This is a genomic window from Cryobacterium sp. Hz7 (assembly GCF_004402815.1).
Classification (GTDB): Bacteria; Actinomycetota; Actinomycetes; order Actinomycetales; family Microbacteriaceae; genus Cryobacterium; species Cryobacterium sandaracinum.
In genome coordinates this window covers 1-112660 of record NZ_SOFB01000009.1, presented here as the reverse complement: position 1 = coordinate 112660, position 112660 = coordinate 1, and the positions used below count along the sequence as shown (strand labels likewise).

Below are 112660 nucleotides of genomic sequence, written 5' to 3'. Positions count from 1 at the left end.
GCAACGGCGGGTCCACCGCGTTCTGGGACGCCGCCGCGTTCTCCCTTATTCTCCGCCGCAGCCAGAACCTCGTCTTCGGCGAGTTCGGCGGCAAGTTCGCCGCGGCCGCGGCCGCTCCGTTCCTCGAAGCGCCCGACGTGGTCAAGGCCCCGGCCGGATCGCGCAGCGAGTTCGTCGTGACCGAGGGTGTCGACGTCTACGCCTGGCCCCAGAACGAGACCTCGACCGGCGTCATGGCTCCGGTCACCCGCGTGGTTGCCGAGCCCAACGCCCTGACGGTGATCGACGCCACCAGCGCGGCGGCCGGTATCGACTACGAGGCCGACCAGGCGGATGTCTACTACTTCGCGCCGCAGAAAAACCTCGCCTCCGACGGAGGCCTGTGGATGGCGCTCTTCTCCCCCGCCGCGATCGAGCGCGTCGAGCAGATCGCCGCGAGCGGGCGCTACATTCCCGAGTTCCTCAGCCTGAAGAACGCGATCGACAACTCGCGCCTCAACCAGACTCTGAACACTCCGGCCGTGGCCACGCTTCTTTTGATCGAGAACCAACTCGACTGGATCAACGGAAGCGGCGGCCTGGCGTGGGCGTCCGCGCGCACCCTTGAATCGTCATCCGTTCTCTACGACTGGGCCGAGAGCGTGCCGTTCGCGACGCCGTATGTCACCGACCCGGAGCACCGGTCACAGGTGGTCGCGACGATCGACTTCGACGACGCGATCGATGCCGCCGCCATCGCCAAGACCCTGCGCGCCAACGGGATCTCCGACACCGAGCCCTACCGCAAGCTCGGCCGCAACCAGTTGCGGGTTGCCACCTTCACCGCGATCGAGCCCGGAGACGTGCGCCAGCTCGTCCGCTCGATCGAGTTCGTGGTGCAGAACCTGGGCAAGTAGGCCTCGACATGCGGCTCTGGCTGAGAGACAGTGAGCGTCGGCCAGACCCGCTGCCGGCTCGAACGAACTCCCGCAAGGCTTTCCTTGCGGGCTCCGCCGGCTGGCTAGTGGCGCTCGCGCTCGCGCTCGTCTTCCGGGACGAGCTCGCCGCCGCCGGGGTGGGCTGGTGGCTCTGGGCTGCCCTCATCGGCCTCGGCCTCGGCCTGCTCGGGATTGCCTGGGTACGGTTCCGGCGCCGTTAGGGCCGCACCGAAGTCGATCCCGTCAAGCACATCTTCGCCGCGGTCTTCGTCGTCGTCTGACTCGTCGCCGTCGTCGCCGTCATCGTCGTCGCCGTCATCGTCGTCGTCGTCAGATTCGTCCTCGTCGTCAGATTCGTCGTCGTCGTCCGATTCGTCATCATCGCCCAACGCCTCGGCGTCGGCCACGGCCGCAGCCAGTTCCTGGGCCGTGCGGTAGTCGGCCAGGCGGTCAGACCACGGCACCCACTCCGGCGCGATCAGGGCGTCGTCGCCCGGCGTGAGCTCGGCTTCCAGAACCGACGGCTCGGAGCTCTTGTCCACCCGGGCGAGGGTGACCGTCCAACGCCAGCCCGGGTAGCCGGACAGGTTGCAGTCGAACAGCAGCGAGAGCACATGCTCGCCTTCGACAAGGTGGCCGAGGGGTTCGCCGATGCTGTCGGCCGGCGTGATCTCCAGCAGCGCGGTGCGCGCCTGGTCGACCGCGGACAGCAGGCGCTCGTCGGCAGCGGCCTCAGGCATCGAGTTCCTCCGCGACCTTGCGCAGCATGGCCGCGATCTTGTGGCTGTGGGTTTTGTCGGGGTAGCGGCCGCGACGCAGGCTCGCTCCGATGCCGTCGAGGAGTTTCACCAGGTCCTCGACAATGACGGCCATGTCGTCAGCCGGCTTGCGGCTGAGTTTGACCAGGCTCGGCGGTGCCTCGAGAACGCGAACGGACAGCGCCTGAGCGCCCCGCTTGCCGTCGGCGATGCCGAATTCAAGCTTCGTTCCTGCCTTGACCGTGACTCCGGCGGGCAGTGCAGAAGCGTGGAGAAAGACCTCGTGGCCGTCATCAGAGGTGATGAAGCCGAAACCTTTCTCCTCGTCGTAGAACTTGACCTTGCCGGTGGGCATCTGGACCTCGCTGGATTCCGGGCGCGCGGATTGCGCGCCAACCACCCCCAGCCTATTCGGTCGGACCGGTTCCCGCCCCGTATCCTTGAGTCTGTGACCAATCAAATTCCACCCGCCGCGAGCCGGCTCGAACGCATCCTTGCTTACATGGTTGCGGGTGTGGTGGGTCTGTCCATCCTCGCGTTCCTTGCCGTCATCCTCGGCACAGCGGCCGGGGCCGGGGCGGACAACGGTTTCGGCCAGGGGGTCTGGCCGGCGGTGCTTGCTTTGCCGCTGTTTGGATTGCCTCTCGGATTCGTGCTGATCATCGTCCTCATGGTGATGTCCGGCATGCGTCGCGCTCGTGAGGCACGACAGAATAAGGAGTAGCAATGCTCACACTCGCTTCGCGCCTTCGGGCGCTGGATGACGCAACGTTGCGTCGCACGATCGACATCCGCATGGTCTCGGCCACGGGCATCCGTGATTTCTTCGACCTGGCCGAGGCTCTCCTCGAACCAACCGCAATCCAACGGGTGCTGGCACGGCTCGATCGGGCCACCCTCGCCGTTCTCGCCGTCGCCGGTGAGCTCAGCCAGGGAACGGAGGTCGGCACGGCTGCCGCGCCGTCGCTGTTCGACCTCGCCGAGCGCCTGTCCGAACTGGCAGGTTCGCCCGTCGACGTGGCCGAGGTCGCCGGCCGTGCCGCCGAATTGGACTCCCTCATGCTCGCGCGCCTGACCGACGGGCGTTTCAGTTCCTACCCGGCGGTGGCCGCGCAACTGCTGACCTGGCCGGACCTGGGCCTGCCGACCGCGCTCGAGCTGGCTTCGACGCCAGCACCCGCGGCGCTGGCCAGTGTCGACACCACCGATACCCGCTTCACAGACCGTCTCGCGGCGGAGCGTGCCTTCGCCGCGGTGTCCTCCATCGCCGAACTGGTCACCGAGCTCGCCCGCGAGCCGGCCAGGGAGCTCAGCCGGGGCGGGCTCGGCCTGCCCGACACCAAGCGTCTGGCCGCCGTGATGGGGGTCGAACTTGAATTCGTGCCCTCCTTCGTCGCGACCGCGGCCCGAGCCGAACTCATCGCCCATTCCGACGGCTACTGGAATGAAACCGAAGCCGGCGAGGCCTGGCTGCTCGAGAGCACCGCCCGCCGCTGGGCAACCCTGGCCGACGCCTGGCATGCGGCCCTGCCGCCGGATGTGCGCGGGATACTCGCCCGCCGGCCCGGCGTGTCCTGGGGCGACGTGCTGCGCAGCTTCGTGGCCTGGCTCTACCCGGCCGGCGGCCAGTGGATGGACGACCGGGTCACCGAGTTCGCCGAGGACGCCGAACTGATCGGCATCACCGCCCACCAGACCACCAGCCCGGCCGGTGCATCGGTGCTGGCCGGTGACCTCGAGGCGGCCGTCGCCACCATGGCGGCCGCGCTGCCGGCGACCGGCGGCGCGGTGTACCTGCAGAACGACCTGTCGATCGTGTCCCCCGGACCGCTCGCCCCCTCGATCGACAGCCGCCTGCGGGGGCTCGCCGACGTGGAGAGCCGGGAACTCGCCCTGAGCTACCGCATCACCGCCAACTCCGTGAACCGCGCCCTGGCGGCCGGCGAAAGCGCGGAGTCACTGCTCGATTTCCTGCGCACGGTCTCCCTGACCGGCATCCCACAGCCCGTCGACTACCTGATCCGGGAATCCGCCGCCCGCTACGGGCGCGTGCGCGTCGGCCCGACGGACCCGATGGAGTCCCCGGCCCAGGCCTATGTCCAGTCCGACGACGCGGCCCTGCTGAGCACCATCGCCGTGGACCAGACGCTCGCCTCCCTCGGCCTTGTGCCTGCCGAGGGCAGCCGACTGACCAGCCGGTTCCCCTCCGACGTGGTCTTCTGGGCGCTCAGCGATGCGCGCTACCCCGTCGCCGCGGAGGACGCCACCCATGAGATCGTGCACCTGCGCCGCCACCAGCTCGCTCGGGTCGTGCCGGTGGACGCCCCGGATCCGGCCGTCACCCTGGTCGAGAGGCTGCGTGCCGCCGATGGCGGCGAGGGCCAGGCAGCGGATGCCTGGCTCGCCCGCCAGCTCGACCTGGCAATCAAGGCGAAGCAGACCGTCGTCGTCAGCATCGCCATGCCCGGCGGTGTGGTGGTCGACTATCTGCTCGAGCCGGCCAGTGTGGGCGGCGGGCGTTTCCGGGCCCGAGACCGTCGCGCCGACATCGAACGCACGCTGCCTCTGTCCAGCATTATCAGCATCACGCCGGCGCCGTAGGTGCGGGCCTTCACGCTGACCGGGCGTAGGATTAACGGCTATGTCTGATGGCCCTCTGATCGTCCAAAGTGACCGTACGGTTTTGCTCGAAGTCGCCCACCCTCTTGCCGAGGATGCGCGCCACGACCTGGCCGTGTTCGCCGAGTTGGAGCGTGCCCCCGAGCACATCCACACCTACCGCATCACCCGGCTGGGGCTGTGGAATGCCCGCGCCGCGGGGCACGACGCCTCCAACATGCTGGCCACGCTCGAAAAGTACTCGAAGTTCGCCATCCCGCAGACCGTCAGCGTGGACATCACGGAGACGGTCGGCCGGTATGGCCGGCTCATCATCGAACGTGACACCGAGGGTCAGCTCATCCTGCAGAGCAACGACCAGGCCGTGCTCACCGAGATCGCCGGGGCCCGGCGCATCGCGCCCCTCCTGATCGGGCATCCGTCGCCGGACTCGTTCCTGGTCGAGCCGTGGGCGCGCGGCCAGCTCAAACAGGAACTGGTGAAACTGGGCTGGCCGGCCGAGGACCTCGCCGGCTACACGCCGGGAACGCCGCATCCGATCGGTCTTTTGGAAGACGGTTGGGCGCTCCGGGACTACCAGAACAAGGCCGTCTCCAGCTTCTTCGACGGCGGCTCCGGCGTGGTCGTGCTGCCCTGCGGGGCCGGAAAGACGCTGGTCGGCGCCGGGGCCATGGCCACCGCCAAGACCAACACGCTCATCCTCGTCACCAACACGGTCTCCGCCCGTCAGTGGCGCGACGAACTGCAGAAGCGCACGACCCTCACCGCCGACGAGATCGGCGAGTACTCCGGGCAGGTCAAGGAGGTCAAGCCGGTCACGATCGCGACCTACCAGATCCTCACCGCCAAACGGAAGGGCGAATACGCGCACCTCGAGCTACTCGACGCCATGGACTGGGGCCTCGTCATCTACGACGAGGTGCACCTGCTGCCGGCCCCCGTGTTCAAGCTGACCGCGGAGTTGCAGGCCCGCCGCCGCCTCGGCCTCACCGCCACCCTGGTGCGCGAGGACGGCCGCGAGGGCGACGTATTCAGCCTGATCGGCCCGAAGCGGTTCGACGCGCCCTGGAAGGAGATCGAGGCCCAGGGCTTCATCTCCCCAGCCTCCTGCTTCGAGGTGCGCATCGACCTGCCCCAGTCCGAGCGACTCAGCTATGCCGCCGCCGCCGACGACGAGCGCTACCGGATGGCCGCGACCGCACCCGCGAAGCTCGACGTCGTCAAGCGCCTGGTAGCCAAGCACCCCGGAGAACGCATCCTCGTGATCGGACAGTACCTCGACCAGATCGACGAGCTCGCCGAGGCCCTGAATGCCCCCAAGCTCACCGGTGCGACCCCTGTCGACGAGCGCGAGCGCCTCTACCAGGCCTTCCGAGTCGGCGAGGAGAACCTGCTCGTGGTGTCAAAGGTCGCGAATTTCTCGGTCGACCTGCCGGAGGCCACCGTCGCCATCCAGGTTTCGGGTTCCTTCGGCTCACGCCAGGAGGAGGCGCAGCGCCTCGGCCGGCTTCTACGGCCGAAGGAGTCCGGTCTGTCCGCGAACTTCTACACGCTGGTGGCCCGCGACACCGTCGACCAGGACTTCGCCCAGAACCGCCAGCGCTTCCTCGCCGAGCAGGGCTATAGCTACACGATCCTTGACTCGCAGAATCTGGACGCGCAGGTCGTCTCCGTCTGACTGGCGGTGAAACGGCCGGTCAGGTGGTCGGAGAGGAAGCCTTCCGGCGGGCATAGCGCAGGAACAGCATGTCCCCGGCGGTCAGCACGTGCAGCAGGGACATCTCCCGGGTGATGGCGGCGGGACCGGCGGAGATCCGTCCGGCCGGGCCGCCCTCGAGCACGGGGCTGACGGTGAGGCACAGCTCGTCGACGCAGTCGGCGTCGATCAGCGCACCGAACAGGTTCGGCCCACCCTCGCAGAGTATCTGCGCCAGACCGCGCCGAGCCAGCTCCGCCCGCATCAGCCGCGGGTCCACGACGTCCTCCCCGCAGACCAGCACGTCCGCCACCTCTGCGAGCTCCGCGCGTCGCCGCAGCGGTGACGCCGCGTGCGTCACGACCAGCGGCCGCACGGCGGCGTCCGCGAACAGCGAGTGGCTCGGCTCGAGGTCCAGCCGTGAGGACACGATGGCGACGGGCAGCTGCGCCGGAAGTCCGTGCCGGACCCGCCACGCGGCATCCGCGGGGCCCTGACGGATGCCGACGTACCCCTCGGCGCGCACCGTGCCCGCACCGACCACGATCACGTCAGCGAGCATCCGAAGGGTATCGAAGACGAGCCTGTCGTCGGCGTTCCCGAGCCCGCCGCTCACACCCTCCCGGGTGGCGGCGCCGTCGAGGCTGGCGATAAAATTCACTCGCAGGTGCGGCAGAGTGCGGTCAGGCACCCGGTAACGGATGATCAGCTCGTCACGATCCAGCATCATCAGGCCAGGTTGTGGCGCACGTGCGCCGGTTCGCGGAAGCCCAGGATCGCCTCGGTCATCCGCACGGCGTCGACCGCGGCGGCGACGTTATGCATCCGCACGATCCGGGCGCCCTGCAGGATGCTGTAGACGGCGGCGGCGAGCGATCCCGCGATCCGGTCGCCCCGCTCACGGTTCAGCGTCTCCCCGATGAAGTCCTTGTTCGAGACTGCGACCAGAGTGGGGTAGCCGAGGGCGGTGATCTCGCCGAGCCTCCGGGTCAGCTCGAGCGAGTGGTAGGTGTTCTTGTTCAGGTCGTGCCCGGGGTCAACGATGATGCGGGATGCCGGGACGCCGCGACTCCGGGCCAGCTCGATCCGTTCATCCAAGAAGGTTGCGACCTCGTGCACCACGTCGCCGTAGGTGGGCCCCGGCCACGGTGTGCGCGGCGGCGCGAGGCTGTGGGTGATCACCAGCGTCGCGTCGCTGTCCGCGACGACGTCAGCCATGGCCGGGTCGTGCACCCCGGTGGTGTCGTTGATCACGTGGGCGCCGGCGGCCAGGCTGGCGCGCGCCACGGCGGGATGAAAGGTGTCGACGGAGATGACGACGCCCGAGCCGCGCAGGGCCTCGACCACCGGGACGACCCGGTCGATCTCCTCCTCGATCGGAATGGACGGGCCGGGCGCGAATCTCGCCCCGCCGATGTCGACCCAGTCGGCGCCGTCCAGGATGGCGCGCCGGGCGGCCGTGACGGCCTCGTCAAGAGCGAAGGTCGCCCCCTTGTCGTAGAAGGAATCCGGCGTGCGGTTGACGATGGCCATCACGGCCACCTCACGGGAAAAATCGAACAGTCTCTCCCCGATCAGTCGCCGTGGATGGATCAGGTCGGGCAGCGCCGGGCCAGGTCGAGTGGTCGCGTTGTCCATGTCAGGTCCTTCAGTCGGGTGCTCCGGCGAGAAGTTCGTCCAGTTCAATGCTCTCATCCGCGAGCCGGGTCGTGTCGACCCGCACCTCCGTCCGGATGAAGCGCTGCACCGTCTCATTGACGTCCCACACGTTGACGTTCATGCCGGCGACGACCCTGCCGTCCAACACCCAGAACGCGATGAATTCCCGCCTCGCCGGGTCACCGCGAAACACGACCTCCGCATCCCGGGCAAGTGCGCCGTACCCCGAGTACTCCATCCCGAGGTCGAACTGGTCGGTGTAGAAGTACGGGATCGCGTCGTAGCTGACCGCCTGGTCAAGCATCGAGCGGCCGGCCGCGGCGCCAGCCCGCTCGGCGTTGTCCCAGTGCTCGACGCGCAGATGGTGCCGCAGCACGGGGTGGAAGACCGTGGCGACGTCACCCACCGCGTAGACGTCCGGGTCGATGGACCGGAACGCCGCGTCGACGACGATGCCGTCGTCGACGGCCAGGCCCGCGTCCCGGGCCAGGTCCGTGTTCGGCACCGCGCCGATGCCGATGACGACGACATCGGCCGAAACGACCTCGCCGCCGGGGAGTCCCACTCCGGTGACCCTCCCCTGCGTCCCGATCAGTCGGTCGGCCTGAGTTTCCATCCGCAGATCCACCCCGTTCACGCGGTGCAGCTCCGCGAACACCGACCCGACCTCGTCGCCGATCACCGGGGCCAGCGGCACGCCATCCCGCCCGAGCACCGTGACGGTGTTGCCGTAACCGCGGGCGGCCGCGGCGACTTCGAGACCGATCCAGCCGGCCCCGACGATCACGACCCGGCGGTTTCCCGGCTCCAGCTCGGCTCGGAGCGCCTGCGACTCGCCGACCGTGCGCAGATGGTACACCCCGGCCAGGTCTGCGCCCGGGCCGGGAAAGCGCCGTGACGACGCCCCCGTCGCGAGGAGCAATCTGTCGTAGCGCACGGATTTGCCCTCCCGCATGGTCAGCTCGTGGGTGTCGAGCGCCAGCCCGGTCACCCGGGCACCCAGCCGCACGTCGATGCCCCGCTCGTCGTACCACGGTGCCGGGTGCACGTCGATCGTGTCCCGGGCGGCCCGCCCGGCCAGGTAGTCCTTGGAGAGGGGCGGCCGCACGTAGGGGTACTCAGTCTCCCCGGCCAGCAACACGATGCTCCCGTCGAACCCCTCGGAGCGGATGGCCTCGGCCGCTCTGGCCCCGGCCAAGCCGGCCCCCACAATCGCAAAAGTCGGAACAGTCATTCTGGTCTCCCCACGCCGCGGCAGTCTGGTTTGATCACCAATCTACTCGCCAGCGCGCATACCGGGCATTTTCAGTAAACCTTCAGCTAACGCGCAGATAATAAACCCATGACTGACGGCCCACGCATACTTATTGTCGACGACGAACCCAATATCCGGGATCTCCTCACCACCAGCCTGCGTTTCGCCGGATTCGCCGTGCGAGCCGTCGGAAACGGCGCGCAGGCGATCTCCGCCGTCCTCGAGGAAGAACCCGACCTCATCATCCTTGACGTCATGCTGCCGGACATGAACGGTTTCGGAGTAACCAAGCGCCTGCGGTCCGCCGGCTACACGGCCCCGATCCTCTTCCTCACGGCGAAGGACGACACCGAAGACAAGATCACCGGCCTGACGGTCGGCGGCGACGACTACGTCACCAAGCCGTTCAGTCTCGACGAGATTGTGGCCCGGATCAAGGCCATCCTTCGCCGGACCATGCAGGCCGACGAAGACGCGATCATCCGCGCCGGCGAACTCACCATGGACCAGGACACCCACGAGGTCCTGGTCGGCGACGCCCCCATCGAACTCAGTCCGACCGAGTTCAAGCTTCTGCGCTACCTCATGCTGAACCCGAACCGGGTCCTGTCGAAGGCTCAGATCCTGGACCATGTCTGGGAGTACGACTTCAACGGTGACGCCGGCATCGTCGAGTCCTACATTTCTTACCTCCGCCGCAAGGTGGACGCGCACTCGACCGAACCCCTCATCCAGACCAAGCGCGGCTTCGGCTACATGCTCAAGGCCGCCAAGGCGTAGACACAGGCTGCGCTCATACACTGGTTTCCTATGCATCAGTCACTTATGGAGCGGTGGAGCCGCATTTCCCTGCGTTCCAAAATCACGGGCGTCACGGTCCTGATGCTGACGCTCGGCCTGCTCGTCTCCGGCATCGGCACGATGGCCATGCTTCGCCAATACGTGGTCCAGCAGGTCGATTCGCAGCTGCAGATCGACGCCCAGTCCGCCTCGAACAGCTATTCGGCGGCGGCTCTCGGCCAGGGCACTACAGCCGTGGTCTCTTCGGACTACTACGTCGCCCTGTATGACGAGCACGGCAGTCTCGAGGACCACACCTGGCGGGATGTCCCGCGCAGTGAGCTGCCGATCCTGACCGCACCGCTCGACCTGCAGACCGTGATGGAGCTCGACGGCAAGACGATGACTCTGGTGGACTCGGCACACGACACCGAGTTCTTGGCGGTCGCCGTGCCGCTCGTGATCTCGCCTCAGGGAACCTTGGGCACGCTGGTCATGGCGGTCTCGTTGAGGCCGACCGAGAACACCATGGCCACCTACCTCACCATTTTCTTGGGGTTCGGGCTCGGGGTCGTGCTGGTGGGCGCCCTGCTCACCCGGCTGCTGGTGACCACCACCTTTGCACCGCTGCGAGAGGTGGAGCGCACGGCCGCGGCCATCGCCGATGGCGACTTCAGCCAGCGGCTCGGCGGCGCCACGCCCAACACCGAGGTCGGGCGCCTCAACCGATCGCTCAACACCATGCTGAGCCGCATCGACCGCCTGTTCAAGGACCGCGCCCGCACCATCGACCAGATGCGCCGCTTCGTCGGCGACGCCAGCCACGAGTTGCGCACTCCCCTCGTCTCGGTGCGCGGCTACGCCGAGCTCTACCGAATGGGTGCCTTGCAGGCCCCGGAAGAAATCGCACTGGCCATGGAGCGCATTGAGAAAGAAGCGATCCGCATGGGCGGCCTCGTCGAAGACCTGCTCGAGCTGGCCCGGCTCGACGAGACAAAGCCGCTTGCCCTCGCGCCGGTCGACCTGATGCCGCTCGCCCGTGACGCGGCCCTCGACGCCATGGCCTCCTCCCCCGGTCGCACCATCACCGTCGTCACGCCGATCCCCGCCGAGATCGAGGACAGCACCGAACGCCCCGCCATCGACCTCGCTCACTCAACGGGAGAAGTCCCCTCCGCTGCCGCACCAGGTTCGAAGCCCGACGAGCCGAACCAACCGGCGGGCGGATCCGTCTCTTTCGCCGGGGCAACCCTCGCGCGGCTGCGCACCCGCAAACCACGCAAAGCGGATGTTGCGCCGCCGGCTCCGGAACAGACTCCGGTGACCGAGCCCGGCACCGTGCAGGCCGTGGTGATGGCCGAGGAGAACAAGATCCGCCAGATCATCACGAACCTGATGGGCAACGCGCTACGCTTCAGCCCGACGGACAGCCCGGTCGAGCTCGAGGTCGCAGTCGACCGCCGAAACCAGCGCGCCTCCATCGCCGTCATCGACCATGGTGAGGGTATCCCGCCGCAGATCAGGGAGAAGATCTTCCAGCGCTTCTGGCGTGCGGACACCTCCCGTGCACGGGAGACCGGCGGCAGCGGGCTCGGCCTGGCGATCGTCGCCTCGATCGTCGCCAGCCACAACGGCACCGTCCAGGTCGTGGACACCCCCGGCGGCGGCGCAACGTTCCGGGTCTGGTTCCCACTGGCCTGTTCTCCGAGCGCGCCCCAGCGCGTCGCCCCCGTCATCACGTCGTAGCGCGTGCCGCGGCGTCAAACCCCCGCGGTTCCTCCCCCGCGGTCCGGGAGGATGATTTGCCATGGCACAACGGCAGCCAACGGGAACGGCTGCAGGCGGCTCCGTAGTCTGATCGGTATCTTCCCCTGCCGAAAGGACCCCCATGACCCGCTATCAGGTCGACAGCGAAGCAGTGCTCCACACCACCTCCGTGGCGCGCGCCACGATCGGGCGCATCCAGGGCGAGGTCGCCGGACTCATCGCCCAGCTGACCGCGCTGGAGGGCTCGTGGACGGGCCAGGCCGCCACCGCGTTCCAGGCGGCGGTCTCGGACTGGCGTGCCACCCAACAGCAGGTGGCCCAGAGCGCGGAGGGATTGAATCTGGCCCTGAACCAAGCCGGCCAGCAGTACGCCGAGATCGAGCAGGCCAACGCGCGCCTCTTCCTGCGTTAGCCGCGACGGCCTGCGCATTGGCGACGCCTGTTTTGACGAGGCCTGTTTTAGCGAGGCCTGTTTTAGCGAGGCCTGCATTAACGACACAGGGCGCCTCCCGGCGGAGGCGCCCTGTGTTGTGAAGCGGTGAAGCGGTGTGGACTTAGAAGTCCATTCCGCCGCCCTGGTCGCCGGCCGGAGCAGCGTTCTTCTCCGGCTTGTCGGCGACTACGGCCTCGGTGGTGAGGAACAGTCCGGCGATCGACGCTGCGTTCAGCAGCGCGGAACGGGTGACCTTCACCGGGTCATTGATTCCGGCGGCGAGCATGTCGACGTACTCACCGGTCGCGGCGTTGAGGCCCCAACCGATCGGCAGGTTGCGCACCTTGTCGGCGACAACGCCCGGCTCCATGCCGGCGTTGAGGGCGATCTGCTTGAGTGGAGCGTCGATGGCAACCTTGACGATGTTCGCTCCCGTTGCCTCGTCGCCGACCAGCTCGAGCTTCTCGAACGCGGTCTTGCCGGCCTGGATCAGCGCAACGCCACCACCGGCGACGATGCCCTCTTCGACGGCAGCCTTCGCGTTGCGGACGGCATCCTCGATGCGGTGCTTGCGCTCCTTGAGCTCAACCTCCGTCGCGGCGCCGGCCTTGATGACTGCGACTCCGCCGGCGAGCTTGGCGAGGCGCTCCTGGAGCTTCTCGCGGTCGTAGTCACTGTCGGTGTTTTCGATCTCGCTGCGGATCTGCTGGACACGTCCGGCGATGGCTTCGGGGTCTCCGGCGCCTTCGACGATGGTGGTCTCGTCCTTGGTGATGACGATCTTGCGCGCGTTGCCGAGGAGGTCAAGCGTGACGTTCTCGAGCTTGAGACCGACCTCTTCGCTGATGACCTGTCCACCGGTGAGGATGGCGATGTCCTGCAGCTGGGCCTTGCGACGGTCGCCGAAGCCGGGAGCCTTGACGGCGACCGACTTGAAGATTCCGCGGATCTTGTTCACCACGAGCGTGGCCAAGGCCTCGCCGTCGACGTCCTCGGCGATGATGAGGAGCTGCTTGCCGGTCTGGATGACCTTGTCCACGATGGGGAGCAGGTCCTTGATGTTGGAGACCTTGGAGTTGACGATCAGGATGTAGGGGTCTTCGAAGACCGCTTCCTGACGGTCGGGGTCGGTCACGAAGTAGGCGGACAGGAAGCCCTTGTCGAAGCGCATGCCCTCGGTGAGCTCGAGCTCGGTGCCGAGAGTGTTCGACTCCTCGACGGTGACAACACCCTCCTTGCCGACCTTGTCGATGGCCTCGGCGATGATGGCGCCGATTTCGGCGTCACCGGCGGAGATGGAAGCGGTGGCCGCGATCTCTTCCTTGGTCTCGACCTCTTTGGCGTTGGCGATGAGCTCAGCGATCACGGCGGCCGTGGCCTTCTCGATGCCACGCTTGAGGCTGATCGGGTCTGCTCCGGCCGCGACGTTGCGCAGGCCTTCACGAACGAGCGCCTGAGCCAGGACGGTGGCGGTGGTGGTTCCGTCGCCCGCGACGTCATCGGTCTTCTTGGCGACCTCCTTGACGAGCTCGGCACCGATCTTCTCGTACGGGTCGTCGAGTTCGATCTCCTTGGCGATGGACACGCCATCGTTGGTGATCGTGGGAGCGCCCCACTTCTTTTCCAGCACCACGTTACGTCCGCGCGGGCCGAGGGTGACCTTGACAGTGTCAGCGAGGATGTTCAGGCCACGCTCAAGGCCGCGACGGGCCTCTTCGTTGAAAGCAATGATCTTTGCCATATGTGTTTCTCGTCCCTCCCGGACGTTACCAAAACGGTGATGGGTTGGCACTCAAACAGAGAGAGTGCCAAGTAGATTCTGGCACTCTGGGGTCGAGAGTGCAAGTGAACGGCAAGGTGCCGCGGCCGCGGCTACGGCACCAGCACAACCGTGCCTCGGTCCGACGGCACCAGCTCGATCCAGGTGTTACCGGCGGCGAGACGAATCGTCACGCCGAAGTCATCGACGAGACGGATGGGGGCGGTCTGGTCGGCCTTGGACCAGACCGCATGCACGGACTTGCCGCCGGCCGACACCCAGGCTTCCCCCGAACCGATCATTGTCGTCGTGGGAACATCTCCGTAGGTGCCGTCGATCGCGACCCGCAGGACCAGGACGTTGGTCGCCCGCAGCTGCGCACCGGTGGCGTCGAGGTCAGGTGCGCCCTCCTGCGAGCGCAGGTAGGCAGCACCGGCCGCATCCCACGTCCAGCCGGGCCAACGGGCGGTGGAGAAGGTGGAGTTGATCGCCGCGACGGGCGCGCCGTCGACGGCCGCGGACGATCCCTGCACGGTCGCGGAGTAGGCAAATTGCTGGTTCGGCGGCGGCACGGTGGCGTTCCGCGCGACGAGCGCTGAGGCCTGGAGGATGACGTTGTGCGGGGCTTCCCGGTCATCCGAACGCGCGAAGAGGCCGGTGTCGTCGGTATCGAAAGCGGCGCTGACGACATCCGTCGCGTCCATCAGGTCGATGAATTTCTGTTGGCCGCCGGAATAAGCCGCGATTCCGCCGAAGGGCGCGATGATGTCCGGGTCCATGGGTCGGATCGATCGCACCGGCCCGACGAGTTCAGGCACGTCGGAATGCCAGACCGCGACATAACGGGTCAGCCCGCCCTCGACCAGTTCTTCGAGGACGATGTCGGCGCGCTCGAGAGAGAGCTGCGGCCTGGCCGCTTCGTGGTTGTCGATCTTCACCGAGAGGGCAGGGTTCTGGAGGCTCCCGGCCGGCACACTCGTGCCACGCAATGGGGCGACCGCCGGGTCTGCGGCCGACTCGAAGGTGGAGTTCCAGGGCGTGCTGGTCGAGCTTGCCGGCGGCTTCGGCGCGTCACTGGCGCATGCGGAGACCAGCAGAAGGGGCGGCAGAAGGACGACCCCGAGCATCCGGATGGACCGGATTCTCGGTGCCGCACTTCGTCGCTGCGCTTGAACCACTATTTTCGTTGTCACGCCCCAAACCCTAACGCGGCTGCACTGCCGCGCACACATGCCTGGGAGCGACCCGACCCTGCGGTCGACCGCTGGAACATCCCCCGCTGGATCAGATCGGACGAACCGCTTCTGCCTGGGGCCCCTTTGCCCCTGTACCCAGTTCGAAGATGACGTGCTGTCCCTCTTCCAGAACCTTGTAGCCGTGCATGTCGATGGCCGAGTAGTGGACGAAGACGTCCTGGCCACCTCCATCGACGGTGATGAAGCCGAAACCCTTTTCAGCGTTGAACCATTTGACGGTTCCGTTCGCCATGTATAACTCCTTGTTGCTGTGAATTCGTCGACACGCGCCCGCTGGCCGTACCGGGCCTGGCGCAAGGATTGCGTCCATTGCATTCGACCGATGGAATACGTCTCCTGCGAGAACGCCCGGTCAAACAAAATGAGGGACCAACGCCCAATTTACGGAAGCTCCGGAAGAACGAAAGGGGGTTGACGCGCGAGCGCCGGACGTATAGGCGACGGCTATTCGGCCGGCTCGTAGTCGGCGCCGACAACAACGGTCAGGTCCGCTGCGGAATCGGCGAAATCGCTTGAAAGCAGCACCTCCGAGCCGGGCAGTGACTCCGCGACTCCGCGGGCCGCTCCCTCCAGGGCCGCGTCGGCGTAGTAAACCGTCGTCGTCTGCACATCCTCCGTGCTCGCGTTGTCCAGCTCTTCGATCGTCCAGCCCTCCGCCTCGAGGAGATCGCCAACGGACCGGGCGATCCCCTCGCCGGCGGTCCCGTTCAAAACGGTCACGGTCGAGTCAGGGTCCACGGTCGCGGCCGGCGTCGGCACCGGCGCCGGAGTGTCACTCGGAGTGGCGCTCGGCTCAACCGTGCTGTCAGCAGTCGTCGCCGTGCCCGGCAACCCGAAGTTCAGGTTGTTGTTCAGGACGGCCAGGCCGACGACTCCGATTCCGACTAGCAGCACGGTTGCGCCAAGAGACCACCACACTGCGACCCAGCCGCGCCCTTTCTTGCCGGGCGCGCGGTGGGCCCCCACCCGCTCCAGGAAGTGCGGGAAGTGGTCGAAGCGGTCTTTAGCGTAGGAATTCGGCATCGTGAGGCTGGTCAGATCCTTTGTAGTGGTGATGAGACACGGGAAGGGTGCAGGTCAGGGAGTCAATCGGTGGACTGTAGCGACCGGCGGCCCCTTGCCTGCGACCGGGCGTCGCGCAGCCGCTGCAGGCGTTTCACCAGCATCGGGTCGTGGGCCAGGGCCAGCGGCGAGTCGATCACAACCCCCAGTAGTTGATAGTACCGGGCGGCCGAGAGGCCGAACTCGGCCCGGATCGCCTGTTCCTTGGCGCCGGCATGCTTCCACCACTGCCGCTCGAAGGCGAGGATCAACCGGTCGCGCGCGGACAAGCCTGCCGGCGAGGAGGACTCCGAGGCAGGCTCCGCGGGAGTCGACGAGCCGGGAGCTCCGTCCACGTGCCACCTCCCTCGATCTCTGCAATCCTAATTGTCGATGCCTGCGTACTCGCTGGGCCGTTGGCCGTGCTGTCCAAGGTGGAAAATCCTGCCGGGCTCCTGATCGAGGAATACCACCGCGGTCTGGCGAGTTTAGTGTTGATACGGACAGATTTCGGCCTCTCCGGGGTCGAGCAGGAAGGAACGGAACATGGACTACGAGGTCGAGAAGTCGGATGCGCAGTGGCGCGCGGAGCTGAGCCCCGAGCAGTACGCCGTACTGCGCGGCGCCGCCACCGAGCGGGCGTGGGCCGGCGAGCTCCTCGATGAGGGCCGCTCCGGGATTTACACCTGCGGGGCTTGCAATGCCGAGCTGTTCAAAAGCGGCACGAAGTTCGACTCCGGTTGCGGCTGGCCGAGCTTCTACGAATCGGTGCGTCCCGAGGCCGTTGAACTCCTCGAAGACCGCACCCTCGGGGTTGTGCGCACCGAGGTGCGCTGTGCTAAGTGCGGCTCTCACCTGGGCCACGTTTTCGACGACGGATTCGGAACGCCCACCGGCGACCGGTACTGCATGAACTCCATCTCGCTCAATTTCAAGCCGGTCGAGTAAGCGTTGCCCGACCTCCTTGATACGGTCAATCATCGACGCTCCCACTCCAAGGTCACCGGGCAGGCACCGAGCCATGCGGAACTGCTGCCTTTGGTGGCTGTCGCGGCCCGTGTCGCCGACCATGGCGCTCTGCGTCCGTGGCGGCTGATCGAGTTGCGCGGTGACGCCCGGCGCCGCCTGGGCGAGGCCATGGTCGAGGCCGCCGGCCTGAACGGCGCCGAAGCCGCCAGGCTGGCCGCTAAGCCGCTGCGCGCCGAACTTCTGATCGCCGTGGTCGCGAGCCGTCGCGAAAGCGACACGGTGGCGGTCTGGGAACAGGACGCCGTCGCGGCCGGTGTCGCCCACATGCTGAGCCTTCTCCTCGCCGCCCAGGGCTGGGGCGTCATGTGGCGTTCCGGCGCCCTGGCCCGCACGCAGCCGGTGAACGAAACCCACGGCCTCGCGGCCTCGGAAGAATTGCTCGGCTGGCTGTACGTCGGGGGCATTCCGGCCGATGCAAAACCGGGCGTGCGCTCGCCGATCGATCCGACGGATTTTCTCAGCGCCCTCGAGGAAACCGTCACCGAGAGAATCACGATCTGAAGCGATGAGAGAACAGGGCCGGCCACGGGACTTGAACCCGTAACCCCCACTTTACAAGAGTGGTGCGCTACCAATTGCGCCAGGCCGGCATGAGGCGATTGACGCCTTGACTAATCATTCTAAATGACGAACCCGTGCTGTGCCGCCATCGAAGCGGGGCGACTACCCTGCCGGTGCCGGCTCGGGGGTCGGCGTCGAGGTGGAGTAGGTCGCGCCAGCCGCCTGTAGCACGAAGGCCGCGAACTCCCTCGGGTCGTCGAGTGCGCCGACGTACTGCTTTCCGTTGACGAGCACGGTGGGTGTGCCGGTGATGGCCTCGACCTCGGTGTTCGGCAACGGACCGGACAGAGCCCGGTCGGTGGATGCGATGACCCACGATTTGAAGGTCGTATCGTCAATGCACGCGTTAATCTGCGACACCCGGTCGCTCACGCCGGCGTCCTTCACGAGGCCCTTGATGGCCGCGTCGTCGTGACCGGCAGTGCCCTCCTTGGGCTGTTCCTGGAACAGGATGGCGTTGAAGTCGTAGAAGTTTGCGGGGGAGTAATTGGCCACACATGCAGCGGCGTTCGCAGCCCGAAGCGAGTATTTCGTGCCGGAGGACTTGTGGGTCAGGATCGAAACCGGGTGGATCTCCACGGTCGCGGCACCCGACGTGACCCACTGGCTGATCTGGTCACTGTTGGCGGCATCGAACTCGCTGCAGAACGGACAGAGGTAGTCGGCGTAGACGCGAATGTCGGCGACCGTGCCGGTCGCATCCGGCTTGGACGGTATCGGCTTGGCCTCGGGCTGGAGTGCAGAGGTCGTGACCGGGGTCATCCCCTCGGAGATCAGCACGCCGTCACTGGCCATGTTCGCCGGACCGGGGCCGACCGGGGGAATCGAGTTGATGATGACCACGGCGATGACCGCGGCAATGGCGACGCCGGCGACGGCGATTCCGCTGCGCAGGGCGACCCGGTAACGGCGGTCCTTCTTCTTCTGCTCCTCGCGGATCCGCTTGGCCTTGGTGCGCACCGCGTCACGTCGCTGATTCTTTGAGGGACGGCTGTCGCCCGATCCGCCAATAGTCATGAATGCTCGCTCCGAGTAGTTAGTGCAGAGGCAAGCCATTTGCGAATGCCTCCCAAATAGTAGGTCCCCTTTCTGGGAAACGTCCAGACGGGGCCTGTGGGCGGGCTCCGCCGCAGAATTCCCGCCGTCGCAGCGATCCCCCGACATGACATACTTAGAAAGTTGACCTGACGCACATGACGCGTGTCAGGCGTAATAACCCATCACAACGGATCGTCCGGCACGTACCTGCCGGTGAAGGAGTAATCAACCATGGCTTCAGTCACGTTCGACAAGGCGACCCGCCTGTATCCGGGTTCCTCTATTCCCGCCGTTGACAAGCTCGACCTGTCGGTTGCCGACGGCGAGTTTCTCGTACTGGTCGGCCCGTCCGGCTGCGGCAAGTCCACGTCCCTGCGCATGCTCGCCGGCCTTGAAGAAGTCAACGACGGCAACATCTTCATCGGTGAGCGCAACGTGACGGATGTCCCGCCAAAAGACCGCGACATCGCCATGGTCTTCCAGAACTACGCTCTGTATCCCCACATGACGGTTGCCGAGAACATGGGCTTCGCGCTCAAGATCGCCGGCGTCAACAAGGATGAGCGCGCCGCCCGCGTTCTCGAGGCCGCCAAGCTGCTCGACCTCGAGCCGTACCTGAGCCGCAAGCCGAAAGCACTCTCCGGTGGCCAGCGTCAGCGCGTCGCCATGGGCCGTGCCATCGTGCGTCAGCCCCAGGTGTTCCTGATGGACGAGCCTCTGTCGAACCTCGACGCCAAGCTGCGCGTGCAGACCCGCACCCAGATCGCTTCGCTCCAGCGCCGCCTCGGCGTCACGACGGTCTACGTGACCCACGACCAGACCGAAGCCCTCACCATGGGCGATCGCATCGCGGTCCTCAAGGATGGCGTGCTCCAGCAGGTCGGCACGCCTCGCGACCTGTATTCGAAGCCGAACAACGTCTTCGTTGCCGGCTTCATCGGCAGCCCGGCCATGAACCTGTTCCTGGCCGACACCGTCGACGGTGGCGTCAAATTCGGCACCGCAACGATCCCCGTGCCCCGCGAGACCCTGGCCGGCTCCACCGGCAATAAGGTCACGATCGGCGTTCGCCCCGAGGACATCCACCTGTCCACCACGCATGGCGAGGGCCTCGAAGTTGCCGTCGACCTGGTCGAGGAGCTCGGCGCCGACGGTTACCTCTACGGCCACTCCACGGTCGAGGGCAAGCGCACCGATATCGTCGCTCGCGTCGATGGCCGTTCTCACTCGTCCGCCGGCGACACCGTTTACCTCACCCCGACGCCGCACCACATGCACGTTTTCGACGCCGAGACCGGCCTGCGCCTCGGTGGAGCAGTCGCCGACTAGGCACCCGCTCGTCAACGAACGGCCGGACGGAGCATGCTCCGTTCGGCCGTTTTGTCGTTCCCCGACTGCGGAGCACACCGGTAAACTCGACGGATGAGCGGTTCACTCAACATCACATCGGCCACTGCCGATCCAGCCCTACTTGACCTTCCCTGGAACCTCCCGCTGGATGCCTGGCCGAACGAGAACATCGCAGCCCTGCCCAAAGGCATCTCCCGCCACCTTGTGCGCTTCGCTCATTTGAGCGGTCGTGTCGTCGCCATCAAGGAGACCACCAGCGAGATGGCCAAGCGCGAGTACGAGATGCTCCGTACCCTGCAGGGCCTGGAAATTCCCTGCGTCGAGCCGCTCGCCGTGATCACGAACCGCACCGATGACGACGCCGAGCCGCTGAATTCGGTGCTCGTCACCCGGCACCTCAAGTTCTCGCTCCCCTACCGCGCGCTCTACTCGCAGACCCTGCGGCCCGACACCGCCACCCGGCTGGTCGACGCCCTGGCCCTGCTGCTGGTACGCGTGCACATGGCCGGCCTCTTCTGGGGTGATGTGTCGCTGTCCAACACCCTCTTCCGCCGTGACGCCGGCGCGTTCGCCGCCTACCTGGTCGACGCCGAGACCGGGCAGCTATATCCAGGCGGGCTCTCCAACGGCCAGCGCGAGAACGACCTGGAGATCGCGCGCGTCAACATCGCCGGTGAGCTCATGGACCTCGAGGCCGGCGGTCGAGCGGCCGACGAGCTGGATCCCATCCGGGTCAGCAATGGGATCGTGGCCGCCTACCGGCTGCTCTGGAAAGAGCTCACCGGGTCGGAATCCTTCTCCAGCTCCGAACGCTGGCGCATCACGGAACGCGTCGAACGCCTCAACGACCTCGGGTTCGACATCGAGGAACTGGCCATCAAGACGGACAACACGGGTACGACCGTGCGCATCCAGCCGAAGGTCGTCGACGCCGGCCACCACCAGCGGCGCCTGCTGCGGCTGACCGGGCTCGACGCCGAGGAGAACCAGGCCCGGCGCTTGCTCAACGACCTCGACTCCTACCGGGTCTCCTACGGCGACCCGGAGGCCGACGAGGAGATGCTGGCGCACGAGTGGCTGGTGCGCGTCTTCGAACCCGTCATCCGGGCCATTCCCCGCGATCTCAAGGGCAAGCTGGAACCGGCCGAGGTCTTCCACCAGCTGCTCGACCACCGCTGGTTCATGGCCCAGAACCAGTCCAGGGACATCCCGCTGGCCGAAGCCGTCACCTCCTACGTCAAGGACGTGCTCCGGCACCGCCGCGACGAGGCCACCGTGATCGAGCCGGCCACCGGCGAGATCACGATCCCGATCGACGTGACCGACGATGAGACCGCCGCACTGGCGGACGCGGCCGAGTCGGCCGCCGACGACGCGGCCGACTGGCGCCTCAAGGTCTGATCCGGCCGGCGCTCCGCCGGGTCCGTGTACCCAGCCGAACCGTGACAAAAGGCCGCCAATTGTGGGATTAAGGGGCTTTTCTCGCGGTTCGGCCTGCCTGGCGGGCGCCCGGCCGGCGGGTCGGGTTAAGAGGCTGCGGAGGCGGCTGCCGCCGTCGTCGCGGCGGCTGCCTGCTTCGCGACCTTGGCGGCCTTGGCAGCCGCGCGCAGTCGGGAGACCTCGTATAGTGTCACGCCGGCCGCAATCCCCGCGTTGAGGGATTCGGTCGAGGCGCTGATCGGGATCGACACAATCGCGTCGCAGGTCTCGGTGACGAGGCGGGACAGCCCCTTGCCCTCGCTGCCGACCACGATCACGATGGGGCGCTCGGCGAAACCGATGCCGAGCTCGGGCAGCTGGGTGTCGCCATCACCGGCGAGGCCGATGACGAGCACGCCGCGCTCCTTGAGCGCCTTGAGCGACTGGGTCAGGTTGGTGGCCATGGCGACGGGAAGTCGGGCAGCGGCGCCGGCCGACGTCTTCCACGCCGACGCGGTCACGCCGACGGACCGACGCTGCGGCACGATCACGCCATGTCCGCCGAACGCGGCCGTCGAGCGGATGATGGCGCCGAGGTTGCGGGGGTCGGTGATGCCGTCGAGGGCGACGAAGAGCGGCTTGTGGCCGCGGCTGATCGTCAGTTCCAGCAGCTCGAGGGGCTGGGCGTACTCGTAGGACGGCACCTTGAGCGCGAGACCCTGGTGCACCGAGTCCCGGCCGGCCAGGCGGTCGAGCTCCGGGCGCATGACCTCGAGGACGGGGATGCCGCGGGTCGTCGTGAGGGTGAGGACCTCCTTCACCCGTTCATCCATTTCGATGCGCGTGGCGATGTACAGGGCCGTGGCGGGGATCTTCGCCCGCAGCGCTTCCAGCACGGAGTTGCGCCCGGTCACAACCTCATGCTCGTCGATCTGCTTGGCCCGGCGGGTGGACGCTCCGCCGCCGCCGGTGTTGCCGGTGGTGGCGCTGCGCGGCGCGCTCTTGGGACCCGCGGAACCGCGGCTGCGGCCGCCGCCGGCCGCGACGAAGCGGTCCTGGGCGAGCTTGCGTTTGCCGGCGGGGTGGTAGGGGCGGTCTTCCGCTTTGGGCGTGGGCTTCTTGCCCTCGAGCGCCTGGCGTCCCTGGCCGCCGGAACCGACCTGTGGTCCCCGGCTGCCCTTGCGCACGGCCCCGGTGCGGGACTTACGGTCTGTGTTCTTCATCAGTCAAAACTCCAATGGGCACCCGAGGGGGTGTCTTCGATGGTAATTCCGGCGGCGACGAGCTCGTCCCGGATACGGTCTGCGGCCGCATAGTCACGGCCCTGCCTTGCGATTTCGCGATCGTCGAGCAGGCGCTCGACGAGGGCGGTGAGTGCGATCATGGCCGGTTCGTCCGTGGCCACGGACCAGCCCGGTGAGAGCGGGTTGATTCCGAGAACCTCACTCATGGCGAGCACGTGACCACGCGCGGCGGCGGCCGCGTGCAGATCTTCGGCGTCCAGCGCCGCGTTGCCGGTACGCACGGTGTCGTGCAACACGGCCAGAGCCTGAGGCACCGCCAGGTCGTCGTCCATGGCGGACGCAAATTCGTCCGGGACGATCTCGACGCCGGATCCGGCGAAGCGGGTATCCGCCAGGCGGCGGTCGGCGCGGTCGAGGAAGCTCTCGATTCTTTCGAGGGCCGCTTCGGCCTCCACGAGGGAACCCTCGTGGTAGTCGATGGTGGAACGGTAGTGGGCCGCCCCCAGGTAGTAGCGCACGACGATGGCGCGCGCCTGGTCGAGCAGCTCCGCCGCGAAGACCGAGTTGCCCAGCGACTTGGACATCTTCTGCCCATTCACGTTGACGAGACCGTTGTGCACCCAGTAGCTCGCGAAGCCGTCGCCGGCGGCGGCGGACTGGGCCAGCTCGTTCTCATGGTGCGGGAAGCGCAGGTCGAGCCCGCCGCCGTGGATGTCGAAGTGGGAGCCGAGGTAGCGGGACGCCATGGCCGAGCACTCGATGTGCCAGCCGGGACGGCCGGCTCCCCACGGGGACGGCCAGGAGGCGGACTCTGGTTCGTCGACTTTGCGACCCTTCCACAGGGCGAAGTCGCGTGGGTCATTCTTGCCACGCGGGTCGGCATCCGCTGCCGGTTCCATGTCGCCGCGCCGCTGGCGGGTGAGGTCACCATAGTCGGGCCAGCTCGCCGTGTCGAAGTAGACGTCGCTGGAGGCGTCATCGGCCGGGTAGGCGTGCCCGAGTTGGATCAGGCGGGTGATCAGGTCTTGCATCTGCTGGATGCTGGCGGTCGCCCTGGGTTCGTAGCTGGGGGCGAGGATGCCCAGCCGCTGGTATCCGGCGGTGAACTCCAGCTCGTAGCGATAGGCGAGCGCCCACCACTGCTCGGTGCCCCCGACCGCGTGGGCCAGAATTTTGTCGTCGATGTCGGTGACGTTGCGCACGAAGGTGACATCGAAGCCGCGGTAGGTGAGCCAGCGGCGCAGCTGGTCGTAGACGAGGGCGCTGCGCAGGTGGCCGATGTGGGGCGAGGACTGCACGGTGGGTCCACAAACGTAAATACCCACCGCGCCGGGCGTGAGGGGTATGAAGTCGCGGAGGGCCTGGGCCCTGGAATCGTAGAGTCGCATGGTCACGCTTCCCAGCTTAGGTCAGGGTCTGCCGGGGGTTCGGGGAGAATGAGCGCCGTCGCGATGGCGGCGAGGCCCTCGCCGCGGCCAGTGAAGCCCAGGGCATCCGTCGTGGTCGCCGACACGGCGACCGGCGCCTTCAGCAGCGATCCGAGCAGCGCCTCCGCCTCGGCCCGGCGCGTGTTGAGTTTGGGCCGGTTGCCGATGATCTGCACCGTGACGTTGCCGACCCGGAACCCGGCGGCCGCCAGCAGGCGCAGGGTCTCGCCGAGGAACACGTCGCCATGGGCGCCGACGAGGCGCGGATCGGATGTGCCGAAGACACCACCGATATCGCCCAACCCGGCGGCGCAGAGCAGGGCGTCGCAGATGGCGTGCACGGCGGCATCGCCATCGCTGTGCCCGGACAGTCCGCGCTCCCCCGGCCAGTGCAGGCCGGCGAGCCACAGTTCGGAGTCGTCGTCGAAGGCGTGCACATCGAGCCCGGTGCCCACGCGGGGCGCGGTGTCGGTGCGGGGCGCGGACTGGGCCGGCACGCGCGCGCCGAGCAGGGCCTCGGCCCGGCCCAGGTCCCACAGGGTTGTGATCTTGAAGGCGAGCGGGTCCCCGGCGATCACGCTGACCGGGTAGCCGGCGGCGGCCACCACGCCCGCGTCATCGGTCGCCGCGAGCGACGAGCCGGCGGATGCCGCGGCGGCCGCGGCGGTGAGCATCTCCCTCGGGAAGCCCTGCGGGGTCTGCACGGCCGAGAGTGCGGCGCGGTCCACCGTGCCCAGGATCTCGCCGGCAGCGGAGATTTTCTTGATGGTGTCGACCACGGCCAGGCCGGGAACGATGCCGTGACCGGTTGACTGCACCGCGTCGACGACGGCGTCGCAGAGCGCGGCGGGCGTGAGGGCACGCGCGGCGTCGTGCACCAGGACGGTGCGCACGCCGGGGTGCAGCGCGGCCAGGCCGCGGTTCACCGATTCCTGTCGGGTGGCGCCGCCGGCCACCACGTCGACGGATGCTGCCCCGCCCGCCCTCGAGGCGACCCGGCGGGCGTGAGCCAGGTGGGTGGCGGGCGCGACGACGATGACCTGCACCGGATCCCGCATCCCGAACACAGAGGCAAGCGCGCGTTCGAGCAGCGTGCGTCCGGCCAGCGAGACGAACGCCTTCGGCTCGGCGTGCCCGAGCCGGCTGCCACTCCCGGCGGCGACGACGATGACTGCGACCTGGGGCGCAGGGGTTTCAGTCATATCTGGACGCTATCTGGTGAGGTCGACGACGAACGCGAGACGGTGAGTACGAGGTGGTGCGGGAGGTACTGCGGCAAAAGACCGCGTCGGTGCGGGCGTCGGAAGCACGAAATGCGAAAGGCGGCACCTCGCGGCGCCGCCCTCCATCGAAAGCAAGTCTGGTTACGTGGGTTCTGATTCTGCCGGTTCCGGCTATGCCGGTTAGGACGCCAGGACCTCGTCGAGGACCGTGGAGGCCTTCTCTTCGTCGGTCTTCTCCGCCAGGGCCAGCTCTGAAATAAGAATCTGACGGGCCTTGGCCAGCATCCGCTTCTCGCCGGCGGACAGGCCCCGGTCCTGGTCGCGGCGCCACAGGTCACGAACGACCTCCGACACCTTGATGACGTCGCCGGATGCGAGCTTTTCCAGGTTGGCCTTGTACCGGCGGGACCAGTTGGTGGGCTCTTCGGTGAAGGGAGCGCGCAGCACCTCGAACACCTTGTCGAGACCCTCTTGGCCGATCACGTCGCGAACGCCGACCAGGTCGACGTTCTCGGCGGGAACCTCAATGGTCAGATCGCCCTGGGTGACATTCAGCTTCAGGTACAGTTTCTCTTCACCCTTGACCTTGCGCGTCTTCACCTCGGTGATCGTCGCAGCACCATGGTGGGGATAAACGACAGTTTCGCCAACCTCAAACAGCATATGTGTATCCCTTCAGCAACGTCGAGGATACCACAGCCGCCAGTGGTAAGGTGCGCCGCGCCCGGGCGCGCGCGGCTCAGCCCGACGGGAGCCGGTAGGCTGAAGGGGAAAGCTAAATTTGCAGCGTTTGGCCGTCAGGCGGAACGGTAAACTGTTGGAGGCGTTGTGAAAGCTCGTATCATCGTGTCCGTCGTTGTGGCGACCGGCATCCTTCTGGGGACCAGCGGTTGCAATCTCCTGGCACCGCAGTCGACGACCGCGAAATACGACGCGAGCGACGGAGTCAGCGGCAATGTCGGCGACCTCGCCATCCGCAACGCCATGCTTCTGTCGGACGACGGCAACATCGCCAACCTCGTGGTCACCGTCGTCAACTTGGGCGATTCGGCACACAACCTGAACGTGCAATACGACGACGGCACCGAGAAGTTCACCCAGGAGGTGAACGTGGACGCGAACTCCAGCGTCACGTTCGGCACACCGGATGCCCCGACCGTCACCGTCGCGGCCGACGTCGCGCCGGGATCGCTGTTCCCCGTCTTCTTCCAGTACGGCAACGAGACCGGCGTCGAAGTTCTCGTCCCGGTGCTCGACGGCTCGCTCGAGGAGTACTCGACGCTGCTGCCGACCTCCGCCCCGTAGGGCGAGGCCGACCGGCCGCTCCGGATCGCGGCACGCATTCCCGCGCGGGCGCCCTCCGTCGCCCCCGGCCTCAGGCGTCGAAGCGGTAGCCCAGGCCGCGCACGGTGACCAGCATGGTCGGATCCGAGGGGGCGGCTTCGATCCGCGACCGGATCCGCTTGATGTGCACGTCCAGGGTCTTGGTATCCCCGAAGTAGTCGCTGCCCCAGACCCGGTCGATCAGCTGACCTCGAGTGAGCACCCGGCCGGCATTGCGGAGCAGGAACTCCAGCAGCTCGAATTCTTTCAGCGGCAGGTTCACGATCTCGCCGGACACTGTCACGGTGTGCCGCTCGGTGTCCATCCGCACTGTGCCCGCCGACAGCAGGCTCAGGTCCTCCCCGACCTCGTCGGTGCGGCGCCGGGAAACGGCACGGATGCGGGCGAGCAGTTCCCGGGTCGAATACGGCTTGGTGACGTAGTCGTCGGCGCCGAGCTCGAGCCCGACCACGATGTCCACCTCGGAGTCCTTGGCGGTCAGCATGATGATCGGCACTGACGACCGCGTGCGGATCTCCCGACACACCTCCGTGCCTGGGATGCCGGGGAGCATGAGGTCGAGCAGAATCAGGTCTGCACCGGTGCGGTCGAACTCGCTGATGGCGCTCGGACCGTCTTCGGCGACGGTGACCTCGTACCCCTCCCGCTCGAGCAGGAAGCTCAGCGGTTCACTGAGCGCGCTCTCGTCTTCGACTAGAAGGATGTGGGTCATGGGGTGTCTCCTATCGCCGCCGAAGCGGGGTGCGGCGCCTCCGGGAGGCGGATGGTGAAGGTCGAACCGCTGCCCGGCTGCGACCAGACGCGGATGTCGCCGCCGTGGATCTGAACGATGTGCTTGACGATCGCGAGGCCGAGCCCCGTACCGCCGGTGTGCCGCGAGCGGGCCTGGTCGACCCGGAAGAAGCGTTCGAAGATCCGATCAAGATCGGCTTCCTCGATGCCCACGCCCTGGTCGGTGACGCTGATCTCGACGACTCCGGCGTTCTTGCGCACCCCGACCCCGACGCGGGAACCCTCTGCTGAGTAGTTCACTGCATTGGCCACGAGATTGTGCACGGCCATCACAAGGAGCCGCTCGTCGCCGCTCACCTCAGCCCCCGATTTCTTGCCGAGGGCGATCGTGATCCGGTCCGCCTCCGCGGTTACCCGGCTCTGGTCCACCGCCGTGGCCACGATGACGTCGACGTTGACGATCTCGGGCTCGGTCAGGGAATCCTGCGCCTGTAGGCGGGACAATTCGATGATCTCCTGGGTCAGGCGGCTGAGGCGACCGGACTCAGTGGTGAGGCGGTTCGCGAAGCGGCGCACCTGCACCGGCTCGTCCGCCGCCTGGGTGAGCGCCTCGGCCAGCAGCCCCACGGCGGCGATGGGCGTCTTCAACTCATGGCTGATGTTGGCGACGAAGTCTCGGCGCACCTCGTCGAGCCGGAAGGCCTCGGTGCGGTCCTCCGCCAGCACCAGAACGTACCGTGTTCCCAGCCGGGCCAACCGCACCCGCACCCGCATGCTGGCATCACCGAAGGGCCCGCGGGAGAGGACCAGATGGTCCGAGATCGGCTCGCCGGAACGGCGCACCTGGCTGATCAGGTTCAGGAGCTCGGAGTGCACCAGCTGCCGGTTCCAGACCAGTCCCATCGACACCGCGGCCTGGGATGCCTTGATCACGTTGTTGGACGGGTCGACGACGGCACCGGCCGTCTCCAGTGCGTCGAGCACCTGGTCGATTCCGTCGGGGACGGCCGGGTTGACGACCTCGGCGGCGCGCCGACCGTGACGCTCGGCCACGTGCAGCAGCGTCATGAAACCGGCCCCGACAGTCAGGCCGAGGGCCAGCGCCAGAAGCACAAGCCCTGTCGATTCCATTCATCCAGAATACTGACGTTTATTCCGGGTGGGTGACAGGGCCGTCCCGGCGCGCAGGCTACTTTAGGTAGAGTTCAAGACCACGGCACCTGCCGTTAACCTCCCTCCCCCATGATTCGGTGGGGCCAGGTGGGTCTCACGCGTCTGCGTGTTACGCGCGCCCAGGAAGGACCACACACCATGCGTGAAGTATTCCAGCAGGAACTCGCCGAAGTGCAGGATCGCCTTGTCGAGATCTCCCGACTCGTGGCGATCTCCATCGACAAGGCGACGCGCGCCTTCAACGAGTCCGATGTCGGTCTGGCGGAAGAAGCGATTTCCGAAGACGAGAAGATCGACGAGCTGACCATCGAACTCGATGAGCTGGCCATCACGATCCTGGCCCGCCAGCAGCCGGTCGCACGCGACCTGCGCATCGTCGTCAGCGCCCTGCGCATCAGCGCGTCACTCGAACGGATGGGCGATCTGTCCACGCACATCGCCCAGCTGGCCCGTTACCGGTTCCCCGACAAGGTCGTGCCGAAAAGCCTGCGCGCCACCTTCGCCGAGATGGGCACGCTCGTCACGGCAATCGCGCACATGCTCACCGCGCTTCTGACCAATGAGGACATGAAGCTGGCCGAAACCATCCGCAACGAAGACGACAAGGTCGACGCGCTGCACCTCAGCGTGTTCGACGCCGTGCTCGGGGCGACCTGGAAGGGCCAGGCGGCCGACACGGTCGACTCCACCCTCGCCAGCCGCTACCATGAGCGCTTCGCCGACCACGCGGTCTCGATCGCGAAGAAGGTGCAGTACCTCGGCACCGGCGCCTGGCAGCAGAACACGAACGCCTAGAGTCCAGGCGCTCCGGCGTCACCAGGAACGAGAAAGCCCCGGAAGCAGTCGCTTCCGGGGCTTTCTCGTTCCTGGTGGGTTGGACGCTACTTCTTGTTTCCCTGGGCCGCGACGGCGGCAGCACCGGCGGCGGCAGCCTCGGGGTCAAGGTAGCGGCCGGGGCCGAGCGGCATCATGTCCGCGCCGAGGCGGTAGACCAGCGGGATGCCGGTGGGGATGTTCAGCTCGGCGATGTCCGCGTCGCTGATGCCATCGAGGTGCTTGACCAGCGCGCGCAGCGAGTTGCCATGGGCGGTGACGAGAACCGTCTTGCCCGCACGCAGGTCGGGGGTGATGTCGGATTCCCAGTAGGGCAGCATCCGGTCGACGACGTCGCTGAGGCACTCGGTGCGGGGCAGGTCGTCGCCGAGCGCCGCGTAACGCGGGTCGTGCGCCTGAGACCAGCGGGAATCGTCGGCCAGCACGGGCGGCGGAACGTCGAAGGAGCGGCGCCACAGCTGGAATTGCTCGGGCCCGAACTTTGCGAGGGTCTCCGCCTTGTCGAGGCCCTGCAGGGCGCCGTAGTGGCGCTCGTTGAGCCGCCAGGAGCGCTTGACGTCGATCCACAGCCGGTCAACTTCTTCCAGAGCGATATTCGCGGTCTGGATGGCGCGGGTAAGTAATGAGGTGTGCAGGATGTCGGGCAGCAGGCCCGACTCGGCGAGAAGCTCGCCGGCGCGCTTGGCTTCGCCCGCGCCCTGCTCGCTCAGCCTGACATCCACCCAGCCGGTGAAAAGGTTTTCCTGGTTCCATAGGCTTTGGCCGTGACGGAGAAGGATGAGATTGTATGCATCTGACATGAGTCCAACTCTACCGACGTGGCGAGCGCGCCGGGGCTGGGTCGGCGGCCCGGGTCAGTGGCCGGGGTCAGTGACCGGCGTCAGTGGCCGGGCGTGCGGATGCCGAGCCGGGGCAGGCGCGGGATATCGGCCACCGAGCCCGCCGACTGAGGCACGATGACCTCCTGCGCGGCCGCGACGAGGATGTCCTGGGAGGCTACGTAAAGGGTGACCGTGGCGGGAACGGTGCGCTTCACCGTGGCGAGCGCGATCGGGCCCAGCTCGTAATGGATGGCGCTGGAGGTGATCCGGCCGATCCCGCGGTGCTCGGTGGTTCCGTCGGCCAGCTGCTTCACGGCCTGCACTTCGTCCCCGTGCACGGGGAGCACCGCGTCGGAGCCGTCCAGGTGCAGCAGCACCAGGCGGCGGGGCGGATGCCCGAGGTTGTGTACCTTGGCCACGGTCTCCTGGCCGCGGTAGCAGCCCTTGTTCAGGTGCACGGCGCTGCGCAGCCAGTCGAGTTCGTGCGGCAGGCTCTTCTCGTCGACCTCCGTGGCCCGGCGCGGGCGCCACGCCGCGATCCGGAGGGCCTCGACGGCGAGAAGGCCGGCCGCGGCGACCCCTCCGTTCCGCACGGCGTCGCGCAGAGCCGGCAGGGACGCGCGGGGGACGAGGGTCTCGGTCCAGTGCCACGCGGCGGCCGGGTGCGCCGGTCCAGGCGCGTACTGGTATCCGCCCGCGGAGACCTGGGTCCAGGGGTCGTGCCACACCAGAGGCACTCCGCTCGGCGCGGCCGGTGTGAGCGGCAACACCGACGGGTCACCCATCGACCCGATCACGGCGTAGGCGAGAGTGTGGTCGACGACCTGCACCCGCAGTGTGAAGCGCATCGTGTCGAGCCACGCGTGCAACCCGGGCAGTTGGGCTGCCTCGACCAGCAGCCAGGTCTCCACCCCGTCGTCGATGACCGCCATGGCGTATTCGACGTGGCCGTTCGGGTCGAGCAGGAGCGTCTCGGTGGACTCCCCCGGCGCCAGGCGGCGCAGCTCCTGGCTGGAGATGGAGTTGAGCCAGGTCAACCGGTCCGGTCCGGCGACGCTCAGCACGCCGTGGTGGGACAGGTCGACGACGGCTCCGCCGGCGAGGAGCCGGCGCTGCTCCGTGAGAGGTCCGCCGTAGTGCGCGGCCACGCCGGCGTCGATGCCCTCGGCCTGCACCGCGCCGTCGAGTTCGAGCAGCGGGGATCTGAGCGGCGAGGACGGGAGAAAGGACGGGAGAGGGGACACGGGTGCATCGGTCATGGGAACTCTTTCCAACGGACGGTTCGGCGCCGGGGCGCCGGGATGTGACGCGCAGGGATGCCCGGTTTATTCGACGCGCTTGAGGCGGCCGGACGCGTGGGTGCGCAGGCTCTGACCTAAGGCGGCCATGTCCCAGGCCCAGAGCAGATGGCCGTCGACCAGACCATAGAGCCTCGTCGCCGCCGAGTAGGGTTTGGCACCCTGGGTGCGCATCACGGCATCCGTCGCCAGGTCGATGCGCGGACCCTTGACCTGGCCGAGGTAGATTTCCGCGACTCCGCCGGGGTGCACGATGGTCACGTCGATATCGAAGCCGTTGTCGGCGTTGCGGAGGGTTTCGACCGCCGCAGCGGTGACGAACGGATGCTCACCCACGGCCGGCAGCAGACCCGGACCGGGATCGCCGAGCCCTTGGGCACGGCTTAGCCGCCAGTACCCGGTTTCCGTCATCAGCGGCGTCGACTCACCGCCGTCGGAGTCGGGCGTCGGCTCGAGCCAGGTGTAGGAGCTGTAATTCAGGTGCGGCAGGCCGTCGTGGCTGAAGCTCAACCGGTGACCGAACTCCCGGCTGACGGACTCTTCGCCGATCTGATAGTCGATGATTCCCGAACCTTCCCACACCCCGAGGAGCCACGACAGCGGCACCAGTTCGGAGGGGAGCTGAGGGGGCAGCTCAAACATCGAGGGCTACCGCTGCCCCCGGTACAGCTTGAACAGAACCAAGCCGGACACCCAGGCGATCGACAGGCTCGCCAGCGCGAGCAGCCCCAGGAAGAAGATTTCGATAGCGAGGATAGACATACGTCTTACTCTAGCCCGCTCGCGCGCGATAACCCCTCGGCACGCCTCAGCAGAACCACACGAGCACGGGCTGACTCAGATCAGAGTCAGAGGAGCCCGGCGAGAGCGAAGATTCCGGTGGCGGCGGCGAGCACGGCCACGGCACCGACCAGGCTGGTCGTCACCCGGTCCACGTAACCTTCCTTGCGTCCGGTCGCGAGCTGTACGCTCAGGGTTCCGATCGTGCAGCCGGCGAAGGAGAGGCTCATCCAGATCAGATGCTGGCCGGGCAGGGACAGCCATCCGGCCAGCACGGCGCACGCGAACGCGAACAACCACACCACGACGACGCTCTTCCACTGCCAGCTCACCCTCTCATTCTGCCCTGCCCGGGACCCTTTCCGCGGCACGCTAGGATGGGGCGCACAATCCTTGGAGGGTGAGTGTGGCCCAGTTGTTGATCCTGACCTCGGCGGTCAACAGTGACGTTCTTCCCGCCCTCGCCCTGCTGTCACACGGCACGCGCACCATCCCTGCCCAGCCGGACCAGCTCGTGACGGCGCCCGACGCCGACCTCATGCTCGTCGATGCCCGCTCCAATCTGATGGCGGCCAAGTCGCTCTGCCAGATTCTGCGCACCACGGGAAACACCGTTCCGCTGCTGCTCGTGATCACGGAGGGCGGCCTGGCCGCGGTGAGCCCGGACTGGGGCGTCGACGACGTCATCCTCGAGACGGCTGGGCCGGCCGAGGTGGATGCGCGCATCCGCCTCGCCGTCGGGCGCGTGCCCCGCACGGAGGAATCCGCCACCATCCGCGCCGCCGGGGTCATCATCGACGAGGCCAGCTATTCCGCCAAGGTGCACGGCCGGCCGCTGGACCTCACCTACAAGGAATTCGAGCTCCTGCGCTTTCTCACCGCGAATCCGTCGCGGGTCTTCACCCGGGAACAGCTACTCAGCGAGGTCTGGGGCTACGACTACTTCGGCGGCACCCGCACGGTGGACGTGCACGTGCGGCGACTGCGGGCCAAGCTCGGCGACCAGGAATCCCTGATCGGCACCGTGCGCAACGTGGGCTACCGCTTCAATGTGCAGGAACAGGACGGCACCCGTGGCATTCATCCGGTTTGCGCCTGATCTGACGGATGCCGCCTTCGCGGCCGAGTTCCACCGGGTCAGCGCCACCGCTACCCAGGGCGACGGCTACGCGCCGTTCAACGAACAGTCCCTTTTCGACGTGGCCGCGGGGCACCGCGCCCCGTTCCTGGTCGTGGAGAAGGACGGGAACGTCGTCGTGGGTGCGGGCATCCTCGGCGCCGGCGAACTCGACCTCGTCGTCGACCCGGCCCGACGCCGGCACGGGTACGGCGCGGCCGCCCTGGCCGAAATCCTGGCCGACGCGCCCGGGGAGCTGACGATCTGGTCGCACGGCGACCACCCCGCTGCCCGTGCGCTCGCCGATCGGTTCGCTTTCACGGCCGAGCGCACCCTGCTGCAGCTGCGGCTGGACCTGTCGAAGGAGACAGCCGGCAGCGCGCCGGCCGAGCCCGGAGCCCCTGCCCGCACCGGCATCCGTGCCGCCGTCCAGATCGACGCGTTCCGGCCCGGGCCGGACGACGCGGAATGGGTGGCGCTGAACGCGCTGGTGTTCGCCGCGCACCCGGAGCAGGGGGCTCTGACCGCGAGCGATCTGGCCGCCCGCTGTGCCGAACCGTGGTTCTCGGCCGGTGATTTCCTGGTGGCCCGCGACGCCGGCACTGACACCGGTCGGATGGTCGGCTACAACTGGTTGAAGATCGAGTCGGGCTCCCCGGTGGGCGAGATCTACGTCGTCGGCGTGCACCCGGATGCCGCCGGTCGCGGCGTCGGCCGCCGCCTCATGTTGGCCGGGCTCGACCGCCTCCGCAAACGCGGGTGCCGTACCGCGGACCTGTATGTGGAGGCCGACAGCGCCGCCGCGGTGGCCCTGTATCGTTCGCTCGGGTTCACCGAGCGAACGATCGATGTGCAGTACCGCCGCAGCCCGCGTTGACCAGTGTTCATCCAAGATCGTCGCATTCGCGCGGTCCGCAGTGTCAAGATGGTTGAATGGACGGCGATAACATTCAGACCGACTCGGGCCTGGGCAGCGACTTTGACGATGATTTCGATCCCCTGATCGGCGTGAACGATCCGGCGCTCCTCACCGAGCGCTACCTCGACCGGGAACTGAGCTGGCTGGCCTTCAACCAGCGGGTGCTCGAGCTCGCGGAGGACCCCGATCTCCCGGCTCTGGAACGGGCGAACTTCCTGGCCATCTTCGCCAGCAACCTCGACGAATTCTTCATGGTGCGGGTCGCCGGCCTGAAGCGCCGCATCCTCACCGGGCTGGCCGTGCCGACCAACATCGGGCGCGCCCCGCAGGACGCCCTCTCCGACATCTCCACCACGGCCCACGTTCTGCAGGCCCGGCACGCCCACGCCTTCCAGGACCTCGTCAGCCCGGCCCTCGCCGAAGCCGGAATCGACATCGTCAACTGGGACACCCTGGACGACGCCGACCGCCGTTCCCTGCGCGACTACTTCTCGAACCAGATCTTCCCGGTGCTGATGCCCCTCGCGGTCGACCCGGTGCATCCATTCCCCTACATCTCCGGGCTCTCGCTGAACCTCGCGGTCCGGGTTCGCAATTCCAAAACCGGCAAGCAGGAGTTCGCCCGGCTCAAGGTGCCCACCATGCTCCCCCGCTTCGTGCGCGTGGACCGACGCGAGAAGGCAGACAGCGTACGCTTCATCACGCTCGAGGACCTGATCGCGAACCATCTCGGAGACCTGTTCCCGGGCATGGACATCCTCGAGCACCACGTCTTCCGGGTCACCCGCAACGAAGACGTCGAGATCGAAGAGGACGAGACCGAGAATCTGATCAAGGCCCTCGAGAAGGAGCTGCTGCGCCGCCGGTTCGGCCCGCCCATCCGTCTCGAGATCACCGAAGACATGGACGAGGTCACCCTCGGCCTGCTCGTGCGCGAGCTGGACGTCACCGATCAGGAGGTGTACCGCCTGCCGGCCCCGCTCGACCTGGGCGGCCTGTTCGACCTGCGGATCGACCGCCCGGACCTGCGCTATGTGAAGCACGTGCCGACGACGGCCGTTCAGCTGCTCGCCCCGGAACCGAACGCGGAACCGGACATCTTCAGCGCCATCTCGCGCCGGGACATCCTGCTGCACCACCCGTACGAGTCGTTCGCGACCAGCGTGCAAGCGTTCCTCGAGCAGGCCGCGGCCGACCCGGACGTGCTCGCCATCAAGCAGACCCTGTACCGTACCTCGGGCGACAGCCCCATCGTCGAGGCGCTGATCGCAGCCGCCGAGTCGGGCAAGCAGGTGCTCGCCCTGGTGGAGATCAAGGCGCGCTTCGACGAACAGGCCAACATCACCTGGGCCCGCAAGCTGGAGAAGGCCGGCGTGCACGTGGTCTACGGCCTCGTGGGCCTGAAGACGCACTGCAAACTCGCGCTTGTGGTGCGGAACGAAGACGGCGTTTTGCGCCACTACAGCCACATCGGCACCGGCAACTACAACCCCAAGACCAGCCGTCTCTACGAAGACCTCGGGCTCCTGACCGCGGACCCGCAGGTGGGCAAGGACCTCACCCGTCTGTTCAACGAACTCTCCGGCTACGCGATCGAGAAGAAGTTCAAGCGCCTGCTGGTGGCGCCGCTGCACCTGCGCCGCGCCCTGCTCAAGAGCATCGCGACGGAAACCGCGGCTGCCCAGGCCGGCAAGCCGTCGGGCATCCGGATCAAGGTGAACTCCATGGTCGACGAGGCCATCATCGACGCACTGTATCGGGCCAGCCAGGCGCGCGTGCCGATCGAGATCTGGGTGCGCGGTATCTGCAGCCTGAAGCCCGGGGTACCCGGGATGAGCGAGACCATCAAGGTGCGCTCGATTCTCGGGCGATATCTGGAGCACTCCCGGATCTTCTCGTTCCACACCAACGGTGACCCGCAGGTCTACATCGGCAGCGCCGACATGATGCACCGCAACCTCGACCGCCGGGTCGAGGCGCTGGTGCGCCTCGTCGACCCTGACCACCTGACCGAAATCGACGCCCTCTTCACCCGGGCCATGGACGACCGAACCTCATCGTGGTGGCTGGACAGCTCGGGCGAATGGACGCGCCACCACCTGGACGGTTCCGGCCATCCGCTCGACGACATGCAGAACAGGCTCATGCAACAAATCTCCCTCCGCAAGCGCCCGGCGGGGCGCCGATGAGCGACCCTGCCATCTACGCTGCGGGCGCCGTCTGCTGGCGCCTGATCGACGGCAAGATCCACGTTCTCCTGATCCATCGCACCGTGTACGGCGACGTGACCATTCCCAAAGGGAAGGTCGACCCAGGCGAGAGCCTGCCGCAGACGGCCGTGCGCGAGATCGGGGAGGAGACCGGCCTGGCCGTGGCCCTCGGCGTGCCACTGGGCATCTCCGCCTACTCGCTGCTCAACGGCCGCGAGAAGATCGTTCACTACTGGGCCGCAGAGATCACGCCCGCGGCCATCCAGCACTCGACCTTCGTGCCCAACGGCGAGGTCGCGGCGATCGAGTGGGTCACCATCAAGAAGGCCCGCACCTACCTCAGTTACACGCCCGACGTGGAGATCATCGACGCGTTCGCCAAGCTCGTCGACACCGGTGTCACCCGCACCTTCGCCCTGATCGCGCTCCGCCACGGCAAGACCGTGCAGCCCGGCAACTGGGACGGCCCCGACTGCAGCCGGCCGCTGACCGAGCGCGGCGTCAAGCAGGCCGCCGCCATTGTGCCCACGATCACCGCCTGGCAGCCCCTGCGGATCGTGTCGAGCACGGCGACCCGCTGCGTGACCACCGTGGCCCCGCTCGCGGCGGCCACCGGCATCCAGATCAAGCGCACCGAACGCTACAGCCAGGACGCGTTCGAGCAGGGCCTGGCGGATGTCCGTTCCGGCATCGGCAAGCGGGTGCGGTCGCGAAAGACTGCTGTGATCTGTAGCCACGGGCCGGTTCTCCCCGAGATCCTGCACGAGATCGCCCTGGCCACCGGCACCACCCACGGTGCGTACATCTCCGACGCGGCGGCCCTCGAAACCGGGTCGTTCTCGGTGGTGCACCTCTCCGCCGACAATCCGAGCGCGGGAATCGTCGCGATCGAAACACACTCGCCTGCCCTCTGACCACGGTATTCGGTGAATGCCCCGCTGCTTCTTTCGGCCTGCCCCGCCGCGTTCACCTTCCGTTAACCTTTTCGCAGGGGTGTCGTTAACCAGGCGGAATATGGTCACGGTGAGGCCAGCACCGGCCTCGAACCTGCAGTCACTTGTTATGAAGTCAACCCTCGAAAGGGATATCTGTGAATTTCATGCGTTTTGGCCGACCCGCGGTCGTCGCCGTCGTCGCCGCACTGGCACTGTCTTCCTGCGCCGCGAACGAGGGCGCTGCACCGGAGTCCGACTCCGCCAGCGCCCTCACCGGCACGATCAACGCCGGTGGCGCGTCCTCCCAGGGCTCAGCCCAGGAAGCCTGGATCTCAGCGTTCCAGACCGCGAACCCGGACGTCACCATCAACTACGACCCGTCCGGTTCCGGCGCAGGTCGGGAGGCGTTCATCGCCGGTGGCTCCGACTTCGCAGGCTCCGACTCCTACCTGAGCGACGACGAGCTCGCCGGCACCTTCGGTTCTTGCGCAGCGGACACCACCGCGGTCGACCTGCCCGTCTACATCTCCCCCATCGCCGTGATCTTCAACGTCGATGGGGTCGACGACCTCAACGTCGACGCCGACACGCTGGCCAAGATCTTCTCCGGCGCCATCACCACCTGGAACGATCCGGCCCTGGTCGCACTGAACGAGGGCGTCTCGCTCCCGTCGACCGCGATCACCGCCGTGCACCGCTCGGATGACTCGGGCACCACGAAGAACTTTGCGGACTACCTCGGCCAGAACGCCCCGGACGTGTGGACCGAGAAGGCTTCCGACACCTTCCCGTTCCAGACCGGTGAGGGTGCGCAGGGCACCTCGGGCGTCGTCGACGCCGTCACCAACGGCGTGGGCACGATCGGCTACGCCGACGCGTCGCGCGCCGGAGACCTCGGGGTCGCCAAGCTCAAGGTCGGCGACGAGTTCGTCGCGTACAGCGCCGAAGCCGCCGCCGCCGTCGTCGACGGTTCTCCTCTCGTCGAGGGCCGCGAAGCCAACGACCTCGCGTTCGACCTCAACCGCATGACCGACAACCCGGCCGAGTACCCGCTGGTCCTGGTCAGCTACGCGATCGTTTGCACCGAGTACGCCGACCCCGCCCAGGCTGAGCTCGTCAAGGCCTACGTCGGCTACATGGCCAGCGCCGAGGGCCAGGCCGAAGCGGTAGCATCCGCCGGCGCGGCATCGATGACGACCGAACTCCAGGACAAGGTCGCAGCGGTTCTCGAGACCATCAAGTAGCTCCTGTTTCGCCGTTCCTCAGCTGCCCGATCCGGGACTCGCATGGCTTGCGAGCACCGGGTCGGGCAGACTGGGGTTCGTGGCCTGTGACCTGAACCTCTCTTTCTTAGCTTTTGCCCCAACCCTCCCAGGGAGATACCCGGCATGACGACCGCAGTAGAGCGACCCTCGCTCAAGGCCAAGGAACGCCCCGGCGACCGCATTTTCGCCACGAGCACGATTGTGGCCGGCAGCCTCATCCTGGCAATTCTCGCCGCCGTAGCGGCCTTTCTGCTTGTGCAGAGCCTGCCGGCCTTTCTCGCCGACCCGGAGGAGTTCAAGGGCGACACCACCAACTTCTGGTCGTATGTCTGGCCGCTCGCGTTCGGCACACTCTGGGCGGCGTTCCTCGCGCTGATCATGGCCGTGCCCGTCGCCATCGGCATCGCGCTCTTCATCTCGCACTATGCCCCCCGCAAGCTCGCGCAGGGCCTGGGCTACCTGATCGACCTTCTCGCCGCCGTGCCCTCCGTCGTCTTCGGGCTGTGGGGCATCGGCGTGCTCGCGCCGCTCGTGCAGCCGTTCTACACGAACCTGGTCGAGTGGTTCGGCTGGATCCCCCTCTTTGCCGGCCCGGTTTCCGGCACCGGGCGCACGACGCTCACGGTCGCCATCGTGCTGGCTGTCATGGTCTTGCCGATCATCACGGCGCTGTCCCGGGAGATCTTCCTGCAGACCCCCGTGCTATACGAGGAGGCATCACTGGCCCTCGGCGCAACCCGCTGGGAAATGATCGCCATGGCCGTGCTGCCCTTCGGCCGTGCCGGGATCATCTCCGCCTCGATGCTCGGCCTCGGCCGGGCCCTGGGTGAAACCATGGCCGTCGCCATGGTGCTCTCACCGAGCCGGGACGTCATCTTCCAGCTCCTGACCTCGCAGAACCCCACCACAATCGCCGCGAACATCGCCCTCAACTTTCCGGAGGCGCACGGCGTCGGCGTCAATATTCTGCTCGCGACGGGTCTCATTCTCTTCGTCATCACGCTCGTGGTGAACATGATCGCCCGCGTCATCATCAACCGCCGCAAGGCATTCTCCGGAGCGAACTGATGAGCCTGACGACCACGACCACGACCTCGAACACGGCCGCGCCCCTGACGAACTCCCTCACCGCGGGCAAGCTTCCTCGGCACACCTCTCTGGCCGTGCTCCTGGCCAGCTGGCTGGTCACAGGCGCGTTCTTCTTCGTGGTGATGCTCTCCGGCGCTGCCGAGGGATTCAACATCGTCGGAACGCTCTTCTTCGGCACCGTCGTCTACTGCGTCGCCATCTACCTGCTCTCGTACTTCGTCGAGGGCGTGCGCAAGGCCAAGGACCGCCTGGTCACCGCCCTCGTGACCGTGGCCTTCGCGGTCGCCCTTCTGCCGCTCTTCTCGCTCGTCATAACCACCCTGGTCAACGGACTGCCGGCGTTTCTCACCCCGAGCTTTTTCACCCAATCCCAGCGCAACGTCGTGGGCGAGGGCGGCGGCGCCTTGCACGCCGTCATCGGCACGCTGCTGATCACCGGTGTGGCCACGCTCATTTCGGTGCCGATCGGCCTCCTGGCAGCGATCTACCTCACCGAGTACGGCCGAGGTCGGCTGGCTCGGGCGATCACGTTCTTCGTCGACGTCATGACCGGCATCCCGTCGATCGTCGCGGGACTCTTCGCGTTCGCCCTGTTCTCTCTTCTGTTCAACGACCCCGGCATCCGCTTCGGATTCGGCGGCGCCATCGCCCTCACAGTGTTGATGATCCCCGTCGTCGTTCGTTCGAGCGAGGAAATGCTCAAGCTTGTTCCCAACGAGCTTCGCGAGGCGGCGTACGCGCTCGGTGTGCCGAAATGGCTGACCATCGTCAAGGTCGTGCTGCCGACATCCCTCGCCGGGATCGTGACCGGGATCATGATCTCGATCTCCCGCGTGATCGGTGAGACGGCGCCGCTGCTGATCATCTCCGGGTTCACGGCCAGCATGAACTACGACCTGTTCAACGAGCGCATGATGACCCTGCCCGTGTTCGTCTACACCCAGTACGCCAACCAGGGCGCAGACACCCAGTCCTACCTCGACCGTGCCTGGGCCGGCGCCCTGACGCTCATCTTGATCGTGATGCTATTGAACCTGGGCGCGCGCGTCATCGCCAAAATCTTCTCCCCCAAGCTCGGCCGCTAGGCTCCACCTCCCGGCCTCGGCCGTCTGATCCAAAGGAATGCATGTCCAAGCGCATTGAAGTCAACGACCTCAACGTCTACTACAGCAAGTTTCTGGCTGTCGAAGACGTGTCGTTGGTGATCGAGCCTCGAACCGTGACGGCCCTGATCGGGCCCAGCGGATGCGGCAAGTCCACGTTCCTGCGCACGCTGAACCGAATGCACGAGGTCATCCCCGGGGCGTACGTCACGGGCGATGTACTCATCGACGGCAACAACCTCTATGGTCAGGGAGTCGACCCGGTGCTCGTGCGCCGCCAGGTGGGCATGGTGTTCCAGCGCCCGAACCCGTTCCCGACCATGTCGATCGGCGACAACGTACTGGCCGGCGTGAAGCTCAACAACCGCCGGATGGCCAAGTCCGACGCCGACGACCTGATCGAGAAGTCGCTGCAGGGCGCGAACCTCTGGAAAGAGGTCAAGGATCGCCTCGACAAGCCCGGCTCGAGCCTCTCCGGAGGCCAACAACAGCGCCTCTGCATCGCACGCGCGATCGCGGTGCACCCCGACGTCATCCTGATGGACGAGCCGTGCTCGGCCCTCGACCCGATCTCGACGCTGGCGATCGAGGACCTGATCGAGGAGATGAAGGCCGACTACACGATTGTGATCGTCACTCACAACATGCAGCAGGCATCCCGGGTCTCCGACCGCACCGGATTCTTCAACATCGCCGGCACCGGCAAGCCCGGCAAGCTGATCGAGTACGACGACACGACCACGATCTTCTCCAACCCGAGCGAGCAGGCCACCGAGGACTACGTCTCCGGCCGCTTCGGCTAAGCCCGGTTCCGTGCCTGGCGCGCGGACAGCAGTGCGCCCTCGCTCCGCGCCCCGAACGAATTCGACGGAGATTCTGCCCTGAACGCGCCGATTACGCGTGAAACGGCACGATTAGAGCAGAATCTCCGTCGAACTGGTTAGCAAGCCGGCTGCGGGGCGACGCGCTGCGGTGGGGCGTCAGACGGTGCGGGCGAGCAGGGCGGCGTTGAGGGTGCGGGTGCGCTCGGAGTCGACGGGCATTGGTCTGCCATCGAGTTCGGTCACGTGCACGGCCAGGCGCAGGCTGGAGAGCAGCCACACGGCATCCGCCGACCGTAGCTCGTCGACGCTCATGTCGCGGTATTCCGTGCGCTCCCCTGCCGCCCGAAGGTGCTCGAACGCGCTCTGTTGGGTGGTGCCGTGCAGGATTGCTCCGCTCGGCAGGGGAGAGACGTAGACATCGCCCCTGCAGAGCATCACGGTCGAGGTGGCACCCTCGAGCACGAAGCCGTCGTGGGTGAGGAAGATCGCGTCGTCGGCGCCGCGGCGGCGGGCCTCCCTGAGGGCGGCCATGTTGACCGCATAGCTGAGCGTCTTCGCGCCCATCAGGAGCCAGGGCGCCTGCTCTGCGACGCCGTGCGGGTAGCCGCGGTCCAGGGTGACCGCCCGGATGCCGTCCTCGCGGACGACGGCGAAGTCGGGCGCGGGGGTCGCGTGAAGCCAGGCCGTGGGTGCCGGGCCGGAGTCGACGCCGCGGCTGTAGACGAGTTTGAGCACAACTTCGCCCTCGTGCGGGACGCGATCGACCACGTGCGCGATCGCGGCCAGCCACTGAGCCGTGTTCGGCTCGGGCAGCTCACAGGTCGCGGCCGAGGTGCCCAGCCGGGCAAGGTGTGGGCCGACCGCCTGAGGGTGGCCGCCGACCACGCCAAGTGTCTCGAAGACGCCGTCGCCCCGCTGGGCGCTCAACTCCCCCACCCGCAACGCCGGGGCATCCGAGTCCACCTCGTGGAACGTGTCGTCGAATTCCGTCTGCGGCGCGTCGGCGGGAACCGGGTCGAGGAGCAGGGTGAAGGGCAGCGTCGTTCGCCGAACAGTCATTTGACGAGCATAGAGGATCGGGTCAGGAGCAGGTCAGGATCAGGTCGGGATCGACTCAGATCAAGCAGCTCAGGAGCTCTGGATGGCGAGGATCGGGTCGCTGGTGGGCTGCTCCGAGCCGCCCTTAGGCTCGACCGTGACGCCGATCGTGTCGCCGGCGGTGAGGCTGCCGTCGAGCACGCGCCAGACGGTGCCGGTGCCGGTGCCGGACGAGTCGAAGATTCCGGCGGGAACCGGGCCGGAGCCGCCGATGTACCAGAGCTGGTAGTCCCGGTCGGACGGCAAGTCCGGCAGGTCGTCGACCAGGAGCGCTGAGAGTCCGCTCTCTTCGGACCAGACCAGGGTGGCTTCCTGACCGTCGGCGGTGGTCGCCGACGCGCGCTGGATGTCAGCGGCCGCCGTGATTTGCACGAGACCGGCCGCCTGGTCCTGTTCGAATTGGTCGGACTCCAGGGACTGGCCGACGAAGGTGCCGCCCGCGAAGAGGGCGACGGCCGCGGCGGCCGCCGCGAGAACGCCGACGGGCCGCTGGAACCAGCGCAGGCGGGCGCGCTCGGAGGCGCTGCCCGCTGCAGTGGCGCCTCGGATCGGAGCGGGATCGACGCGCGGCGCGGGGGTGGCCGGTGCCGTCTGATCGGCCGGCAGGGGCGCGAGCTGCGGCGTGGCGGCAAGTTTGGCCATCAGGGAGGCCCTGAGTCCGGCCGAGGGCTGCACGGGGGTGGCGGCAAGGCCCAGCGCCACCGCGGTGTCACTCAGCTCGGCCGCCTCGATGCGGGCCGGCTCGGACGCCTTGAGGTGCTCCTCATAGACGGCGGCCTCTTCCGCGCCCAGGGCTTGGAGGGCGTAGGCGCCGGCGAGCTCGCCCGGGTTCTGCCCGGCGGCGTTGCGGGTGTCGTCATTCCGGGTGTTGTCGCTCATGACGCCACTCCCAACTCGTCGCGCAGGCGGATCATGCCGTCGCGCAGCCTCGTTTTCACAGTTCCGAGAGGGATCTGCAACCGCTCGGCGACTTCACTCTGGCTGAGGCCGCCGTAGTAGGCGAGGCTGATCGCCTGGCGTTGCAGTTCCGTCAATCTGGACATCGCCTTTTCCACTCGTTCGTGCTCGATTCGTACTCCGACCGTTTCGGACACCTCGTCGTAGGCAACCGCAAGATCACGGATGCCGATTTTGATATCCCGGTCGCGGCTGGCCTGCGACGACCGAATTCGGTCGATCGCGCGGCGGTGCGCCATGGTCAGGATCCAGGTCGCCGCCCCGCCGCGCTGGGCCTCGTACCTCGTCGCCGTCTGCCAGATCTCCAGGAAGATCTCCTGCGTCACTTCCTCCGACTGCGAGGGGTCAACCAGAAGACGTCGAACGAGACCGAGAACACGCGAGGCCATCCGGTCATACAGCTCTCCAAATGCTCCTTCATCTCCCTGCGCCACCCGGCCCAGCAATTCCTCATGGGAGACAGGAACAGTCCCCTCCCGGTTGACGTTGAATTCAGCACTCATGAGAACAAGCATCTCAGGTCTTGTCCACGTCCATGGTTCGGCGCGGAGACCGAATCGGATTGGTGTGTCACGCCAGGCAGAGGAGGAGTGAAGGCCGGACCGCAGAACGCCTCTCGGCGCGAGGCCGCTCACAGCGGCGAATATTGGAGCCCGGGGTTACTGCGGCCCGACCAGACTCCAGTGTAAACGACCCGGATGCGGATCGCGCACCCGGCGGGACGGCTCGCGGCCGATCAGTTAGACAGGTCAGTCCAGCGAGTCACTGCGCCAGAGCCGGGCGCAGGAGCCGAATTCCTGGGCGGTGGTGGAGAACCGGAGGGCACGGGTGGTCAGTTCGGTGGACCGGAGCGGTTCGGTCGTCTCCAGGTCGTCCGCGACGCTGGTGCAGCCGACGGAGATGACGCGGCAGAACGCCGCCGCGCGGTCGAGTGCCACGGCGAAATCCCCGGTGAAGATCCCCCGCAGGATCTGGTCGGCCAGGACGATGATCTCCGCCGTGCCCGTGGGCACCGCGGCCCCGGCAATGACCGGGTCGATCGCCACCGTGACTTCGGTTCCGCGCTGGTAGAGGAACGCCGTGCCCTCGGGATCCTGGCGGATGAGCAACCGCACCAGGTAGATCCGCCAGAGCGCCCCGGGCAGGCTGCGCGGCGTTGCCCGCGACCAGAGTTCGGCCACCGCGTCGACGCCGTTCTCGTCGGTGTAGGTCACGAGCCGCTCGACGATGTCGGGGTCAGGGTCGCTGCGCACGCGGGCCAGAAGCGCGTGCGCGGTTTCATGCGCCACCCGGCTGATCAGTGCCGGGTCTTCGCCCCCCTGGAAGGACTCGAATTTGCTGCCGGAGAACTGGGTCGGCTTGTGGAAATTCTCGGCCATGGCATCCTCCTGGGCTCGGTTTCGTGTTCGCTGTGGGCACATCCGTCTCGTCTGCAGAAAACCCTCTCCCACGGTACCTAGAAAAACGGATCCGAAATCCCCTGTACATTATTAACCGCGGGCCTCTAGCTCAGTTGGTAGAGCAAAGGACTTTTAATCCTTGGGTCGTCGGTTCGAGCCCGACGGGGCCCACTCACAGGATCAGCGTCGGTGCAGACCCGGGTCTCGCGTGGGCCCAGCATCGAATCCGGACTCCCGGCGAGCACCCAGCGATGATTCGGGCGGCGTTCGGGTAGCTCCTCCATACTTCTCTGACATGGTGCCGGCATGCCCGATGCCGGCGACCTGAGAAGGAGGCCCCGTGGGCAGAGTGAATGAAGAAGTTGAAATCAAGACCGGGATCATCACCCGGTACCGGCGTCACCCCAACGGACGCGGCCTGGTGTCCCCCAGCGCACGCGTGCACCCCGAGGCGTTCGTATCCCGAACCGCCTACGTGGAGAGCGGCGCGCGGGTCGGGGCGGAGTCGTGGATCGGCCCCGGCAGTTGGATCGACCAGGACGCGGTCATCGGTTCTCACGTGTTCATCGGCCAGAACGTGCACGTCGGCGCGGACGCGGTCGTCGGCAGCGCCGCGCGGCTGGGCAGCTATGTGCGGATCGGTCGCGGGGCACGGCTCAGCCCCGGAGCGGTCGTCGAACGCGATCTGCGGGTTCCGGACAACGCCGTGATTGGCGCGGCCCCGCGCACGCGCCTGTCGCCCGGATCGGCACCCGCCGGTGTCGCCCACGCCGCCTAGGGGTGCGTCTACGGGTGCGTCTACGGGCGCGTCCGCTACTCGGCGGTGAACGGGCTTGCGAGTTCTCGCTGCACCATCAGCGCCAACTCGCGCAACAGCACGAGGTCGATGGTTCCTGCCGCCCTCGGCTCCGAGTCGAACACGCAGAGAGCCCCGATGAGCTCCCCCGACGGCGACTCGATCGGGAATCCGGCGTAGAACCTGATCTTCGGCTCGCCCACCACGAGTGGATTGTCTCGGAAGCGGTCGTCGAGGAGGGCATCCGGTATCACCATAGCCGCGGTGCCCGTGAGGGTCACCTCGCAGAACGAATTGGACCGCGGCGACTCGGCATCGGCCACGCAGATGCGGGCCTTATGCCACTGGCGATCGCCATCGATCACCGTGAGCGCCGCGGACTGGGTGCCGAACAGGGTCCGCGCCAGTGCCGCGATGCGGTCGAAGCGCTCCTCGGGCGGGGTGTCGACGATCCCGAGCTGGTCGACCGCGAGCTGGCGCCGCGCCTCCTTCGCCCTCGCCTGGTCGTCGGAGGGCACCGGTTCGGCGTCAGGGGTCGCGACCCGGTCGGCGCCGAGGAGCGGCGCCATCCGGGAGGCGAGAACGTCGGCCCAGTGCGCATACGTATCCGTGGACCGGTATCGGCCCGGCGGCGGCGTCGGCGCCGCACTGGACGGTACGAACGCGACCCCGTCGCTGCTGTCGGCGACGAGTCGTACCGTCACCCGGTTCAGGAGCCGGCCGTGGTGGTCAGCCAGATTTCCGAGCCTGGAATCGAACACCGGGATCGACCGGATGGGCTGGATTCCCGCCACGATGATGCTGGTGCTGCGGGGCGATGACGCCGTGAGGAACCGGAGCAGATTCGCCAGATCGCGCCGCCAGGCCCGGGCGGAGACCAAGTTCACGGCCTCGTTCACGCCCAGGACCAGCACGATCGCTTCGAAACGGGTGAGCCGCACCCCGGTCAGCTCGAGGAGGGCCGTAGCGACGGTCATGCGGGGATTCGCGATGAGGTCGACGTCGACCCCGCGGCCGGTCTGCGCGGACAGGGCGCGGGCGAGCGAGCCGGGCAGGGCCAGGTTGTGGCTCACGACCCCGCGGCCGACCGCCAGCCCCGAACCGAGGATGAGGATCCGGTCGGGATCAATGCCCGCGGAGTGCGCTTGCGGAGCATCCGTGGGCATGGGGACATCGCCGAAGCCGCGCTCGGACGCGGCGGCCCAGGTGCGCATGGCGGGAGCCAGCGCCCATCGTATGAGTTCCCGCACAGATGCCCCTTTGTTGCTAAGACACAAGGGTGTATCCAAGACCGGGTTTCAAATATCCCCCATTCGGGGCGAGGGTCCAGGGCCGCGTCACACCAGTGCCACAACGGCTTGGGCGAGCGCGAAAATGACCAGGCCGGCAAGCGCGCCCACCACGGTGCCGTTGATGCGGATGAACTGGAGGTCCTTTCCGATCTGCAGTTCGATCTTCTCGGCCGTCTCGGCCGCGTCCCACCGCGCGACGGTTTCGGTGATCACCTCGGCGATCTCGTGCCGGTACCGGCGCACGATGTAGCTTGCACTGTCGGCCAGCCACCGGTCGACGCGGGCGCCGAGGGCCGGGTCGGTCGACAGTCTCCCGCCGACCTCCATGACGGTCGAGCGGATGCCCGTGCGCAACCCGCTCGAGGGGTCGTTCAGCGCCGCCGTCAGGGAGACCTTCACGGCCTCCCAGGTTTTGCTCGCGAAATCGCGCAGCCTGGCACTGTCGAGCAGTTCGAGCTTGAGCGCCTCCACCCGTTCGATCATCGCCGGCTCGTGCTGCAGGTCGTCGATCACCTCGACGAGGTAACGATCGATGGCCTGGCGGAGCGGATGCGCGGCATCCGCACGCGCGGTGGCCACGAAGGCGAGCACCTCCCGGTGCGCCTTGTCGTCGACCAGCTTGTCGACGAAACCGGGGAGCCAGGTCGGCAGACGCTGGGACACGGCCCGCCCGAAGGCCTCCGGATGCTCCAACAGCCAGCCCTCGGCCCGTTCCAGCAGCAGGTCGACGGCGGCGTGCTGCTGCCCCGACTCGACCAGCCGCGCCCCCACGTGCCCGATTGTCGGACCCCACTCCGGCTTCAGCAGGTTCTCGCGGGCAACGGTTTCGATCAGCTCCTGGATCGCGTCGTCGCTGAGCAGGTTGAGCAGACCGGCGCCCGCCACCGCGACCTCGTCGGTGAGCCGACGCGCGTTCTCCTCCTGGGAGAGCCACGCGCCGAGCCGACGGGACGCACCCAGCGATTCGAGCTTGCCACGGATGACCGCCTCGGAGAGGAAATTCGTCTCGACGAATTCACCCAGGCTGGCCCCGATCTCGTCCTTGCGGCTGGCGATGATGTTCGTGTGCGGGATGCGCAGGCCCAGCGGGTACCGGAACAGGGCCGTCACGGCGAACCAGTCCGCTACGGCGCCGACCATGCCGCCCTCGGCCGCGGCGCGCACGTACTGCAGCCACGGGTAGCTCTCCTGCAGCGCGAACGAGGTGGCGAACACTACCGCCATCAGGAGGAGCAGGCCGATGGCGAGCCGCTTCATGCGGATCAGGGCCGTCAGGCGCACGGCGTCCGGCAGGCTCAGCGGCGGCCGGGCGGCGGCTGCCGCCCGTGCTGCACGTGGACCGGTCTCGGTCTGGTCTTTCTGCCTCATCTTCTCGGCCATCCTCCCAGACTGCCGGATCGGGGCCGGGGAGGGAAACCCGTCTTCCCTCGACCCCGGCGCGCTGCATACTCAGCAGTGGCAGTGTCCCTCTTCGACGGGCGTCGACGGCGGCACATCGAGCACCGGGCTGCGGTCGAAGAAGCCATCGATCTTCAGCTTGAAACCAGCGGTGTCCACGGGCATGATCGGCCAGTCCTCGATGCGCGAATAGTGGGTGAGGCCGAACGTGTGCCAGAGCACGATGTCCTGGCCGTCGATGTCGCGGTCGGCTTCGATGTAGGCAGGCCGGCTCCGCCGCCTCGAACCTCAAGAGGATCACCCTCGAACTCGGGGGCAAGGCCCCCTTCATCATAACTGCGGACGCCGACATCGACGCGGCCTTCGGCGGCAACCTGGCGGGCGTCACGCTCAATTCCGGGCAGGTCTGCGCGGCCTACACGCGGTTCTATGTCAACAAGAAGCGCGAGGCCGAATTCGTTGAGAAAATGGCGGCCGGGGTCTCCGGCATGAAGCTTGGCGCCGGGATGGACCCCAGCACCCAGCTGGGTCCTCTGGTCTCTCAAAGACACCTCGACCACGTCGAACGGATGGTCACGGTCGGCCGTGCCGAGGGCGCGGAACTCGTGACCGGTGGCGCCCGGGCCGGCGAGGTCGGCTCCTTCTTCCAGCCGACGGTGTTCGCCGGTGTGCGCGACGACATGGCCATCGCGACCGACGAGGTCTTCGGGCCGGTGCTCTCGATCATGTCCTACGACGATGACGACGACCTGCAGGAGCTCATCAACCGGGCCAACGACACCGACTATGGGCACGCCGCCACGTTCTGGACGAAGGACCTCGAGAAGGCGCACCGCCTGGCCAACGGCATCCGTGCCGGTGCGATCTTCGTGAACATGCCACCGGTGCCGGATATGGCCGCGCCGTGGGGCGGGTTCGAGACCAGCGGCTGGGGCAACGAGATGGGTCCGGATTCGATCGACGCGTACACGCAGGTCAAGGGCGTCTGGATGCACTACCGCAGCTAGCCGCACGGGTTTTTCGCGGCATCCGTTCGTTTTCACGCACTCGTCGACTCACGCACTCGTCAACTCACGCACTCGTCAACTCACTCACTCGTCAACTCACTCACTCGTCAACTCAATGAGGAGTAAACCCATGACGACCACTCGCAGTACCCCTCAGTCCGACTCCCAGACCACCCTACGCACGGGACGCCTCGGTGTGATCGGCATCGTCTTCTTCGTGGTCGCGGTGGCCGCACCGCTCGTGGGCATGACCGGTGCGGTCCCGGTCGCGATCATTCTCGGTAACGGCGCGGCCGCCCCGGGCGCCTACCTCGTGGTGGGCGTCACCCTGCTGCTGTTCAGCGTCGGCTATGCCGCGATGAGCCAGCGCGTCACCAATGCCGGAGCCTTCTTCGCCTATATCGGCCGAGGCCTCGGCCACCAGCTCGGCAGCGCGTCGGCCTTCGTCTCGATCCTCGCCTACCTCGCCATCCAGCTCGCGATCTACGGGTTCTTCGGCGGACTGCTCGGCGCCCAGGTCGGCCTGCTCCCCTGGTGAGCGTGGACGTCGGCGCCAAGGTGCTCGGCGTGCTGATGCTGCTCGAACTCCTGGCACTGGTCGTCACCTCGGTCGCCATCCTGGCCGACGGCGGGCCGGAGGGCCTGAACTTCTGGGCCTCGTTCAACCCGGCCGCGATCCTCGCCGGCGGGCTGGCCGGCTCGGCGGGCATCGCGTTCGCCTTCGCGTTCGCGTCCTTCATCAGCTTCGAGGCCACCGCAATCTACGGCGAGGAATCCAAGGACCCGAAGACGGTGGTCCCCCGCGCCACCTACCTGGCGGTCGGAGTGATCACGGCGCTGTTCGCCCTGACGGCGTTCGCCATGGTCACGGGAATGGGTGCATCCTCGGTCGTCGAGAAGACCGTGGAGCTGTCGAGTCTCGACGGGGTTCCCCTGGCCGACCCGGCCGCGGTGCTCTTCTCCCTCGCGACCCAGTACGTGGCACCGTGGATGGCCACCGTGATGGGCGTCCTGGTGATCTCGAGCCTGTTCGCCGGACCGCTGGCCTTTCAGAACGCGGCCAGCCGGTACCTCTTCGCCCTCGGCCGCGGCGGCGCGCTGCCCGCGCCGCTCAGCCACGTCAACGGTCGCGGCGCCCCGAGCACCGCCTCCCTCGCCACGTCGGTCCTCACGGATCTCGTCATCGTCACCTTCGCCGTCTTCCGGCTCGACCCGGTGCTCAACATGTTCTACTGGTTCAGCGGTCTCGCCGTGGTGGCGATCGTGCTGATCGAGATCCTCGTCTGCATCGCCGTGATCGCGTTCTTCCACCGCAATGCGGGCAGCGAGAACGTGGTCCAGACCATCATCGCCCCGGTGCTGGCCACCATCGGTCTGATCCTCGGCGAGTACCTGCTGATGAGCAGCTTCGGGCTCCTCGCCGGCACGGTGGCCGAGGGCGTGGACCCGACGATGTCATCGTGGTGCCTGAGCCCGATCGGCTGGGTGCTCGTGTCCCTGCCCTTCGTGCTCCTGCTCGTCGGCTACCTGCACTCGCTCTGGTCGCACACCGAGAACGAGGCCCTGGTCAAGGACGTCCTCTCGTAGCCGGCAAGCCGTGAAACGGGGTGACCGCCGCGAGGCGGACACCCCGTCTCTCTGCCCGTCGGACCGTGATGGGCGCGGTGATGCCGGGTCAGAGGCGGAATCCCTGGTGGCGGATGCCCCAGCGCACAGACCAGGACTCCCCTGGTTCGACCCAGCGCAGCCCCGCGCCCGAATTGAAGGCATTCGCAGGGGCCGTCATCGGCTCGATCGCCACCGCCAGGCCCAGGAACGGGCCGCCCGGCCCCGGGAAGGGGAAGTTGCGCGGCGTGAAGACCTGAACGTTGCGGACGTTCCGGTCGCCCCAGATCGTGACGCTGCGGCCGTCAGGCGCGGTCAAGGAGGCCACGCTGGCGGTGCCGGACTCCTCGCCGGTCACGTCGGACCGCACCTCGGGAGCCTCAGGCCCCACCCCGCCGAAGCCGTCGTCGAGATCGACGTCGCCCACCCGGCACCCCGTGCGCAGGTCGAACCTGGTGCCGACGACGGAAGATTCCCCGACGGGGTTTTGCCGGTCGTCGACGTCGATATGGGTGCGCGCCGCGATCGTGAGCACGAGGTCCTCGGTGGGAACGCCGCCGATCTTCGGGTACGGATGCGCGCCGAGCGCTACCGGGGCCGCGTCCCGGCCTACGTTCCGCACCGTGTGGGTGACCGCAAGACCGTTGTCGGTGAGCGCATACCGCACGGTCGTGTCGAGCAGGAACGGGTATCCGGCCTGCGGAAAGACCGTGGCGGCCAGAGTGACCGAACTCGGGCTGCGGTCGAGCATGCGATAGGACGAATACCGAAGCAGGCCGTGGATCGCGTTTTGCTGTTCCGGCTCGGTGAGCGGCAGGCGCTGCACGACGCCCTGGTGCCGCCAGAGGCCGTCCCGGATGCGGTTGGGCCACGGCATCAGCACGATGCCGGCGCCCCACGGTGGGGTGGCCTCGGGCGCGAACGGCTCGACGAGGTCTATGCCGTCCACGGAATACAGCCGGAGGCCGGCGGCCACCTCGGTGACGATCGCCAGCGCAGGCCCACTCGGCGTGGCTACCCTCAACTCATACTGGAAACCCGTTGCAGCGCGCATAGTGTCAACCTACTCCGGCTGCAGAACGGTCAGGCCGGCCTCGCGGAGGGGCGCCAGCATGACCTCGTCGGCCGCGGCATCCGTCACCAGGGTGTCGAACGCGCGCAGCGGGCCGACCTGCCCGAGGTGCACCTGGCCGAGCTTGGAGGCGTCGGCCACGACGACCGCCCGGGTCGCGGCGGCCAGCATGAGCGTTTTGACCCCAGCCTCGGGGAGGTTGATGTTCGTGACCCCGTAGCCGGCATCGACGCCGTTGCAGCCGATGAAAGCCAAATCGGCGTGAACCTGGCTGAGCACCGTCCGTGCGAGTGGCTCGACCAGGGAGTGCTGCAGCGGGCGGAGCGAACCGCCCGTGACGATCACGGTGAACCGAGGGATGGCCGGCTCGAGGGCGAGGGCGATGCTGAGCCCGTTCGTGATGATGACGACGTCGGTCAGATCGGTGCGGGCCAGCAGCGCGTGGGCGATAGAGAGGGTGGTCGTGCCGACGTCGAGGAGGATGCTCTGCCCGCTCGTGACGAGGGCCGCGGCGAGCACGCCGATCTGCTGCTTGGGCAGCACGGATGACGCGAGGGCCTCCTCGAAGGAGAACTCCCGCAGCGGGCGGCCGCTGAGTGGCGCGGCCGGAACCGCCCCGCCGTGCACGCGCTGCACCGTCCCGGCGGACTCAAGCACGTCGAGGTCGGCCCGCGCCGTGACGCCGGACACTCCGAACGCCTCGCGCAACTCGCGCACTCGTACGAAACCGCGCTCCCCGACGAGGCGCTGGATCTGCTCCCGCCGCTGGTGGGCCGGGAGCGTGTCGCGGTCGCCGGGCCGGTCGCTCACGTCGATGAGGTCGGCCGTGGCGGTCGATTCGGTCGATTCGCGAGGAGCCATACCCAATCTTCACTTAGTTTACTTTGGTTATCAACCTGAAAGACCTGGTTTCACATGTGCAAATCAGATAACGTTGTTTTCGCCATGAACACACCAGACTTCGTAGCCGACACCGGCATCATCCGTCACCGCCACACCCTCGCCGATGGCCGGGACCTCATCTACTTCGATGACCCGCAGTCCAGCCTGCCGCCGGATCGGGCGGCCGACCTGCGCGAACTCGACCCGCGCCCGGCCACCGCCCGGATGCGCCAGGACCCGCTCAGCGGCGAATGGGTCTCGATCGCCGCCGCCCGCCAGAACCGCGTGTTCCTTCCGCCCGCGCACCTGGACCCGCTCGCCCCGTCGACGCCGGGGAACCCGTCAGAAGTGCCCAGCAACTACGACGTGGCCGTGTTCGAGAACAAGTCGCCCTCGTTCGGGCCCCTCCTCACCGACGCCGACGCCCCCGCCGGGCTCGACGACCTGAACACCATCGGACTGAACCGCGTCCGCACCTCGGTCGGCCGCTGCGAGGTCGTCTGCTTCAGCCCCGAGAACGAGGGCTCGTTCGCGAGCCTGTCGGTCGTGCGCGCCCGCACGGTGATCGAGGCCTGGGCCGAGCGCACGTACGCCCTGTCACAGCTACCCGGCGTGGAACAGGTCTTCCCGTTTGAAAACTGCGGCGAGGCGATCGGCGTCACGCTGCACCACCCGCACGGCCAGATCTACTCCTACCCCTACGTCACGCCGCGCACCCAGCGCGTGATCGCCTCCCTCGACCAGTACGGACCAAACCTGTTCGCGGACATCCTCGCCAGCGAGCAGGCCGGGGGCCGGGTCATTCTGACCGGCGAGCACTGGACCGCCTTCGTGCCGTTCGCCGCGCGCTGGCCCATCGAGGTGCACATGCTGCCGCACCGGCACGTGCCCGACTTCGCGGCGACCAGCCTGGCTGAGCGCGATGAGCTCGCCGTGCTCTTCCGGCGGCTGTTGCGCGGCATCGATGCCCTCTACGACACCCCGACGCCGTACATCGCGGCCTGGCACCAGGCCCCGGTCTCGGTGCGCCGCGACGAGATCCGGCTGATGCTGCAGGTGACGAGTCCTCGCCGGGCCGCAGACAAGCTGAAGTTCCTGGCCGGGTCGGAGGCCGCCATGGGCGCCTGGATCGGAGACGTCACGCCCGAGCAGGCGGCCGACAACATTCGCCGCGCGGTCCAACGCTCCGCCGGGACGGACGCGACCGAAGCGGCGGCCGGCGCCGCGGCATCCGTTCCCGCTATCAGCACCACACTCGAAGGGCAGGCCCACGCATGACCGATCTCATCCAGACCGTGACGGATGGCTTCACGAGCCGCTTCGACGCGGCCCCGGCCGGACTCTGGTCGGCCCCCGGCCGCGTCAACCTGATCGGCGAGCACACCGACTACAACGACGGGTTCGTGTTTCCCTTCGCGATCAACCGGCGCACGCTCGTCGGGCTCGGCCTGCGCGGCGACCGCCAGCTGCGGGTGGCGAGCTCGTTCGCCGCGGAAACGGTGGAGCTCTCCCTCGACGACCTGACTCCGGAGAACCTGGCCGGCTGGTCGGCGTACCCGCTCGGCGTGGCCTGGGCCCTCGGCCAGTTCGGCGCCGACCTGGCCACCCGGCCCGGATTTGACGTGTTCATCGACTCTGACGTGCCGATCGGGGCCGGACTGTCGTCCTCCGCCGCGATCGAGAGTGCGGTTGCCCTGGCCCTGAACGACCTCTGGCAGCTCGGACTCGACCGGCGCATGCTCGCCCGGGTGGGCCAGCTGGCCGAGAACCGGGCCGTCGGGGCTCCCACCGGCATCATGGACCAGTCCGCGTCCCTGCTGGGCGAGGCCGACTCCGCCGTCTTCCTGGACTGCCGCACCCTCGAGGCCGAGGTGATCCCGCTCGGCTTCGACGGGGCCGGCCTCGACCTGCTGATCATCGACACGCGGGTGAGCCACGCGCACTCGACCGGCGGGTATGCCTCGCGCCGGGCATCCTGCGAACTGGGTGCACGGATGCTGGGGGTCCGTTCCCTGCGCGACCTCACCGTGGACGACCTCGGCCGGGCCGCCGACGTGCTCGACGACGAGACGTTCCGCCGGGTGCGGCACGTGGTCACCGAGAACCAGCGCGTGCAGGACACCGTGCGCACCCTGCGCGAGCAGGGACCGACCGCGATCGGCGCCCTCCTGGACGCCTCGCACCTGTCAATGCGGGACGACTTCGAGATTTCCGTGCCCGAACTCGACCTCGCCGTGGAGACCGCGCGCGGCACCGGGGCGATCGGCGCCCGGATGACCGGCGGCGGCTTCGGCGGCGCCGCCATCGCCCTTACCCCGCGCGCCCTGATCCCCGCGGTTACGGCGGCGGTCACGGCCGCGTTCGCAGCCCGGGGCTTCGCGGCCCCGGACCTGTTCGTGGTGCGCGCGGCCGACGGGGCGGCGCGGGAGCAATAACACAGCGGGAACTCGCCCCACGTGGCTAATTCAGGAGAAGTCGTGCCGCCGCCCGTGCGCATCCGCAGACCTGTGCGGGTGCGAACGAGGTTCGGCGGGGATCTCCTGAGTTAGCCACGCACGCGACGGCCGAAACCGGTGCCCGGGGTCGAGGCGGCGCCCAGCGGCGGCGACGTGCCTAGCCCCTCGCGCCGGCGTTGAGTGTGATCGTGTCGAGGCCGCCGTCGACGACCCCCCAGTCGTCCAGAATCGCCTCGTAGGTGCCGTCGTCGACCAGCGACTGCAGCGCGGCCTGCACGGCCTCGGCCATCCCGGAATCCTTCTGCACGGCCATACCGTATGGTGCCGCCTCAAACGTCTCTCCCGCGGTCTGCAGCTTGCCCGTCAACTGTGCGATCCCGTAGAGGGTGACCGGGGAGTCGGCGCTAAAAGCGTCGGCCTGGCCCAGCGCGACGGCATTCGCCGCGGCATCCTGCGTGTCGAGGGGGACCTTCTGGATCGGCGGTTTGCCGGCGGCGACGCAGGCGTCACTCTTCGCCGGGATCTCGACGGTGTCCTGGTAGGTCGTGGACTGCACGGCGACCTTGAGTCCGCACGCATCGTCGGGGTCGACGGTCGTGCCCGCGGGCGAGGCCCACTGGATGCCTGCGAGGTAGTAGTTCACGAAATCGACTTGCTTTTCACGCTCCGCCGTGTCGGTGAAGGACGACATGCCGACGTCGATCTTGCCGCCGACGACATTCGGGATGATGTTCTCGAATTTGGCCACCGTGTACTGGGCCTCGAGCCCGAGCTTGGCGGCGATCGCATCACTCAGGTCGATCGCCCAGCCGATCGGTTCACCGGCGTCGTTTTTGAACTCGTTCGGCGCGTAATTCGGGCTGGTGCCGAAGACGAGCTTGCCCGGGGTCGCGGTCGTTTCCGGGAGGAGCGCGGCGGCCTCCTCGTCGGTGGTCACCACCTCGGCCGCGGATCCCTCCGTGACGCCAGTCGTCGGAGTGGAGTTGTCCACGCAGGCGGTAAGCAGGAGGGCGGCCACGGCGGCCAGGGCCGGGAGAGCATGTCGAGCGCGCATTGAGCATCCTTTGTGAATTTTTCGCCATCGAAGTGATCAGAGGTGCAACTCTGCCGAGTCTATGTTCAGTGCCGGTCGCGCCCGGGACGTGCCGGGCATCCGTCGCCGTACGCCGCCGAACTGTGACTTTGCCCACCGGCGAGGGAGCCATTCTCCCGGCCCGGCGGTGCGCGAGTGGCGGAGATCAGGCCGTCGGGATCTAGGGCGAGACGGCGGTGGGCTCGCCGCCGGTGATTCGCACGAGTTCGTCGAACGTGGTCGGGAACACGGTGTGCGCGTGGCCCGCAGCCGCCCAGACGACCGGGAATTCGGCGAGGGCGACGTCGACCAGGGTGCGCAGTGGCGACGGATGTCCCAGCGGCGCGACCCCGCCGATCACCTGACCGGTGGCCTGCCTGACGACATCCTTCGAGGCACGTCCGATCGTGCCGCCCAGTCTGTCCCCCAGCCACGCCGCATCGACCCGGTGAGCCCCCGAGGTGAGCACGAGCAACGGCTCACCATCGAGGGTGAAAACGAGCGAATTCGCGATGGCGCCGCGCGAAATGCCGAGCGCTTCCGCGGCGGCGGCGGCGGTTGTGGCCGCATCGTCGAACCAGCGAATTTCCGGGTCCAGGCCGTGGGCGCGGAGAGCCTCCCGAACCCGGTCGACGGACGGATGCGCGGAATTGACCATGCCGAAATCCTAGAGCCTGCTCGCGAGGCAGCCCGATAGGCTGACGCGTATGACTGCCGACAGCGCCGCCCGCATCATCACCCTGCCCGACCGACCCGGACCGGTCGTGGCCGAGACCGCCTACGTCGCCCCGGGCGCCGTGGTCGTCGGCAACGTCACCCTGGCCGAACACGCCAGCGTCTGGTACAACGCTGTGCTGCGCGCCGAGGCGGAACCCATCCGGATCGGCCCCGGCTCCAACCTGCAGGACAACGTCTCCTGCCACGTGGACCACGGATTCCCGCTGATCGTCGGCCGGAATGTGTCCGTCGGGCACGGGGCAGTGCTGCACGGCTGCACGGTCGAGGACGGCTCGCTGATTGGCATGATGGCGACGGTGCTGAACGGCGCCGTCGTCGGTTCCGGGTCCCTCGTCGCCGCCGGAGCTGTCGTGCTCGAGGGCACCGTCATCCCGCCCAGATCGCTGGTCGCCGGCGTTCCCGCCAAGGTGCGGCGGCCCCTGACGGATGAGGAGGTAGCCGGCCTCGGCCACAACGCAGCGGAGTATCTGCGTCACTGCGCCCTGCACGCCTCGGTGACGGCGCTGCCGCAGCGCTGAGCCGGTCTGCCTCACGCTCGCGGCGCGGGCTACGGCTCACGGCGCAGGGAATACCGTGCGCCGGCTTCCACAGCGTGCGCCGCGACGGCGGCACCACCGAGCCTCGCCCGCACGGCCACCTGCGCAAGCCCCGAGAGGGGACCGTTACGAGGCGACCGCCCGTGGCGCCCGACTACCTGCTGAGCGACAGCTCGGCTGCCTTCACCACGTTGCACAGCAGCATGGCACGGGTCATCGGGCCGACGCCGCGCGGATTCGGGGACAGGAAGCCGGCGACGTTCGCGACACCCGGGTGCACGTCACCGGTCAGGGTGCCCCTGCCGGTGATCGGGTCGGTCACCCGGGTGATGCCCACGTCGAGCACGGCGGCGCCGGGCTTCACCCAGTCCGCCTGGATCAGGTGCGGCACGCCGACGGCGGCCACGACGATGTCGGCGCGCCGCACCTCGCCGGGCAGGTCGACCGTGCGGGAGTGCGTCAGGGTGACGGTGGCATCCAGACCCTTGCGGGTGAACAGCAGTCCGAGCGGGCGCCCGACGGTGAGGCCGCGCCCGACGACGACGACGCGCTGGCCGACGATCGGTACGTCGTAGCGGCGCAGCAGCTCGACGATGCCGGCCGGAGTGCAGGGCAGCGGCGAGTCCAGCTCGCCCTCGATGCCGAGCACCAATCGGCCGAGGTTCGTCGGATGCAGGCCGTCGGCATCCTTCGACGGGTCGATCAGTTCGAGCATGGCGTTGTCGTTGTGGCCGACCGGCAGCGGCAGCTGAATAATGTAGCCGGTCACCTCGCGGGCGGAGTTCAGGTCGGCGATTGCGGCGCGCACATCGGCGCTGGTCGGCGACGCGGGCAGGTCGACCCGGATCGATTCAATGCCGACCTCGGCGCAGTCGCGGTGCTTGCCCGCGACATACGAGCGCGAGCCCGGGTCATCGCCGACCAGGAGCGTGCCGAGCCCGGGCACGATCCCATGCGCGCGCAGCTCCGCGATCCGGTCGATGAGCTCGGTCTTGACCACGGAGGCGGTCGTGACTCCGTCGAGGGTTATTGCCGTCATTGTGGATCCATTCAGTCGGTCGTTCTGACGTTTGCAGGTGCTCCGGTGCGCAGGTGCGCAGGTGCGCAGGTGCGCAGGTGCCGAAGGCGCGTGCGAATGCGACGGGGATTTTGGGCAACACGCCGGTGACGGATGCCTTCAGCGGGCTTTCGCAGCAAAATCTCCGTTGAATTCGTTCACAGGCCGTACGCCAGGGTGCGGAGCCTGCGTCGTTGACACCCGGGTCGAGGGCGGCCGGGTGCGCGGCGGACGTTACTGCTGCAGACCGGGGTACAGCGGGAAGGCCTCGGTAAGCACCTTGACGCGGGCGCGGAGGCCCTCGATGTCGGCGTCGGGCTTGAGCGCCTCGGCGATGACGTCGGCGACGACCGTGAACTCCTCGTCGCCGAAGCCACGGGTGGCCAGGGCAGGGGTTCCGATGCGCAGGCCGCTAGTGACCATCGGCGGGCGCGGGTCGAACGGCACCGAGTTGCGGTTGACCGTGATGCCGACCGCGTGCAGGGCGTCCTCGGCCTGCTGGCCGTTGATCGGCGAGTTGCGGAGGTCCGCGAGCACGAGGTGCACGTCGGTGCCGCCGGTGAGCACGTCGACGCCGCCGGCGCGCGAGTCATCCGCCATCAGACGGTCGGCGAGGATGCTGGCACCGCGCAGGGTGCGCTCCTGACGTTCCTTGAACTCGGGCTCGGCCGCGAGCTTGAACGCGGTCGCCTTGGCGGCGATCACGTGCATCAGCGGGCCGCCCTGCTGGCCGGGGAACACGTTGGAGTTGAGCTTCTTCGCCAGCGCCATGTCGCGCGAGAGGATCAGACCGGAGCGGGGACCGGCGAGGGTCTTGTGCACGGTGGTGGACACGACATCCGCGTAGGGAACCGGCGACGGGTGCAGGCCGGCGGCGACGAGTCCGGCGAAGTGGGCCATGTCGACCCAGAGCAGGGCGCCGACCTCGTCGGCGATGCTGCGAAAGGCCTCGAAGTCGAGGTGGCGCGGGTAGGCGGACCAGCCGGCGATGATGACCTTAGGCTTGGTCTCGAGTGCCGTCTCGCGCACGACCTCCATGTCGACCAGGAAGGTGGTCGGGTCGACGCCGTAGGCGACTGGATTGTAGAGCTTGCCGGAGAAGTTGAGCTTCATGCCGTGGGTGAGATGGCCGCCGTGGGCAAGTTCCAGACCGAGGATGGTGTCGCCGGGCGTCGCGATGGCCGAAAGCACGGCGGCGTTCGCGGTGGCGCCGGAGTGCGGCTGCACGTTGGCGTAGGCGGCGCCGAAGAGGGACTTGGCCCGGTCGATGGCGAGCTGTTCGGCGACGTCCACGTACTCGCAGCCGCCGTAGTAGCGGCGTCCCGGGTAACCCTCGGCGTACTTGTTGGTGAGCACGGAGCCCTGCGACTGCAGCACAGCGCGCGGCACGAAGTTCTCGCTGGCGATCATCTCGAGGTAGTCTCGCTGGCGTCCGAGCTCCTGCTCGAGAACGGCGGCGATCTCGGGGTCGACGACCTCCAGGGGCTCGTTGAATGTGGACCGCAGAACGGTGGATGGCACGGATTCGGGCACGGGGTCTCCTCAGACTACTTGTTTAACGACGTGATGATCAATCGTCGTGGCCCAGGCGTGCGGTCACTAACCGTGTCAGTCGCTCCCCGATGGTGACCCATCTTTCGTGCTACGCCAGTCGCGACAGGGTCGATCTTATCAGTCGGGCCGGGTGCCGAGCTCATCGATTATGAGCACATCGACACGCACATGGTGGGTGTCATAGGCGGCCCGGCCCACCATGTGCGCTGCGACCGGGGCGGTCAACGCCTGGAACACGACGATGGCCATGACGAGGGTGACGGTGCCCACGGTAAAGTTGTTCAGGGCGACGTCGGCCGTGATCGCCATGAGGCCGAAGATCTGCGGTTTGGTGGCGGCGTGCAGCCGCGATAGTACGTCGGGGAAACGGATGACGCCGATTCCGGCCGCGAGGCACATCACGGCCCCGGCGAGCACCAGGACAGCCGAGATCACGTCGCGCAGTTCGTCGGTCATTCGGTGTCCCGCACGGGCAGGAAGCGGGCGATGCTCAGCGAGCCGAGCACCGCGAAGAGGGCGAGGACCAGCAGCACCGGCAGCGTGTCGGTGTGCCGGTTGAATGCCATCTCCGCACCCATGGCGCAGATCACGGTCGCGACCAGGACATCCGAGGCGATCACCCGGTCCAGCACGGTCGGTCCCCGCACGATTCGATAGAGGGCGCACAGGGCACCGGCCCCGAACAGCACCCCGGCAATGACGGCAACGATGTGCATCAGGCGGTTCCTCCCCGCTTCAGTTTCTCATTCGCATGCTGGTCGCGTGCGCGCTGGTCTTTCTCACTCCGGTCCTCGCCGCTCACCCGGTGGAGCCGTTCCACGTCTTCCCGGGACCCGAGGGCCATCACGATCCGGCGCTCCTCGGCCAGCACGCCGTTCCGGAACCGCTCCACCTGTTCCGGATGCGCCACGTTCAGCACGTGCAGATAGAGGGTGGACTGCACCCGGTCCACATCGACCACGATCGCCCCGGGAACGATGGACGTCGACACCCCGGTCAGCGTCAGGATGAAGTCGCTGCGGGTGCGCAGGTGCACCGCCACGATCGCGTTGCTGGGTGTGTAGCGCGGGGAGAGCGCGAGGACGGCCACCTGCAGCGAGCCCCGGACGATGTCGAACCCGAGCCGGATCAGGTAGAGCACGGTGTACCACGGGTTAAGGCGCAAACCCAGCTCCACGGCCGGCAGGTAGAAGCCTACGGAGACGAGGGTGGCCAGCAGCGTGCCGGTGAGCAGGTTGAGCCAGGAGAACGAGCCCCAGAGCAGCATCCACAGCAGCACGAGCCCCAGGAACAGCGGCGCCTGGTTGGCGATGGCGACGAGGCGCTGCTTCGGGGTGCTCATGGCGTGCCGTTCGGGAAGACGGCGTCGATGTACGTGGCCGGGTTCTCGATGTTGGCCGCCGCGCGGGTGGTGAACGCGAACACCGGCCCGGCGAACACGGTGAGTGAGACGGTCAGCAGCAGCAGCGCCGTCGTCGCGCCGGTCATCAGCGGCGAGATGGTGCGCGTCGTGACCGTGCCCTCGTCGTCCGGGTCGTCCAGAAGCGCATCGAGCATCGGCGACTCGTAGTCCTCGACCTCGCCGGCCCCCCGCCAGAACGCGATGTTCCAGACGCGGGCCAGGGCGTAGAGCGTGAGCAGCGAGGTGGCGGCGCCGGCGCCCATCAGGATGTAGGTCACCGGTTCGGCGATGTCCGCGCCGGCCTGGAAGAGGGCGATCTTGCCGAGGAAGCCCGAGAACGGCGGGATGCCGCCGAGGTTGAGCGCCCCAACGAAGAACAGGAAGGCCACGAACGGCGCCGCCGTCAACAGTCCGCCGAGCCGGGCCAGCGAGGTGGTGCCGCCCACCCGCTCGATCAGCCCCGCGCAGAGGAAGAGGGTCGTCTGCACCGTGATGTGGTGCACGACGTAGAAGATGGTGGCCGCGATCGCCAGCGGCGTGCCCATCGCGATGCCGAAGATCATGTAGCCGATGTGGCTCACCAGCGTGAACGACAGCAGCCGCTTGATGTCCGCCTGCGCGAGCGCCCCGAGGATGCCCACGATCAGGGTCAGCAACGCCACCACCATCAGCGGCACCGACAGCGGGCTCTCGGGGAAGAGCAGGGTCTGGGTGCGGATGATCGCGTAGATTCCGACCTTCGTGAGCAGCCCTGCGAACACCGCAGTGACCGGCGCCGGGGCCGTGGGATAGGAGTCGGGCAACCAGAACGACAGCGGAAACACTGCGGCCTTCACGCAGAAGGCCAGCAGGAGCAGCAGGTTGAGGATCAGCTGCACGTCCGGCGGGAGGTCCGCCACCCGCTCGGCGATGAGCGCCATGGTGACGGTGCCCGTGGCCCCATAGATCAGGGCGATCGCGCTGAGGAACAGGATGGAGGAGACCAGGCTCACCACGATGTAGGTGACACCGACACGGATGCGCGCACCCGTTCCGCCGAGCGTCAACAGCACGTAACTAGCCGAGAGCAGCATCTCGAAACCAACGTAGAGGTTGAACAGGTCCCCCGCGATGAACGCGTTGAACAGCCCGGCCGCCAGCACGAGATAGGTGGGATGGAAGATCGAAACCGGGGTTTCCCGGTCTCCGTCCACGATGCCCTGCCCCACGGCGAACAGGAGCACGCCGAGCAGCATCAGCGCGGAGACCAGAAGCATGATCGCCGAGAGCCGGTCGACGACGAGCACGATGCCCCACGGCGCATCCCAGCCGCCCACGTGCACGACGGCGGGGCCGATCTGATCGACCTGCACCAGCAGGACCGCGCCGATGATCGCCACCAGCGTCAGGGCGATCACGCTGACCACGATCTGCTGGGGGCGACGGCGGCCGAGGGCGAGGGTCAGAGCGCTTCCGAGCAGTGGGGTGGTGACGACCAGAGGAACGAGGAGATTCATAGCTTCATCCCCTTGTCCGGCGCGTTGGCAGGGGCACCGAGCTCGCTCTCGCGCTCGCTCGCGTCGAGGTCTTCCTGGCTGGCTGCCTCGTCCTCGGTGACCGAGCGGAAGGACTCCTCCGTGCTTGCCACGGTCTCGGCCGCATGCTCGTCGGTGACCGTGTCACCCTCGTCGCCCAGCCGGGCCAGCCACCAGGACCGGTAGATCAGCGCGAGGATGAGCGCCGTGATGCCGAAGTTGATCACGATGGCGGTGAGCATGAGCACCTGGGGCACCGGGTCGACCATCGCAGCGTCGGCGGCCGTGCCGGTGACGATGGGCGCGTTGCCGGGGCGGCCGCTCATGATGAAGATCAGCAGGTTCGTGGCGTTGCCCACCAGCAGGAATCCGATCAGCACCCGGGTGAGACTGCGCTCCAGCATCACGTAGACGCCGGCGGCGTACAGGACCGCCATCACGATCACGAGGGTGAGGGAGGCGCTCATCCGGCTACCACCGCGCCCTGCTCGGACTGCGGGTGCGGCTCGGTCTCGCCGGCTTCCTGCTGTCGATCGACCTCGCTGCCGAGGCTGCGCAGGATGTCCAACACGAGACCGACCACGACCAGGTACACGCCGATGTCGAAGATGGTGGAGGTGCCGAAAGAGAGGGGGCCGAGCACGGGTACCGTGGTTTCGAAGTAGGCGGATTCCAGCGGGATGCCGCTGAAGAAGAGCGAGACCACGGCCATCCCGACCGCCAGCACGATGCCGAGCCCGAGGATCTTGCCGGGATCGACGGGTACCGCCTCGCCCAGCTCGTAGCGGCCTCCCGCGAGGTAGCGGGAGACGAGCGCCAGCCCGGCGATCAGGCCACCGGCGAAGCCGCCGCCGGGAGCGTTGTGGCCGGCGATGAGCAGGTAGACGGAGACGATCATGGCCGGGTAGAACAGCAGCCGCACGAGCACCTCGAGCATGATCGACCGGTCCTTCTCGGCAACCGTACGGCCGGCCAGGAGCCAGGACTGGCGAGTGACCGCATGCCCCTCGGAGGACGCGGCCGGGTCGGCGACGACCTTGCGACGGTGCGGCAGCGACCGGCGTTTGCGGGAATCGCGCAGCCGGGGCACGACCGCGTTGCGGCCCGAGACGAAGAGGAGGCTGGCGACGCCGGTGGCCACCACGATCAGCACGGAGATCTCACCCATCGTGTCCCAGGCACGGATGTCCACGAGCATCACGTTCACGATGTTGCGTCCGTGCCCCTCCTCGACCGCGAGGCGCGGAAGCTCCGCCGCGATGCTTGGGGCCTCCCGTGCACCGAGCGCGATCACGCCGATGGTGCCCATCACGGCGCCCACCAGCACGCCGATCAGCACGCGCCGCCGCCGGTGCATCGGCCGGTTGTGCTGGGCGATCTTCTGCGGCAGCCGGCGCAGCACCAGCACGAAGACGACGATGGTCATCGTCTCGACCAGGGCCTGCGTCAGGGCCAGGTCGGGAGCGCCGTGGAAGGCGAAGAACGCGACGAGGCCGTAGCCCGTGACGCCGGCCAGCAGCACGGCAGTGATGCGCTCACCGACGCGAGCCGCCATCACCGCCGCGATGCCCATGATGAGGGCGATCACGACCTGGCCCGGGTAGTCCCAGAGCACGACCTCCTCGGGCCAGCTGCGGTTGACGAAGGCCGCGAAGCCTAGGGCCAGCACGAAGACGACGAGGATGGTGGACAGGTACTGCGGCAACCCGCCCTGCTGGGCGAAGTGGGTGATGCGCGCCGCGGCCCGGTCGATGCCGCGCACGGTGGAGCCGTAGCCCTGACCGGCGTCGATGTAGGCCGGCACCGTGCCCTGCAGCCGGGCCACGCCCGGCCGCTTCCAGAACAGCACGGCGCCGAGCAGGAGAACAACGGCACTCAGGGCGAGCGCCGGTTCGAAGCCGTGCCAGAGCGCGAGGCGGTAGTCGCCGCCGCCGGGAACGGTGTCGGCGTAGGAGACCAGCACCGGGTCGAGCAGGAAGACGAGGGGGCCGAGCAGGAGGGTGGCCACGGCGAGCAGTCCCGGCGCCAGCTGGAAGTCCCAGCGGGCGGGGTGCAGGGCGGTGTCTGCGAGGCTGACCCGGGTGCCGAAGGCACCCCAGAAGAAGCGGGCGCTGTAGGCGACCGTCAGCACGGAGCCGACCACGGTGCCGACCAGGGCCACCCAGCCCCATCCGTCGCCGGCCAGGCCTGCCTCGAGGAATGCCGTGAACACGGACTCCTTGGCGACGAAGCCGAGCAGCGGCGGGATACCGGCCATAGATGCGACCGATAGCAGGGCGATCACGGCCAGCACGGGCGCGTTGCGCCCCACGCCGGAGAGCTGTCGCCAGTCGCGGGTGCCGGCCCGGTGGTCGATGATGCCGACGGTCAGGAACAGCGCCGACTTGTAGAGGGCGTGGGCGAGGAGCAATGCCACCCCGGCGAGCGCGGCGTCCCGGGTGCCGAAGCCGACGACGACCATCAGGAACCCGAGCTGGCTGACCGTGCCATAGGCAAGCACCAGCTTGAGGTCGTACTGGCGCAGCGAACGCCACGCGCCGACCAGCATGGTGACGACGCCGAGGGTGACGAGCACCGGCATCCAGCCCGGCGTGTCGGCATAGCCGGGGGCGAGGCGCGCCACCAGGTAGATGCCGGCCTTGACCATCGCCGCCGCGTGCAGATAGGCGCTCACCGGGGTGGGCGCCGCCATCGCGGCCGGCAGCCAAAAGTGGAAGGGCACGAGCGCGGACTTAGACAGCGCGCCGACCAGGATGAGCAGCACCGACCAGGTGGTAGCCGGGCCGGTGACGGGGTCGGAGACGATCGCTGCGAGCGACGTGGTTCCGGCCTCCACCGCGAGGATGACGACCCCGACGAGCATGATCAACCCGCCGAAGGTGGTCACCAGCAACGCCTGCAGGGCGGCGCCGCGGCTCGCCCGTTTGAACGTGTAATGCCCGATCAAAATGTAGGAGAGCACGCTCGTGATCTCCCAGAAGATGAACATGACGACGATGTCGTCGGATGTCACCAGGCCGTACATCGCGCCGGCGAACGCCAGCAGGACCGCGGCGAAGCGCCCGAGCGCCGGCTCGTCGGCGCTGAAGTAGCGGGCGCAGTAGACCAGCACGAGCGCGCCGACCCCGGTCACGACGAGGGCGAGCAGCCAGGTGAGGGTGTCGACGCGGAATGAGAGCGAGATACCCAACGCGGGAATCCACGGGACGCTCTCGGTGATCGCTCCGCCGCTCGACACGGCCCGGGTCTGGGTGAGGGTATAACCGAAGACAGTCGCGGGGAGCAATGCGATGACGTAGAAAACACGCAGCGAGAGCCACCGCGTGAGGATCGGGGTGAGCGTGGATAGGGCAACAAAGGTCAGGAGGATTGTCGCCATGCGGCCTCCCGGCTCTCGTGAAGTCAGAATATCGAGTCAGTCTACCGGAGGCCGTGGACGCCGACCCCGTGCGGGGGCGGCTAGGGTTGGCCAAAACCGGATCTATCGGAAGAGCCCCATGACGCGTGCAAGCCGGAAGCCACAACTCCCCCTTAAACCTGACCACCCCGAATACCACGGTCGTGGCGTGGAGACGCCGTTCGAGCACATCTCGGACGCCCTCAATGTGCACGAGGATGAGGGGCTGCACAAGGGCCTCAAGGCCCGCCAGGTGCAGATGATCGCCATCGGCGGGGCCATTGGCACCGGCCTGTTCCTCGGGGCAGGCGGACGCCTGGCCATCGCCGGGCCCTCCCTAGTCTTCGTGTACGCGATCTGCGGTTTCTTTGCGTTCCTGATCCTGCGCGCGCTCGGCGAACTCGTGCTGCACCGCCCCTCGTCGGGCTCGTTCGTCTCCTACGCCCGCGAGTTCTTCGGCGAGAAGACGGCATTCGTCACCGGTTGGCTGTACTGGCTGAACTGGGTGATGACCGCCATCGTCGACGTCACGGCCGTGGCGCTGTACATGAACTTCTTCGCGAAGTACTGGGCACCCTTCGGTGATGTGCCGCAGTGGCTGTACGCGCTCGCCGCCCTCGCCGTCGTGCTCTCCCTGAACCTTCTGTCAGTGAGCGTATTCGGCGAACTCGAGTTCTGGTTCGCGCTGATCAAGGTGCTCGCCATCGTGGCCTTCCTGCTGGTCGGCACCTGGATGGTCATCTTCGGCACGCCGATCCCCGGCCAGGAGACGGGCTTCAGCCTGATCGGGGACAACGGGGGCTGGCTGCCGAACGGGCTGATCGCATCCGTTCTCGTGGTGCAGGGCGTCATCTTCGCCTACGCCTCGATCGAGCTGGTCGGCACGACCGCCGGGGAGACCCAGAACCCGGAGAAGGTGATGCCGAAGGCGATCAACACCGTCATCATTCGCATCGCCGTCTTCTACGTGGGCTCGATTTTGCTGCTCTCCCTGCTGCTGCCCTACACCGCGTACAAGGCCGGCGAGAGCCCATTCGTCACGTTCTTCGGCACCATCGGCGTCGGCGGCGTCGACGTGATCATGAACCTGGTTGTGCTCACCGCGGCCCTGTCCTCGCTCAACGCGGGCCTGTACTCGACCGGGCGCATCCTGCGGTCGATGGCGCTGGCGGGATCGGCGCCGCGCTTCGCCGGCAAGGTGAGCCGCACGGGTGTGCCGTTCGGCGGCATCCTGCTCACCGGCGTGGTCACCCTGCTGGGCGTCGCCCTGAACGCCGTCGTGCCCGACAAGGCCTTCGAGATCGTGCTGAATATGGCCGCCATCGGCATCATCAGCGCCTGGGGCATGATCGTGCTCTGCCAGCTGCGCCTGCACGCCTGGTCGAAGCTCGGCATCCTGCGGCGACCGGCGTTCCGGATGTTCGGAGCACCGTATTCGGGGTACGCCAGCCTGGTCTTCCTCGTCGCCGTGCTCGTGCTGATGGCCTTCGACTGGCCGGTCGGCACGCTCACGATCAGCTCGCTCGTGATCATCATCCCGCTGCTGATCGTGGGCTGGTACGCCTGCCGCGGCCGCATTCTCGAGATCGCGAGCGCCCGCGAGGGGTTCACCGGCCAGGTGCCGATCCTTCCCAGCCGCCCGCTGTCGGACCAGCTGCGGGGCGCCGACCGGAAGGACGCCGACCGCGAGGAGTAGCCGCCACGCCACCGATCGCCGATTCCCCCATGCGTGGAGCCGGGGCGGCTAGCATGGCCGACTGATCACTGCGCGGCAGATTGCCTCGCGATTTACGGAGAACTCTATGACCACCGAATCGGTGTGGCTGCCACCCCGCTCGCTCGCCCTCCTGATCGAGGAACTCGCTGTGCTGGGCAGCGACCCCACCCCGAACGCGGCCACGTCCGAGCGAATCCGGGAGCTGCGCACGACCCTCCGCCAGGCCGAGGCCTCGGTCAAACCGGACGACGGCCTGGTCGAGCCCGGGATGAGGATCACCGCGATGCTCTCCGGCGACACCCGGGCGACCGTGTTCCTCCTTGGCGAGCGTGAACTTGTCTCCCTCGACCCTGAAGTGAAGGTAGACGTGTACTCCCCCTCGTCACCGATCGGCCAGGCCATCATCGGAACCCACGTCGGCGACACCGTCGCGTACACGACGCCGACCAACGTCAGCATCCAGATCGAGATCCTCGCAGCGGTCCCGTACACCGGCGGCCGGTGAACCGACACGATTGAGAGGTGCGGATGCTTCCGCGCCCCTCAATCGTGTCGTCTCAGCCGTTTCAGGTCGACACGCCGCCGGTCAGGCCGCCCGGCGGCGCACGACGACGTCGCTGACGATCACCAGCACGAAGGCCAGCACCAGGATTCCGACGTAGACCAGCGGCACGGCCTGCATTCCGGCCGAGCCGAGCAGCGCGGCTCCGAGAAGGGCGCCACCGCCGATCCCGGCGTTGAACGCGGTCGTGTAGATGGCGCTGGCGGTGTCACGGATGCGGAGCGAGGCCGTACGCAGCAGCCGCGTCTGCAGCAGCGGCGGCAGCATGCCGAAGGCCAGACCCCAGAGCACGAAGGCGGTGATGGCAACCGGCAGCGTCGCCGCGAAGAGGGCCAGCACGGTCACGCTCAGCGCCGACACGGCGATGCCGATGACGAGCCCGAGCTGCGGCCGGGGGCCGAAGACCGTGCCGGAGAGCACCAGGCCGACCGCACCGGCAATCCCATAGGCGAACAGGAGCGGGGCGACCGCGCCGGAGTCCACGCCCATCTCGTCGATCAGGAACGGGGCGATGTACGTGTAGAACGTGTAGTGCCCGACCATGGTCAGGCCGGTGATCACGGAAAGCAGGATCACGGCGCGCATGGTCGGGTCGCGACGCGGTTCAGCGATAGCAGTGGCGGCATGTGCGGCGGCGGCCCCCGCGTTGCCGGCCGCGGTCGGATCGCTTGCCGCGGCATCCGTCACACGAGCACCATAGTGCGACACCGGCGGCAGGAACCGCCAGACGACGACCGCGCCGATCAGCATGAGGGCGGCGAGGGCCAGGAACGACAGCCGCCAGCCGAGCAGGTGCCCGGCGGCGGTGGCGATGGGCACCCCGAACACGAAGGCGAGCGTGCCGCCCGAGACGGTGATGGCCACGGCGCGGCCGATCTGTTCCCGCGGCACGAGGTGCGCGGCGTAGGCGCCGACGACGGCCCAGAACAGGCCGTGGGCCATTCCGCCGATGATGCGCCCGCCGACCATGAAGGCGTAGTTGGGGGCGATGGCGGTGAGCACATTGCTGATCGCCAGCACCACGAGCACGAGCACAATCAGACCGTGCCGCGGCAGGCGGCGGGTGAGGTGGGCGAGCGAGGTGCTCGTGAGCACCACGGTGAACGCGAACCAGGAAACGAGCAGGCCGACCTGTCCCTCGGTGACCCCGAGCGCCCGGCTCATGTCGGGTAGAAGGCCCGTCGGAAGCATCTCGGAGGTGACGGAGAGGAAGACGGCGGCGGCCAGGGCGAGTAGGCCCACCCAGGGGAAGGGTCGGGCGGCGGCCGCGATGCTCTCCGGCGCGTGCGGCGCTTCCAGCGCTTCAAGCGAGGGCAGGTTGATGGGTGCGGTGAATGACATGGCTCTGTGGCTCACAGACGGGAACAGGGGCAGCGCGGGTGTGCCGCGGGCCGGTCCGGATCGACTGCGCGCCGACGTGCGCGCCCGGGGCCGGCGTGCTGCGCCGACCGCTTTCCAGCCTAGCCGACGGGCCGAGTGTGCGGCAGGGGGCCGGTAACCTAGTCCGATGACCTCTTCCCTTGCACCGAACCCGCGCCACCATTGGGTGATCACTCTCGTCTGCGTCGACCAGCCGGGTATCGTGCACGCGGTCAGCGGCGCGATCGTGCGGGCGCGCGGCAACATCACCGAGAGCCAGCAGTTCACCAGCGCCGACACCGGCCGGTTCTTCATGCGGCTGCAGGTGGAATCCGCGGCGAGCCGGGCTGATCTCGAGGACGAGCTCGCCCCGGTCGTGCGCAGATACGCCATGGAATCCGTCATCGATATCGTCGGGCGTCCCAAGCGCACCCTGATCCTGGCCTCGACCGCCGGAAACTGCGTCAACGATATGCTCTTCCGCCAGCGCGGGGGTCAGCTGCCTATCGAGGTTCCGCTGGTGCTGAGCAACCACGGCACGCTGCGCGACCTGGTCGGCTTCTACGGGGTGCCGTTCGAGTCGCGTCCGGTGACGGATGCCGCCGGCAAGGCGGCCTTCGAGGCTCGCGTCGTCGATGCCATCACCGAGCACGACATCGAGCTCGTGGTGCTCGCCCGGTATATGCAGATCCTCTCCCCCGCACTCTGCACGCTGCTGGAAGGCCGCGCCATCAACATCCACCACTCCTTCCTGCCCGGGTTCAAGGGCGCCAACCCCTACAAGCAGGCGCACGCCCGCGGGGTGAAATTGATCGGGGCGACGGCCCACTTCGTCACGGGTGACCTCGACGAGGGTCCGATCATCGAGCAGAACGTCGTGCGGGTGGACCACTCGCGCAGCCCGGCCGAACTCGTCGCCATCGGACAGGACGAGGAGAGCCGCACCCTGACCCAGGCGGTCACTTGGTTCGCCGAGCACCGGGTCCTGCTCGACGGCGCCCGCACCATCATCTTCAGGTAGCCTCCCGCCTCTCGGTAGGATGGGGCGAGTGACCGATACGAGCGCGACGACCAGTACCAGCCCCAACGACATCGTGCGCTTCCTGCTCGAATTGTTCGCGTTCATCAGCCTGGGCATCTGGGGCTTCACCGCGTGGCCGCTGCCGTGGCCGGGCATGCTCATGGGCATCCTGGCCCCTGCCTTCGCCATTGTGCTCTGGGCGCTGTTCCGCTCGCCCAAGGCGGTCTTCCGCCTAGACCCGTTCGGCAAGGCCATCGTCGAGATCAGCGTCTTCGGGGCCGCCGCGCTGGCCTGGTGGGACCTCGGCCTGCCGCTGGTCGCCGTGATCTTCGCCCTGGTGGCCACGGTCAGCGGCGTCATCTCGGGCCGCGCAGAACTGCATTGAGGGCGGCCGCCGCACAGTCAGGCTGCCTTGGCTCGAACGGCGCCGGAAAGACGTCGACCATCCGGTTGCTGTTAGGCATGCCGTGGCCGACAACCGGGCAGGCGCCGATGCCCGAGGCACCATTGACCTCCTGGTCTCCAACCCGATCGGGCGCTGCCAGTTGCTCCTGGCGAAGTTCGCGACCCTCCCGCTGGGCACCATCCTGCTTGCCGAGGGGACCGGAGTCTGCCTGGTCGTGCTCGGCACCGTGGCCGAGATGAGGTTCCCGAAGGATAACGTGGCAACCGCGATGCTGCACCGGGAACTGCTCGGGGAGAGTCGGTGCGCTGGCGCTGGCGGCCGCATCGGGCAGAACCGTGCAGAACCGGTTTGAGCCGGGTTGAGCCGGGTTGAGCCGGGTTGAGCCGGGAGGATCCCGGCCCCAAGGTTCCCCTGACGTCGGCCGAGCTTGTCAGACCAGGTGACGAACCCTCCCAAGGTTCCCCCGACGCTGGTCGAGCTTGTCAAGACCCGGCGACCGGTCCTCCGGAGGTTCCCGCGACGCTGATCGAGCCTGTCGAGACCAAGGGCCAGACCCCCGCCCTACATCCCGGTCCTCTTGCTCTGCAATACAATACGCGTCTGCTCCGGGTCGACTTCCGCCGGTGGACGCAGCCAGTACTGGGTTTTGGTGCGGGTTATCTTCCAGTGCTGATTATGCAGCAGCAAATGGTGCGGGTGGCACAGCAGCACTCCGTTGGCGAGGTCGGTGTATCCATTGTCCGTGAGCCACTCACTGATGTGGTGGGCCTCGCTCTAGGCCGGTGATCGGTCGCAGCCGACCCAAAGGCATCCGCCGTCACGCACTGCCATCGTGGCGCGCTCTGCCTCGGTGAAGAGTCGTTCGTCACGGCCGACGATCTGACCGTCTTCCTCGAATTTGATGCCACGGGTGCCGGTGTCGCAGAGCAACCGGTCGATGGTGTCCTGCGAGATCGGGACCGGGTTGCCCTCGATCTGCCCGTGCGCGGCGGGTTCGGCCGCCTGATCCGGCCCGGTCTGCCCGGCCGGAACCGGAGCCGGCTGCCCGGCCTGCCCGGTCTGCCCGGCCTGCACCGTCTGCCCCGTCTTGAGCGCCTTTTCGGTCACGATCACGCGCACCGAGGGGTGTCGCCCGCCGAACACGCGGCCGGGGTCGGCCTCGCCGGCGATCGTGAGCAGCTGGACGAGCGAGTCCGCGTTGATCTGCTCGTTGCTGCGCGGGTCGGCCTGCATCTTCTCGGCCCAGGCGGCCCGCTCCTTATCGACGAATCGCACCCCGCCGCGGCGCGGGCCGGTGATGGAGTCAAAGGTCGAAAGCACGAACTCGCCGTCTTCGGGGGCGAAGAGGCCGTTCAGGCGCACGTTCCCGTTGCTGAGCCGGTAGACCTTCAGGTAGCGGGCGTCGTGGGCCTGCTTCTCCCGGGCGGCGATGCCGGCCTCGTCAAGGTGGTCACGCATCCGTCTTGCGCGTTTGAAGACCTCGTCGGCGTTCAACGTTGACACCTCGGCCAGCAGGGACTCCAGCGCCGCTACGTGCTTCTCGGCGGTGACGGCGGCGTCGATCTGGCCGAGGCCGCCGCGGATCGACTCGGCCGCGTCGACCGAGAGCGTGCCGGCGGTGACGGCCCGGGCGATCGGCGCCTGCCACGGCACCTTCGCGACGAATTCGGCGACCTCGGCGGCATCCGTGTCGGGCGACGAGAGCGCCTCCTTGACCAGCTTCTCGGCCGCCTCGGTGTCGGCCATCATCGTGCCGACTGCGACCAGTTTGTAGGCGTCACCCTTGGACGAGCCCGTCCAGTTCTGGATCAGGGCTTCCGGGGACAAGTACCCCTGCTGCGCGGCAAACCCCGAATGGCCGAGCTCCGGCCTCGAACGGTCAGCAATGGTTGCGGCCATCAACGCGGCATAGGTGTCGAGCAGACGGCGGGCGCATGCGATTCGCTTCTGGCCGGCCGGCGCCTCGGCGTCGGGAAGGGCTGCGAGGTCGGCGCTCGAGGAACCCAACAGCGCGACGGCGTCGGCCGCCTGCCTGAGGTCTTCCGCGAGGTTCGTCATGTTACGACGATACCTCGTTGCGCACATGAAGTCGAGTGTCTGTCACTATTTATTGGTGACAGTTTCGTAGCTGTATTCGACCCCTCTCGGGGCGGGACTACGCCGGGCGGGCCTGCCGCGGCATCCGCAGTGCGTAGACAGAGGTCGCGAAGAACAGCAAGGCGCCGACGCCGAAGGCGACCGGATAGGAGGCGCTGTCAACGAGAAACCCGGCCGCGAGCGGGCCGACGATGGCACCCAGGTCGGAGAACATCGAGAAGACCGACACGGGTCGACCACCACCGGCGCCGGCCGCGTCGCCGACGGATGCGGCCGGGGCGGTGCCCATGAACGCCGAGGCCACGCCGTAGAGGCAGAGCAGTATGGTGAGCACGATGATGTTGGGTGAGAACGGGACCGCGAGGATGGTCAGCCCGGCAACCAGGAACGCCCCGATGATGGCCGGGCGACGGCCCACAATGTCGACGAACCGCGCGGCCGGCGCGAGTGCCACCGTCTGGGCGACGGCCGCGAAGGCGAAGGCGATGCCGGTCCAGGCGGTCGGACCCCGCAGCACCTCGACGACCAGCACGGGGATCAGCGCGTTGCGCACGCCGAACGAGTTCCAGCCGGTGGAGAAGTTGGCGATGCACGCCGCGCGGAACCGGGTGTCCCGCAGCACCGTTCGGAACGGGATGCGCTCGGGCGCCGGGCCGGCCGCGGCGACGACCCCACCCCGCACCGGGCGCAGCAGCACGAGCCCGAGGATGCCGGCAACGGCGAGTGTCGCGGCGTAGAAGAAGAACGGCGCGGTGAGCGAGATCGTGGCGAGGAGTCCGCCGAGCGCGGGGCCGGCCATCCCGCCGAGCAGGAACCCACCCTGGTAGAACCCGATGGCCCTGGCCCGGAATCCCGGTGCCGTGGAGCCGAGCAGGAGAGTCATGGCCGCCACCGTGAACATGGCCGAACCGACGCCGCCGGCTCCGCGCAGGAGCAGCAGCTGCGGATAGTTCTGGGCCACGCCGACCAGCCCACTGGAAACGGCGACGATCCCGATGCCGGAGGCCAGGATCACGCGTTCGCCGGCCCAGTCGATCAGGCGCCCGGTGAACGGGCTGGAGACGAAGCGCATCAGCGCGAACGCGGAGACGACGGCGCCGATTTCCAGGTAGCCGACCCCGAAGCTGCGCACGTAGACGGGCAGCACCGGCACGACAACGCCGAAGCCCACCATCACGAAGAACGCGATCACGCCGAGCACGTAGACCTCTCGGGACAGCCGCGGCAGGCTCACGCCGAGGGTCTCGCCGCCTCGGCGCATTCGTGCGAATCGCATTCCCTCAGGGTAAGCCTTCGCTCGGTGTCCGTCCGCCGCCCGCCCAGAACCGCACCCTGACGAATTCGACGGAGATTTTGCCCAAAACGGGTTCGAAACAGCTCGCAAGCGGCCTCGTGTCGCAAAATCTCCGTCGAATTGGTTCGACGCCGGACGCAGCGGGCGAGTCCGACCTCGCTGACGAACCTGGGGGCCGCTAGTTCTCCACCGCCACGACCGTGGAGAAGCCAGTGTCGCCGTAGCGCACCAGCCCGAGGTAATCCGTGCCCGCGGCCAGACCACTCCACGAGGCCGTGTAGGTCGCTTCAACGCCCTGCACTCCCGGGAGAGGGTTCGGGGCAACGGTGAACGCTCCGGCGCCGGCACCCGGCGCGACCGTGAAGGTGGTCAGGTCGTACCGGTCGGTGCCACTGAAGACCGACGCGACAACCTGGTAGTACCCGGCCGTCGGGTTCAGCAGGTCGACGTGTTCGTCCGTCGCCGCCGTGGCCGACTGCCAGCCTTCGATCGGCGTGCCGCCCTTGCCGCTCAATCGGTTGACCACCAGGTCAAGGTCGGCGGCGTCGGTTAGTGAATCAAGGTCGAAGCGCTGCAACACCGTTCCCGCCGGAACCTGCACGGTGAAGACGATCTCCGTTCCGGGGAGCCCCGTTCCGGTGTAGGCCTTGCCCGGGCCGCCCTTCTTCTCTCTGAGCAGCACGCCGGCCGCGAGGCCGTCGGTCGCCAGGGGGATGTCGGCTGTCGTGCCGGGCGTCACGCGGATGCCGACGGAGCCGGCCAGACCGGTTCCGTCGGCGGTGATCGGCGACTCGAGGGTGACGGGCTTGACCGCCACCGGGCTGTGCACGACGGTCGCGCCGCTGGTCCAGCTGAGCGAGCCGGTCGCGAACGTGTCGACGGGCGCATCCGTTCGGGAGAACGTCGCCGTGTAGGACTGAGTCTCCCCTGCCGCGCCGAAGGTCAGCGTGGACGGCTCGATCGTCACGTCGATGCCGGCGAGGCCGGACACCGAGGCGTCGAAGGTGCCCGCCTGGGTCGACGTCACCGTGCGGGTGATCGTCTCCGGCCGGGTGAGCGAACCGATGCCGATCGAGGCCAGGTTGAGGTTCGACGGGTCGACCGCGGTGACGGCGTCCAGGCCGCCCCCGGTGTAGCCGGCGCCCTTGATGTAGGACATCCAGTCGCTCTCCCCGTTCAGGTAGACGAGTCCCGGTCTGAAGAACTTCGTCGGGTCGATGTGGCCGGCGCCCTGCAGAAACGGGTCGGTCACGGCAGCGCCGGAGCCGGTGACCGTGTTGTAGGCGGTGGTCATGAAGGCCGATTTCACCTCGGCCGGGCTCGCGCTCGGCGTCTGGCCCAGGTAGAGGGCGGCAAGGCCCGCCACGTGCGGCGACGACATAGACGTTCCGGACAGGAACTGGTACGTGCCTGCCGCGCCCGCAGCGTTGGCACCGCCGGCGAGAATCGCAACCCCGGGCGCCGAGACGTCCGGCTTGATGATGTCACTGCCGTCGGCAAGTACCGGTCCGCGCGAGGAGAACCCGGCGACCTGCGGGGTGGGCGGAGTGGTCCCGAGCGCATTGCCCGGCGTGAGGGTCACGGTCGCCCCGGCGGTGCCTGCGTAGGCGAAGGCCGTGGCGAACGCTTCGGCGTTGAGGTGCACCGTCGGCACCGCGTGCTGGTCGAGGTCGAGCGAGCTGGCCGTCTTGTTCACCAGCACCATGCCGATACCCCCGGCACGCTTCACCTCGACGGACTTGGCGACCCGGTCATAGACGCCGCGCTGACAGAACACGATCGTGCCGGTCACCTTGGCCGGGTCGAGCGAGTTCGGCCCGCAGAGCAAGGGGTCTGTTCCGCGCCGGGCGGCGACGAGGTCACCGCGCACCAGCGCACCGGTCACGCCGACGGCAGGGACCGTGATCGAGCCGCCGCCATAGGCAGGGCCGCTGCCGAGGGTGGCGGTGGCCTCGTAGCTCGGAATGGTGCTGGCCGCCACGGTGGTGATCCACGGCGACGCGTTATCGAGCGTGGAGGCGTCGGGACCGGCGTTACCGGCCGACGCCGCCACGAAGATGCCGGCGGATGCCGCGCCCAGGAAGGCGACGTCGGTGGCGGAGACCGTGGTCTGGGCCGCACCGCCGCCGATCGAGAAGTTGATCACGTCGACACCGTCGGCCGTGGCCTGGTCGATCGCCGAGAGGAGGTCGCTGGTGGCGCATCCGTCGTCGTCCTGGCTGACCGGGTCGGGGCCGGACCAGCAGACCTTGTACGCGGCGATCTTCGCCGCGGGCGCAACGCCCGAGATGGTGCCGAAGTCGATGCCACCGACCGACGCGCCGACGGCGTGGTTGCCGGCTGCGGTGCCGCCGGTGTGTGAGCCGTGGCCGTCGCCGTCGCGCGGCGAAAGGTACTCGCCGACGCTTTCGGCACCGATCCGGGAGGCGCCGAACCCGTCGACGTAGTACCGGGCACCGACGATTTTGGTGCTGCAGTCGTCTGCGGTGAACTGCACACCCACGACGCAGGCGCCGGTGAAGGTGCCGCCGTCGGACTTGCCGAAGCGGATGCCGCCGTCGGCCGTGCGAAACGGAGCGTCGCCGAGATCGGTGCCGAGGGGGTCGCCGGCGAAGGACCCGTTCTCCGGGGCGATGCCGGTGTCGATGATACCGACGACGACGCCGGCGCCGGCCGCGTCAACGCCGCCGACCGCGTCCCAGACCCCGCCGACGCCGGCGGCGTCACCGAGCCCGAGGAAGTCGGTCGAGGACTGCGCCGTGACCCGGCGGATCGCGTCCTTCTCGACGGCGAGAACCTCTCGGTTCGCGGAGAGCGCGGCGGCCTGGACCGCGGTGAGTTCGGCGGCGAATCCGTTGAGTGCGGTCGTGTAGGAGACGCTGACGCTCACCCCGGCGGCCGCGGCGACCCTTCTCTGCTCGGTTGCGAGGTGCGCGGCGTAAGCGGTCGCGTTCTTCGAGCTCGCGTCGAGCTGCCGGCCCGGGGCCGGCTTGGTGGCGTCGAAACCGGCGACGCCGCCGGAGTAGGCGGCGACCGCGCTGGCGGCCAGCGTGACGACGTAGCGGCCGGCCTCGAAGGCGGTGGCCGGTTTTTCAATGGCCAACCGCGGAGCCTGCTGCGGTGCGGCGCCGGCTGCGACGGTGCCGCCGACGAGGGCCGCGGTAGCCACCAGCCCGACGGTCAGGGCCACCGCGGTGGCCCTGCACAGTGCGCGCGGCGGCCGGGGGTCGAGGTCCCAGGGTGAGAAATGCCGATTTCGTGAGTTCACGTGCATCATCCAATCCGTTCAACGACGAAAGGTTGACCCCCAACGGAGGCACATGAACTTGAAGCTAGCTGAATTCGACCTCAGACTGTGCAACTTGCACGCGTTGACACCTGAACTGGGGGCATCCAGCACAGTAGGGTGACGCGACTCAGCGACTCAGCGACTCAGCGACTCAGCGACTCAGCGACTCAGCGCGCCGGCCGCCGCCGGCTTGCGAGCGGCGATCTGGGCCTGCACCGAGGCGTCCCGGCGGCCGCCGATCGCCCGCAACGCGTTCAGGATCGTGGCCAGGTCGACGAATTCCTGCAATAGTGCTCCCGCGGTGGCGGGAATGAAGCCGAACGCGGCCAGGACCATCAGGCCGAGGCTCAGAGCGATGCCGAGCCAGATGCTCTGCAGCGCGATCCGGATGGTGTCCTGGCCGATCGCGACCGCGCGGGCCGCGCGGGTCAGGTCGTCGATCAAGATGACGACGTCGGCCGATTCGCTCGCGGCCGTGGCCCCGCGGGCTCCCATGGCGATACCGACGTCGGCGACGGCCAGCACGGGTGCGTCGTTCACCCCGTCGCCGACCATGATCACCGGGCGGTGGGCCAGGCCACGCACGGCGTTGACCTTGTCGGCGGGCAGGCAGTCCGCCTGCACCTGCTCGATCCCCACCAGCGCCGCGATGTGCTCGGCGGTGGGCCGAGCGTCGCCGGTGAGCATCACGGTGTCCCGCAGGCCGAGCGCCCGCAGATCCGCCAGAGTCTGCGGTGCGTTCTCCCGCAGCGTGTCACTGGCGACGATGCTGCCGGCGAAGCGCCCGTCGACGGCGATGTAGATGGCCAGTTCGCCGCCCTCGATCGGGGCGGCCACGGCATCCGTCGCCCGTTCCCGGATGAACGACAGCTTGCCCACGGTGACCTCGCGGGCGCCCAGCCGGGCCACGACGCCGTGCGCGGGAACCTCGTTCGCGGTCTCCGACCCGATCAGCTCCAGCCCGCGGGTCTGTGCCGCCGCGATCACGGATGCCGCGAGCACGTGCGACGAGTACTGCTCCGCGGACGCGGCGAGTACGAGCAACTCGTCCTCGTCGAAGCCGGGCTCGGGAAGCACGCGGGCGATGGTGGGGCTGCCGTGGGTGAGCGTGCCGGTCTTGTCGAAGACCACGGTTTTGGCCCGAGAGAGCATTTCGAGCACCCCACCGCCCTTGACGATGATGCCGTTGCGGGCGGCCCGGCTCATGCCGCCCATGAAGGCGACCGGTGCGGAGATCAGGAGTGGGCAGGGGGTCGCCACCACCAGCACCTCGGCAAACCGGGCCGGGTCGCCGCTGACGATCCAGGCCAGGGCGGCGATCGAGAGCGAGACCGCAGTGAACGGCACGGCGTAGCGGTCCGCCAGGCGCACCACGGGGGCCTTGCTGGCCGATGCCTCTTCGACCAGCGCGATGATCTGCTGGTACTGGCTGTCCGCGGCGGTCGCGGTGGCTCGGATGGTGGCGGCAGCCTGGCCGTTGATCGACCCGCTGAGCACGGCGTCGCCGGCTTCGCGCTCGACCGGGAGGCTCTCCCCGGTGAGCGAGGACTCGTCGAAGACTGCGCTGACTGAGACCAGAGCGCCGTCGACCGGCACGATCTCGGCAGGGCGAACGAGAAGCAGGTCGCCCGGCCGCACGTCGGTGGCCGGCACGTCCTCGACCTCGCCGTTTCCGGTGTCGGTATCGGTATCGGTGCCGGTGTCGGTATCGGTGCCGGCGCCGGCGCCGAGCCGGTGCGCGATCTGCGGGGCCCGCTGGAGCAGGGCGTCGAGCTCGCGCTTGGCCCGGTTCACGGCGAAGTCTTCGAGGGCCGCGCCTCCGGTGAGCATCAGCACGATGATCAGGGTGGCCACGTATTCGCCCACCAGCACCGTGGCGACGATGGCCGTGATCGCGAGCACGTCGACACCGAGGGTGCCGCCCAGCAGCCGTCGTACCATGCCGATCGTTTCGTAACCGGCGACCAGCAGGCCGAATCCACTGAACAGCCAGCGCACGGCATCCGTCTGACCGCCCAGGGCGAGCACCGCGCCGATGAGCCCGAGCAGCACGGTCGTGGCGACGAGCGGGTAACGACGAACGGCGGCGACCAGAGACGACATGGTCATATTCTTGCCTCACTCGCCGGCCACCGCCAGCAAGGAAAGCCTCCCCTCAGGGCCGGGAAAACCCGGAAAAACGCCTAAAAAAGGGCGGCAGCCTCACCCCGGGGGGGGGGGGTGAGACTGCCGCCCTGTCGCTGCGGGTTAGGCCATGCGGGCCTGGAGGTTCTCCGCGATGGCCGCGAGGAACTCCTCGGTCGTCTGGAAGGCCTGCTCCGGGCCCACGAGAAGCGCGAGGTCCTTGGTCATCTTGCCGCTCTCGACGGTCTTGATGACCACGTCTTCGAGCGTGTTGGCGAACTCGGCGAGCGCCGGGTTCCCGTCAAGCTTGGCGCGGTGCGCGAGGCCGCGGGTCCAGGCATAGATCGAGGCGATCGGGTTGGTCGAGGTGGCCTTGCCCTGCTGGTGCTGGCGGTAGTGGCGCGTCACGGTGCCGTGCGCGGCCTCGGCCTCGACGACCTTGCCGTCAGGCGTGGAGAGCACGCTGGTCATCAGGCCGAGCGAGCCGAAGCCCTGCGCGACGGTGTCCGACTGCACGTCGCCGTCGTAGTTCTTGCAGGCCCAGACGTAACCGCCCTCCCACTTCATGGCAGAGGCGACCATGTCGTCGATCAGGCGGTGCTCGTAGCTGAGGCCGGCCGCGTCGTAGCGGGCCTTGAACTCGGCGTCGAAGATTTCCTGGAAGATGTCCTTGAAGCGGCCGTCATAAGCCTTGAGGATCGTGTTCTTCGTCGACAGGTAGACCGGGTACTTGCGCTCGAGGCCGTAGTTCAACGACGCGCGGGCGAAGTCGCGGATGGAGTCGTCGAGGTTGTACATCCCCATCGCGACGCCGCTGCCGGGGGCCTGGAATACCTCGAACTCTTGCGGGGCCGAGCCGTCCTTCGGGGTGAAGGTCATGCTGAGCGTGCCCTCGCCCTCGAAGCGGAAGTTGGTGGCCTTGTACTGGTCGCCGAACGCGTGGCGGCCGATGATGATCGGCTTATTCCAGCCCGGCACGAGGCGCGGGATGTTCGAGATGATGATGGGTTCGCGGAAGATGGTGCCGCCGAGGATGTTGCGGATGGTGCCGTTGGGCGACGCCCACATCTTCTTCAGGCCGAATTCCTCGACGCGCGCCTCGTCGGGCGTGATGGTCGCGCACTTGACGCCGACGCCGTGCTTCTGGATGGCGCGGGCCGAGTCGATCGTGATCTGGTCGTCGGTCTCGTCGCGCTTTTGGATCGACAGGTCGTAATACTCGAGGTCGATGTCGAGGTACGGGTGGATCAAGGTCTCCTTGATCGCGTGCCAGATGATGCGGGTCATCTCGTCCCCGTCGAGCTCGACGACAGTGCCTTCAACCTTGATCTTCGCCAATGGAAATCTCCTCAGAATATCGGGGGGCAAGAATAGCCACACCGATTCTAGTGGAGCGACGTAACTATCTTGACATCGAGACAGTTTCCGGATCTTCCGGATGGGGCCACCCCCCACGCCCTGTCGTCCGAAAACCCGACTACCGGCCGGCTCCGGTGCACGTTAGCCTGTTCGCATGGGTGAACTACGACTGGAAGAACTGTCCGCGCGCAACATTGTCGCGGCGAACAGCCTGAGCCTGAAACCGGGTCAGGAGCAGTTCATCGCCCCCGTCTCCTACGCGGTCGCGGCGTCCGTCATCAACCCCGCGACCGCCTGGCAGCGCGTCGTTCTGCTGGACGGCGAGGTTGCCGGCTTCATTCACGGAAACTTTGACCCCGACTCACCGCACGAAGAATTCCGTGCCTGCATCTGGCGCATCAACGTGGACGCGGAGGCCCAGGGCAAGGGTGTCGGCAAGTTCGCCGCAGACGCACTCGCCGCCGAGGCCCGCAAGCGCGGCTTCGACCACATCACCGTGATCTGGGAACCCGGCGAAGAGGGGCCGGAGTCGTTCTTCCACCGCCTGGGCTTCAGCGACATCGGCCAAACCGTCTACGGCGAGATTATCGGCGCATTGCAGCTCTGACTCGCAGCCGATGACGGATGCCGGCACCCGGGAACCTGCCTTCGTCACGCACGTTCTCGGAATCGTGGAGTCGATCCCGGCCGGTCGCGTGATGACCTACGGTGATGTCGCGGCCGTGCTCGGCTCCCGTGGGGCCCGCCTGGTCGGGCAGATCATGGCGCGCCACGGCGCCGCGCTGCCCTGGTGGCGTGTGATCCGGGCCGGCGGACGCCCGCCGATCGGGCACGAGGAGCGCGCGCTCCCCCACTACACCGCGGAGGGCACCCCGTTGAAGGCCGGGGCATACGGCTACCGCATCGATTACGCGGCGGCGCGCTGGAGCCCCGCATAGCGATCACCGCCCGGGGTTGCCCGCAATGCTTGGTTCGAGGCTGCGCCGGATGCTACCGTTTTTCATGGACAGCGAAAGCACAGCCGCACACACCGCCCTCGATCCCGTCGTCACCGACCCGGGCGCCTACCGAGTACTGCTTGAGAACGACCGCGTTCGAGTGCTCGAGTTCCTCGACGCTCCCGGCGATGAGACCAATCCCCACGAGCATCCCGACAGCGTCATGATCACGCTCAGCGCCTACGCCCGGCGCCTGTCGTCGGAGGGCCGCGAAATCGACGTCGAGCTGCCCGCCGGCGAGACCCGCTGGCTGCCGGCCCAGGAGCACGCCGGCGTGAACATCGGCCGCACGCCGACGCACGCGATCTTCGTCGAACTCAAGGAATCGCCCGCGATCCCGCGGGATCCCAGCTACCACCCGCTCGGACCGGTCGCCTCCAACCGCCCCCTGACGGGCACGCCGCTCTCCGACGACTCGAGCGACGAAGAAAAGGCCTGGGGGTTCGCCTAACCGCTCGCGCCGCGAGTCGCGTCGCCGATCACACCAGCGAGTCGCGCCAGGCGGCGTGCAGCTGCGCGAACCGGCCGGTGCCGGCGATCAAGTGGTCGGGCGTGCCGTCCTCCACGATGCGCCCGTGCTCCATCACGAGCACCCGGTCGGCGATCGCCACAGTCGATAGGCGATGCGCGATGATCACGGCGGTGCGTCCCCCGAGCAGTGTCTGCAGCGCCTGCTGCACGAGGCGTTCACTCGGGATGTCCAGACTCGAGGTGGCCTCGTCGAGGATGAGCACCGCCGGGTCGGCCAGGAACGCCCGAGCGAACGAGATCAGCTGCCTCTGCCCGGCGGAGACGCGCCCGCCGCGCTTGTTCACGTCGGTGTCGTACCCGTTCGGCAGCCCCGCGATGAAGTCGTGCGCGCCGACCGCTCGGGCCGCCGCCACGATCTCGGCGGGCGTCGCATCCGGTTTGCCGATCGAAATGTTGTCGGCGACCGAACCGCTGAACAGGTAGGCCTCCTGGGTGACCATGACGATCGCTCGGCGCAGGTCCTTGGGGTGCAGGTCGCGCAGGTCGACGCCGTCGAGGGTCACCTGACCCACCGACGGGTCGTAGAAACGCGCCATCAGCTTGGCCAGGGTGGACTTGCCGGCCCCGGTCGACCCAACCAGGGCGATGGTCTGCCCGGCCGGGATCGTCAGGTCGAACTGCGGCAGGATGACCCGGTCGCTCTGGTATTCGAATTGCACGTTCTCGAACGAGACCGCACCCTTTGCCGCCCAGAGGTCGACCGGCGTCACCGGGTCCGGCACTCCGGGATGCTCCTCGAGCACCCCGGAGATCTTCTCCAGCGCCGCGGCGGCCGACTGGTAGGAGTTGTAGAACATCGCCATCTCCTCCATCGGGTCGAAGAACCGGCGGGTGTAGAGCAGGGCCGCGAGCAGCGCGCCGATATAGAGCTGGCCGTCGACGACGCGGAACCCGCCGACCAGGAGAACGACCGCGACGGCCACGTTCCCGATCAACACGAGACCCGGATCGAAGATGCCGAACAGCTGGATGACCCGCTCATTCACCTTGCGGTAGTCCTCGACCAGTTCGCCGAACACCTTCTCGTTGCGTTTCTCCGCCCGGAAGGCTTTGACCGCACGGATGCCGGTCATGGTCTCCACGAACTGCACGATCAGGCTCGCCGACGCCGTTCTCGACCGGCGGAAGAGCGTTTGCGAGCGCACCTGGAACCAGCGGGTGAGCAGCGCCAACGGCACGATCGACGCGAGCAGGACAAGCCCGCTCGTACCGTCGAGCAGGAACAGGGCGATCGCCGTGAACACCATGTACAGCAGCCCCTGCACGAGCTGGTTGATGCCCGAATCCAGCAGTTCCCGGATGGCGTCGAGGTCGCTGGTCTGCCGGGAGATGATGCGCCCCGAGGTGTACGACTCGTGGAATTCGAGGCTCAGCCGCTGCGTGTGCAGGAAGACCCTCTTGCGCAGGTCGATCAGCACGGCCTGGCTGATCCGCGCCGACATGATCGTGTACCAGGCGATCAGGATGGCCCCGACCACACCTGTGGCGAGGTAGACCACCCCCGTGGCGGCCAGCGGCACCCAGTCCTGCTCCATCAGCGCGGGCAGACCGCGGTCGATCCCGAACGCGATCAGGGCCGGGCCGGCCACCTGCGCGGCCGTGGACACGACCACGATCAGCATTGCCGCGAGGACCGAAAAGCGCACCGGGTGCAGCAGCGACCCGAGCAGGCGCAGCGACCGGCCCCGGATCTGCTTGCTCTCCGCGGCGGTGAAGTTGCTGCGGTCTTCGCCCTCGACACCGGTGACGGTCATCGCGCCGCCTCCTCTCGTGCGGACTCTCGTCGTTCTTCGTCTTCCAGGCTCGAGATGACGAACTTGTAGTGTTCGCTATCGCGGAGTAGATCGGAGTGCCGTCCGATCGCGGTGACACGCCCGTTCTGGAGCAGCGCCACCCGGTCGGCGAGCATCACGGTGGACGGCCGGTGCGCCACGATCAGCGCCGTGGTCGCGGAGAGCACCTCGCGCAGCGCGGCTTCGACAAGGGACTCGGTGTTCACGTCGAGCGCCGACAACGGGTCGTCGAGCACGAGCACGGCGGGTTTCGCCGCCACCGCCCGCGCGAGCGCGATCCGCTGCCGCTGGCCGCCGGAGAGGCTCATCCCTTCCTCTCCGACGAGCGTGTCCACGCCCTCCGGGAGGTCGTGGGCGAAGCCGGCCTGGGCGACCATGAGCGCCTCCTCGAGTGCGGCATCCGCTTCGGGCGAGCGCTCGGCCCACTCCGGACGGCCGAGCAGCACGTTGTCGCGCACGGATGCCGAGAACAGCGTCGCATCCTCGAACGCCATCGACAGGTGGCGACGCAGTTCCTCGCGGCCGAGGGAGCGCACGTCGACCCCGTCGAGGGTCACCGCCCCCTCCGTCACGTCGTAGAGGCGGGTGGTGAGCGCCGTCAGGGTGGACTTGCCGGAGCCGGTCAGACCAACGAGCGCCATGGTCTCCCCCGGTTCGAGCACCAGGTCCACGCCGTCGAGCAGGTCCGGGAAGCGGCTCGGCGAGTCGGGGTAGCGGAAGTGCACGTTCTCGAACGCGAGGCGGCCGCGGGGCCGGTCGACGGTAACGGGATGCTCGGGGTCGGTGATGGCGTTCGGCGCGTCGAGCACGTCGAAGAACCGGTCGGTCGCGGTGCGGGCATCGAAGGTCATCGACAGCAGGAACCCGACCGACTCGATCGGCCAGCGCAGCACGGTGGCCGTGGCGAAGAAGGCCACGAGCCCGCCCACGCTGAACTCGCCCTGGCCGGCCAGCCAGACACCGGCGACGAGGCAGAGGGCGAAGGCCACATCCGGGATCATCAGCAGCCACAGCCAGATGCCGGCGATGGCGCGCGCCTTCTCGATCTCGGTGCCGCGCAGGCTCTCGGCCTGGTCGGAGAAATTCTTCAACGCGAACTTGCCGCGCCCGAAGGCCTTGAGCACCCGGATGCCGTGCACCGACTCCTCGACGGCCGTCGCGAGGTCGCCGGCCTGGTCCTGGCTGCGCCGCGCAACGACGGAGTATTTCTCCTCGAACAGGTAGCCGACGATCCACAGCGGCACGGAGCAGACGAGGAAGATGAGGCCGAGGATCCAGTTCATCGACACCAGGATGGCGGCGCCGATCACAACGGTGACGACGTTCACGATGAGCAGCACGAGGCCGAACGAGATCCAGCGGCGGATCAGGTTGAGGTCGCTGACGGCGCGGGAGAGCAGTTGGCCGCTCGGCCACTTGTCGTGGAATGTGACCGGGAGGTCCTGCAGCCGGGCGTAGAGCGCGTTGCGCATCCGGGCCTCGATGTGGGTGCCGGGGCCGAGAACGAACCAGCGGCGCAGTGCGATCAGCACCGCCTCGATCACGCCGAGGGCGAGTACCACGATGACGGCCGGCCAGATCTGGGCGGCGTCCTGCTGAGTCAGGGCACCGTCGACGAGGCGCTGCAGCACCTGCGGGATGGTGAGCGCCACAAGCGCCGCCAGCAGGGCGGCGAGCATGCCGAGGGCCAGCCGCGGCAGGGCCGGCCGGGCGAAGGGGTAGAGGCGCAGCAGCACCTGGAGGGTGTTCCTCCGGGGCAGGGCAACGGGGTCGGTTCCTGCTGCGGGGTCGGGGTCGGGCGGATGGCTGTGGTCGGTGAGCGTGGTCACGAGTGAGTCCTGAACGAGTCTGGTTCCAGTGAACGGCGGCGCGCGGCGCCGGGAGGCCGACGACGAGCACGTCGGTCGGCGGGGGTGGAAGCCGTAGCTTCCGGGGGCAGCATGGCTGCCGGCCTGCGGGGCGGAGCCGGTCGCTGGGTGTCAGCGGCCCGGAGTCAGGCCCGAGGCGGGGCGGGAGATCGCGGGAGGGGGCAGGCTAAGCGGCGCGCGGGAACGAGGTGGCTGCGCCAAGGCGCGCGCCGTCGTTCGCACACGTTGCGATCGTGAACGGTGCTGTCTTGGTCATGTCGGCCTCCTGAGCGCGTGGTGTCTGAGCTGTGCCCCCCTGATCAGGCAGCCTCTCAGACTACGGTTCCGGGGCCTCGGGCGCAAGCGCCGAATTCGGGGATCGGGATTCAGCGCACCCGTACGCTCAGGCAGGTGACGCAGCCCTCGAGCTTCTCGAAGTCGGAGATGGGTGGGCTCGGATTCGGCGCGCCGGTCATGCGCCGCCCCGCGCGTGGCGTGCCGTGCGCGGAGCGGCGCAGCACGCGCGCAGCGCCGGCGAAGCGACCGGGGAGCCGCCCGGGGCGGCTACCGCGGGCGGGCGGCGTCCAGCCGCGCGGCAGCGAGGCGCTCGGCGGCGGCGAGCGTTGTGATGCCTTGCTCGCGGGCATCCGTGAAGATCTGCGCGACGACATCGCCGATCGCGGCGACCCGCTCGGTCACGACGGCCTGGTCGGCGTTCGGCTCCGAGGCCAGGGCCAGGTAGATGACGCCGCCGGCGTTCACAACGAAGTCGGGTGCCCAGAGGATGCCCCGCGCGTCCAGCTGGGCGGCACCCTCCGGCTGGGCGAGCTGGTTGTTGGCGGCCCCGACCACCCCGAGCACATTGAGTTCACCGATCACCCGGGCGGTGAGCACCCCGCCGAGCCCGCAGGGCACGAACAGGTCGGCCGGCACGTGGTGCACCTCGTCGACGGGGACCCAGGTCGCGCCGAGGCCGGCGGCGACCTGCTGCTTGCCCAGGTTGACGTCGCTGACCGTGAGGCGTGCCCCGGCGGCGGCGAGCTCGCCGGCAAGGCGGCCGCCGACCTGGCCCAGGCCGGAGATGACGATGTGCCGGCCGGAAACCTCGCGGCTGCCGAACAGGGCGTCGAGGGTGGCGAGCACGCTGGCGTAGACGCCGGCCGCGGTCGCGTCGGCCGGTTCGCCCACGCCCCCGCTGGCGGCCGGGAGACCGCAGACGTGGTCGGTGCGTTCCTTCACGATGGCCATCGACTCGGCGTTCGTGCCGACGTCCTCGGCCGTCATGTACGCGCCGTCCAGACTTTCGATGGCGTCGCCGAGGTCGAGCATGACGTCACGCCGCTCCGCCTCGCTCAACTCGGTGCCGAGCGGCACGTGGATCACGGACTTGCCGCCGCCCAGGTTCAGCCCGGCGGCCGCGTTCTTCAGCGTCATGGCCGCGGACAGGCGCAGGGCGTCGGCGACGGCATCCGTCCAATTCTCGTACTGCCACAGGCGGGCGCCGCCGAGGGCCTGGCCGAGCCGGGTGGAGTGCACGGCCACGGTGATCACGAGGCCCGAACGGATGCCGGTGGTGATCAACACGCGCTCGTGCGTGAATGGGAGGCCGATCAGGGCATCCAGCGAGGTGGTGGGGTGCGTGAGCGTCATGGGGTGGTTCTCCTCGCTGGTCGGCCTTGTGGGCTGGCTGTGCCGCCGCGATCGTGACGCGTCGACTGCACCAGAATAGCCGCGCGACTCCCCGACTGCGCGTCGTGACCGGCGGCGCGTCAGCGCTTCTCGGCCGGACCCTCCTGCACGGGGATGGTCGCGGTGAACTCGGCCGCCCGCGCCTTGGCGTTCTCGTCGCCGGAGAACAGCCCGATGGGCGCGGTGACGGGGTGGGCCGACGGCGCGGCGCGCGCGGGAACCTCCGCACGCGGGGGTTCACGCCGCAGTTCCATCCGTCCCACCGGCAGTGCCTCGGGGTTGTGCGTGTTGAGCCAGTCGATCAGGTTCTCGCGCACGAGGCAGCGGAGGTCGAACAGGGTGGGAGCGTCGGCGGCGGAGACCAGCACGCGCACGCGCACGAAGCCGCCCACGGCATCCGTCACCTGGAGTACGACCACGCGGCCGTCCCAGAGCTCGGTCTGCGCGACGATGCGGTCGAGTTCCACGCGCATGCCGGCTGGGTCGACACGCCAGTCGAGGTCGAACTCGACCGCGCCGAGCAACTCGCTGTTGTGCCGGGTCCAGTTCTGGAACGGGTTGGTGGTGAAGTAGGTCGACGGCAGCACCATGCGGCGGTCGTCCCAGATGTGCACGACTACGTAGGTGAGGGTGATCTCCTCGATCTTGCCCCACTCGGTCTCGACGATGACCACGTCGTCGACCCGCAGGGCGTTGTTGAAGGCCAGCTGGATGCCGGCGAACACGTTCGCGAGAGTGGACTGCGCGGCCAGGCCGGCCACGACGCTGAGCAGACCGGCTGAGGCGAACAGGCTCGCGCCCAGGGTCGCGGCGCCGGGGATACTGAGCAGCACTGCCCCGATCGCGCAGATGACGATCACGACGACGCCGATGCGCCGCAGCATCCGCAGCTGGGTACGCACCCTTCTCGCGACGCGGTTGTCGCGCACGTCGATGCGGTAGCGGGCGGCCGCCACCTCCTCGAAGAAGTAGAGCAGCGCGCAGACCAGCCAGGTGGACGCGGCGATGAAGAGGGCCCGGAAGAAGAAGTCGACCAGTCGTTCGATCCCCTCGGAGGTCTGCAGGAACAGCGTGTGAACGGTCCAGATCGCGCCCACCAGCAGCGTCAACCGGAACGGCACCCTGACCAGGCCGACCAGCGTGCGCGCCCAGGCTTCCTTCCGGCCCACCACCCGGAAGACCAGGGCGACGATCGCCGTGATCGCCACCGCGGCCACGACCGCGACCGCCAGGGCGACGAGGTAGCCGGTCTGGATGAATCCCTCGAGGTCTGGCACGGCGTTCCTTCCTGCCGGGACGGGTCTGGCGAAGCCACGGTTCCTTCAATCGTGCCAGATTCCGTGGCCGCACCGGGGCTGCCCCGATGAACGCCTAGTGGAAGAAGTGGCGCTCCCCGGTGAAGTACATGCTGACGCCGGCATCCGCGGCCGCCTGGATGACCTCGGCGTCGCGCACGGAGCCGCCGGGCTGCACAACAGCGGTGACGCCCGCGTCGAGCAACACCTGCAGGCCGTCCGCGAACGGAAAGAACGCGTCCGAGGCCGCGACCGAGCCGGCCGCCCGGTCGCCGGCCCGCAGCACCGCGAGGTGGCAGGAGTCGACCCGGTTGACCTGGCCCATTCCGACGCCCACGGATGCCCCGCCGCGCGCCAGCAGGATGGCGTTCGACTTCACGGAGCGGCAGGCCTTCCAAGCAAACTCGAGGTCCGCCCGGGTGGCCGCGTCGACCTCGTCGCCGGCCGCGAGGGCCCAGGTCGACGAGTCGAGGTCGTCGAACGTGTCGGACTCCTGCACGAGCAGGCCGCCAGAGATCTGGCGCAGTTCGAGCGAGGATCGGTGGTAGTCAACCGGAAGCTCGAGCAGGCGGATGTTCTTCTTGGCGCTGAGCAGCTCGAACGCGGCCGGCTCGAAACCCGGGGCGACGAGCACCTCGGTGAAGATCTGACTGACGGTCTCGGCCATGCCGAGGGTGACTGTGCGGTTGGCCGCGATGACGCCGCCGAACGCGGAGATCGGGTCGCAGTCGTGCGCGCGGTGGTGCGCGGAGGCGATCGCGTCGGGCGCCTTGGGGTTGGCGACGGCGATGCCGCAGGGGTTGGCGTGCTTGATGATGGCGACGGCCGGTGCGACGAAGTCGTAGGCGGCGCGCACGGCGGCATCCGCGTCGACGTAGTTGTTGTACGACATCTCCTTGCCGTGGCGCTGCACGGCCTGCGCGATGCCCTGTCCGCCCTCGCCGAGGTAGAGGGCCGCGGCCTGGTGCGAGTTCTCGCCGTAGCGGAGCACCGCACTGCGGGTGGCCTCGATGACAAGGGTCTCGGGAAACGGCATCTCCTCGGAGAGGGCGTCGCCGATCACGGCGTCGAACTCCTCGAGGATCTCCTCGTCGAGGGCCGCTGCGTCGTCCTGCCACTGGTCGTAGACGTTCTCCGTGAACCAGGCGGAGACGCTCAGGTCGTAGCCGGCGGTGTGCTCGAAGGCGAGCGAGGCCAGCTTCTGGCGCAGCGTCAGCGGGGTGCCGCCGGCCTCGACGGCTGCGATGATCTCGTCGTAGTTGTCGGGGTCCACGACGATGGCGACGTTGGCGTGGTTCTTGGCCGCGGCGCGCACGAGGGCCGGGCCGCCGATGTCGATCTGCTCGATCACGTCGGCCGGGACCGCACCCGACAGGGCGGTCTCGACAAACGGGTACAGGTTCACGACGACGAGCTGGAATGCGGCGATGCCGAGGTCGGCGAGCTGCGCCTCGTGCGCCTCGAGGCGCAGGTCGGCGAGGATACCGGCGTGCACTCCCGGGTGCAGGGTCTTGACCCGGCCGTCGAGGGATTCGGGGAAGCCGGTGACGGCGGAGACATCCGTCACGTCGTGGCCGGCGGCGCGGATGAAGGCGGCCGTTGAACCGGTCGATACGATTTCGACGCCGGTCGCCGCGAGAGCTGCGGCCAGTTCGACCAGACCCGTCTTGTCGCTCACCGAGATGAGGGCGCGCTGCACGGGCACGACGTCGCGGTGGCGGTACAGGCTCGGGGCGTTAGTGGGACCGCTCATATGTGGGGATACTCCTTGAGATCGACGTGTCCGTTGGCGATATCGAGCACGGCCTGCACCAGCAGGCGACGCTCGACGATTTTGATGCGGTCGTGCAGGGATGCCTGGGTGTCACCGTGCAGCACCGGCACCCGTTCCTGCGCGATGATCGGTCCGTCGTCGACGCCGGTGTCAACCACGATCAGGCTGGCGCCGCTTTCGGCGACCCCGGCGGCGAGCGCGTCACGCACCCCGTGCGTCCCGGGGAATTCGGGCAGGTAGGCCGGATGCGTGTTGAGCAGGTTCGGGGTCAGCGCCGCCACCACCCGGGGCGGCAGCAGGCGCATGAAGCCGCTGAGCACGATGAGGTCGGCGTCCCACTGCTGGATCTGCGCGAGGAGCTCGTCGCCCCAGGCCTCCCGGGACGGATGCGACGTGTACGGCACCGTGAACGTGGAGATGCCGTATTCCTCGCCGAGCACGAGCCCGTCGGCGTCCCGGTCGGAGCCGATGGCCACCACGCGGGCCGGGTATTCGGCGTCGCGGCAGGCCTCGAGCAGGGAGCGAAGGTTGGATCCCCCGCCGGAGATCAGTACGACCAAGTTCAGCACGGGAGAAGCCTACCGGCGAGGGAGCGCGTCGCGCAGCCGGCCGAGGAGACGACCGACCCCGGTATCCCCACTGCGCGCCGCACGTGAAGCGGTTGCCGGCTTCGTGCCCGGCTTCGTTCCCGGCATTTCGCCCGTCGCACCGCGCCCGGAGCCGTTCTCGCCGACCGTGGGCGCGGGAGTCAGGAGACCGAGGCAGGCCGCGATGCCGACCTCGAGCGCGACCAACGCCCCGACCAGCAGCGGGTTCGGGCCGACCTCGACAAGACGGCCCGGGCCGAGAGCTCCGCCCGACCACCAGGCCAGCAGCCCGAGAAGCACACCGGCGACGAACCCGGTGCCGAGGCCCGTGAGGAGCCGTTCCGAGATGGAAGGAGGAACATCCGCGGTCGCCCGCTGCCTCAGGATGACGGCGGCGAGGAAACCGACCAGCAGCGGCACGAGCAGGCCGACAAACCCGAACGCCAGGCTGCCCTGCGGCAGCACGCCAAGGATCGGGAGGCCCGGTACGGCGCCGAGCGAGGTGCCGACCGGGGACACGCTGGTGCCCACGCCTACCGCGATGCCGGGTCCCGCAAACCAGGCCGCGGCCCAGATAACCAGGTTCGGGATCAGCGAAAGCTGCAGGAGTGTGAGCGCGATGCCGCCCAGGACGCCTGCCTGCACGGTCTCGTAGAGTCCGATGATGGTGGCGTAGCTGGTTAGGATCAGCACGAAAACGGTGATCCCGGAGACGCAGAGGATACCGGCGGCCGCGGCCGTTCCGCTCCGCAGCGCCGCGGCGGCGCCCGCGCGCACCGCGACCGGGAGCAGGCCGGCTGCGGCGCCCATGTTGCTGGTGTTGCTGCTGGTGCTGCTGGTGTTGCTGGTGTTGCTGGTGCTGCTGGTGTTGCTGGTGTTGCTGGTGCTGCTGGTGCCATTGAGGCCGTGGACGCTCTTGCCGGCGCTACTGCCGGCACCGGAACCGCTGACGCTGGCGACGTTGCCGGCGCTGTCGGCACTGCTGCCGGTTGCGCCGCGGCCCGCGCCCCGGACGACTCCCGGGAGGCGGCCGGGCAGGCCGGGGATGCTGCCGATCAGGCGGCCCAGCTGACCCTGGCCGGCGCCGATCAGAACGCCGGTGGCGAAGATGAGCGGAGGCAGAACCAGACCCTGTACCGTCTGGGGGCGCACGGCATCCGTGCCGGCCGACAGCACGAGCAGAGCGGTCAGCAGCGCGTAACCGGCGATGGCGCCCGTCACCCCGACCCAGCGGTAGGGGGTTTCCGCCGCCCGGCGGCCGGTGCGCAAGCCGAAGAGCACGGCCATCAGCGCGAAGCCCAGCAGTGCGATCGTGATCGGGAACGCGGCGTCCGAGCCGGGCAGGTTCAGGGCGGCGACGAGGGTCGGGTCGAGTTGGACGACCAGGTCGACGCCGTTGCCGACGAGCCAGACGTCGACCGCGGCACGCCAGAACACGAGCCAGTTGACGGCCATGTCGAACTGCGTGGCCCACAGAACCGTGAGCGGAACGAGCGCGATGCCGACCCCGATGGCTACGACAATGAGCGCGTCGAGCGCGGCAAGCAGGGCGGTCGTTAAGCGTTTCATCCGATCGGAGCCTACCGTTTCCGCCGCCCCGGCTCCCCTGCCCCCCGCCGCGCGCTGACGAATTCGACGGAGATTTTGCTCGATCCAGGCTGGAACAGATATTTCGGGCCGGTTCTGACCAAAATCTCCGTCGAATTCATTCGGGCCCCGAGCACGGCAGAGGCAGGGCGGCAGAGGCACGGCAGGCGGCAGGCACAGGCTCGGCAGGCGGCAGGCAGAGGCACGGCAGGCAGGCTCGCCGGCCGCGGCCGACAACGCGACAGGGCCCGCCTGGTGAGGCGGGCCCTGTCGTTCGGTGCTTGTGCAGCGATGCCGGTTACAGCGCCGCGAGAACCTCACGCAGCAGGGTGGCGGTCGCGCTCGGCGTCTTGCCGACCTTGACCCCGGCGGCCTCGAGGGCCTCCTTCTTGCCCTGGGCGGTTCCGGCCCCGTTGGAGACGATGGCGCCGGCGTGGCCCATGGTCTTGCCCTCGGGGGCGGTGAAGCCGGCTACGTAGCCGACAACGGGCTTGGTGACGTGGGCCTTGATGTACTCTGCCGCCTTCTCCTCGGCGTCGCCGCCGATCTCTCCGATCATGACGATGGCGAGCGTCTCGGGGTCAGCCTCGAACGCCTCGAGCGCGTCGATGTGCGTTGTGCCGATGATGGGATCGCCGCCGATGCCGATGGCGGTGGAGAAGCCTAGGTCGCGCAGTTCGTACATCATCTGGTAGGTCAGGGTGCCCGACTTGGAGACGAGGCCGACCGGGCCCTTGCCGGTGATGTTCGCCGGCGTGATGCCCACGAGCGCCTCACCGGGGGTGATGATGCCGGGGCAGTTCGGACCGATGATGCGGGTCTTGTTGCCCTTGGCGTTGTTGTAGGCCCAGAACTCGGCCGAGTCCTGCACGGGCACACCCTCGGTGATGATGACGAGCAGCGGGATGCCGGCGTCGATGGCTTCGATGACGGCGTCCTTGGTGAAGGCCGGCGGCACGAACGCGATGGAGACATCCGCGCCCGTCTTTTCGATCGCCTCGGCAACCGTGCCGAACACGGGCAGCTCAACGCTGCCGTGCGCGACGGTGGTGCCGGCCTTGCGAGCATTCACGCCGCCGACGACCTGGGTGCCGGCCCTCAGCATGAGGGCGGTGTGCTTGGTGCCCTCACCGCCGGTGATGCCCTGCACGATGACCTTGGAGTCCTTGTTGAGGAAGATTGACATGTTCGAAAATCCTTTACTTCGCGGCGTGGGCGAGTTCGGCGGCCTTGGCGGCACCCTCGTCCATGGTGGCGGCCAGTGTGACGAGCGGGTGGTTGGCCTCGGTGAGGATGCGACGGCCTTCCTCGACGTTGTTGCCGTCGAGGCGCACAACGAGCGGCTTGTTGGCGGCGCTGCCCAGTTCGGCGAGCGCGCCCACGATGCCCTTGGCCACAGCGTCACAGGCGGTGATGCCGCCGAAGACGTTGACGAACACGGCCTTGACCTGCGGGTCACCGAGGATGACGTCGAGACCGGCGGCCATGACCTCGGCGGATGCTCCGCCCCCGATATCGAGGAAGTTGGCAGGCTTGACGCCGCCGTGGTTTTCGCCGGCGTAGGCGACGACGTCCAGGGTGCTCATCACGAGTCCGGCGCCGTTGCCGATGATGCCCACTTCGCCGTCGAGCTTGACGTAGTTGAGGTCGTTCTCCTTGGCCTTCGCCTCGAGCGGGTCGGCAGCGGCCGCATCCTCGAGGAGGGCGTGCCTCGGGTGGCGGAAGCCGGCGTTTTCGTCGATCGTGACCTTGCCGTCGAGGGCGATGACGTCGCCCTCTTCGGTCAGCACGAGCGGGTTGACCTCGACCAGGGTCGCGTCTTCACCGGTGAATACGTTGTAGAGCTGCACGAAGACGGGTGCGACCTTGTCGACGAGGTCGGCCGGGAACTTCGCGTCGACCGCGATCTGACGGGCCGTGTTCAGGTCGATCCCGGCAATCGGGTCGATGGCCGTGTAGGCGAGCGCTTCGGGCTTCTCGACAGCGAGAACCTCGATCTCCACGCCACCCTCGTAGCTCGCGAGCGAGAGGTAGGAGCGGTTGGTGCGGTCCAGCAGCACGGAGAAGTAGAACTCCTGCGCAATACGGGCTCCGCCGGCCACCATGACCCGGTTGACGGTGTGGCCCTTGATGTCGAGTCCGAGGATGGCGCGCCCGGCGGCTTCAGCGTCGTCGGGGGTCTTCGCCACCTTCACGCCGCCGGCTTTGCCGCGGCCGCCGACCTTGACCTGGGCCTTGACGACAACAACGCCGCCCAACTTCTCGGCCGCGGTACGCACCTCCTCCGGAGTGTCCGCGATGATGCCCGGCAGAACCGGGACTCCATACTGTTCAAACAGGTCTCGTGCCTGATATTCGTAAAGATCCACGCTGCTCTTCCAATCCGCGTCGTAGCGTTCCTGCAAGGTCTTGAGGGGCAAGGGCACGGATGCCCGCGCCGCAGATAGCTCGACATCAAGACATACGTACCATTTGAAACTCTATCGGTCCCCGCCGACATCGCGAACACGCCGTGCGCCGCACGTCGGTCGCCGTGAAGTTGCCGCCGTGAGGCAAGCCAGTCCTTGCTGGCGCGGCACGCATCCGCCTGCTTGGATTCAGTCATGACTGAACCCGAACACGGCGTCGATCCCCACTCCGCCGACCATGCCTCGCGCCTGAACTGGCTGCGGGCCGGCGTGCTCGGAGCCAACGACGGCATCGTGTCGGTTGCGGCCCTGGTGGTCGGCGTCGCGGCGGCGACCACGGATGCCTCGGCGATCCTGATCGCGGGTGTCGCCGCCCTGCTCGCCGGCGCGATCTCGATGGCCCTGGGCGAGTACGTCTCGGTGAGCAGCCAGCGCGACACCGAGCGCGCCCTGATCGCCAAGGAGACCTGGGAACTCGAGAACATGCCCGAGCAGGAGCTCGCCGAACTGGCCGACCTTTACCAGGCAAAGGGGCTCACCCCCCGGACGTCGAAGCAGGTGGCCCTCGAGCTGACCGCGCACGACGCCCTCGCCGCGCACCTCGAGGTGGAACTCCACATCGGCGCCGACGAGCTGTCGAACCCGTGGCACGCCGCCTACGCCTCCGCCATCGCGTTTACGGTCGGTGCGAGCCTGCCGCTGCTGGCGGTGCTGCTGCCGCCGCCGGAGTGGCGCCTGCCGGCCACTTTCCTCGCCGTCGCGATCGCCCTGGTCATCACCGGCTGGCTGAGCTCCTACCTCGGCGGAAGTCCGAAAACCCGCGCGATCTCCCGGGTGCTCGTTGGCGGCCTGCTCGCGCTCGGAGTCACCTGGGCGATCGGCTCCCTGCTCGGCACCGCGGTCTGATCGGCAACGCGGTCTGATCGGCAACGCGGCCGGATCGGCAACGCGGTCTGACCCTCCGGGCCCCCGTAGGCTGGAAGCATGGCAATCCAGCAGAGCAGTCGGTCCAGTCTCCTCCTCGCGGCGGGACTCGACGCCGCCCTGGTGCTGGTCTTCGTGCTGATCGGCCGGGCCAGCCACCAAGAGGATATTCTCGGCACCCTGATCACCGGGCTGCCCTTCCTTGGCGGTCTCCTCGTGGGCTGGCTCATCATGCGCGCCTGGCGCAGCCCGCAAAAGATCGTCTGGACAGGCACCGGAATCTGGCTCTTCGCCGTCGGCGTCGGGATGCTGCTGCGCACCGTGAGCGGGCAGGGAACGGAATTCAGCTTCGTCGTCGTGGCGACCGTCGTGCTCGGGGTGTTCCTGCTCGGCTGGCGCGGGCTCGCGGTGCCCCTCCGCCACCGGCAGGCTCGCACCCGCGCCGTCGCGTAGCCGCTCCGTCGCGCACCCGCGCCGTCGCGTAGCCGCCCCGACGCACGTACGCTCGCCGAACGGTGAGCAGAGCTCCTCTCCCCACGGGCCACAGGGTTGAGGAGCCGAACTCACGGCTCGGCGAGCCTCTCGAGTACGCGGCGCTTCAGCGTCTCCGGCCTGAACGAATTCGACGGAGATTTTGCCAGAAACGGCCCTGATTACCCTCGAAAAGCCGTTTTTCAGGAGAATCTCCGTCGAATTGGTTCGCCGCGGGCACCGCGCTCCTCCGGGGGTGAACGGCGCCACGCGGTGCGGTCGGCTCTGATCTTCCGAGAGCGACAGAACCAATCGGTTTGACGAGGCCGGCTACTCCCGGGGTCCGGGCTCGCCGGGCTCCTCGGTTCCCCGGTCGTCGTCCTCGTCGTCAAGCTCAACCGGGCGCTGGTCGGCGTCGATCATCCACACCGCATCTCCGTGCTCGGCGAGCGGCACATCCTTGTCGAGGGTCAGTTCGATGTCATCGATCTCGCGGTCTTCGTCGAGTCCGTCGCTCGTCGCATCCGCTCGCCGCGGCCAGAGTCCCTCCGGGTCGCTCGCCATGATGACACCTCCAGTTTGATGGGAGCCGCCCCGTTTGGGCATCCCCGCGGCGGCAACGCTACGCTCCCGAGCCGCAAGCGACAAGGAAGGGCATCCAGGCAGGGCGACAGGCCCCGCGCCCGCGAGCCCGGTCAGGCCGACGCTGCCCGCAGGCCCGACGCTGCCCGCAGGCCCGGCGTGGCCAGCAGCGAACCGTCGCGCAGCACCGCCAGCACATCGATCGGGAAAGCCTCCGTGCTGCGGTCCAGTGCCGCCTGCCCGCCGGCGACGATGGCCGTGGCCAGCACATCCGCGGTCACGATGTCCCGGGCGAAGACGGTGACCTGGCGGTAGGGCGACACCCCGCCGTCGACGGTGGTCCAGATGTGGTCGCCGCGCTCCGCGCTGCCCGAGGTGGCCACGGCCCGCACCGGCAGGGTCAGCGGCACCGTGGCGAGCAGGGTTCCTCGGTCCAGAGGGTCGACGATCCCGGCCGACCAGCCGAGGCCGGACGCCCGGTCACCGCCGACGAGGATGTCCCCGCCTGCGTTGAGCGACCAGTCCCGGGCTCCGATTCGGTTCAGCAGGTCTCCGGCCTCCGCGATCGCGAGGCTCTTGACGATGCCGGACAGGTCGATGGCGCCGTCGGCGCGGTGCGGGGTGAAGACCCCGTCGGTGCGGCCCCGCCACGCCAGGGCGAGCGCGTAGCAGTTGCGGAGTTCGGGCCCGGCCTGGGTGAGCCGCAGCTCGCCGCGGTTGACGCGGCTGAGCTCCGACCCCTCCCGGTGGAGGCTGAAGCGTTCGTTCCAGCCTCGGAACACCTCCACGACCGCGTTCCGGGCAGCAGCCAGGCGGGCGTCGTCGTGCGGGGCGGCGCCGTCACCGAGACGGATGCTGATGACGGTCCCCATGCTCAGGGCCGTGATCGCCGTGTGACCGGCCACCGCGCTAGAACTGCGCGGCATCGAGGGCTGCCTGGAGCGAACGGAGGTACCCCTGGGTCGTGTACGTCGCGCCGCTGACGTTCGCCACGTTGGCGGACTGCGCGGCGAGCACCTCGTCCCGCAGGATCGGGGCCGCCCGGTTGCTGATCTGGACCGACTTCCGGTCGTCATTGGTCAGCTGCAGCGGGGTGACCATGGTGATCGTGCCGTTGTCGATGGTCACCGACACCTGCATCGGGCCGAACCGGGTCTGCACGGCTGAGCCCTCGAACGTGCCGGTGACGCTGGTGGGCGCGAGCGCCTCGGCGACAGGTGCCGACGCGTCGATCGTGGTCGTCGCACCGCCCGTGCCACCGCCCGTCGAGGACACGCCCGTCGTTTCGTTGGACGGCGGCCTCGTCAGGGTCGTCGTCAGCGTGGCCTGCAGGGATTGCACGGCGGGGGCTCCGACGAGCCAACCCACCGACAGAACGGAAACGGAAGCCAGGGCGGCCGCAGCCGCTGCTCGAATTCTCACCAGTCAAACCTTTCGAAATGAATCTGTCGCGGGGGAAGGCCGGCCGAGCGGGCATCCCGCACGACCTCATCAGTCCACCGCCGTGGACCACAGACGTACACGTCCGCGTCACGCAGCCGCGGCACCAGGGTCAGCAGGTTCACCGGGCCCGCCACCGCGTCGGCGGGCAGCCAACTCTCCACACCTGGCGGCCGCTTCCCCACGATGACGCGGAACTCCGCACCCCGCGCCCGGCACAACTCGGCGAGTTCGTCGGCCAGGTAGCTGTCTGCGAGCGTGTGGGAGCGCAGGATGACCGTGGCCTGCCCGGGCAGGAAACTCGCCGTCTCCAACAGGGAGCGGATCGGGGCGACGCCGATACCGGCGGCCACGAGCACGATCCGCGGTGACGTTCTGGCCCGGTCGGTGAACAGTCCGTATGGGCCCTCGACGCTCACCCGGGTGCCCCGGCGCAGGCCGCCGAGCGCGGCAGAGGCGTCGCCAAGGGAGCGCACCGTGATGCGCAGGGAGTTGCCGGTGGGCGCGGCCGAGAGGGAGAACGGATGCGCCTGCCACCAGAGCCCGGGAGTCCAGAACCGCCAGATGAAGAACTGCCCGGCGTCGGCCTGAAGCCGGGCCAGGCGGTGGCCGGACACACGGATCGAGACGACGCCGTCGGCGACCCGGTCGACGCCCTCCACCCGCAGCCGGGCCCTCAGCGAGCGGACGACCGGCAGGATGACCCGGAAGACGAGGATCGAGCCGGCCACCCCCACGTACAGGGCCAGCCAGTAAAACCACTGCGGCGAGCCGGCGACCAGGAGGGCCCCGACGGTGAGCTGGTGCGGCAGCGACGCCAGCACGGCCACGTAGGAGAGCAGGTGCACGATGTACCACACCTCGTACGGCAGGCGGTGCCGAACGATCACGATCGAGCTGACGACCACCAGCACCAGGAGTCCGAGGCCGATGACGGCCAGGAGCATGTCCGGCAGCACGGTCAGCATGCGCCACACCTCGGCGACGACGCTGATCTCGCCGGCCAGCGCGTAGCCCACGATCAAAAGCCCGGCGTGCGCGAGGATCAGGGAGAGCGCCGGCTTACCGAGCGACTGGTGCAGGGCCATCGCACCGTCGTGGCCGAAGGCCCGGTCGATGGCGGGCAACCGTGCGGCCAGCAGCATCATGATCAGGAGCAGGTCTGTGCCGATCAGTCCGGCCAGCACGCCGAGGGAGGTGAGCACGTCTGCGGGGGTGGCGAAGCGGGCAGCGCCGCCATCGGCCAGGAACAGGGCGATGACGAGGGCGACGGAGACGGTACAGAGAACCTGCAGGGTGTCAGCCAGCCGCATCCGTTGCCGGTATTCGGGGCGCACGCGCGGCGCGGGAGCAGTGCGCCGACGCGGCGGGGTGGTGCGGGTGTCGATGCTCATGCGAAGAGCCTCGCGAGCGTACCAATCGACGGGCTATCGAAAAGCTGGGAGCAACCTGTGCAGTTCCTAAGCGTTCAGGGGTGGACGCTGTCCACCGAGCCGACGCGAATGCTGCCGGGCGAGGCCGCGCGCCGCGAGCACGATCAGCACCGCGACCCCGCCGCCGAGCGCGGTTTCCACCACCCGGTCGACCAGCAGCGTCGGCACGGCGACCGGGTCGGCCAGGTGAGCCACGGTCAGCGCCAATGGCGTGACGAACAGCAGGGCGGCGCCGTAGTGCCTGCCGATCAGGATTTCCGCGCCGAACTGGCCGATCGCGATCACCGCGATCAGCACCCAGACGGATGGCCCGGGCAGCAGCACGAGGGCGGTCACCGCCACTCCGAGCGCGGTACCGATGATGCGGTGCACCGCCCGGGAGATGGAGTGCGCGGCACGGGGCGGCGGGAGCACGGCGACCACGCTCACCACTGCCCGGTAGGGGTGCCCGATGCCCACGAAGAGGGCGAGCCCGCCGTCCAGCAGCACGCCGACCTGGTGCTGCAGGATGGTGAGCCACACCTGGACGTCGCGGAACGCGGCCGGTCGCAGCAGCGGCGTGCGCGGCAGCTCCTTGAACAGGTCGCCGGAGCGGTCTCCGACCAGGCGCCGAAACGCCCAGCCGGACATGGTGAGCAGCCAGGCCAGCGCGGCGCTCGTCACTGCCACCAACAGGCGCGGCAGCATCTCGTCGACCGGCGCGGGAACCTGCGCACAGACCAGGTAGGCGAACACGAAGAAGATCGGCGTGCCGGGGAACAAGCCATACGTCGATGCCAGCAGGATCCCCGCCGTGATCACGAGCAGGAGCCCGAGCACCAGGGCCGGCAGGGTTGCCTCGGCCACGCTCATCACGAGCCCGGCGGCGACGCTGACCAGCAGGAAGGCCGCGGCGCGCCGGGACCCGCGGCACGCGGCTCCGCCACTAGAGCTTCTCGATCGGCGCGATCTTGATCAGAAGCTTCTTTGCGCCCGCCGTGTCGAACTGGACGTGCGCGATGCGCTTGGTGCCGTCACCGGTGACCTGGTTGACGCGGCCGTCGCCGAAATCGACGTGACGGATGCGGTCGCCCTGCATCAGGGTGAGGTCACCGTTGTCGCGCACCTGGCTCGGCACCCGGCTGGCCCATTCGGTCTTCTTCTTCGGCGCGGGCGGCAGCGCCTGCGGGTCACCGCGCCCCGCGAACCCGCCGCCGAACCCGTCGCGTCTCGCGTTCAGCGCCCGGGGCTGGGTACCGCCGCGGGAGTTCGCCATGCCCGGGGACTGCTTCCAGTCGATCAGGTCGACGGGGATCTCCTGCAGGTAGCGGCTGGGCATGGCCACGTTAATGTCGCCGAACTGGGCCCGGGTCATCGCCAGGGAGAGGTAGAGCCTCTGGCGGGCTCGGGTGATGCCCACGTAGAACAGGCGCCGCTCCTCGGCGGGCCCGCCGGGCTCGTTGGCCGACATCTGGTGCGGCAGCAGGCCCTCCTCCACGCCGGTCAGGAACACGGCCTCGTATTCGAGTCCCTTCGCCGTGTGCAGGGTCATCAGGGACACCGTTCCGGAGGCGTCGTCGAGGTCGTCGGCGGCGGCGACCAGGGACACCTGGGTGAGGAAGTCGACCAGCCCCGAGTCGGGGTTCTCCTTGTTGAAGTCCTTGGTCTGGGCGACGAGTTCCTCGATGTTCTCGGCGCGCGCCTCGTCTTGCGGGTCGCGGCTGCCTCGCAGCAGGCTGAGCAGTCCGCTGCCATCGAGCAGGAACGTAAGCAGCTCGGACACGTTCGCCATGCCGGCCGGGTTCTCCGGGTCGAGCTTCAGCGCCGCCTCGTCGAGCAAGGTTGCCAGCTTCAGGATGGCCCCGGTCACCTTGGGGCCGAGGCCCAGCGATGCGCAGTCGCGCATCGACTGCCGGAAGCTGATCTGGTTCGCCTCCGCGAAGCTCGCCAGCGCCGTCTCGGTGGCCGGGCCGATTCCGCGCTTGGGGGTGTTCAGGATGCGACGCAGCGCCAGTTCGTCGTTCGGGTTCGCGACGGCGATCAGGTATGCCAGCGCATCCTTGATCTCAGCCCGCTCGTAGAACTTGGTGCCGCCGACGACCCGGTAGGGCACCGCGGAGCGCACCAGGATTTCTTCAAGCGCACGGGTCTGCGCGTTGGTGCGGTAGAACACGGCCATGTCGCGGTAGGCCATGCCGGCGCGGTGCAGCACCTCGATCTCGTCCGAGACGAACTGGGCCTCGTCGTGACCGGAATAGGCCGTGTAGCCCACGATCTTCTCGCCGTCGCCGCCCGCGCTCCACAGTTTCTTGTCTGTGCGGTCGAAGTTGTGGCCGATCACCGCGTTGGCGGCCGAGAGGATGTTCTGGGTCGAGCGGTAGTTCTGCTCGAGCAGGATCACCCTGGTGCCCGGAAAGTCGCGCTCGAACTCGCTGATGTTGCGGGTGTCCGCGCCTCGGAAGGCGTAGATCGACTGGTCGGAGTCGCCGACCACGGTGAGCGAGGCTCCCGGGATGCCGCCGGAGGCGTCGCGCAGGTTGCGCACGTGCACACCGGTCGCCTCCATCTCCTCGGCCAGGTCGGGCTCGACGGGACGGGTCAGCTCGCGCACCAGCGAGTACTGCGCGTGGTTGGTGTCCTGGTATTCGTCGACCAGGATGTGGCGGAACCGGCGCCGATAGAGGGCCGCGACCTTCGGGAACGCGCGGAACAGGTAGACCGTCTCGCCGATCAGGTCGTCGAAGTCGAGGGCGTTGGCCGCGCGCAGCCGATGGGTGTACTGCCGGAAGATCTCGACGAACATGACCTCCTGCGGGTCGCTCATGTTCGCGTTGCGGGCGTAGGAGTCGGCGTCCGCGAGCTCGTTCTTGAGCTTGGAGATCTTCGCTGACGCATTACCGGGCGTGAAGCCGAGCGTATCGGCGTCGAGGGCCTTGATGATGCGCTTGAGCGTGACCTTGGTGTCGGCCGAGTCGTAGATGCTGAACGTGGCGGAGAGGCCCGCGCTTTCCGCTTCGCGGCGCAGGATGCGCACGCAGGAGGAATGGAAGGTGCTGATCCACATGCCGTCGGCCCCCTGGCCGAGGATCGCCCGCACCCGCTCCCGCATCTCCGCCGCGGCCTTGTTGGTGAAGGTGATGGCGAGGATCTGGCTCGGCCAGGCCTCGCGGCTCTCCAGCAGACTGGCGATGCGGCGGGTGAGCACGCTGGTCTTCCCGGAGCCGGCGCCCGCGATGATCAGCAGCGCCGGTCCGCGGTACAGCACGGCCTCGCGTTGCTGGGGGTTGAGCCCTTCGAGCAGTGGACTCTCTCGGTCGCGCGGAGCCGCTCCGTCCAGGATGATGGGCACCGCGGAGGGGACCTGGCGGGCGGGCGTGTGGTCCGGGTCGAAGAGGGTCGTCATATCGCTCCCAATTCTAGGTGCTGCGTCTGACACCGCCCCGGTGCGGGGCAGCGCCCCGGTCAGTCCTCCGCGGCCAGCTCGTCCCGCACGAGCACCGCCAGGTCGGGGTGGTCGGCGAAGACCCCGTCGATCCCGGTGCCGAGGATGGTGCGGAACTCGGCCTGCCAGTTTCCGAAGTCGGCCCGCAGCCGCCCACGGCGGAACGTCTTCGCAAGGTACCGGTTCTCCGGGCGCAGCGTCCAGCAGTAGATCTCCAGGTCCGCGGCGTGCGCGGCGTCGACCAGGTCGGAGGCGCCGGAGACGTGACCATCGGCATCCGTGGCCAGGATGAGGGATTTGGGCACGCTGATCCCGTCGACCGTGCCGCTCAGCCCGTAGAGCCCGGTGTCGGAGAGGTAGTCGGCGTAGTGGGACGCTTTCGGCCCGAGCAGCGCGACCTCGTCGGCGGGTTTGCCGCGCGCCTCGAGCAGGAAGACACGCTTGCCGTAGATGCCGCGCGCGTAGACCTTGTCGAGGAGGCTGCGCTCGAAGCTCTCGATGGTGAGGCGGCCGTCGCCGGCGTTCCAACCGGCGTCGTTGACCTCGGCGGCGAACAGCTCGTCGAGCGGAAGCCCGATCAACTCGAAGTAGGTGGCGTGCTTGAGCTCGGCGACGACGCCGATGGGCCGGCGCACCCGTCCGGACAGCCGGTCCATCAGCTTGAACACGTCCCGCAGGCGCAGCAGGGGGAACCGGTCGTCGAAGGTGGCGCTTGCCTTCCGCACCTCGGGCAGGCGCTCCCGGGCGCGCAGGGTGCGCAGCTCGGCCCAGGTGAAGTCCTCGGTGAACCAGCCGGTGAGCCGGATGCCGTCGATCACCTTGGTCGCCCGGCGGCCGGCGAACTCGGGGTGCGCTGCGACATTCGTCGTCGCCCCGATCTCGTTCTCGTGGCGCACCACCAGTACACCGTCGCGGGTGGCGACGATGTCAGGCTCGACCGCGTCCGCGCCGAGAGCGACGGCCAGTTCGTAGGCGGAACGGGTGTGCTCTGGTCGGTAACCGCTCGCCCCGCGGTGACCGATCACAATCGGCTGCATTTGCCAACCCTACGCGTGCAACTGCCAGAATCGAGGCGATGACACCCTGGACCGTTCCACCGACCCGCCTGCACCGGTGGGGCAGCTACCGCGCCCGCTACGTGACCGGACTGACGCTGGTCGTGCTCGGGGTGCTTGCCACGAACTTCACCAGTACCTACAGCCTGTTCTTCCTGGCCATCGGCCCGCCCCTGCACGTGCTGGGCTGGCTGATTCTGCCGGGGGCCCTGTGGCGGCGGCTCACGGTTCTGGTTCCGGCCCTGCTGTGCAGCATCCTGCTGCTGGGCGGAGCCGATTTCAACGGTGTCTTCGCCGTGCTTCTGGCCTGCTGGCTGCTCGTGCGGCACCGCCCGTGGTTGAGCTACCTGGCCCTGATCCCGTCGATCACGATGAGTTTCCTGCTCAAGGACGCGCTGAACAATTACGACCAGAACTGGGTCGGTTATCTAATCGGTTTCATCACCACGGCGGCCTCCTCCTGGCTCGCCTGGTGGCTGGCCGGCTGGTCGGCGGGGCGCCGCCCCCGGTCACCGCGAGTCGCAAACCTGAATACGGCGGATCCCCAGCAGATCTGAATAGAATCTAGGAACTGTCCAGCACTTACCGGTGTTGGCTCCGCTACCTACCCACTTGATTGTGAGCTTCGGCAACCATGGCATCTTCCAACCCCGCATTCTCCCGAAACGCCGCGTTCGGCGCTCCTGGCGCCACTGCAGGTGGCAAGGTGCTCTCCGACAGCGACCTGCAGGGCATGTTCAACGCTCCCTCCGCCGGTTCACAGGACACCGACCGGATGAGCTACGACGACACCATCCGCAAGACGGTGCTCAGCTTCGCCTTGCTGCTGGTGACCGCAGCCATCGGCTGGCTGGTCACCCCGGTGACGATGCTGCCGCTCATCGTCGGCGCGATCGCGGGTCTGGTCCTCGGACTGGTCAACGCGTTCAAAAAGGAGCCGTCGCCGCCCCTGATCCTCGCGTACGCCGCGGCCCAAGGCCTCTTCGTCGGTGGCATCTCGATCGTCTTCGAGCAGATCTACCCGGGTGTCGTCACCCAGGCCGTGCTCGCCACGCTCGTCGTCGTCGGCGTCACGCTGGCCCTCTTCGCCAGCGGCAAGATCCGCGCCTCCAAGAAGGCCACCAAGGTCTTCATGATCGCCATGATCGGCTACGGCGTGTTCTCGCTGATCAACTTCGGCATGATGGTCTTCGGCGCGACCGACGGTGCGTTCGGTCTTCGCAGCGCCGAGATCTTCGGCATCCCGATCGGCCTCCTGATCGGCGTCCTCGCCGTGATCATGGCCGCGTACTCGCTGGTGCTCGACTTCGACTTCATCCAGCGCGGCGTCAACAACCGAATCCCCCGCAAGTACGGCTGGACCGGGGCCTTCGGCATCATGCTCACCGTCGTCTGGCTCTACGTCGAGATGCTCCGCATCTTCGCCATCGCCCGCGAGTAGCACCCACCCCGCCGCACGACCGCACGACGAAAGGGCCGCCTCACCGGGGCGGCCCTTTCGTCGTACTCACCCCCAAAGTTGCTTGTCCCTCAGCGATCGCGAGGCGGGGAGAGGGCGTGTCGCGGGGTGTCGAGTTATGGGCGGCGGATGCCGGCCCCGGAGCGGAGCGGAGGGTCCGGCATCCGCCGCCCATTGTTTGAGCTGAGGAGCGACACTCTTACTCCCCGCGTCACAACCGGGAGCATTCCCCTACTCCCATTCGATGGTCCCCGGCGGCTTGGACGTGACGTCGAGCACGACGCGGTTCACCCCGTCCACCTCGTTCGTGATCCGGTTCGAGATCCGCGCCAACAGGTCGTACGGCAGGCGGGTCCAGTCGGCCGTCATGGCGTCTTCCGACGACACCGGGCGCAACACGATCGGGTGCCCGTAGGTGCGGCCGTCACCCTGCACGCCCACGGACCGCACGTCGGCGAGCAGCACCACCGGGCACTGCCAGATCTCACGGTCGAGGCCCGCGGCGCTCAGCTCGGCGCGCACGATCGCATCCGCGTGGCGAAGCAGGTCGAGCCGGTCCTGGGTGATCGAGCCCACGATGCGGATGCCGAGTCCGGGTCCGGGGAACGGCTGGCGCTGCACGATCTCGGCTGGCAGTCCCAGCTCGGCGCCGATCGCGCGCACTTCGTCTTTGAACAAGGTGCGCAGCGGTTCGATCAATTCGAACTGCAGGTCTTCCGGCAGGCCCCCGACGTTGTGGTGGCTCTTGATGTTGGCGGTGCCGCTGCCGCCGCCGGACTCGACGACGTCCGGGTACAGGGTGCCCTGCACGAGGAAGCGGATCGGGTCTTCATTCGTTGCCGCCGCTTCCTTGATCAATTCGGCCTGAGCCTGCTCGAAGGTGCGGATGAACTCACGACCGATGATCTTGCGCTTGGTCTCCGGGTCGCTGACGCCCTCCAGCGCGGTCAGGAACCGCTCACGCACATCGATGGTGACCAGACGCACGCCGGTGGCCTTGACGAAGTCTTCCTCGACCTGACGGCGCTCGTCCTGGCGGAGCAGGCCGTGGTCGACGAACACGCAGACGAGCTGGTCGCCGATGGCCTTGTGCACGAGGGCAGCGGCCACGGCGGAATCGACTCCGCCGGAGAGCCCGCAGATGACCTTGCCGGTGCCGACCTGGGCCTGGATGCGGGCCACCTGTTCGGCGATGACGTTGCCGCTGTTCCAGTCGGCGGGGATGCCGGCGGCGCGGTGCAGGAAGTTCTCGAGCACGTTCTGGCCGAATTCGGAGTGCTTGACCTCGGGGTGCCACTGCACGCCGTAGAGCCGGCGCGTATCGTTCGCGAAGGCGGCGACCGGGGTGGAGCTCGTGGACGCGAGCACCGAGAAGCCGGCGGGGGCTTTCGACACGGAGTCACCGTGGCTCATCCACGCCGTCTGCTCGGCCGGCTGCCCGGCCAGCAGCGCGTTGCCGCTGTCGGTGACTCTGACCGGGGTCGCGCCGTACTCGCTCCGGCCAGTGCGGGCCACCTCGCCGCCAAGGGTCGTGGCCATCACCTGAAAGCCGTAGCAGATGCCCAGGATCGGGATGCCCAGGTCGAAGATGTCCGGGTCGAAGGTGGGGGCACCCTCGGCGTAGACGCTGGACGGCCCACCGCTGAGCACGATGCCGAGCGGGTTCTTCTCCGCGACCTCGGCCGCGGTGATCGAGTGGGCCACGATCTCGGAGTAGACGGATGCCTCGCGCACCCGGCGCGCGATCAGCTGCGCGTACTGGGCACCGAAGTCGACCACCAGAACGGGGCGGGCACCGGTCGAGGCGCTCACAGCGGCGCTCACGAGCGGGCCTCGGCCCCAGCGGCAGCGGCAGCCGAGTCGGCGTGCGTCGCCAGGAAGGCGTTGACCTCGCGCGCGACGCGCACCTCGAGGAAGAAGGACAGGGTAGGAATGATGCCTCCGAGTGCGATCAGCAGAAACTTGGGGAATGACCAGCGCATCAGGCTCCAGAGCTGGAAGTCACTGAACAGGTAGAGCACGTACAGCCAGCCGTGCACGATCAGGATGCCGGTGCTCAGGTTGAATGCGGTCACCGAGTCCCGGGCGACGAGGGCGATGATCCCGTTCGGGCCGCCGACTTCGATTTCGAGCTGCAGCACGAACTTCAGGAAGACCTCGACGCAGAGCAGCAGCAGGAAGACACCGGTGATGACCGAGGAAACCTTGTAGAGCCGGAGCGCACCGGGGATTTTGGGGATGTCGGCAGGCTTGGGGTCAAGTGGCATGGGCCAATTCTAGACGGCCTCCGTCGCGTCGATGGCGGCCTGCTCCTGCTGACGCTCCCAGTCGTCCCGAACCAGGCGGTACCAGAGGAACACCGCGAAGCCGGCGAAGACTGCCCACTCGAGGGCGTAGAAGATGTTCAGCCAGTTGACCGATGCGTCGTTGCCGGGCACGGGCGAGTCGATCACGGTGAGGTTCGCGGCAGCATCCGTGTCGACGATGTAGCCGGCGTAGACGGACTGGTCGGTGAAGTCCGCCCACCGGTTGATCAGCGCGGCGGTGGAGACCGTGGTCTGGGTGCGCGGGTCGCTGTCCTCGTCCGGCACGACGGGAGCCTCGGAGGGAACGAAGCGGCCCGTCACGGTCTGCTGCTGCGCGGCGGCCTGCGCCGAGAGCGCCTCGATCGCCGACCTCGCCTCCTCCTCGGTGGCGGCCCAGCCGCGAGCCACGGCGATGGTGGAGACGGGCACGGATGCCGTTTCCACCGTCGACAAGCGGCTCACTACCCAGAAACCGCTGTCGCCCCCGTTGAGGCGTTCGCTGATCAGCACGTCGTCCCCCGGCACGAAGGAGCCGTCCACGGTGACCAGCTGGCCGGTCGCTGACTCGCGCGGCGGCCCGTCCGGCGACACCGCCTCGTGGAGCGGCTGCACGGTCTCGGTGCTGCGCTCCACGACTTCGCCGGACGCGATGGCGCGTTCGAGCTGCCACCGGCCGAGCAGGGCGAAGGCCGCGGCGATCGCGAGCGCCAGCAGCAGCGCGATCAGCCAGCGCGGCCGGAGCATGGTTGTGATCATGAGTAGTCCCCTGAAGCGGTGTCACGCGCCGGCTTGTCGACCGGGCCGGTTTCGGCCGGGCGCCGGCCGGAGATGAAGTCGAGCATGGAGTCCGGGGCCGCGGACGCCGGTCCGTCGGCCGCGGCGGCATCTGCCTCCGAGTCGGCGGTCGCGTCGGCAGGCGCCATGGCCGACCCCGCGCCGGGTGCCGCGGCGGTCGGGCGCTGGCGGTGGTCGGCGAGGAGACGGTCGGCGGCGCGTTGGGCATCCGTGCCGGTGTCGGCGGCGGTGGCCGCCTCGACCAGGGCGATTTCCTCCGCCAGCATCACGTCGTGGGCGCGTTTCCGCGCCGGGACGGCTTTCCGGCGTCGCCGCAGGGCCGCGCCGATCTTCTCGGAGTTCGCCGCGAAGAGCGGCCCCAGGATCGCCATCGTAAGCACGTAGAGGCCGGCGAAGGGCTGCAGCCGCTGATCGAGACCAGCGGTCACCGACAGGGTTGCCAGGATCAGCGTGAACTCGCCGCGGTTGACGAAGATGGCCGCGGTGTTGAGTCCCTCCCGCGGGCCCATGCCGTGCAGTTTCGCCATCAGCATTCCGGAGATCAGGCTGAGCACGAAGGTCATGCCGACGGCCGCGAACACGATGGTGATCACCGATCCGAATTCGGCCACGTTCAGCGCGAGGCCGAAGTTGAGGAAGAAGAAAGCCCCGAACACGTCGCGCAGGGGTACGGCGACGCGCTCGATCCGGCCGCGGTACGTGCTCGCGCCGAGCACCACCCCGATCAGGAAGGCCCCGATCGCATCCGTCACGCCGATGATCTCACCGATCCCGGCAAAGAGCACGGCGAGCCCGAAGAAGAGGATGGTGAACAGTTCGTCGTCCTTGGTGCGCATCAGCCGGGAGACGACTTTGGCGCCCCAGCGGGCCACCGAGAACATCACGACGAGAAAGAGGAAGGCGATGCTCAGTTGCAGCACGATCGGCCAGGCCTCGGTCTTGCCGCTGAGCACGACGGAGACGATCGCCAGGTAGACCGCGATGAAGATGTCGCCGACGACGGTCACGCCGAGGATCATCGGAGTTTCCTTGTTGGCAAGCCGGCGCAGTTCAATCAGGAGCTTGGTGATGATGGCGCTCGAGGAGGTGCCGGTCATTCCGGCGATCACAAGGGCCTCCCGGCTGCCCCAGCCGACCATCAGGCCGAACGCGAAGCCGACTCCCATGTTGATCAGAACGTAGGAGCCGCCGGAAATCAGGAGTTTTCCGGCGTCGCCGAAGAACGCCTCCTGGTCGAATTCGAGGCCGAGGCTGAACAGGAGCAGGATCAGCCCGAAAATGGCGATCAGTTCGATGTCCGCCGACTGGAAGTCCAGCGGGAACCAGCCGGTGTTCGGGCTGGCCAGGAGCCCGACAATCATGTAGATGGGGATGGACGGCAGCCCGATCAGCTTTCCGGCACGACCGAGGAGATAGGCAACGACGAGCAGGATGCCAAGAGTGATGAGGTCTTCGCCGAGTTGCATGTACTAGCCCCCGGGCGGCGCGTCGACGGACTTGGCCTTAACCTCGCCGGTGCGGAAGAAGGCGAAGGCCTTCGCGACCTTCTCGGGCGAGCCGGCGACGACGAGCGTGTCGCCGGGGAAGACACGGAAGTCGTGGGCGGGCGCCGGGTTCGCGGACTCCCCGCGGACGACGGCCACGACCGTCAGACCGGCTATGCCGCGGTCGGCGGGGTTGCCGAGCGCCTGGCCGGCGATGTGGTCTTCGTAGTCGACGGTGAACCAGTCGATGCTGAGGCCGGGGATCTGGTCGAGCGCGGTGAGCGACTCGGTGATCTGGGTGCCGCCGAGGAGCTCGGCGAGTGTGTGCGCTTCGTCTTCGTTCAGCCGCAGGGACACCTTGGCGGCGTCGGGGCCGCCCTCGTCGTCCGCGAAGGTGATGAGGTCGCTGTGCCCCGAGCGGTGGGCGATGACGCCCACTTTGCCGCCGTCATCCGTGATGAAGGTGTGCAGCACTCCCACCCCGGGAAGTTTGACCCGCCGAACGTCAACCATGGTGCAACTCCTGAGGTTTGTGGGCAGTCAGCCCAGTCTACCGGAGCGAGTTTGCGTGCCTCCCGCCCGCTGTCGCGCCGCCAGCCCCGCGGCCCCGCAGCCCCGCAGCCCGCCGCCCGCCGCCGCGCCGCC

General features: G+C 68.2%; 105 protein-coding genes, 2 tRNA genes, 3 pseudogenes and 1 riboswitch (1 of these 111 cut by a window edge). Of the genes and pseudogenes, 42 read left to right on the top strand and 68 right to left on the bottom strand.

All coding sequences use genetic code 11. The features are described from left to right. Both serC and E3N86_RS01800 read left to right on the top strand, forming a co-directional pair. Nucleotides 1-896: the 3' portion of a phosphoserine transaminase gene (serC, locus tag E3N86_RS01805; RefSeq protein WP_134511210.1), read on the top strand. It extends 223 nt beyond the left edge of the window; the window shows 896 of its 1119 coding nt (coding positions 224-1119); its start codon lies beyond the left edge, outside the window; the stop codon is at nucleotides 894-896. Between the two features lie 8 nt (nucleotides 897-904). After that, nucleotides 905-1075: pseudogene (locus E3N86_RS01800) on the top strand (DUF2530 domain-containing protein); the annotation flags it as partial. On the opposite strand, the gene E3N86_RS17195 reads toward E3N86_RS01800, so the two are convergent. Both E3N86_RS17195 and E3N86_RS01790 read right to left on the bottom strand, forming a co-directional pair. Beyond that, a complete protein-coding gene (locus tag E3N86_RS17195) occupies nucleotides 1001-1657 on the bottom strand; it encodes a DUF3027 domain-containing protein (RefSeq protein WP_134511209.1) in 657 nt (218 codons plus the stop codon). The pseudogene E3N86_RS01800 and the gene E3N86_RS17195 sit on opposite strands and share 75 nt — an antisense overlap. Beyond that, on the bottom strand, nucleotides 1650-2030 hold the full coding sequence (locus tag E3N86_RS01790) for a cold-shock protein (protein WP_104171911.1): 381 nt from the start codon (nucleotides 2028-2030) through the stop codon (nucleotides 1650-1652). The genes E3N86_RS17195 and E3N86_RS01790 overlap by 8 nt, the downstream gene beginning before the upstream one ends. Nucleotides 2031-2123: 93 nt before the next feature. Here E3N86_RS01790 and E3N86_RS01785 point away from each other — a divergent pair, with 93 nt between their 5' ends. The 3 genes from E3N86_RS01785 to E3N86_RS01775 are packed head-to-tail and all read left to right on the top strand — an operon-like array spanning nucleotide 2124 to nucleotide 5972. Further along, entirely contained in the window at nucleotides 2124-2399 is a 276-nt protein-coding gene (locus E3N86_RS01785; protein WP_134342241.1) for a hypothetical protein, read from the top strand. 2 nt (nucleotides 2400-2401) lie between these two features. Then, nucleotides 2402-4276, top strand: coding sequence for a helicase-associated domain-containing protein (locus E3N86_RS01780; protein ID WP_134342240.1), 1875 nt, complete (start codon nucleotides 2402-2404; stop codon nucleotides 4274-4276). A gap of 40 nt (nucleotides 4277-4316) precedes the next feature. Next, nucleotides 4317-5972, top strand: a complete 1656-nt coding sequence (locus E3N86_RS01775) for a DNA repair helicase XPB (protein WP_104100124.1) — start codon at nucleotides 4317-4319, stop codon at nucleotides 5970-5972. A 19-nt stretch (nucleotides 5973-5991) separates the two neighbouring features. On the opposite strand, the gene E3N86_RS01770 is transcribed toward E3N86_RS01775, so the two are convergent. From E3N86_RS01770 to E3N86_RS01760, 3 genes are read right to left on the bottom strand one after another with little or no spacing between them, the layout of a single operon-like run. Next, nucleotides 5992-6720 carry a pyrimidine reductase family protein gene (locus E3N86_RS01770; protein ID WP_134511208.1) on the bottom strand — a complete coding sequence of 243 codons (729 nt, stop codon included), beginning with the start codon at nucleotides 6718-6720 and terminating at the stop codon, nucleotides 5992-5994. Beyond that, nucleotides 6720-7628 carry a dihydropteroate synthase gene (gene folP, locus E3N86_RS01765; RefSeq protein WP_134511207.1) on the bottom strand — a complete coding sequence of 303 codons (909 nt, stop codon included), beginning with the start codon at nucleotides 7626-7628 and terminating at the stop codon, nucleotides 6720-6722. Before folP ends, E3N86_RS01770 begins: the two co-directional genes overlap by 1 nt. A 10-nt stretch (nucleotides 7629-7638) precedes the next feature. Next, nucleotides 7639-8883 (bottom strand): NAD(P)/FAD-dependent oxidoreductase, encoded by a 1245-nt coding sequence (locus E3N86_RS01760; protein ID WP_134511206.1) that lies wholly within the window; start codon nucleotides 8881-8883, stop codon nucleotides 7639-7641. A gap of 108 nt (nucleotides 8884-8991) precedes the next feature. Between E3N86_RS01760 and E3N86_RS01755 the strand changes: the two genes are divergently transcribed. From E3N86_RS01755 to E3N86_RS01745, 3 genes are all read left to right on the top strand, one after another. Further along, on the top strand, nucleotides 8992-9684 hold the full coding sequence (locus E3N86_RS01755; RefSeq protein ID WP_104100128.1) for a response regulator transcription factor: 693 nt from the start codon (nucleotides 8992-8994) through the stop codon (nucleotides 9682-9684). A gap of 30 nt (nucleotides 9685-9714) precedes the next feature. Further along, nucleotides 9715-11430, top strand: coding sequence for a cell wall metabolism sensor histidine kinase WalK (locus tag E3N86_RS01750; RefSeq protein ID WP_134342238.1), 1716 nt, complete (start codon nucleotides 9715-9717; stop codon nucleotides 11428-11430). Between the two features lie 142 nt (nucleotides 11431-11572). Next, entirely contained in the window at nucleotides 11573-11863 is a 291-nt protein-coding gene (locus E3N86_RS01745) for a WXG100 family type VII secretion target (RefSeq protein ID WP_104100130.1), read from the top strand. Nucleotides 11864-12005: 142 nt separating this feature from the next. Here the strand turns inward: E3N86_RS01745 and groL are convergent, their stop codons facing one another. The 5 genes from groL to E3N86_RS01720 form a co-directional block, all read right to left on the bottom strand. Next, on the bottom strand, nucleotides 12006-13625 hold the full coding sequence (gene groL, locus E3N86_RS01740; RefSeq protein ID WP_104100131.1) for a chaperonin GroEL: 1620 nt from the start codon (nucleotides 13623-13625) through the stop codon (nucleotides 12006-12008). A gap of 131 nt (nucleotides 13626-13756) precedes the next feature. Then, a complete protein-coding gene (locus E3N86_RS01735) occupies nucleotides 13757-14836 on the bottom strand; it encodes a DUF3048 domain-containing protein (protein WP_166784969.1) in 1080 nt (359 codons plus the stop codon). A gap of 91 nt (nucleotides 14837-14927) precedes the next feature. Then, nucleotides 14928-15131: a cold-shock protein gene (locus tag E3N86_RS01730; RefSeq protein WP_104100133.1), complete on the bottom strand. Its 204-nt coding sequence runs from the start codon at nucleotides 15129-15131 to the stop codon at nucleotides 14928-14930. Nucleotides 15132-15343: 212 nt separating this feature from the next. After that, nucleotides 15344-15922 carry a LytR C-terminal domain-containing protein gene (locus tag E3N86_RS01725; protein ID WP_134511204.1) on the bottom strand — a complete coding sequence of 193 codons (579 nt, stop codon included), beginning with the start codon at nucleotides 15920-15922 and terminating at the stop codon, nucleotides 15344-15346. 62 nt (nucleotides 15923-15984) lie between these two features. Continuing rightward, nucleotides 15985-16296, bottom strand: a complete 312-nt coding sequence (locus E3N86_RS01720; RefSeq protein ID WP_134342235.1) for a DUF3263 domain-containing protein — start codon at nucleotides 16294-16296, stop codon at nucleotides 15985-15987. A 190-nt stretch (nucleotides 16297-16486) separates the two neighbouring features. Between E3N86_RS01720 and msrB the strand changes: the two genes are divergently transcribed. Both msrB and E3N86_RS01710 read left to right on the top strand, forming a co-directional pair. Continuing rightward, nucleotides 16487-16888, top strand: a complete 402-nt coding sequence (msrB, locus tag E3N86_RS01715) for a peptide-methionine (R)-S-oxide reductase MsrB (RefSeq protein ID WP_104100136.1) — start codon at nucleotides 16487-16489, stop codon at nucleotides 16886-16888. Nucleotides 16889-16891: 3 nt separating this feature from the next. Further along, nucleotides 16892-17470 (top strand): nitroreductase family protein, encoded by a 579-nt coding sequence (locus E3N86_RS01710; protein ID WP_104100137.1) that lies wholly within the window; start codon nucleotides 16892-16894, stop codon nucleotides 17468-17470. 16 nt (nucleotides 17471-17486) lie between these two features. On the opposite strand, the gene E3N86_RS01705 is transcribed toward E3N86_RS01710, so the two are convergent. Next, nucleotides 17487-17559, bottom strand: a tRNA-Thr gene (locus E3N86_RS01705). Nucleotides 17560-17632: 73 nt separating this feature from the next. After that, entirely contained in the window at nucleotides 17633-18547 is a 915-nt protein-coding gene (locus E3N86_RS01700; protein ID WP_134373893.1) for a thioredoxin domain-containing protein, read from the bottom strand. A gap of 252 nt (nucleotides 18548-18799) precedes the next feature. Between E3N86_RS01700 and E3N86_RS01695 the strand changes: the two genes are divergently transcribed. Both E3N86_RS01695 and E3N86_RS01690 read left to right on the top strand, forming a co-directional pair. After that, on the top strand, nucleotides 18800-19897 hold the full coding sequence (locus E3N86_RS01695) for an ABC transporter ATP-binding protein (protein ID WP_134373891.1): 1098 nt from the start codon (nucleotides 18800-18802) through the stop codon (nucleotides 19895-19897). 93 nt (nucleotides 19898-19990) lie between these two features. Next, on the top strand, nucleotides 19991-21319 hold the full coding sequence (locus E3N86_RS01690) for a DUF4032 domain-containing protein (protein ID WP_134342234.1): 1329 nt from the start codon (nucleotides 19991-19993) through the stop codon (nucleotides 21317-21319). Between the two features lie 125 nt (nucleotides 21320-21444). Here the strand turns inward: E3N86_RS01690 and rlmB are convergent, their stop codons facing one another. From rlmB to E3N86_RS01670, 4 genes are all read right to left on the bottom strand, one after another. Then, nucleotides 21445-22560, bottom strand: coding sequence for a 23S rRNA (guanosine(2251)-2'-O)-methyltransferase RlmB (gene rlmB, locus E3N86_RS01685; protein WP_134511203.1), 1116 nt, complete (start codon nucleotides 22558-22560; stop codon nucleotides 21445-21447). Next, nucleotides 22560-23975: a cysteine--tRNA ligase gene (gene cysS, locus E3N86_RS01680; RefSeq protein ID WP_104100142.1), complete on the bottom strand. Its 1416-nt coding sequence runs from the start codon at nucleotides 23973-23975 to the stop codon at nucleotides 22560-22562. Before cysS ends, rlmB begins: the two co-directional genes overlap by 1 nt. After that, on the bottom strand, nucleotides 23972-25210 hold the full coding sequence (ispD, locus tag E3N86_RS01675; RefSeq protein WP_104100143.1) for a 2-C-methyl-D-erythritol 4-phosphate cytidylyltransferase: 1239 nt from the start codon (nucleotides 25208-25210) through the stop codon (nucleotides 23972-23974). The genes cysS and ispD overlap by 4 nt, the downstream gene beginning before the upstream one ends. A gap of 201 nt (nucleotides 25211-25411) precedes the next feature. Further along, a complete protein-coding gene (locus E3N86_RS01670) occupies nucleotides 25412-25894 on the bottom strand; it encodes a CarD family transcriptional regulator (protein WP_134373887.1) in 483 nt (160 codons plus the stop codon). A gap of 165 nt (nucleotides 25895-26059) precedes the next feature. Here E3N86_RS01670 and E3N86_RS01665 point away from each other — a divergent pair, with 165 nt between their 5' ends. Further along, nucleotides 26060-26536, top strand: a complete 477-nt coding sequence (locus tag E3N86_RS01665) for a hypothetical protein (protein WP_134511202.1) — start codon at nucleotides 26060-26062, stop codon at nucleotides 26534-26536. Nucleotides 26537-26606: 70 nt separating this feature from the next. Here the strand turns inward: E3N86_RS01665 and E3N86_RS01660 are convergent, their stop codons facing one another. Next, nucleotides 26607-27287 carry a response regulator transcription factor gene (locus E3N86_RS01660; protein WP_104100146.1) on the bottom strand — a complete coding sequence of 227 codons (681 nt, stop codon included), beginning with the start codon at nucleotides 27285-27287 and terminating at the stop codon, nucleotides 26607-26609. Then, nucleotides 27284-28438 carry a cell wall metabolism sensor histidine kinase WalK gene (locus tag E3N86_RS01655; RefSeq protein WP_104100147.1) on the bottom strand — a complete coding sequence of 385 codons (1155 nt, stop codon included), beginning with the start codon at nucleotides 28436-28438 and terminating at the stop codon, nucleotides 27284-27286. The genes E3N86_RS01660 and E3N86_RS01655 overlap by 4 nt, the downstream gene beginning before the upstream one ends. 180 nt (nucleotides 28439-28618) lie before the next feature. Between E3N86_RS01655 and phoU the strand changes: the two genes are divergently transcribed. Then, nucleotides 28619-29275, top strand: coding sequence for a phosphate signaling complex protein PhoU (gene phoU, locus E3N86_RS01650; RefSeq protein WP_104100148.1), 657 nt, complete (start codon nucleotides 28619-28621; stop codon nucleotides 29273-29275). Nucleotides 29276-29361: 86 nt separating this feature from the next. Here phoU and E3N86_RS01645 read toward each other — a convergent pair whose 3' ends face one another. The 4 genes from E3N86_RS01645 to E3N86_RS01630 form a co-directional block, all read right to left on the bottom strand. Then, entirely contained in the window at nucleotides 29362-30114 is a 753-nt protein-coding gene (locus E3N86_RS01645) for a phosphoglyceromutase (RefSeq protein ID WP_134342230.1), read from the bottom strand. An 80-nt stretch (nucleotides 30115-30194) separates the two neighbouring features. Beyond that, complete coding sequence (locus E3N86_RS01640) at nucleotides 30195-31394, bottom strand: folate-binding protein YgfZ (protein ID WP_134373885.1); 1200 nt, start codon at nucleotides 31392-31394, stop codon at nucleotides 30195-30197. Between the two features lie 66 nt (nucleotides 31395-31460). Beyond that, complete coding sequence (locus E3N86_RS01635) at nucleotides 31461-32075, bottom strand: FABP family protein (protein ID WP_104100151.1); 615 nt, start codon at nucleotides 32073-32075, stop codon at nucleotides 31461-31463. 206 nt (nucleotides 32076-32281) lie between these two features. After that, nucleotides 32282-32545, bottom strand: coding sequence for a hypothetical protein (locus E3N86_RS01630; RefSeq protein ID WP_104100152.1), 264 nt, complete (start codon nucleotides 32543-32545; stop codon nucleotides 32282-32284). A 74-nt stretch (nucleotides 32546-32619) separates the two neighbouring features. On the opposite strand from E3N86_RS01630, the gene E3N86_RS01625 reads away from it, so the two are divergent. The 8 genes from E3N86_RS01625 (at nucleotide 32620) to pstB (ending at nucleotide 41654) form a co-directional block, all read left to right on the top strand. Further along, nucleotides 32620-33312, top strand: coding sequence for a response regulator transcription factor (locus tag E3N86_RS01625; RefSeq protein WP_134511218.1), 693 nt, complete (start codon nucleotides 32620-32622; stop codon nucleotides 33310-33312). Continuing rightward, entirely contained in the window at nucleotides 33287-34207 is a 921-nt protein-coding gene (gene mshD, locus E3N86_RS01620) for a mycothiol synthase (protein ID WP_241985910.1), read from the top strand. The genes E3N86_RS01625 and mshD overlap by 26 nt, the downstream gene beginning before the upstream one ends. Before the next feature lie 56 nt (nucleotides 34208-34263). Continuing rightward, nucleotides 34264-36438: an RNA degradosome polyphosphate kinase gene (locus E3N86_RS01615; protein WP_104100155.1), complete on the top strand. Its 2175-nt coding sequence runs from the start codon at nucleotides 34264-34266 to the stop codon at nucleotides 36436-36438. Then, nucleotides 36435-37373, top strand: a complete 939-nt coding sequence (locus E3N86_RS01610; protein ID WP_134511200.1) for an NUDIX hydrolase — start codon at nucleotides 36435-36437, stop codon at nucleotides 37371-37373. Before E3N86_RS01615 ends, E3N86_RS01610 begins: the two co-directional genes overlap by 4 nt. 176 nt (nucleotides 37374-37549) lie before the next feature. After that, on the top strand, nucleotides 37550-38638 hold the full coding sequence (pstS, locus tag E3N86_RS01605; RefSeq protein WP_370295271.1) for a phosphate ABC transporter substrate-binding protein PstS: 1089 nt from the start codon (nucleotides 37550-37552) through the stop codon (nucleotides 38636-38638). A 144-nt stretch (nucleotides 38639-38782) separates the two neighbouring features. After that, on the top strand, nucleotides 38783-39727 hold the full coding sequence (gene pstC, locus E3N86_RS01600; protein WP_104100157.1) for a phosphate ABC transporter permease subunit PstC: 945 nt from the start codon (nucleotides 38783-38785) through the stop codon (nucleotides 39725-39727). Beyond that, nucleotides 39727-40833 (top strand): phosphate ABC transporter permease PstA, encoded by a 1107-nt coding sequence (pstA, locus tag E3N86_RS01595; protein WP_134511198.1) that lies wholly within the window; start codon nucleotides 39727-39729, stop codon nucleotides 40831-40833. Before pstC ends, pstA begins: the two co-directional genes overlap by 1 nt. Before the next feature lie 41 nt (nucleotides 40834-40874). Then, a complete protein-coding gene (gene pstB / locus E3N86_RS01590) occupies nucleotides 40875-41654 on the top strand; it encodes a phosphate ABC transporter ATP-binding protein PstB (protein ID WP_104100159.1) in 780 nt (259 codons plus the stop codon). A 177-nt stretch (nucleotides 41655-41831) separates the two neighbouring features. On the opposite strand, the gene E3N86_RS01585 is transcribed toward pstB, so the two are convergent. The 4 genes from E3N86_RS01585 to E3N86_RS01570 form a co-directional block, all read right to left on the bottom strand. Continuing rightward, a complete protein-coding gene (locus E3N86_RS01585) occupies nucleotides 41832-42734 on the bottom strand; it encodes an aminodeoxychorismate lyase (protein ID WP_134511197.1) in 903 nt (300 codons plus the stop codon). 69 nt (nucleotides 42735-42803) lie between these two features. Then, the gene (locus E3N86_RS01580; protein WP_134511196.1) at nucleotides 42804-43652 is read right to left on the bottom strand and encodes an anti-sigma factor domain-containing protein; all 849 of its coding nucleotides are present in this window, start codon (nucleotides 43650-43652) and stop codon (nucleotides 42804-42806) included. Next, complete coding sequence (gene sigK, locus E3N86_RS01575; RefSeq protein ID WP_198411460.1) at nucleotides 43649-44245, bottom strand: ECF RNA polymerase sigma factor SigK; 597 nt, start codon at nucleotides 44243-44245, stop codon at nucleotides 43649-43651. The genes E3N86_RS01580 and sigK overlap by 4 nt, the downstream gene beginning before the upstream one ends. 234 nt (nucleotides 44246-44479) lie before the next feature. After that, nucleotides 44480-45109 (bottom strand): DNA-directed RNA polymerase subunit beta, encoded by a 630-nt coding sequence (locus E3N86_RS01570; RefSeq protein ID WP_104100162.1) that lies wholly within the window; start codon nucleotides 45107-45109, stop codon nucleotides 44480-44482. Between the two features lie 119 nt (nucleotides 45110-45228). Here E3N86_RS01570 and E3N86_RS01565 point away from each other — a divergent pair. Beyond that, nucleotides 45229-45301: transfer RNA gene (locus E3N86_RS01565), tRNA-Lys, on the top strand. A gap of 169 nt (nucleotides 45302-45470) precedes the next feature. Next, nucleotides 45471-45908, top strand: coding sequence for a hypothetical protein (locus E3N86_RS01560; protein WP_134373867.1), 438 nt, complete (start codon nucleotides 45471-45473; stop codon nucleotides 45906-45908). A 35-nt stretch (nucleotides 45909-45943) separates the two neighbouring features. Here the strand turns inward: E3N86_RS01560 and E3N86_RS01555 are convergent, their stop codons facing one another. From E3N86_RS01555 to E3N86_RS01545, 3 genes and pseudogenes are all read right to left on the bottom strand, one after another. Continuing rightward, the gene (locus tag E3N86_RS01555) at nucleotides 45944-47140 is read right to left on the bottom strand and encodes a GAF domain-containing protein (RefSeq protein ID WP_134511195.1); all 1197 of its coding nucleotides are present in this window, start codon (nucleotides 47138-47140) and stop codon (nucleotides 45944-45946) included. A 123-nt stretch (nucleotides 47141-47263) separates the two neighbouring features. Then, complete coding sequence (locus tag E3N86_RS01550; RefSeq protein WP_241985909.1) at nucleotides 47264-48598, bottom strand: DUF445 domain-containing protein; 1335 nt, start codon at nucleotides 48596-48598, stop codon at nucleotides 47264-47266. 69 nt (nucleotides 48599-48667) lie between these two features. After that, nucleotides 48668-48883: pseudogene (locus E3N86_RS01545) on the bottom strand (histamine oxidase); the annotation flags it as partial. Nucleotides 48884-48900: 17 nt separating this feature from the next. Here E3N86_RS01545 and E3N86_RS01540 point away from each other — a divergent pair. The 3 genes and pseudogenes from E3N86_RS01540 to E3N86_RS01535 all read left to right on the top strand — a co-directional run. Beyond that, nucleotides 48901-49623 (top strand): annotated as a pseudogene (locus E3N86_RS01540) (aldehyde dehydrogenase); the annotation flags it as partial. A 130-nt stretch (nucleotides 49624-49753) separates the two neighbouring features. Then, nucleotides 49754-50161, top strand: coding sequence for a hypothetical protein (locus E3N86_RS17190; RefSeq protein ID WP_241985908.1), 408 nt, complete (start codon nucleotides 49754-49756; stop codon nucleotides 50159-50161). Continuing rightward, nucleotides 50158-51210 (top strand): APC family permease, encoded by a 1053-nt coding sequence (locus E3N86_RS01535; RefSeq protein WP_241985907.1) that lies wholly within the window; start codon nucleotides 50158-50160, stop codon nucleotides 51208-51210. Before E3N86_RS17190 ends, E3N86_RS01535 begins: the two co-directional genes overlap by 4 nt. 88 nt (nucleotides 51211-51298) lie before the next feature. Here E3N86_RS01535 and E3N86_RS01530 read toward each other — a convergent pair whose 3' ends face one another. Together E3N86_RS01530 and E3N86_RS01525 are read right to left on the bottom strand one after the other, a co-directional pair. After that, on the bottom strand, nucleotides 51299-52282 hold the full coding sequence (locus E3N86_RS01530) for an aldose 1-epimerase family protein (protein ID WP_134373861.1): 984 nt from the start codon (nucleotides 52280-52282) through the stop codon (nucleotides 51299-51301). A 9-nt stretch (nucleotides 52283-52291) separates the two neighbouring features. Then, the gene (locus E3N86_RS01525; protein ID WP_134373859.1) at nucleotides 52292-53161 is read right to left on the bottom strand and encodes a DeoR/GlpR family DNA-binding transcription regulator; all 870 of its coding nucleotides are present in this window, start codon (nucleotides 53159-53161) and stop codon (nucleotides 52292-52294) included. A gap of 84 nt (nucleotides 53162-53245) precedes the next feature. Between E3N86_RS01525 and galT the strand changes: the two genes are divergently transcribed. Further along, entirely contained in the window at nucleotides 53246-54460 is a 1215-nt protein-coding gene (gene galT, locus E3N86_RS01520; protein WP_134373857.1) for a galactose-1-phosphate uridylyltransferase, read from the top strand. Then, on the top strand, nucleotides 54457-55617 hold the full coding sequence (gene galK, locus E3N86_RS01515; protein ID WP_134511194.1) for a galactokinase: 1161 nt from the start codon (nucleotides 54457-54459) through the stop codon (nucleotides 55615-55617). The genes galT and galK overlap by 4 nt, the downstream gene beginning before the upstream one ends. A gap of 178 nt (nucleotides 55618-55795) precedes the next feature. On the opposite strand, the gene E3N86_RS01510 is transcribed toward galK, so the two are convergent. Then, the gene (locus tag E3N86_RS01510) at nucleotides 55796-56692 is read right to left on the bottom strand and encodes an ABC transporter substrate-binding protein (protein WP_104171829.1); all 897 of its coding nucleotides are present in this window, start codon (nucleotides 56690-56692) and stop codon (nucleotides 55796-55798) included. A gap of 199 nt (nucleotides 56693-56891) precedes the next feature. After that, on the bottom strand, nucleotides 56892-57368 hold the full coding sequence (locus E3N86_RS01505; RefSeq protein ID WP_104100169.1) for a YbaK/EbsC family protein: 477 nt from the start codon (nucleotides 57366-57368) through the stop codon (nucleotides 56892-56894). Between the two features lie 49 nt (nucleotides 57369-57417). Between E3N86_RS01505 and E3N86_RS01500 the strand changes: the two genes are divergently transcribed. Then, nucleotides 57418-57966, top strand: a complete 549-nt coding sequence (locus tag E3N86_RS01500; RefSeq protein WP_104100170.1) for a gamma carbonic anhydrase family protein — start codon at nucleotides 57418-57420, stop codon at nucleotides 57964-57966. A gap of 172 nt (nucleotides 57967-58138) precedes the next feature. On the opposite strand, the gene E3N86_RS01495 is transcribed toward E3N86_RS01500, so the two are convergent. From E3N86_RS01495 to E3N86_RS01460, 8 genes are all read right to left on the bottom strand, one after another. Continuing rightward, nucleotides 58139-59023, bottom strand: coding sequence for a bifunctional methylenetetrahydrofolate dehydrogenase/methenyltetrahydrofolate cyclohydrolase (locus E3N86_RS01495; protein WP_134511193.1), 885 nt, complete (start codon nucleotides 59021-59023; stop codon nucleotides 58139-58141). A gap of 252 nt (nucleotides 59024-59275) precedes the next feature. Continuing rightward, nucleotides 59276-60574 carry a serine hydroxymethyltransferase gene (glyA, locus tag E3N86_RS01490; RefSeq protein ID WP_134511192.1) on the bottom strand — a complete coding sequence of 433 codons (1299 nt, stop codon included), beginning with the start codon at nucleotides 60572-60574 and terminating at the stop codon, nucleotides 59276-59278. A 42-nt stretch (nucleotides 60575-60616) separates the two neighbouring features. Beyond that, nucleotides 60617-60706, bottom strand: a riboswitch (ZMP/ZTP riboswitch). 6 nt (nucleotides 60707-60712) lie between these two features. Then, nucleotides 60713-61051: a monovalent cation/H(+) antiporter subunit G gene (gene mnhG / locus E3N86_RS01485; RefSeq protein ID WP_134511191.1), complete on the bottom strand. Its 339-nt coding sequence runs from the start codon at nucleotides 61049-61051 to the stop codon at nucleotides 60713-60715. After that, nucleotides 61048-61311 carry a monovalent cation/H+ antiporter complex subunit F gene (locus E3N86_RS01480; protein ID WP_134342227.1) on the bottom strand — a complete coding sequence of 88 codons (264 nt, stop codon included), beginning with the start codon at nucleotides 61309-61311 and terminating at the stop codon, nucleotides 61048-61050. Before E3N86_RS01480 ends, mnhG begins: the two co-directional genes overlap by 4 nt. Then, nucleotides 61311-61937: a Na+/H+ antiporter subunit E gene (locus E3N86_RS01475; protein ID WP_104100175.1), complete on the bottom strand. Its 627-nt coding sequence runs from the start codon at nucleotides 61935-61937 to the stop codon at nucleotides 61311-61313. Before E3N86_RS01475 ends, E3N86_RS01480 begins: the two co-directional genes overlap by 1 nt. Further along, entirely contained in the window at nucleotides 61934-63493 is a 1560-nt protein-coding gene (locus E3N86_RS01470) for a Na+/H+ antiporter subunit D (protein ID WP_134511190.1), read from the bottom strand. Before E3N86_RS01470 ends, E3N86_RS01475 begins: the two co-directional genes overlap by 4 nt. Further along, nucleotides 63490-63978, bottom strand: coding sequence for a sodium:proton antiporter (locus E3N86_RS01465; RefSeq protein WP_104100177.1), 489 nt, complete (start codon nucleotides 63976-63978; stop codon nucleotides 63490-63492). The genes E3N86_RS01470 and E3N86_RS01465 overlap by 4 nt, the downstream gene beginning before the upstream one ends. After that, nucleotides 63975-66890: a Na+/H+ antiporter subunit A gene (locus E3N86_RS01460; protein ID WP_134373849.1), complete on the bottom strand. Its 2916-nt coding sequence runs from the start codon at nucleotides 66888-66890 to the stop codon at nucleotides 63975-63977. Before E3N86_RS01460 ends, E3N86_RS01465 begins: the two co-directional genes overlap by 4 nt. Nucleotides 66891-67008: 118 nt before the next feature. Between E3N86_RS01460 and E3N86_RS01455 the strand changes: the two genes are divergently transcribed. Beyond that, on the top strand, nucleotides 67009-68604 hold the full coding sequence (locus E3N86_RS01455) for an amino acid permease (protein ID WP_134373847.1): 1596 nt from the start codon (nucleotides 67009-67011) through the stop codon (nucleotides 68602-68604). Between the two features lie 106 nt (nucleotides 68605-68710). After that, nucleotides 68711-69130, top strand: a complete 420-nt coding sequence (locus E3N86_RS01450; RefSeq protein ID WP_104100180.1) for a GreA/GreB family elongation factor — start codon at nucleotides 68711-68713, stop codon at nucleotides 69128-69130. A gap of 81 nt (nucleotides 69131-69211) precedes the next feature. Here E3N86_RS01450 and E3N86_RS01445 read toward each other — a convergent pair whose 3' ends face one another. Further along, entirely contained in the window at nucleotides 69212-70528 is a 1317-nt protein-coding gene (locus E3N86_RS01445) for an MFS transporter (RefSeq protein WP_134373845.1), read from the bottom strand. 166 nt (nucleotides 70529-70694) lie between these two features. Between E3N86_RS01445 and E3N86_RS01440 the strand changes: the two genes are divergently transcribed. From E3N86_RS01440 to E3N86_RS01430, 3 genes are all read left to right on the top strand, one after another. Next, nucleotides 70695-71567, top strand: coding sequence for a formyltetrahydrofolate deformylase (locus E3N86_RS01440; RefSeq protein WP_134511189.1), 873 nt, complete (start codon nucleotides 70695-70697; stop codon nucleotides 71565-71567). Between the two features lie 28 nt (nucleotides 71568-71595). Further along, entirely contained in the window at nucleotides 71596-71952 is a 357-nt protein-coding gene (locus tag E3N86_RS01435) for a YrdB family protein (RefSeq protein ID WP_233191284.1), read from the top strand. An 82-nt stretch (nucleotides 71953-72034) separates the two neighbouring features. Next, on the top strand, nucleotides 72035-72325 hold the full coding sequence (locus E3N86_RS01430) for a hypothetical protein (RefSeq protein ID WP_134373841.1): 291 nt from the start codon (nucleotides 72035-72037) through the stop codon (nucleotides 72323-72325). 422 nt (nucleotides 72326-72747) lie between these two features. Here E3N86_RS01430 and E3N86_RS01425 read toward each other — a convergent pair whose 3' ends face one another. The 5 genes from E3N86_RS01425 to E3N86_RS01405 form a co-directional block, all read right to left on the bottom strand. After that, nucleotides 72748-74031 (bottom strand): DUF222 domain-containing protein, encoded by a 1284-nt coding sequence (locus tag E3N86_RS01425; RefSeq protein WP_166784968.1) that lies wholly within the window; start codon nucleotides 74029-74031, stop codon nucleotides 72748-72750. A gap of 97 nt (nucleotides 74032-74128) precedes the next feature. After that, complete coding sequence (locus tag E3N86_RS01420; protein ID WP_241985905.1) at nucleotides 74129-75346, bottom strand: MFS transporter; 1218 nt, start codon at nucleotides 75344-75346, stop codon at nucleotides 74129-74131. Nucleotides 75347-75542: 196 nt separating this feature from the next. Beyond that, nucleotides 75543-78632: a S8 family peptidase gene (locus E3N86_RS01415; protein ID WP_241985904.1), complete on the bottom strand. Its 3090-nt coding sequence runs from the start codon at nucleotides 78630-78632 to the stop codon at nucleotides 75543-75545. A 180-nt stretch (nucleotides 78633-78812) separates the two neighbouring features. Beyond that, entirely contained in the window at nucleotides 78813-80756 is a 1944-nt protein-coding gene (locus E3N86_RS01410) for a heavy metal translocating P-type ATPase (protein ID WP_134511186.1), read from the bottom strand. A 144-nt stretch (nucleotides 80757-80900) separates the two neighbouring features. Beyond that, nucleotides 80901-82115 (bottom strand): NADP-dependent isocitrate dehydrogenase, encoded by a 1215-nt coding sequence (locus tag E3N86_RS01405; protein ID WP_104100190.1) that lies wholly within the window; start codon nucleotides 82113-82115, stop codon nucleotides 80901-80903. 175 nt (nucleotides 82116-82290) lie between these two features. On the opposite strand from E3N86_RS01405, the gene E3N86_RS01400 reads away from it, so the two are divergent. The 3 genes from E3N86_RS01400 (at nucleotide 82291) to E3N86_RS01390 (ending at nucleotide 83585) form a co-directional block, all read left to right on the top strand. Beyond that, nucleotides 82291-82743, top strand: coding sequence for a GNAT family N-acetyltransferase (locus tag E3N86_RS01400; RefSeq protein ID WP_104100191.1), 453 nt, complete (start codon nucleotides 82291-82293; stop codon nucleotides 82741-82743). A 10-nt stretch (nucleotides 82744-82753) separates the two neighbouring features. Next, nucleotides 82754-83074 (top strand): MGMT family protein, encoded by a 321-nt coding sequence (locus E3N86_RS01395; RefSeq protein WP_134373833.1) that lies wholly within the window; start codon nucleotides 82754-82756, stop codon nucleotides 83072-83074. 64 nt (nucleotides 83075-83138) lie between these two features. After that, entirely contained in the window at nucleotides 83139-83585 is a 447-nt protein-coding gene (locus tag E3N86_RS01390) for a cupin domain-containing protein (RefSeq protein ID WP_198411461.1), read from the top strand. A gap of 28 nt (nucleotides 83586-83613) precedes the next feature. Here the strand turns inward: E3N86_RS01390 and E3N86_RS01385 are convergent, their stop codons facing one another. From E3N86_RS01385 to sucC, 9 genes are all read right to left on the bottom strand, one after another. Further along, nucleotides 83614-85419 carry an ABC transporter ATP-binding protein gene (locus E3N86_RS01385; RefSeq protein ID WP_104100193.1) on the bottom strand — a complete coding sequence of 602 codons (1806 nt, stop codon included), beginning with the start codon at nucleotides 85417-85419 and terminating at the stop codon, nucleotides 83614-83616. Further along, on the bottom strand, nucleotides 85416-87137 hold the full coding sequence (locus tag E3N86_RS01380; RefSeq protein WP_134511215.1) for an ABC transporter ATP-binding protein: 1722 nt from the start codon (nucleotides 87135-87137) through the stop codon (nucleotides 85416-85418). The genes E3N86_RS01385 and E3N86_RS01380 overlap by 4 nt, the downstream gene beginning before the upstream one ends. Before the next feature lie 732 nt (nucleotides 87138-87869). Beyond that, nucleotides 87870-88955 (bottom strand): Glu/Leu/Phe/Val dehydrogenase family protein, encoded by a 1086-nt coding sequence (locus E3N86_RS01375; protein WP_134511185.1) that lies wholly within the window; start codon nucleotides 88953-88955, stop codon nucleotides 87870-87872. A gap of 119 nt (nucleotides 88956-89074) precedes the next feature. Further along, a complete protein-coding gene (locus tag E3N86_RS01370; protein WP_134511184.1) occupies nucleotides 89075-90271 on the bottom strand; it encodes a mechanosensitive ion channel family protein in 1197 nt (398 codons plus the stop codon). Nucleotides 90272-90365: 94 nt separating this feature from the next. After that, nucleotides 90366-92042 (bottom strand): bifunctional phosphoribosylaminoimidazolecarboxamide formyltransferase/IMP cyclohydrolase, encoded by a 1677-nt coding sequence (gene purH, locus E3N86_RS01365; protein ID WP_134342988.1) that lies wholly within the window; start codon nucleotides 92040-92042, stop codon nucleotides 90366-90368. Beyond that, complete coding sequence (gene purN, locus E3N86_RS01360; RefSeq protein WP_134375393.1) at nucleotides 92039-92632, bottom strand: phosphoribosylglycinamide formyltransferase; 594 nt, start codon at nucleotides 92630-92632, stop codon at nucleotides 92039-92041. Before purN ends, purH begins: the two co-directional genes overlap by 4 nt. Nucleotides 92633-92641: 9 nt before the next feature. Continuing rightward, nucleotides 92642-94219 (bottom strand): DUF6350 family protein, encoded by a 1578-nt coding sequence (locus tag E3N86_RS01355; protein WP_134511183.1) that lies wholly within the window; start codon nucleotides 94217-94219, stop codon nucleotides 92642-92644. A gap of 316 nt (nucleotides 94220-94535) precedes the next feature. After that, nucleotides 94536-95423: a succinate--CoA ligase subunit alpha gene (sucD, locus tag E3N86_RS01350; RefSeq protein ID WP_134511182.1), complete on the bottom strand. Its 888-nt coding sequence runs from the start codon at nucleotides 95421-95423 to the stop codon at nucleotides 94536-94538. Nucleotides 95424-95436: 13 nt separating this feature from the next. Next, nucleotides 95437-96606, bottom strand: coding sequence for an ADP-forming succinate--CoA ligase subunit beta (gene sucC / locus E3N86_RS01345; RefSeq protein WP_104101020.1), 1170 nt, complete (start codon nucleotides 96604-96606; stop codon nucleotides 95437-95439). Nucleotides 96607-96840: 234 nt separating this feature from the next. Between sucC and E3N86_RS01340 the strand changes: the two genes are divergently transcribed. Together E3N86_RS01340 and E3N86_RS01335 are read left to right on the top strand one after the other, a co-directional pair. Next, a complete protein-coding gene (locus tag E3N86_RS01340; protein ID WP_104100904.1) occupies nucleotides 96841-97551 on the top strand; it encodes a VIT family protein in 711 nt (236 codons plus the stop codon). 78 nt (nucleotides 97552-97629) lie between these two features. Further along, nucleotides 97630-98022 carry a DUF3054 domain-containing protein gene (locus tag E3N86_RS01335; protein WP_134511181.1) on the top strand — a complete coding sequence of 131 codons (393 nt, stop codon included), beginning with the start codon at nucleotides 97630-97632 and terminating at the stop codon, nucleotides 98020-98022. A 348-nt stretch (nucleotides 98023-98370) separates the two neighbouring features. On the opposite strand, the gene E3N86_RS01330 is transcribed toward E3N86_RS01335, so the two are convergent. The 7 genes from E3N86_RS01330 to E3N86_RS01300 form a co-directional block, all read right to left on the bottom strand. Continuing rightward, nucleotides 98371-98604 (bottom strand): hypothetical protein, encoded by a 234-nt coding sequence (locus tag E3N86_RS01330; protein WP_134375397.1) that lies wholly within the window; start codon nucleotides 98602-98604, stop codon nucleotides 98371-98373. Nucleotides 98605-98735: 131 nt separating this feature from the next. Continuing rightward, nucleotides 98736-99548 carry an FAD:protein FMN transferase gene (locus E3N86_RS01325; protein ID WP_241985903.1) on the bottom strand — a complete coding sequence of 271 codons (813 nt, stop codon included), beginning with the start codon at nucleotides 99546-99548 and terminating at the stop codon, nucleotides 98736-98738. Continuing rightward, nucleotides 99532-100044, bottom strand: coding sequence for an FMN-binding protein (locus tag E3N86_RS16640; protein ID WP_166784967.1), 513 nt, complete (start codon nucleotides 100042-100044; stop codon nucleotides 99532-99534). The genes E3N86_RS01325 and E3N86_RS16640 overlap by 17 nt, the downstream gene beginning before the upstream one ends. After that, the gene (locus E3N86_RS01315) at nucleotides 100041-101456 is read right to left on the bottom strand and encodes a ferric reductase-like transmembrane domain-containing protein (protein ID WP_241985902.1); all 1416 of its coding nucleotides are present in this window, start codon (nucleotides 101454-101456) and stop codon (nucleotides 100041-100043) included. Before E3N86_RS01315 ends, E3N86_RS16640 begins: the two co-directional genes overlap by 4 nt. A 66-nt stretch (nucleotides 101457-101522) precedes the next feature. Then, complete coding sequence (locus tag E3N86_RS01310; RefSeq protein ID WP_134511180.1) at nucleotides 101523-102347, bottom strand: FUSC family protein; 825 nt, start codon at nucleotides 102345-102347, stop codon at nucleotides 101523-101525. A gap of 73 nt (nucleotides 102348-102420) precedes the next feature. Then, entirely contained in the window at nucleotides 102421-104877 is a 2457-nt protein-coding gene (locus E3N86_RS01305) for an ATP-dependent helicase (protein WP_134511179.1), read from the bottom strand. Between the two features lie 59 nt (nucleotides 104878-104936). Continuing rightward, nucleotides 104937-105953 (bottom strand): glycerophosphodiester phosphodiesterase family protein, encoded by a 1017-nt coding sequence (locus E3N86_RS01300; protein WP_134511178.1) that lies wholly within the window; start codon nucleotides 105951-105953, stop codon nucleotides 104937-104939. Between the two features lie 38 nt (nucleotides 105954-105991). Between E3N86_RS01300 and E3N86_RS01295 the strand changes: the two genes are divergently transcribed. Then, a complete protein-coding gene (locus E3N86_RS01295; protein WP_134511177.1) occupies nucleotides 105992-106528 on the top strand; it encodes a hypothetical protein in 537 nt (178 codons plus the stop codon). A 77-nt stretch (nucleotides 106529-106605) separates the two neighbouring features. Beyond that, the gene (locus tag E3N86_RS01290) at nucleotides 106606-107412 is read left to right on the top strand and encodes a Bax inhibitor-1/YccA family protein (RefSeq protein WP_134511176.1); all 807 of its coding nucleotides are present in this window, start codon (nucleotides 106606-106608) and stop codon (nucleotides 107410-107412) included. 249 nt (nucleotides 107413-107661) lie between these two features. On the opposite strand, the gene guaA is transcribed toward E3N86_RS01290, so the two are convergent. The 5 genes from guaA to E3N86_RS01265 are packed head-to-tail and all read right to left on the bottom strand — an operon-like array spanning nucleotide 107662 to nucleotide 112528. Beyond that, the gene (gene guaA / locus E3N86_RS01285; RefSeq protein WP_241985901.1) at nucleotides 107662-109254 is read right to left on the bottom strand and encodes a glutamine-hydrolyzing GMP synthase; all 1593 of its coding nucleotides are present in this window, start codon (nucleotides 109252-109254) and stop codon (nucleotides 107662-107664) included. Then, entirely contained in the window at nucleotides 109251-109697 is a 447-nt protein-coding gene (locus E3N86_RS01280) for a DUF3817 domain-containing protein (protein ID WP_134419246.1), read from the bottom strand. The genes guaA and E3N86_RS01280 overlap by 4 nt, the downstream gene beginning before the upstream one ends. A gap of 9 nt (nucleotides 109698-109706) precedes the next feature. Next, the gene (locus E3N86_RS01275) at nucleotides 109707-110492 is read right to left on the bottom strand and encodes an SURF1 family protein (RefSeq protein WP_104100914.1); all 786 of its coding nucleotides are present in this window, start codon (nucleotides 110490-110492) and stop codon (nucleotides 109707-109709) included. Continuing rightward, on the bottom strand, nucleotides 110489-111997 hold the full coding sequence (locus E3N86_RS01270) for a cation:proton antiporter (RefSeq protein ID WP_104100915.1): 1509 nt from the start codon (nucleotides 111995-111997) through the stop codon (nucleotides 110489-110491). Before E3N86_RS01270 ends, E3N86_RS01275 begins: the two co-directional genes overlap by 4 nt. Before the next feature lie 3 nt (nucleotides 111998-112000). Next, the gene (locus tag E3N86_RS01265; protein ID WP_104100916.1) at nucleotides 112001-112528 is read right to left on the bottom strand and encodes a cation:proton antiporter regulatory subunit; all 528 of its coding nucleotides are present in this window, start codon (nucleotides 112526-112528) and stop codon (nucleotides 112001-112003) included. Between the last annotated feature and the right edge of the window lie 132 nt (nucleotides 112529-112660).

Excerpts from the sequence above, each read along its gene's own strand:
- E3N86_RS01400 (WP_104100191.1), top strand. The coding sequence starts at position 82,291 with ATGGGTGAACTACGACTGGAAGAACTGTCCGCGCGCAACATTGTCGCG.
- E3N86_RS01775 (WP_104100124.1), top strand. The coding sequence starts at position 4,317 with ATGTCTGATGGCCCTCTGATCGTCCAAAGTGACCGTACGGTTTTGCTC.
- ispD (WP_104100143.1), bottom strand. The coding sequence starts at position 25,210 with ATGACTGAAACCCCTGCGCCCCAGGTCGCAGTCATCGTCGTCGCCGCC.
- E3N86_RS01635 (WP_104100151.1), bottom strand. The coding sequence starts at position 32,075 with ATGTTTGAGCTGCCCCCTCAGCTCCCCTCCGAACTGGTGCCGCTGTCG.
- E3N86_RS01530 (WP_134373861.1), bottom strand. The coding sequence starts at position 52,282 with ATGCGCGCTGCAACGGGTTTCCAGTATGAGTTGAGGGTAGCCACGCCG.
- E3N86_RS01315 (WP_241985902.1), bottom strand. The coding sequence starts at position 101,456 with ATGAGCATCGACACCCGCACCACCCCGCCGCGTCGGCGCACTGCTCCC.
- E3N86_RS01455 (WP_134373847.1), top strand. The coding sequence starts at position 67,009 with ATGACGCGTGCAAGCCGGAAGCCACAACTCCCCCTTAAACCTGACCAC.
- E3N86_RS01750 (WP_134342238.1), top strand. The coding sequence starts at position 9,715 with ATGCATCAGTCACTTATGGAGCGGTGGAGCCGCATTTCCCTGCGTTCC.
- E3N86_RS01500 (WP_104100170.1), top strand. The coding sequence starts at position 57,418 with ATGACTGCCGACAGCGCCGCCCGCATCATCACCCTGCCCGACCGACCC.
- E3N86_RS01425 (WP_166784968.1), bottom strand. The coding sequence starts at position 74,031 with ATGACGAACCTCGCGGAAGACCTCAGGCAGGCGGCCGACGCCGTCGCG.
- E3N86_RS01585 (WP_134511197.1), bottom strand. The coding sequence starts at position 42,734 with ATGACTGTTCGGCGAACGACGCTGCCCTTCACCCTGCTCCTCGACCCG.
- E3N86_RS01300 (WP_134511178.1), bottom strand. The coding sequence starts at position 105,953 with ATGCAGCCGATTGTGATCGGTCACCGCGGGGCGAGCGGTTACCGACCA.
- E3N86_RS01580 (WP_134511196.1), bottom strand. The coding sequence starts at position 43,652 with ATGAGCGACAACACCCGGAATGACGACACCCGCAACGCCGCCGGGCAG.
- E3N86_RS01375 (WP_134511185.1), bottom strand. The coding sequence starts at position 88,955 with ATGACGCTCACGCACCCCACCACCTCGCTGGATGCCCTGATCGGCCTC.
- E3N86_RS01270 (WP_104100915.1), bottom strand. The coding sequence starts at position 111,997 with ATGCAACTCGGCGAAGACCTCATCACTCTTGGCATCCTGCTCGTCGTT.
- E3N86_RS01480 (WP_134342227.1), bottom strand. The coding sequence starts at position 61,311 with ATGCACATCGTTGCCGTCATTGCCGGGGTGCTGTTCGGGGCCGGTGCC.
- rlmB (WP_134511203.1), bottom strand. The coding sequence starts at position 22,560 with ATGAAGAACACAGACCGTAAGTCCCGCACCGGGGCCGTGCGCAAGGGC.
- E3N86_RS01660 (WP_104100146.1), bottom strand. The coding sequence starts at position 27,287 with ATGACCCACATCCTTCTAGTCGAAGACGAGAGCGCGCTCAGTGAACCG.
- E3N86_RS01390 (WP_198411461.1), top strand. The coding sequence starts at position 83,139 with ATGGACAGCGAAAGCACAGCCGCACACACCGCCCTCGATCCCGTCGTC.
- pstB (WP_104100159.1), top strand. The coding sequence starts at position 40,875 with ATGTCCAAGCGCATTGAAGTCAACGACCTCAACGTCTACTACAGCAAG.
- E3N86_RS01655 (WP_104100147.1), bottom strand. The coding sequence starts at position 28,438 with ATGGAATCGACAGGGCTTGTGCTTCTGGCGCTGGCCCTCGGCCTGACT.
- E3N86_RS17190 (WP_241985908.1), top strand. The coding sequence starts at position 49,754 with ATGACGACCACTCGCAGTACCCCTCAGTCCGACTCCCAGACCACCCTA.
- E3N86_RS01550 (WP_241985909.1), bottom strand. The coding sequence starts at position 48,598 with ATGGCCGAGAAGATGAGGCAGAAAGACCAGACCGAGACCGGTCCACGT.
- msrB (WP_104100136.1), top strand. The coding sequence starts at position 16,487 with ATGGACTACGAGGTCGAGAAGTCGGATGCGCAGTGGCGCGCGGAGCTG.
- E3N86_RS01440 (WP_134511189.1), top strand. The coding sequence starts at position 70,695 with ATGACCTCTTCCCTTGCACCGAACCCGCGCCACCATTGGGTGATCACT.
- pstA (WP_134511198.1), top strand. The coding sequence starts at position 39,727 with ATGAGCCTGACGACCACGACCACGACCTCGAACACGGCCGCGCCCCTG.
- E3N86_RS01760 (WP_134511206.1), bottom strand. The coding sequence starts at position 8,883 with ATGACTGTTCCGACTTTTGCGATTGTGGGGGCCGGCTTGGCCGGGGCC.
- purH (WP_134342988.1), bottom strand. The coding sequence starts at position 92,042 with ATGAGCGGTCCCACTAACGCCCCGAGCCTGTACCGCCACCGCGACGTC.
- E3N86_RS01280 (WP_134419246.1), bottom strand. The coding sequence starts at position 109,697 with ATGCCACTTGACCCCAAGCCTGCCGACATCCCCAAAATCCCCGGTGCG.
- E3N86_RS17195 (WP_134511209.1), bottom strand. The coding sequence starts at position 1,657 with ATGCCTGAGGCCGCTGCCGACGAGCGCCTGCTGTCCGCGGTCGACCAG.
- E3N86_RS01305 (WP_134511179.1), bottom strand. The coding sequence starts at position 104,877 with ATGACGACCCTCTTCGACCCGGACCACACGCCCGCCCGCCAGGTCCCC.
- E3N86_RS01445 (WP_134373845.1), bottom strand. The coding sequence starts at position 70,528 with ATGTCATTCACCGCACCCATCAACCTGCCCTCGCTTGAAGCGCTGGAA.
- E3N86_RS01690 (WP_134342234.1), top strand. The coding sequence starts at position 19,991 with ATGAGCGGTTCACTCAACATCACATCGGCCACTGCCGATCCAGCCCTA.
- E3N86_RS01335 (WP_134511181.1), top strand. The coding sequence starts at position 97,630 with ATGGCAATCCAGCAGAGCAGTCGGTCCAGTCTCCTCCTCGCGGCGGGA.
- sucD (WP_134511182.1), bottom strand. The coding sequence starts at position 95,423 with ATGTCAATCTTCCTCAACAAGGACTCCAAGGTCATCGTGCAGGGCATC.
- sigK (WP_198411460.1), bottom strand. The coding sequence starts at position 44,245 with ATGCTTGTTCTCATGAGTGCTGAATTCAACGTCAACCGGGAGGGGACT.
- E3N86_RS01555 (WP_134511195.1), bottom strand. The coding sequence starts at position 47,140 with ATGCGCACCTGGGCCGCCGCGTCCGAGCGCGGCTTCGGCGATGTCCCC.
- E3N86_RS01410 (WP_134511186.1), bottom strand. The coding sequence starts at position 80,756 with ATGTCGTCTCTGGTCGCCGCCGTTCGTCGTTACCCGCTCGTCGCCACG.
- E3N86_RS01355 (WP_134511183.1), bottom strand. The coding sequence starts at position 94,219 with ATGAAACGCTTAACGACCGCCCTGCTTGCCGCGCTCGACGCGCTCATT.
- E3N86_RS01755 (WP_104100128.1), top strand. The coding sequence starts at position 8,992 with ATGACTGACGGCCCACGCATACTTATTGTCGACGACGAACCCAATATC.
- E3N86_RS01510 (WP_104171829.1), bottom strand. The coding sequence starts at position 56,692 with ATGCGCGCTCGACATGCTCTCCCGGCCCTGGCCGCCGTGGCCGCCCTC.
- E3N86_RS01700 (WP_134373893.1), bottom strand. The coding sequence starts at position 18,547 with ATGACTATTGGCGGATCGGGCGACAGCCGTCCCTCAAAGAATCAGCGA.
- E3N86_RS01505 (WP_104100169.1), bottom strand. The coding sequence starts at position 57,368 with ATGGTCAATTCCGCGCATCCGTCCGTCGACCGGGTTCGGGAGGCTCTC.
- E3N86_RS01330 (WP_134375397.1), bottom strand. The coding sequence starts at position 98,604 with ATGGCGAGCGACCCGGAGGGACTCTGGCCGCGGCGAGCGGATGCGACG.
- E3N86_RS01615 (WP_104100155.1), top strand. The coding sequence starts at position 34,264 with ATGGACGGCGATAACATTCAGACCGACTCGGGCCTGGGCAGCGACTTT.
- E3N86_RS01730 (WP_104100133.1), bottom strand. The coding sequence starts at position 15,131 with ATGGCGAACGGAACCGTCAAATGGTTCAACGCTGAAAAGGGTTTCGGC.
- E3N86_RS01290 (WP_134511176.1), top strand. The coding sequence starts at position 106,606 with ATGGCATCTTCCAACCCCGCATTCTCCCGAAACGCCGCGTTCGGCGCT.
- E3N86_RS01310 (WP_134511180.1), bottom strand. The coding sequence starts at position 102,347 with ATGAGCGTGGCCGAGGCAACCCTGCCGGCCCTGGTGCTCGGGCTCCTG.
- E3N86_RS01495 (WP_134511193.1), bottom strand. The coding sequence starts at position 59,023 with ATGACGGCAATAACCCTCGACGGAGTCACGACCGCCTCCGTGGTCAAG.
- E3N86_RS01325 (WP_241985903.1), bottom strand. The coding sequence starts at position 99,548 with ATGCCGCGCAGTTCTAGCGCGGTGGCCGGTCACACGGCGATCACGGCC.
- E3N86_RS01420 (WP_241985905.1), bottom strand. The coding sequence starts at position 75,346 with ATGCGATTCGCACGAATGCGCCGAGGCGGCGAGACCCTCGGCGTGAGC.
- folP (WP_134511207.1), bottom strand. The coding sequence starts at position 7,628 with ATGGACAACGCGACCACTCGACCTGGCCCGGCGCTGCCCGACCTGATC.
- E3N86_RS01670 (WP_134373887.1), bottom strand. The coding sequence starts at position 25,894 with ATGCTGTTTGAGGTTGGCGAAACTGTCGTTTATCCCCACCATGGTGCT.
- mnhG (WP_134511191.1), bottom strand. The coding sequence starts at position 61,051 with ATGACCGACGAACTGCGCGACGTGATCTCGGCTGTCCTGGTGCTCGCC.
- E3N86_RS01725 (WP_134511204.1), bottom strand. The coding sequence starts at position 15,922 with ATGCCGAATTCCTACGCTAAAGACCGCTTCGACCACTTCCCGCACTTC.
- E3N86_RS01395 (WP_134373833.1), top strand. The coding sequence starts at position 82,754 with ATGACGGATGCCGGCACCCGGGAACCTGCCTTCGTCACGCACGTTCTC.
- E3N86_RS01790 (WP_104171911.1), bottom strand. The coding sequence starts at position 2,030 with ATGCCCACCGGCAAGGTCAAGTTCTACGACGAGGAGAAAGGTTTCGGC.
- E3N86_RS01610 (WP_134511200.1), top strand. The coding sequence starts at position 36,435 with ATGAGCGACCCTGCCATCTACGCTGCGGGCGCCGTCTGCTGGCGCCTG.
- E3N86_RS01470 (WP_134511190.1), bottom strand. The coding sequence starts at position 63,493 with ATGAATCTCCTCGTTCCTCTGGTCGTCACCACCCCACTGCTCGGAAGC.
- E3N86_RS01340 (WP_104100904.1), top strand. The coding sequence starts at position 96,841 with ATGACTGAACCCGAACACGGCGTCGATCCCCACTCCGCCGACCATGCC.
- galK (WP_134511194.1), top strand. The coding sequence starts at position 54,457 with ATGACCGATCTCATCCAGACCGTGACGGATGGCTTCACGAGCCGCTTC.
- E3N86_RS01380 (WP_134511215.1), bottom strand. The coding sequence starts at position 87,137 with ATGCTCGCCGCCCTGCTGGCGGCGCTTGTGGCGCTCACCATCCCGCAG.
- E3N86_RS01640 (WP_134373885.1), bottom strand. The coding sequence starts at position 31,394 with ATGACCGATGCACCCGTGTCCCCTCTCCCGTCCTTTCTCCCGTCCTCG.
- groL (WP_104100131.1), bottom strand. The coding sequence starts at position 13,625 with ATGGCAAAGATCATTGCTTTCAACGAAGAGGCCCGTCGCGGCCTTGAG.
- pstC (WP_104100157.1), top strand. The coding sequence starts at position 38,783 with ATGACGACCGCAGTAGAGCGACCCTCGCTCAAGGCCAAGGAACGCCCC.
- E3N86_RS01645 (WP_134342230.1), bottom strand. The coding sequence starts at position 30,114 with ATGTCAGATGCATACAATCTCATCCTTCTCCGTCACGGCCAAAGCCTA.
- E3N86_RS01745 (WP_104100130.1), top strand. The coding sequence starts at position 11,573 with ATGACCCGCTATCAGGTCGACAGCGAAGCAGTGCTCCACACCACCTCC.
- E3N86_RS01275 (WP_104100914.1), bottom strand. The coding sequence starts at position 110,492 with ATGATCACAACCATGCTCCGGCCGCGCTGGCTGATCGCGCTGCTGCTG.
- E3N86_RS01465 (WP_104100177.1), bottom strand. The coding sequence starts at position 63,978 with ATGAGCGCCTCCCTCACCCTCGTGATCGTGATGGCGGTCCTGTACGCC.
- E3N86_RS01385 (WP_104100193.1), bottom strand. The coding sequence starts at position 85,419 with ATGACCGTCACCGGTGTCGAGGGCGAAGACCGCAGCAACTTCACCGCC.
- E3N86_RS01525 (WP_134373859.1), bottom strand. The coding sequence starts at position 53,161 with ATGGCTCCTCGCGAATCGACCGAATCGACCGCCACGGCCGACCTCATC.
- phoU (WP_104100148.1), top strand. The coding sequence starts at position 28,619 with ATGCGTGAAGTATTCCAGCAGGAACTCGCCGAAGTGCAGGATCGCCTT.
- E3N86_RS01695 (WP_134373891.1), top strand. The coding sequence starts at position 18,800 with ATGGCTTCAGTCACGTTCGACAAGGCGACCCGCCTGTATCCGGGTTCC.
- galT (WP_134373857.1), top strand. The coding sequence starts at position 53,246 with ATGAACACACCAGACTTCGTAGCCGACACCGGCATCATCCGTCACCGC.
- E3N86_RS01450 (WP_104100180.1), top strand. The coding sequence starts at position 68,711 with ATGACCACCGAATCGGTGTGGCTGCCACCCCGCTCGCTCGCCCTCCTG.
- E3N86_RS01475 (WP_104100175.1), bottom strand. The coding sequence starts at position 61,937 with ATGAGCACCCCGAAGCAGCGCCTCGTCGCCATCGCCAACCAGGCGCCG.
- E3N86_RS01770 (WP_134511208.1), bottom strand. The coding sequence starts at position 6,720 with ATGATGCTGGATCGTGACGAGCTGATCATCCGTTACCGGGTGCCTGAC.
- E3N86_RS01295 (WP_134511177.1), top strand. The coding sequence starts at position 105,992 with ATGACACCCTGGACCGTTCCACCGACCCGCCTGCACCGGTGGGGCAGC.
- E3N86_RS01460 (WP_134373849.1), bottom strand. The coding sequence starts at position 66,890 with ATGGCGACAATCCTCCTGACCTTTGTTGCCCTATCCACGCTCACCCCG.
- E3N86_RS01780 (WP_134342240.1), top strand. The coding sequence starts at position 2,402 with ATGCTCACACTCGCTTCGCGCCTTCGGGCGCTGGATGACGCAACGTTG.
- E3N86_RS01570 (WP_104100162.1), bottom strand. The coding sequence starts at position 45,109 with ATGGCCGAGAATTTCCACAAGCCGACCCAGTTCTCCGGCAGCAAATTC.
- E3N86_RS01265 (WP_104100916.1), bottom strand. The coding sequence starts at position 112,528 with ATGGTTGACGTTCGGCGGGTCAAACTTCCCGGGGTGGGAGTGCTGCAC.